General features: G+C 57.1%; 105 protein-coding genes and 1 tRNA gene (2 of these 106 cut by a window edge). 52 read left to right on the top strand and 54 right to left on the bottom strand.

Going from position 1 to position 115,343, the window contains the following annotated elements:
- Window positions 1–807, bottom strand: partial view of a flavin monoamine oxidase family protein gene (locus LA5095_RS23530; RefSeq protein ID WP_158510430.1) — the 5' portion only. It extends 285 nt beyond the left edge of the window; the window shows 807 of its 1,092 coding nt (coding positions 1–807); its start codon is at window positions 805–807; the stop codon falls past the left edge of the window.
- Between the two features lie 19 nt (window positions 808–826).
- Window positions 827–1,504: a cupin domain-containing protein gene (locus tag LA5095_RS23525; protein WP_055119795.1), complete on the bottom strand. Its 678-nt coding sequence runs from the start codon at window positions 1,502–1,504 to the stop codon at window positions 827–829.
- 283 nt (window positions 1,505–1,787) lie between these two features.
- Here LA5095_RS23525 and LA5095_RS23520 point away from each other — a divergent pair, with 283 nt between their 5' ends.
- On the top strand, window positions 1,788–2,138 hold the full coding sequence (locus LA5095_RS23520; protein WP_055119429.1) for a carboxymuconolactone decarboxylase family protein: 351 nt from the start codon (window positions 1,788–1,790) through the stop codon (window positions 2,136–2,138).
- Here LA5095_RS23520 and LA5095_RS23515 read toward each other — a convergent pair.
- Window positions 2,130–2,609, bottom strand: a complete 480-nt coding sequence (locus LA5095_RS23515) for a DUF3429 domain-containing protein (protein WP_055119427.1) — start codon at window positions 2,607–2,609, stop codon at window positions 2,130–2,132. The genes LA5095_RS23520 and LA5095_RS23515 overlap by 9 nt on opposite strands.
- A gap of 317 nt (window positions 2,610–2,926) precedes the next feature.
- Here LA5095_RS23515 and LA5095_RS23510 point away from each other — a divergent pair, with 317 nt between their 5' ends.
- Window positions 2,927–3,388 (top strand): DUF302 domain-containing protein, encoded by a 462-nt coding sequence (locus LA5095_RS23510; RefSeq protein ID WP_055119425.1) that lies wholly within the window; start codon window positions 2,927–2,929, stop codon window positions 3,386–3,388.
- Window positions 3,389–3,608: 220 nt separating this feature from the next.
- On the opposite strand, the gene hmuQ is transcribed toward LA5095_RS23510, so the two are convergent.
- Window positions 3,609–3,923, bottom strand: a complete 315-nt coding sequence (hmuQ, locus tag LA5095_RS23505) for a heme-degrading protein HmuQ (protein ID WP_055119423.1) — start codon at window positions 3,921–3,923, stop codon at window positions 3,609–3,611.
- A 240-nt stretch (window positions 3,924–4,163) separates the two neighbouring features.
- On the opposite strand from hmuQ, the gene LA5095_RS33315 reads away from it, so the two are divergent.
- Window positions 4,164–5,354 carry a fasciclin domain-containing protein gene (locus LA5095_RS33315; RefSeq protein WP_055119421.1) on the top strand — a complete coding sequence of 397 codons (1,191 nt, stop codon included), beginning with the start codon at window positions 4,164–4,166 and terminating at the stop codon, window positions 5,352–5,354.
- 250 nt (window positions 5,355–5,604) lie between these two features.
- Window positions 5,605–6,006 carry a hypothetical protein gene (locus tag LA5095_RS23495; RefSeq protein WP_055119793.1) on the top strand — a complete coding sequence of 134 codons (402 nt, stop codon included), beginning with the start codon at window positions 5,605–5,607 and terminating at the stop codon, window positions 6,004–6,006.
- Window positions 6,007–6,199: 193 nt separating this feature from the next.
- Here LA5095_RS23495 and LA5095_RS23490 read toward each other — a convergent pair whose 3' ends face one another.
- Window positions 6,200–6,742: an amino acid synthesis family protein gene (locus LA5095_RS23490; RefSeq protein ID WP_055119419.1), complete on the bottom strand. Its 543-nt coding sequence runs from the start codon at window positions 6,740–6,742 to the stop codon at window positions 6,200–6,202.
- A complete protein-coding gene (locus tag LA5095_RS23485) occupies window positions 6,739–7,917 on the bottom strand; it encodes an MFS transporter (RefSeq protein ID WP_055119417.1) in 1,179 nt (392 codons plus the stop codon). The genes LA5095_RS23490 and LA5095_RS23485 overlap by 4 nt, the downstream gene beginning before the upstream one ends.
- A 265-nt stretch (window positions 7,918–8,182) precedes the next feature.
- Here LA5095_RS23485 and LA5095_RS23480 point away from each other — a divergent pair, with 265 nt between their 5' ends.
- Window positions 8,183–8,995 (top strand): LuxR C-terminal-related transcriptional regulator, encoded by an 813-nt coding sequence (locus LA5095_RS23480; RefSeq protein ID WP_055119414.1) that lies wholly within the window; start codon window positions 8,183–8,185, stop codon window positions 8,993–8,995.
- A 32-nt stretch (window positions 8,996–9,027) separates the two neighbouring features.
- Here the strand turns inward: LA5095_RS23480 and uxuA are convergent, their stop codons facing one another.
- Entirely contained in the window at window positions 9,028–10,245 is a 1,218-nt protein-coding gene (uxuA, locus tag LA5095_RS23475; RefSeq protein WP_055119412.1) for a mannonate dehydratase, read from the bottom strand.
- A gap of 128 nt (window positions 10,246–10,373) precedes the next feature.
- Here uxuA and LA5095_RS23470 point away from each other — a divergent pair, with 128 nt between their 5' ends.
- From LA5095_RS23470 to LA5095_RS23450, 5 genes are all read left to right on the top strand, one after another.
- Window positions 10,374–11,102 (top strand): GntR family transcriptional regulator, encoded by a 729-nt coding sequence (locus LA5095_RS23470; protein ID WP_055119791.1) that lies wholly within the window; start codon window positions 10,374–10,376, stop codon window positions 11,100–11,102.
- A gap of 6 nt (window positions 11,103–11,108) precedes the next feature.
- Complete coding sequence (locus LA5095_RS23465) at window positions 11,109–12,086, top strand: TRAP transporter substrate-binding protein (RefSeq protein ID WP_055119410.1); 978 nt, start codon at window positions 11,109–11,111, stop codon at window positions 12,084–12,086.
- A gap of 62 nt (window positions 12,087–12,148) precedes the next feature.
- On the top strand, window positions 12,149–12,646 hold the full coding sequence (locus tag LA5095_RS23460) for a TRAP transporter small permease (RefSeq protein WP_108873330.1): 498 nt from the start codon (window positions 12,149–12,151) through the stop codon (window positions 12,644–12,646).
- Window positions 12,647–12,648: 2 nt separating this feature from the next.
- Complete coding sequence (locus LA5095_RS23455; RefSeq protein ID WP_055119408.1) at window positions 12,649–13,926, top strand: TRAP transporter large permease; 1,278 nt, start codon at window positions 12,649–12,651, stop codon at window positions 13,924–13,926.
- 8 nt (window positions 13,927–13,934) lie between these two features.
- Window positions 13,935–14,990 (top strand): L-idonate 5-dehydrogenase, encoded by a 1,056-nt coding sequence (locus tag LA5095_RS23450; protein WP_055119406.1) that lies wholly within the window; start codon window positions 13,935–13,937, stop codon window positions 14,988–14,990.
- 103 nt (window positions 14,991–15,093) lie between these two features.
- On the opposite strand, the gene LA5095_RS23445 is transcribed toward LA5095_RS23450, so the two are convergent.
- The 6 genes from LA5095_RS23445 to LA5095_RS23420 all read right to left on the bottom strand — a co-directional run bounded on the left by LA5095_RS23445 (window position 15,094) and on the right by LA5095_RS23420 (window position 22,234).
- A complete protein-coding gene (locus LA5095_RS23445) occupies window positions 15,094–16,110 on the bottom strand; it encodes a LacI family DNA-binding transcriptional regulator (protein ID WP_055119404.1) in 1,017 nt (338 codons plus the stop codon).
- A complete protein-coding gene (locus LA5095_RS23440) occupies window positions 16,103–17,593 on the bottom strand; it encodes a glycerophosphodiester phosphodiesterase (protein ID WP_158510429.1) in 1,491 nt (496 codons plus the stop codon). The genes LA5095_RS23445 and LA5095_RS23440 overlap by 8 nt, the downstream gene beginning before the upstream one ends.
- A gap of 10 nt (window positions 17,594–17,603) precedes the next feature.
- Window positions 17,604–18,662: an ABC transporter ATP-binding protein gene (locus LA5095_RS23435; protein ID WP_055119400.1), complete on the bottom strand. Its 1,059-nt coding sequence runs from the start codon at window positions 18,660–18,662 to the stop codon at window positions 17,604–17,606.
- The gene (locus LA5095_RS23430; RefSeq protein ID WP_055119397.1) at window positions 18,662–19,492 is read right to left on the bottom strand and encodes a carbohydrate ABC transporter permease; all 831 of its coding nucleotides are present in this window, start codon (window positions 19,490–19,492) and stop codon (window positions 18,662–18,664) included. The genes LA5095_RS23435 and LA5095_RS23430 overlap by 1 nt, the downstream gene beginning before the upstream one ends.
- A gap of 4 nt (window positions 19,493–19,496) precedes the next feature.
- A complete protein-coding gene (locus LA5095_RS23425; RefSeq protein WP_055119395.1) occupies window positions 19,497–20,798 on the bottom strand; it encodes a carbohydrate ABC transporter permease in 1,302 nt (433 codons plus the stop codon).
- Window positions 20,799–20,866: 68 nt separating this feature from the next.
- Window positions 20,867–22,234, bottom strand: a complete 1,368-nt coding sequence (locus tag LA5095_RS23420) for an ABC transporter substrate-binding protein (RefSeq protein ID WP_055119781.1) — start codon at window positions 22,232–22,234, stop codon at window positions 20,867–20,869.
- A gap of 437 nt (window positions 22,235–22,671) precedes the next feature.
- Here LA5095_RS23420 and LA5095_RS23415 point away from each other — a divergent pair, with 437 nt between their 5' ends.
- The 4 genes from LA5095_RS23415 to LA5095_RS23400 all read left to right on the top strand — a co-directional run bounded on the left by LA5095_RS23415 (window position 22,672) and on the right by LA5095_RS23400 (window position 26,869).
- Entirely contained in the window at window positions 22,672–23,280 is a 609-nt protein-coding gene (locus LA5095_RS23415) for a Spy/CpxP family protein refolding chaperone (RefSeq protein WP_055119393.1), read from the top strand.
- Window positions 23,281–23,302: 22 nt separating this feature from the next.
- Complete coding sequence (locus tag LA5095_RS23410) at window positions 23,303–23,989, top strand: response regulator (RefSeq protein ID WP_055119391.1); 687 nt, start codon at window positions 23,303–23,305, stop codon at window positions 23,987–23,989.
- A 9-nt stretch (window positions 23,990–23,998) separates the two neighbouring features.
- A complete protein-coding gene (locus LA5095_RS23405; RefSeq protein ID WP_055119389.1) occupies window positions 23,999–25,291 on the top strand; it encodes a sensor histidine kinase in 1,293 nt (430 codons plus the stop codon).
- 177 nt (window positions 25,292–25,468) lie between these two features.
- The gene (locus LA5095_RS23400) at window positions 25,469–26,869 is read left to right on the top strand and encodes an amidase (protein ID WP_055119387.1); all 1,401 of its coding nucleotides are present in this window, start codon (window positions 25,469–25,471) and stop codon (window positions 26,867–26,869) included.
- Window positions 26,870–26,917: 48 nt separating this feature from the next.
- Here LA5095_RS23400 and LA5095_RS23395 read toward each other — a convergent pair whose 3' ends face one another.
- A complete protein-coding gene (locus tag LA5095_RS23395; protein ID WP_144436118.1) occupies window positions 26,918–27,886 on the bottom strand; it encodes a DMT family transporter in 969 nt (322 codons plus the stop codon).
- 131 nt (window positions 27,887–28,017) lie between these two features.
- On the opposite strand from LA5095_RS23395, the gene LA5095_RS23390 reads away from it, so the two are divergent.
- Entirely contained in the window at window positions 28,018–28,920 is a 903-nt protein-coding gene (locus tag LA5095_RS23390) for a LysR substrate-binding domain-containing protein (protein ID WP_055119383.1), read from the top strand.
- A gap of 59 nt (window positions 28,921–28,979) precedes the next feature.
- Here the strand turns inward: LA5095_RS23390 and LA5095_RS23385 are convergent, their stop codons facing one another.
- From LA5095_RS23385 to LA5095_RS23360, 6 genes are all read right to left on the bottom strand, one after another.
- Window positions 28,980–29,657 (bottom strand): aspartate/glutamate racemase family protein, encoded by a 678-nt coding sequence (locus LA5095_RS23385; protein ID WP_055119381.1) that lies wholly within the window; start codon window positions 29,655–29,657, stop codon window positions 28,980–28,982.
- A 7-nt stretch (window positions 29,658–29,664) separates the two neighbouring features.
- On the bottom strand, window positions 29,665–30,387 hold the full coding sequence (locus LA5095_RS23380) for an ABC transporter ATP-binding protein (RefSeq protein WP_055119379.1): 723 nt from the start codon (window positions 30,385–30,387) through the stop codon (window positions 29,665–29,667).
- 3 nt (window positions 30,388–30,390) lie between these two features.
- Complete coding sequence (locus tag LA5095_RS23375) at window positions 30,391–31,173, bottom strand: ABC transporter ATP-binding protein (RefSeq protein WP_029064278.1); 783 nt, start codon at window positions 31,171–31,173, stop codon at window positions 30,391–30,393.
- Window positions 31,170–32,141, bottom strand: coding sequence for a branched-chain amino acid ABC transporter permease (locus tag LA5095_RS23370; protein ID WP_055119779.1), 972 nt, complete (start codon window positions 32,139–32,141; stop codon window positions 31,170–31,172). Before LA5095_RS23370 ends, LA5095_RS23375 begins: the two co-directional genes overlap by 4 nt.
- Before the next feature lie 19 nt (window positions 32,142–32,160).
- The gene (locus LA5095_RS23365; protein ID WP_055119377.1) at window positions 32,161–33,030 is read right to left on the bottom strand and encodes a branched-chain amino acid ABC transporter permease; all 870 of its coding nucleotides are present in this window, start codon (window positions 33,028–33,030) and stop codon (window positions 32,161–32,163) included.
- Window positions 33,031–33,122: 92 nt separating this feature from the next.
- Window positions 33,123–34,307 carry an ABC transporter substrate-binding protein gene (locus LA5095_RS23360; RefSeq protein ID WP_055119375.1) on the bottom strand — a complete coding sequence of 395 codons (1,185 nt, stop codon included), beginning with the start codon at window positions 34,305–34,307 and terminating at the stop codon, window positions 33,123–33,125.
- Window positions 34,308–34,526: 219 nt separating this feature from the next.
- Here LA5095_RS23360 and LA5095_RS23355 point away from each other — a divergent pair, with 219 nt between their 5' ends.
- Window positions 34,527–35,237 (top strand): GntR family transcriptional regulator, encoded by a 711-nt coding sequence (locus tag LA5095_RS23355; protein ID WP_055119372.1) that lies wholly within the window; start codon window positions 34,527–34,529, stop codon window positions 35,235–35,237.
- Between the two features lie 240 nt (window positions 35,238–35,477).
- Here LA5095_RS23355 and LA5095_RS23350 read toward each other — a convergent pair.
- Window positions 35,478–35,553: transfer RNA gene (locus tag LA5095_RS23350), tRNA-Ala, on the bottom strand.
- A gap of 152 nt (window positions 35,554–35,705) precedes the next feature.
- Window positions 35,706–36,095, bottom strand: a complete 390-nt coding sequence (locus tag LA5095_RS23345; protein WP_055119371.1) for a TIGR02300 family protein — start codon at window positions 36,093–36,095, stop codon at window positions 35,706–35,708.
- A gap of 427 nt (window positions 36,096–36,522) precedes the next feature.
- Here LA5095_RS23345 and aroA point away from each other — a divergent pair, with 427 nt between their 5' ends.
- The 8 genes from aroA to LA5095_RS23300 all read left to right on the top strand — a co-directional run bounded on the left by aroA (window position 36,523) and on the right by LA5095_RS23300 (window position 45,533).
- Window positions 36,523–37,878 carry a 3-phosphoshikimate 1-carboxyvinyltransferase gene (gene aroA / locus LA5095_RS23340; RefSeq protein ID WP_055119777.1) on the top strand — a complete coding sequence of 452 codons (1,356 nt, stop codon included), beginning with the start codon at window positions 36,523–36,525 and terminating at the stop codon, window positions 37,876–37,878.
- Complete coding sequence (gene cmk / locus LA5095_RS23335; protein WP_055119365.1) at window positions 37,875–38,501, top strand: (d)CMP kinase; 627 nt, start codon at window positions 37,875–37,877, stop codon at window positions 38,499–38,501. Before aroA ends, cmk begins: the two co-directional genes overlap by 4 nt.
- 271 nt (window positions 38,502–38,772) lie before the next feature.
- Entirely contained in the window at window positions 38,773–40,470 is a 1,698-nt protein-coding gene (rpsA, locus tag LA5095_RS23325; protein ID WP_055119359.1) for a 30S ribosomal protein S1, read from the top strand.
- 283 nt (window positions 40,471–40,753) lie between these two features.
- On the top strand, window positions 40,754–41,437 hold the full coding sequence (locus tag LA5095_RS23320) for an NUDIX hydrolase (RefSeq protein WP_055119357.1): 684 nt from the start codon (window positions 40,754–40,756) through the stop codon (window positions 41,435–41,437).
- Window positions 41,438–41,450: 13 nt separating this feature from the next.
- Window positions 41,451–42,449 carry an SPFH domain-containing protein gene (locus LA5095_RS23315; protein ID WP_055119352.1) on the top strand — a complete coding sequence of 333 codons (999 nt, stop codon included), beginning with the start codon at window positions 41,451–41,453 and terminating at the stop codon, window positions 42,447–42,449.
- Window positions 42,446–43,366, top strand: a complete 921-nt coding sequence (locus LA5095_RS23310) for an NAD(+)/NADH kinase (protein WP_055119349.1) — start codon at window positions 42,446–42,448, stop codon at window positions 43,364–43,366. The genes LA5095_RS23315 and LA5095_RS23310 overlap by 4 nt, the downstream gene beginning before the upstream one ends.
- A gap of 89 nt (window positions 43,367–43,455) precedes the next feature.
- The gene (locus LA5095_RS23305; RefSeq protein ID WP_055119346.1) at window positions 43,456–44,508 is read left to right on the top strand and encodes a DUF3616 domain-containing protein; all 1,053 of its coding nucleotides are present in this window, start codon (window positions 43,456–43,458) and stop codon (window positions 44,506–44,508) included.
- 149 nt (window positions 44,509–44,657) lie between these two features.
- Entirely contained in the window at window positions 44,658–45,533 is an 876-nt protein-coding gene (locus LA5095_RS23300; RefSeq protein WP_055119344.1) for a DMT family transporter, read from the top strand.
- 68 nt (window positions 45,534–45,601) lie between these two features.
- Here the strand turns inward: LA5095_RS23300 and LA5095_RS23295 are convergent, their stop codons facing one another.
- The gene (locus LA5095_RS23295) at window positions 45,602–46,495 is read right to left on the bottom strand and encodes a LysR family transcriptional regulator (protein ID WP_055119342.1); all 894 of its coding nucleotides are present in this window, start codon (window positions 46,493–46,495) and stop codon (window positions 45,602–45,604) included.
- Between the two features lie 108 nt (window positions 46,496–46,603).
- On the opposite strand from LA5095_RS23295, the gene LA5095_RS23290 reads away from it, so the two are divergent.
- Genes LA5095_RS23290 through LA5095_RS23275 form a run of 4 tightly spaced genes read left to right on the top strand, consistent with a single transcriptional unit; the run spans window position 46,604 to window position 51,228 of the window.
- On the top strand, window positions 46,604–48,208 hold the full coding sequence (locus LA5095_RS23290) for a sulfatase (RefSeq protein ID WP_055119340.1): 1,605 nt from the start codon (window positions 46,604–46,606) through the stop codon (window positions 48,206–48,208).
- A 12-nt stretch (window positions 48,209–48,220) separates the two neighbouring features.
- On the top strand, window positions 48,221–49,222 hold the full coding sequence (locus tag LA5095_RS23285; RefSeq protein ID WP_029064262.1) for a Bug family tripartite tricarboxylate transporter substrate binding protein: 1,002 nt from the start codon (window positions 48,221–48,223) through the stop codon (window positions 49,220–49,222).
- A 13-nt stretch (window positions 49,223–49,235) separates the two neighbouring features.
- Complete coding sequence (locus tag LA5095_RS23280; RefSeq protein WP_082475910.1) at window positions 49,236–49,718, top strand: tripartite tricarboxylate transporter TctB family protein; 483 nt, start codon at window positions 49,236–49,238, stop codon at window positions 49,716–49,718.
- A gap of 4 nt (window positions 49,719–49,722) precedes the next feature.
- Window positions 49,723–51,228, top strand: coding sequence for a tripartite tricarboxylate transporter permease (locus LA5095_RS23275; protein WP_055119337.1), 1,506 nt, complete (start codon window positions 49,723–49,725; stop codon window positions 51,226–51,228).
- A 12-nt stretch (window positions 51,229–51,240) separates the two neighbouring features.
- Here LA5095_RS23275 and LA5095_RS23270 read toward each other — a convergent pair whose 3' ends face one another.
- From LA5095_RS23270 to mtnK, 4 genes are read right to left on the bottom strand one after another with little or no spacing between them, the layout of a single operon-like run.
- Window positions 51,241–51,906 carry a class II aldolase/adducin family protein gene (locus tag LA5095_RS23270; RefSeq protein ID WP_055119335.1) on the bottom strand — a complete coding sequence of 222 codons (666 nt, stop codon included), beginning with the start codon at window positions 51,904–51,906 and terminating at the stop codon, window positions 51,241–51,243.
- Window positions 51,899–52,918 (bottom strand): sugar-binding transcriptional regulator, encoded by a 1,020-nt coding sequence (locus tag LA5095_RS23265; RefSeq protein WP_055119333.1) that lies wholly within the window; start codon window positions 52,916–52,918, stop codon window positions 51,899–51,901. Before LA5095_RS23265 ends, LA5095_RS23270 begins: the two co-directional genes overlap by 8 nt.
- Complete coding sequence (gene mtnA / locus LA5095_RS23260) at window positions 52,915–54,024, bottom strand: S-methyl-5-thioribose-1-phosphate isomerase (protein ID WP_055119331.1); 1,110 nt, start codon at window positions 54,022–54,024, stop codon at window positions 52,915–52,917. The genes LA5095_RS23265 and mtnA overlap by 4 nt, the downstream gene beginning before the upstream one ends.
- Window positions 54,021–55,295 carry an S-methyl-5-thioribose kinase gene (gene mtnK, locus LA5095_RS23255; protein ID WP_235808787.1) on the bottom strand — a complete coding sequence of 425 codons (1,275 nt, stop codon included), beginning with the start codon at window positions 55,293–55,295 and terminating at the stop codon, window positions 54,021–54,023. Before mtnK ends, mtnA begins: the two co-directional genes overlap by 4 nt.
- Before the next feature lie 126 nt (window positions 55,296–55,421).
- Here mtnK and LA5095_RS23250 point away from each other — a divergent pair, with 126 nt between their 5' ends.
- The 4 genes from LA5095_RS23250 (at window position 55,422) to LA5095_RS23230 (ending at window position 60,068) form a co-directional block, all read left to right on the top strand.
- The gene (locus LA5095_RS23250) at window positions 55,422–56,936 is read left to right on the top strand and encodes a sugar ABC transporter ATP-binding protein (protein WP_235808786.1); all 1,515 of its coding nucleotides are present in this window, start codon (window positions 55,422–55,424) and stop codon (window positions 56,934–56,936) included.
- A gap of 10 nt (window positions 56,937–56,946) precedes the next feature.
- Complete coding sequence (locus LA5095_RS23245) at window positions 56,947–57,960, top strand: ABC transporter permease (protein ID WP_055119329.1); 1,014 nt, start codon at window positions 56,947–56,949, stop codon at window positions 57,958–57,960.
- Between the two features lie 37 nt (window positions 57,961–57,997).
- Entirely contained in the window at window positions 57,998–59,038 is a 1,041-nt protein-coding gene (locus LA5095_RS23240; RefSeq protein WP_029064253.1) for a substrate-binding domain-containing protein, read from the top strand.
- 601 nt (window positions 59,039–59,639) lie between these two features.
- Window positions 59,640–60,068 carry an FKBP-type peptidyl-prolyl cis-trans isomerase gene (locus LA5095_RS23230; RefSeq protein ID WP_055119324.1) on the top strand — a complete coding sequence of 143 codons (429 nt, stop codon included), beginning with the start codon at window positions 59,640–59,642 and terminating at the stop codon, window positions 60,066–60,068.
- Between the two features lie 131 nt (window positions 60,069–60,199).
- Here LA5095_RS23230 and LA5095_RS23225 read toward each other — a convergent pair whose 3' ends face one another.
- A complete protein-coding gene (locus LA5095_RS23225) occupies window positions 60,200–60,604 on the bottom strand; it encodes a GFA family protein (protein WP_055119322.1) in 405 nt (134 codons plus the stop codon).
- Between the two features lie 213 nt (window positions 60,605–60,817).
- Window positions 60,818–62,026 carry an MFS transporter gene (locus tag LA5095_RS23220; RefSeq protein WP_055119320.1) on the bottom strand — a complete coding sequence of 403 codons (1,209 nt, stop codon included), beginning with the start codon at window positions 62,024–62,026 and terminating at the stop codon, window positions 60,818–60,820.
- Window positions 62,027–62,201: 175 nt separating this feature from the next.
- Here LA5095_RS23220 and LA5095_RS23215 point away from each other — a divergent pair, with 175 nt between their 5' ends.
- From LA5095_RS23215 to LA5095_RS23195, 5 genes are all read left to right on the top strand, one after another.
- Window positions 62,202–63,410 (top strand): SLC13 family permease, encoded by a 1,209-nt coding sequence (locus LA5095_RS23215; RefSeq protein WP_055119318.1) that lies wholly within the window; start codon window positions 62,202–62,204, stop codon window positions 63,408–63,410.
- 154 nt (window positions 63,411–63,564) lie between these two features.
- Entirely contained in the window at window positions 63,565–64,551 is a 987-nt protein-coding gene (gene sppA, locus LA5095_RS23210; protein WP_029064248.1) for a signal peptide peptidase SppA, read from the top strand.
- A 15-nt stretch (window positions 64,552–64,566) separates the two neighbouring features.
- Entirely contained in the window at window positions 64,567–64,866 is a 300-nt protein-coding gene (locus tag LA5095_RS23205) for an integration host factor subunit beta (protein ID WP_008191762.1), read from the top strand.
- 63 nt (window positions 64,867–64,929) lie between these two features.
- Window positions 64,930–65,295 (top strand): lipopolysaccharide assembly protein LapA domain-containing protein, encoded by a 366-nt coding sequence (locus LA5095_RS23200; RefSeq protein WP_055119316.1) that lies wholly within the window; start codon window positions 64,930–64,932, stop codon window positions 65,293–65,295.
- Between the two features lie 13 nt (window positions 65,296–65,308).
- A complete protein-coding gene (locus LA5095_RS23195) occupies window positions 65,309–66,217 on the top strand; it encodes an ornithine cyclodeaminase (RefSeq protein WP_055119314.1) in 909 nt (302 codons plus the stop codon).
- A 285-nt stretch (window positions 66,218–66,502) separates the two neighbouring features.
- Here the strand turns inward: LA5095_RS23195 and LA5095_RS23190 are convergent, their stop codons facing one another.
- From LA5095_RS23190 to LA5095_RS23115, 16 genes are all read right to left on the bottom strand, one after another.
- Window positions 66,503–66,889, bottom strand: coding sequence for a VOC family protein (locus LA5095_RS23190; protein WP_055119312.1), 387 nt, complete (start codon window positions 66,887–66,889; stop codon window positions 66,503–66,505).
- A gap of 92 nt (window positions 66,890–66,981) precedes the next feature.
- Window positions 66,982–67,593 carry a trimeric intracellular cation channel family protein gene (locus LA5095_RS23185; RefSeq protein ID WP_055119310.1) on the bottom strand — a complete coding sequence of 204 codons (612 nt, stop codon included), beginning with the start codon at window positions 67,591–67,593 and terminating at the stop codon, window positions 66,982–66,984.
- Window positions 67,594–67,669: 76 nt separating this feature from the next.
- Window positions 67,670–68,311 (bottom strand): nucleotide exchange factor GrpE, encoded by a 642-nt coding sequence (gene grpE, locus LA5095_RS23180; RefSeq protein ID WP_055119771.1) that lies wholly within the window; start codon window positions 68,309–68,311, stop codon window positions 67,670–67,672.
- A gap of 144 nt (window positions 68,312–68,455) precedes the next feature.
- On the bottom strand, window positions 68,456–68,776 hold the full coding sequence (gene trxA, locus LA5095_RS23175) for a thioredoxin (RefSeq protein ID WP_029064241.1): 321 nt from the start codon (window positions 68,774–68,776) through the stop codon (window positions 68,456–68,458).
- Window positions 68,777–68,861: 85 nt separating this feature from the next.
- Window positions 68,862–72,374 carry a double-strand break repair helicase AddA gene (gene addA / locus LA5095_RS23170; RefSeq protein WP_055119308.1) on the bottom strand — a complete coding sequence of 1,171 codons (3,513 nt, stop codon included), beginning with the start codon at window positions 72,372–72,374 and terminating at the stop codon, window positions 68,862–68,864.
- A complete protein-coding gene (addB, locus tag LA5095_RS23165; RefSeq protein WP_055119769.1) occupies window positions 72,371–75,508 on the bottom strand; it encodes a double-strand break repair protein AddB in 3,138 nt (1,045 codons plus the stop codon). The genes addA and addB overlap by 4 nt, the downstream gene beginning before the upstream one ends.
- Before the next feature lie 609 nt (window positions 75,509–76,117).
- Window positions 76,118–76,852, bottom strand: a complete 735-nt coding sequence (locus LA5095_RS23160; RefSeq protein ID WP_055119306.1) for a nucleotidyltransferase family protein — start codon at window positions 76,850–76,852, stop codon at window positions 76,118–76,120.
- A 44-nt stretch (window positions 76,853–76,896) separates the two neighbouring features.
- A complete protein-coding gene (gene tsaE / locus LA5095_RS23155; RefSeq protein ID WP_055119304.1) occupies window positions 76,897–78,423 on the bottom strand; it encodes a tRNA (adenosine(37)-N6)-threonylcarbamoyltransferase complex ATPase subunit type 1 TsaE in 1,527 nt (508 codons plus the stop codon).
- Between the two features lie 12 nt (window positions 78,424–78,435).
- Window positions 78,436–80,946, bottom strand: a complete 2,511-nt coding sequence (locus tag LA5095_RS23150) for a PAS domain-containing sensor histidine kinase (protein ID WP_208992836.1) — start codon at window positions 80,944–80,946, stop codon at window positions 78,436–78,438.
- A 243-nt stretch (window positions 80,947–81,189) separates the two neighbouring features.
- Window positions 81,190–82,578 carry an adenosylhomocysteinase gene (gene ahcY / locus LA5095_RS23145; protein WP_055119761.1) on the bottom strand — a complete coding sequence of 463 codons (1,389 nt, stop codon included), beginning with the start codon at window positions 82,576–82,578 and terminating at the stop codon, window positions 81,190–81,192.
- A gap of 208 nt (window positions 82,579–82,786) precedes the next feature.
- Entirely contained in the window at window positions 82,787–84,100 is a 1,314-nt protein-coding gene (locus LA5095_RS23140; protein WP_055119302.1) for an SAM-dependent methyltransferase, read from the bottom strand.
- A gap of 102 nt (window positions 84,101–84,202) precedes the next feature.
- The gene (locus tag LA5095_RS23135; RefSeq protein WP_029064233.1) at window positions 84,203–84,487 is read right to left on the bottom strand and encodes an HPr family phosphocarrier protein; all 285 of its coding nucleotides are present in this window, start codon (window positions 84,485–84,487) and stop codon (window positions 84,203–84,205) included.
- An 8-nt stretch (window positions 84,488–84,495) separates the two neighbouring features.
- Window positions 84,496–84,900 carry a PTS sugar transporter subunit IIA gene (locus LA5095_RS23130; protein WP_029064232.1) on the bottom strand — a complete coding sequence of 135 codons (405 nt, stop codon included), beginning with the start codon at window positions 84,898–84,900 and terminating at the stop codon, window positions 84,496–84,498.
- A gap of 118 nt (window positions 84,901–85,018) precedes the next feature.
- The gene (locus LA5095_RS23125; protein ID WP_055119299.1) at window positions 85,019–85,486 is read right to left on the bottom strand and encodes an HPr kinase/phosphorylase; all 468 of its coding nucleotides are present in this window, start codon (window positions 85,484–85,486) and stop codon (window positions 85,019–85,021) included.
- Window positions 85,483–87,300: a sensor histidine kinase gene (locus LA5095_RS23120; RefSeq protein ID WP_055119298.1), complete on the bottom strand. Its 1,818-nt coding sequence runs from the start codon at window positions 87,298–87,300 to the stop codon at window positions 85,483–85,485. Before LA5095_RS23120 ends, LA5095_RS23125 begins: the two co-directional genes overlap by 4 nt.
- Window positions 87,301–87,324: 24 nt before the next feature.
- Window positions 87,325–88,023 carry a response regulator transcription factor gene (locus LA5095_RS23115; protein ID WP_055119296.1) on the bottom strand — a complete coding sequence of 233 codons (699 nt, stop codon included), beginning with the start codon at window positions 88,021–88,023 and terminating at the stop codon, window positions 87,325–87,327.
- 494 nt (window positions 88,024–88,517) lie between these two features.
- On the opposite strand from LA5095_RS23115, the gene LA5095_RS23110 reads away from it, so the two are divergent.
- From LA5095_RS23110 to LA5095_RS23075, 8 genes are all read left to right on the top strand, one after another.
- On the top strand, window positions 88,518–90,128 hold the full coding sequence (locus LA5095_RS23110) for a phosphoenolpyruvate carboxykinase (RefSeq protein WP_055119294.1): 1,611 nt from the start codon (window positions 88,518–88,520) through the stop codon (window positions 90,126–90,128).
- A gap of 130 nt (window positions 90,129–90,258) precedes the next feature.
- Complete coding sequence (locus LA5095_RS23105; RefSeq protein ID WP_055119759.1) at window positions 90,259–90,594, top strand: XdhC family protein; 336 nt, start codon at window positions 90,259–90,261, stop codon at window positions 90,592–90,594.
- A gap of 13 nt (window positions 90,595–90,607) precedes the next feature.
- Window positions 90,608–91,237 carry a LysE family translocator gene (locus LA5095_RS23100; protein ID WP_055119292.1) on the top strand — a complete coding sequence of 210 codons (630 nt, stop codon included), beginning with the start codon at window positions 90,608–90,610 and terminating at the stop codon, window positions 91,235–91,237.
- A gap of 4 nt (window positions 91,238–91,241) precedes the next feature.
- Complete coding sequence (locus LA5095_RS23095) at window positions 91,242–91,937, top strand: XdhC family protein (RefSeq protein WP_055119290.1); 696 nt, start codon at window positions 91,242–91,244, stop codon at window positions 91,935–91,937.
- Window positions 91,934–93,550 carry an NTP transferase domain-containing protein gene (locus tag LA5095_RS23090; protein ID WP_055119289.1) on the top strand — a complete coding sequence of 539 codons (1,617 nt, stop codon included), beginning with the start codon at window positions 91,934–91,936 and terminating at the stop codon, window positions 93,548–93,550. Before LA5095_RS23095 ends, LA5095_RS23090 begins: the two co-directional genes overlap by 4 nt.
- Window positions 93,551–93,823: 273 nt before the next feature.
- Entirely contained in the window at window positions 93,824–94,033 is a 210-nt protein-coding gene (locus tag LA5095_RS23085) for a hypothetical protein (protein WP_055119756.1), read from the top strand.
- A gap of 426 nt (window positions 94,034–94,459) precedes the next feature.
- Window positions 94,460–97,060, top strand: a complete 2,601-nt coding sequence (locus tag LA5095_RS23080) for a sensor domain-containing diguanylate cyclase (protein ID WP_055119287.1) — start codon at window positions 94,460–94,462, stop codon at window positions 97,058–97,060.
- 231 nt (window positions 97,061–97,291) lie between these two features.
- Window positions 97,292–100,657: a PAS-domain containing protein gene (locus LA5095_RS23075; protein ID WP_055119286.1), complete on the top strand. Its 3,366-nt coding sequence runs from the start codon at window positions 97,292–97,294 to the stop codon at window positions 100,655–100,657.
- A gap of 91 nt (window positions 100,658–100,748) precedes the next feature.
- Here the strand turns inward: LA5095_RS23075 and LA5095_RS23070 are convergent, their stop codons facing one another.
- The 7 genes from LA5095_RS23070 to LA5095_RS23040 form a co-directional block, all read right to left on the bottom strand.
- Window positions 100,749–101,156 carry a F0F1 ATP synthase subunit epsilon gene (locus LA5095_RS23070; protein ID WP_055119283.1) on the bottom strand — a complete coding sequence of 136 codons (408 nt, stop codon included), beginning with the start codon at window positions 101,154–101,156 and terminating at the stop codon, window positions 100,749–100,751.
- Between the two features lie 95 nt (window positions 101,157–101,251).
- A complete protein-coding gene (gene atpD, locus LA5095_RS23065; protein WP_055119281.1) occupies window positions 101,252–102,676 on the bottom strand; it encodes a F0F1 ATP synthase subunit beta in 1,425 nt (474 codons plus the stop codon).
- Between the two features lie 124 nt (window positions 102,677–102,800).
- Window positions 102,801–103,685, bottom strand: coding sequence for a F0F1 ATP synthase subunit gamma (locus tag LA5095_RS23060; RefSeq protein ID WP_055119280.1), 885 nt, complete (start codon window positions 103,683–103,685; stop codon window positions 102,801–102,803).
- Between the two features lie 33 nt (window positions 103,686–103,718).
- The gene (gene atpA, locus LA5095_RS23055; RefSeq protein ID WP_055119278.1) at window positions 103,719–105,248 is read right to left on the bottom strand and encodes a F0F1 ATP synthase subunit alpha; all 1,530 of its coding nucleotides are present in this window, start codon (window positions 105,246–105,248) and stop codon (window positions 103,719–103,721) included.
- Window positions 105,248–105,808 (bottom strand): F0F1 ATP synthase subunit delta, encoded by a 561-nt coding sequence (locus tag LA5095_RS23050; RefSeq protein WP_055119276.1) that lies wholly within the window; start codon window positions 105,806–105,808, stop codon window positions 105,248–105,250. The genes atpA and LA5095_RS23050 overlap by 1 nt, the downstream gene beginning before the upstream one ends.
- A gap of 352 nt (window positions 105,809–106,160) precedes the next feature.
- Complete coding sequence (locus LA5095_RS23045; RefSeq protein WP_055119754.1) at window positions 106,161–108,356, bottom strand: primosomal protein N'; 2,196 nt, start codon at window positions 108,354–108,356, stop codon at window positions 106,161–106,163.
- A gap of 46 nt (window positions 108,357–108,402) precedes the next feature.
- On the bottom strand, window positions 108,403–108,705 hold the full coding sequence (locus LA5095_RS23040; RefSeq protein ID WP_055119274.1) for a hypothetical protein: 303 nt from the start codon (window positions 108,703–108,705) through the stop codon (window positions 108,403–108,405).
- Window positions 108,706–109,044: 339 nt separating this feature from the next.
- Between LA5095_RS23040 and fsa the strand changes: the two genes are divergently transcribed.
- The 4 genes from fsa to LA5095_RS23020 all read left to right on the top strand — a co-directional run bounded on the left by fsa (window position 109,045) and on the right by LA5095_RS23020 (window position 112,221).
- Window positions 109,045–109,698 (top strand): fructose-6-phosphate aldolase, encoded by a 654-nt coding sequence (gene fsa, locus LA5095_RS23035; protein ID WP_055119272.1) that lies wholly within the window; start codon window positions 109,045–109,047, stop codon window positions 109,696–109,698.
- Window positions 109,699–109,886: 188 nt separating this feature from the next.
- Window positions 109,887–110,513 carry a PEP-CTERM sorting domain-containing protein gene (locus LA5095_RS23030; protein ID WP_055119269.1) on the top strand — a complete coding sequence of 209 codons (627 nt, stop codon included), beginning with the start codon at window positions 109,887–109,889 and terminating at the stop codon, window positions 110,511–110,513.
- A 125-nt stretch (window positions 110,514–110,638) separates the two neighbouring features.
- Window positions 110,639–111,118 (top strand): hypothetical protein, encoded by a 480-nt coding sequence (locus LA5095_RS23025; RefSeq protein ID WP_055119268.1) that lies wholly within the window; start codon window positions 110,639–110,641, stop codon window positions 111,116–111,118.
- Window positions 111,119–111,261: 143 nt separating this feature from the next.
- Entirely contained in the window at window positions 111,262–112,221 is a 960-nt protein-coding gene (locus tag LA5095_RS23020; RefSeq protein ID WP_055119266.1) for a tyrosine recombinase XerC, read from the top strand.
- A gap of 13 nt (window positions 112,222–112,234) precedes the next feature.
- Here LA5095_RS23020 and LA5095_RS23015 read toward each other — a convergent pair whose 3' ends face one another.
- Window positions 112,235–112,855, bottom strand: coding sequence for a GNAT family N-acetyltransferase (locus LA5095_RS23015; protein WP_208992835.1), 621 nt, complete (start codon window positions 112,853–112,855; stop codon window positions 112,235–112,237).
- Window positions 112,856–112,888: 33 nt separating this feature from the next.
- Here LA5095_RS23015 and LA5095_RS23010 point away from each other — a divergent pair, with 33 nt between their 5' ends.
- From LA5095_RS23010 to LA5095_RS23000, 3 genes are all read left to right on the top strand, one after another.
- The gene (locus LA5095_RS23010; protein WP_055119264.1) at window positions 112,889–113,293 is read left to right on the top strand and encodes a hypothetical protein; all 405 of its coding nucleotides are present in this window, start codon (window positions 112,889–112,891) and stop codon (window positions 113,291–113,293) included.
- A gap of 119 nt (window positions 113,294–113,412) precedes the next feature.
- Complete coding sequence (locus LA5095_RS23005; RefSeq protein WP_055119262.1) at window positions 113,413–113,649, top strand: hypothetical protein; 237 nt, start codon at window positions 113,413–113,415, stop codon at window positions 113,647–113,649.
- 168 nt (window positions 113,650–113,817) lie between these two features.
- Window positions 113,818–114,783 (top strand): metallophosphoesterase, encoded by a 966-nt coding sequence (locus LA5095_RS23000; protein WP_055119259.1) that lies wholly within the window; start codon window positions 113,818–113,820, stop codon window positions 114,781–114,783.
- 18 nt (window positions 114,784–114,801) lie between these two features.
- Here the strand turns inward: LA5095_RS23000 and LA5095_RS22995 are convergent, their stop codons facing one another.
- On the bottom strand, window positions 114,802–115,343 hold the 3' portion of the coding sequence (locus LA5095_RS22995) for a cation efflux transmembrane domain-containing protein (RefSeq protein ID WP_055119257.1). The gene runs 97 nt beyond the window's last position; only the last 542 of its 639 coding nucleotides appear in the window; the start codon falls outside the window, past its right edge; its stop codon occupies window positions 114,802–114,804.

Genomic DNA, 115,343 nt, shown 5'->3' with positions numbered 1-115,343 from the left:
TTGCCTTTCATCGATGCGCTGCCCGCCTCGACCAGGTGCAACAAAACCAAACAGGGCAGCTTCTCCAGCCGCCCCTTCGTCGGCGCTGGCATCATGAAGTTCAAAAAGCGGGCCGCGATGACTTATTGCATCCCCTGAAAGTCCTGCCTGGCGCCAGAAGGCCCTCTCGTAGATTGCCACAATCTTCGCGTGACCGGCCATCCATGTCGGTACATTGGTCATCGAAGAGATGACTTCGGCAGGAAGCGCGGGAGAAAAATCAACGCCCATTGAGGCGAGACGCGGCGGCAGCGCCAGCACAGCCCGATCTGCGGTCTTCGTATACGGGCCGGATGAATTTTCGCCGGACACCCGAAGTCCGGCTTGAAGCGCTTCGATACGCGTGGCGGAATGCTCCAGGTGAAGGGTCTCTTGCGGCAGTCTTGCCGCCAGATGTTCGGTGAGTTGCGCGAGACCGCCTGGTATTCGCAGCGCATCGCCCATCGTTGCGAACTCGAGATCGCGCCGTACATGGCCATTCTGGTCCTGAAACACGAGATTGCCCGCCGAATGCTGTCGCATCAGTGACAATCCGAGTTCCGACGTGAGGTTGAGCATTCGCCTGTTGTGCGGCCAGATCCATGCTGGCCCCAAATCGTAGCGCAAATTGCCCCCGGCTTGTCCCGGCAGGGAAACAATTCGTCCTCCGACCCGGTTCCTTGCTTCGAGGAGCGTGACGTCGTGTCCTTCGTCTGACAGCAACCGGCCAACGGCAAGGCCGCTCAATCCGGCTCCGACAATCAAGATCTTCTGTTTCTTGCCTGTCACCTGCATGCCTTTCTGTCACTCAGGACCCAGGAGCCGAGACATGGTCCAGGTGACCGGTCTTGATCCAGATACGTGCACCCTCCGGACCCGCCTCAAGCTGGACATGCTCCTGCACCGGCCGGCGAAGCCACGACCAGGGTGCCAGCCATTCGCCGTCTACCGAAACGGTTCCAGACAGAACCAGCAACTCTGCACCACCCGGTGCCTCCACCTGTGCCTTTGTCCCCGCGGCCCAGGTCTCGATCCTGACTGTCTCACGCGCGTCTTCAAAAAGGGGAGAAACACCGACACCAGGCCGGGCCGCATCCGAAACCGTTCCGAGCTTGTTGGTATCGATGCGAACGTGACTGCGATCATCCGGATCGAACTGCCATAGCTTGACGAAAATCACTGCGCCTTGCGGAGCGCTCGGCGTGTGTCTCGAGCCGGGAGGATTGCGGATATAGGAGCCCGCTGGAAATGCACCGTGCTCATCCTCGAACACACCTTCCAGCACAATGAATTCTTCGCCACCATCGTGCATATGCGCCGAGAAGGCGCTGCCTTGCGCATAGCGCACGAATGTCGTCGCCCTTGCCACCTCATCCCCGATCCGGTCGAGCATCATTCGTTCAACACCCGGCATGGGTGACGCCACCCAGTTGTGATCTTTCGGTGTGATCCGGACACTGCGATCGAATTCGGCGTTCACTTCCATGGTTCTTCTCCAGCAGGCTTTGTCTTGACGCTGCTGCATCAACTACCCGGTAAAAAATCCTGGCCGCCGCTGCAGTTAAGGCAATCAAATCTATCTATTGATAGATAGATGAAACCATTCCTCTTGTACTACAATTCACGAAAGCGTGATCCCGTGGACACCCTCTCCGGTTCGCGACGGCTCACTGACTCTCTGACAGACCAGGCCTTGACGCACATCAACGCATAATCGGCCGCAATCCTCCACCATACTTTCCAACATTTGAAACTAGTGAGAGGCAGGAATGGCCGTAGCTGATTGGGAAAAGTTCATCACCCAGACCGATGGCCGGATGGCGGAAGTCCGGAAAGGTGCACCTGATACTGCAGAGGGTTTTGCAGCCCTTGCAGCCGGCGCGATGAAGGACGGTGCGCTTGATGCAAAGACCAAGGAACTTATTGCGCTGGCAATCGGCATCACCGCCCGCTGCGATGGATGCCTTGCCTACCATGCCCGCGCTTCCGCACGTCTTGGGGCCAGCCGGGAGGAGATTCTGGAAGTCATCGGTGTTGCAATCTATATGGGCGGCGGCCCATCAATGATCTATGGATCGGAAGCCCTTGCTGCTTTCGACGGCCTGACTGCATCAGACTGAAGCAACTGCCCCGAATACGAGAGACACCATGACCGCCACACTTAGCGGGACCCTGAGCCTGGGAAACCAGGCGGGAGCCTCACCGCGCCGCGTCGCCTGAAGGTCAAGAAAAAGAACCAGTGCAAATGCTGTCAAAAGCACCAGCAGCCCCCATAACACAGGCAGGAGCAAGGCGCCCCATCCGACAAGTGACGGAAGCACACTGAGACCGAGACGTCTGGTCTGGACATCGGTCGGATCTGCAGATCCTGTTGCAAGACCCCACTGGATACCGCCGAGGAAGGACAGAATCACTGCTCCATAGCAGACCATCACCTGAGCCGCCCATGACGCTCCGGGTTCCGGGCCGAGCAGTGCAAGCAGTGCACAAGCAAGGAATGGAACAACACCAGCACCGCCGAGCCATATTGCCGGGGACGGGACGAAGGCGCCGTTGGAAGTGCATTGCGATGCGGCGGTTTGCGAATTCATCGGTTGTATTCTCCACTGGTCAGACCACCGCACGGCATTTCCGGTATTTCATCTTCCGGCGCAAAAACTCGAACAACGAACCCGGTTCCCGGGCTTGCAGATGGCGAGCAGCTTCGCTGAGGCGTGCGATATACGTGAAACGTGGCTCCCGGATCTTCGACAACACCCGATCATTGCATTAGACACTGCAATTGAGCGGCCGTTGTTCCGCTCTCCGCAATATGGCTTCATTCCGCTCATAAAAGTGTGATTGGCCTTAGAGACAATCTCCGAATGAAACTGCCCGCCATTAATGATCATTCTATCTGGAGACGAACATGCTGAATGTTGCTTTCAAATCACTCCTCCTCGCGCTGTTTCTCACGTCGTCGGCCATGGTCGCAAAAGCCGCCGACACCGATCTTGTGAAAGTTCCGAGCCCGCACTCGGTCAAACAGACCGCCGACAATCTCGTTGCCGCGGTTGAAAAGGCAGGGGCGAAGGTTTTTGCGCGTGTTGACCATGCTGCCGGCGGAAAAAGCGTCGATATGGAAATTCCGGCAAACCAGGTTGTAATCTTCGGCAATCCGAAACTAGGAACACCGGTGATCCGGGACGCCCCCGAAGCCGGCCTCGACCTGCCGATTCGCGTGGCGATCATCGAAACCGACAACGGCACGATCCTCGTTTACCACGCTCCTGCGTCCCTTGCAGCGGCACATGGCCTACCGGCCGACCACCCCAGCATCGGCAAGATGACCGGTGCTCTGAAAAATCTGACCGCGAAAGCGTCAGAGTAAGCCACCGGCCAATAGCTCCGGCTCATGAGACCGCTGCGGTATCGGTGGAAGATCGCTGATCAAGAACACCGATGCCGCCGCTTCGCATGATCGCGCCTCATGCGCCGCGTCCATTTAGGTTGACCGGAACAAACGTCTGAAATCTGCTTGGGTGTCGCAGGTCTGTCCCGAGACCTCGGGTGGGTTTCGCGCGCCAAAAATCCATAAACGACCCGACGCTCTATTCGCTCAGAACCGCTTCAAAGCCTTCGAATTTGGGGTGACCTGCATATAGGTGCCTGTTCCCGCCCGCGTTCTTGTGGGCTTCGCGAAAGTGCTCCGACTTTGTCCAGTTGACGAAATCCTCTCGGTTGCTCCAGATCGTGTGGGTGGCGTAAAGGGTCGTTCCGGCGTCTTCGTCGAAAGCCCCTTTCAGCAAATGAAACTTTTGAAAACCAGGCACATCGGACAGTCTGGATTCGCGTTCCCGCCACACTGTTTCAAAAGCCTCCTCCTGGCCTTTCAGAATAGAGAACCGGTTCATCGCCAAATACATGATCTGCTCCAGACAAGTCTTTTCTCACCTGCCGCGGGACAGGGACCGCTCATAACCTGATGTAGATGTTCAAGTTTTTCAAGGCGTTTTGGTATTCTTTCCCTCAGCCAGGAAAAACAGCACGGGCTTACAACGAACTTCTTCACGCGACTGTGATCAGCAATTCAGCATGATGAACAAACCATTCCGGCGACCAACCGTAAACATCCGCGATGGGGCGCAAGTAGGGAGCGCAAAAAAATGCCTACAAACACGATCCTCGATATTGCAAGTGGAAGTTCCGATTTTGAAATTCTGACGGCGGCACTCGGTGCCTTTCCGGATCTCGCGAATGCGGCAGGCGACAAGAACGCAAGCCTCACTGTGTTCGCGCCAACCGACCAGGCGTTTCTGAATCTGGCGAATGCGCTCGATCCAAGCGTGGGCTCGGACGAATCCAAAGTCGTGCCGGCACTGATTGCCGCTTCGGAGCTGCTTTCACCTTCAGACGATCCAACCTCCTTCCTAAAGTCGGTTCTGACCTATCATATCGCCGGGGATGCTCTGGATGGCAGCGCCGTTGCGGGTTCCAATACCGTTGAAACCCTCTCGGGCGAAACAATCAAGCCGGACAGCTCACACGGTGGCCTCTCGCTTGGCGACAAGGACCCCGGCTTTGCCGATCCCGCGGTGACCAACCCGGCTGGTTCGGAGAACGGCATTGTCGCAGAAAACGGCATCATTCATGTCATCGACAATGTCCTTCTGCCCTATGACATTACCTTCGCCAAGGGCGGGTTCCTGTTTACAGGACGTGGCCCTGACGCGGTCATCGGTTCAGATCACTTCGACTTCATCTCTCTTGGCAAAGGTGACGACATCGCCAACGGACTTGGCGGACATGACATCATTTTCGGTGGACGCGGATCGGACCTGGTCAAGGGTGGTGACGGCAACGACTACCTGTTCGGCGGTCGTGGTAAGGACACGCTGGAAGGGGGCGCTGACAACGACTACCTGAATGGTGGACGCGGCAAGGATATTCTGGTCGGGGAGGAAGGGAACGATTTCCTGGTCGGCGGCCGTTCCGCCGACAGTTTCGTCTTCAATCCTTTCCGTGAAGGAGAAGGCCACGACGTGGTTGCGGACTTCAACGCCAAGCGCGATAAGCTGGTGCTCGATCTGAGGGACGGCGATCCGGTCGTTCTGGATGCGATCGCCGCAACCGGTGATCCGGGACTTCAATTCACCGACCTTCTTGAATTCGATACCGATCCCGTCGCAGATGGCCTGCAAGCCGCCGTATCCCTCGGCGCTTCCGGAGATGGCGATCTGCTGATCACCCATCTGACGGGAACGATCGAACTCAACGGGATCCCCTCCGGTGTCGACCCGGCAGCTCTTCTGCCGGCGATCGAGTTCCTCGTGAACGACGATCCTTTCAGCGTCTGAGAAATGCACCGCTGAATGTCCGGTACGTTTTTTTGGCATCGGCCGGCCTCAACAGAACCGGCCGATGCAAGCTCTCAACGCTTTTTCAGCGCCTGTGTGCAGCAGCGTTTGCGCCGTCAACGGCACCGGCACCGGAAAAGTGATCGCGCTGGAATGCCGCACACCCGCAATTCGCAATGAGGTATTGCACGCTGTAGCATCAGGAACCGGCACCCGGTCCGGAAGGCATTTTCCCGAAGGAAGACCAACCATGTTGTCGCGACCTGGCAAGCTGTCCGATCCGCTCGCATTTGCAGCCGGATTTGCGGTTCTGTTCGGAGTTCTGACAATCCTGTCCGGCGGCACCGCTCTGTTTTCGAGTGAAGACATCCGTTCGAATTTCGGAGATGTGGTTCAGACTGTCCTGTGGTTCAACTTTGTTTCGGGGTTCTGGTATGTACTTACAGGCCTTGGGCTTTGGGCGCACAGATACTGGGCAGTTCAGTCTTCTGTCCTGCTGTTGCTGGCGATCCTGGCGGTTTTCGCGTATCTCGGCGTGCATATTCTGGATGGTGGAGCCTTCGAAATGCGCACCGTCGTGGCGATGACGTTTCGCACTTTCTGCTGGTCACTGATCAGCATGATGGCGGTCAAACTCATCCCACACCGTTGAAGCTTCCAATCCTTGCCGACGAATGAAGCCCTGCGGATCTTTCAAGGGACCCCGCGACTTCCCCTCAAGGAAACTGCAGCTGTCGCCACTCTCTGTCACCGATTTGAATTCCGGCTGCAGGGCAGAGGACAGGAGACCTTGTTCCGGCACCGGGAAAATCCGGCCACCGGACCAAAACCCTCTTACCTTCTCCCTAAGGTCGAGGCCCCTCTCCGACCCGGGCGCGTGGACGGGTACCAGCAGCAATTCCCACACAGAGGACAATCTCGTTCGCACGTGGTGCGTCGGCGAAGCAGAGCGTCATTGTGTCAATGAAATTGAACGCCCAGGCTTCGTCCTTGTGGCCAAGCGGCAGGTCGATCGTTGCACCTGCGGCGGCGACCTTCACATTGGAAGGCATCAGCGCCTTGCCGCCGCCAATTGCGGCACGAACGGGTTTGCCCAGTCCTGGATGCAAAAGCGCGGCACCATGTTCAGCGGCACCTCCAGTCCCGACGATTGCCGCCTTGCCGTAGCCGGTCGGCGCGCTGCCCAATCGTTCCATGATTTTTCCGGCAAGCCTTTCGCCGAGTTCCGCACCCATTTCAAACAGCACAGAAAGATCGTCTGCATCGGTATCGGCGAAAGGATTTTGCAGAACGGCGAGTGCCGCCATACGCTTCAAAGGATCGCAAGCCACTCCAAATTCATCGGTTTCGACGATCTCTTCGATCACAAGCGTCTTTCGAATGTTCATCCAATTCCCTTCCTCGATGTATCAGGTCCGTCTCTCTGTCGCACAAATCGGAACAACAGTGCGGCGGGAACAACGAGCGCAAACAGGACCATACCGAAGGCAAGCGCAGCCCCTGCGGTTCCTGCCGACTCATAGATCCATCCGGCGACAGGCGGCCCAACTGCCATGATCGCGTAGTAAACCGTGAAAAAGACGCCCATGCCAAACGCCCGCCGCGCGGGTGGGACCGCTTCGCCGGCAAGTGCCATGATGACACCGGCGGGCGCCATGCCGACAAGCCCGAAGAGGAGACTTGCAGCGAGCCCGGCACCGGACGTGCCAACCAGCCATAAAGCTGCAACGGCACTCGCCATGCAGACGATCAGAATGAGATCACGATGCCCGAAGCGGTCGACGACCTGACCGCAAATCGCGCCCGAGACGATCATGATCCAGCTGGCGATGCTCACCAGCGCCGCGGCCTGCAGCGGAGAATGGCCAAGCTCTTCCAGCATCCGAGGTCCAAAGGAGAGGTAGGCAACATAACCGGCGTTGAAGACCCCCCACGCTGTTCCCGCGAGCAGGACCAGCTGCAATTCCCGACCGTTCAACCTGCCGGAGCTGCGGCCAGTTGCGACGGTCCGTTCCGGTGGCGGCCGATAAAAGGCCAGGACGCCGACCGCAGCAAGCCCGCAATACATGGAGGCTGCAAAAAACGGCACGCGCCAGTCAAAGAGATCGGCCAGAAAGACATGTCCCACCTGCCCCATGGCAATACCGAAAGGCCAACTCATGACAAGGATACTCATCGCGGTTGAAATTTCCCGGCCTTCGAACCAGTCGGCGATCATCTTGGTGAAGTAGAGTGTCGCAAACAGAAAGCCTGCTCCGGCAAGCAACCTGCCAACACCGATTGTGACAGGTCCCTGTCCAAGCCCGCTTACGAGGCCACCGAGGGCGAGCGCGCCCAGGCCGGAGACCGCAAGCATTCGGTCGGAGAGAAACCGCCCCGATGCCCCGGCCGGTAAGGCCAGCAACAGGCCAGGGGCCATGAAAAGACCAATCAGTATCCCGACTTCCGAATAGTCCAGTTCAAATGCCGTGACGAGGTCGCCACCTACGGATACGGCCGTTTGAAACTGAAATCCGAGGGCAATGCGCGCGAAGAACAGCAGCGCCAGCATTCGCCAACGCATCACACCGCCCCTGTCACGTGAGCGGAACCTGTGTTCTTCGCGATAAATTCGCGCCGGCGGGCATGGTACCGGTCCGTTGAAACCCTTTGTCTGGTCATTGCATTTCCCCTCGCTACCCAAGCTTAGGGACGTCTCGCAAGCCGCGGTATCGTGCAGATGCAGTATATTGTCCGGCACCTTGCTGTATTCGGCTACACTACATGCGGTATTGCTGCCACATTGGAGTGACGCAGGATGAGCAGAAAAATGTCGGAGGCGTTGTTGCGTGCAGCCTGAAAAGAGTTTGAGCCCGCGCGAACTGGAAATCGCCCGTTGCTATGCGCATGGGGAAACCTATCACGCGATTGCCGAACGGCTGCATATTGCACCCTCAACCGTGCGAACGCATCTGGCCGCGATCTACCGAAAACTGGAAGTTTCCTCCAAGCTGGAATTGCATTCGCGCCTTGAAGGCAAAGGCCGGCAACAAATGAACCAGAGCGACCATGCAGCAGTGATTTCCGAACTGGCACTCAGCCTGGAAGAAGCAATCGGGCGGGAGAAGGCGCTCAGCGAGGTGCTGAGGATCATCAGCAGGTCGCGCGGTGACATTGACGATGTGATGGCCGCAATCCTGGGTCACGCCCTGATACTATGCGATGCGGAATTCGGCATACTCTTCGAATATCGCCGCAACAGACGGTTCTCGGCCAGGTTCTCGCGGGGCATTCCCGCAGAGTTCAAGGACTGGCTTGAGGCGCAAGGTGTGTTTGCCGTGAGTGCGGAAACCGGACTGGGACGAATGGAAACGGTGCAGGACATCATCAACATTGTGGATGTCCGCTCGGAAGAGCTTTATCGCACGGAAGATCCATTGCGTGCCGCAACAGCTGATCTTGGCGGCGCCCGATCTTTCGTTGCCATTCCGATGCTCTCCGGCGACAGCCTGGTCGGCGCCTTCACAATCTACAGGCAGCAGGTCAGACCCTTCAATGCGCAGGTGACGGCACTTGCCCAGACCTTTGCCGATCAGAGTGTCATTGCACTCGACAATGCACGCATGATCAGCGAATTGAGGGCTGTTGCCCAGGTGGAGTGACCCACTCTATCGTGGACCTCCAGTGACTCTCATCAGACGCTTTCCTGCAGGTTGGCATATGTCAGCCCGGCGATGACACCGCGCAGTTCCGCAAGTCCCTTCAGCCTGCCGATCGCGGGATAGCCGGGTTGTGCCCGGCGAGACAGATCATCGAGAATGTCCTGTCCATGATCAGGTCGGAAGGGAATGGAATTGTCTTCGCGCCCTTCCGAAGTCCGGCGTTTTTCCTCATCAAGGACCGCTGCAATCAAGGCGGGCATATCGACACTTCCCGCCAGATGTTCCGCCTCGTGAAACGAACCGATTGTTTCGTCATGTTCCAGAGCAACGTTGCGCAGGTGCAGGAAATGTACGTGAGCGCCAAGCCGGCGCATGATGCCGGGAAGATCGTTGTCTCCACGCGCACCAAGTGAACCCGAGCAGAGTGTTATTCCATTTGCCGGCAAATCAACTGCCGCAACGAGCCGTGCGTAGTCGGCCTCGGTCGACATGATGCGCGGCAGACCCATAAGACTGAACGGCGGATCGTCCGGATGGCAGCAGAGTCTCAATCCCAGAGATTGCGCATGCGGGACGACCTGTTCCAGGAAGTCCGACTGGTGCCGACAGAGGGCGGAATGATCATAGGGTTTGTAGGCCTCAAGGTGGCCGCGAATATCTTCCAGCGTCAATTCGTCGTTTCCACCCGGCAAGCCGCAGATGATATTGCGCACGAGCGCTTGCTTGGCACCATCATCTGCATCCATGAAACGTTGCCGCGCCACCTCGATCACCTCGGCAGGGAAACTGTCTTCCGCGCCAGGGCGCTTCAACAGGTATAGATCGAACATGGCAAAATCGATCAGGTCGAAACGCATGCAGGTGGCCTTGGTCGGCACGGCGTAGGCAAGATCCGTCCGTGTCCAGTCAAGGAGCGGCATGAAATTGTAACAGACGGTTCGAATGCCCGCTTCTGCGAGATGAGTGAGGCTGGTCTTGTAGGCTTCGACATGATCCCGCCAGGGTCCGGTCTGTCGTTTGATGTCTTCCGATACCGGCAGGCTTTCCACCACTTCCCACTCCAGGGATACAGGCAAATGCGCACCCTGTTCACGGATCAGGGCCTGGCGCGCGGCGATTTCCCCGGGCGTCCAGACATCTCCCACCGCAACATGGTGCAAAGAGGTGACCACGCCGCCTGCCCCCGCCTGGGCGACGTCGTCCAGTGAAACCTGATCCGCCGGACCGAACCATCTCCATGTCTCGCGCAACCCTGCTCCCTCCTGTAGCCTTGAATAAGTATGTGACTCATTTTTTGAATGCTTCACCGCCACTTGTCAAATTTTTGTTGACTAGTATGGCAGTATGGTAGATAACGACGCTGGGAGGACTTCTCGTGTTGAACGAAGTCGTAATCGATACGTGGCTTGACGATACCGTTGCGATCGCACCGCAAGTGCGTCGCATCATGCGTGAGCGCATCGTCAAGAATGACCTCCCGCCGGGCAGCAAGCTGTCCGAGGCAGAGATCGCCAAGAGCTATGGCATCAGCCGGCAACCGGTCCGCGAAGCTTTCATCAAACTGGCCGAGGAGGGGCTTCTCCTGATCCGGCCACAACGCAGCACACTTGTCACCAAGATCGACTACCCGACCGTCCTGCAATCGCGGTTCGTTCGGGAAGCGGTCGAGGCCGACATCGTGCGGTTGCTCGCACAGGATCCGCAGCCGGCGCTGGTTCAGGAATTGCGGTCGCAATTACGGAACCAGGCCAAGATCGGCAAGACGTCCTCCGCGGACTTCATCAATGAAGACGAGATATTCCACCGCACCCTTGCAGAGGCTGCCGGAAAGGACGTTGCGTGGCAATTCGTGGAAGGGCTGAAGAGCCAGATGGACCGGGTCAGGTTCCTGAGCTTCGAACTCTTTCCAATCGCCACGCTGATCAAACAGCACACGGCCATTGTCGATCAGATCGAAGCAGGCAACCCGGACACAGCCTCCCGGGCGATGCGTGAACATCTGAACGAGATCCTCAAAACTCTGCCCCAGATCATTCAGAGAAATCAGATCTATTTTGATCGCTGCGAGGATCTGGCGACTGATGGATCACCATTCAACAGGGAGTGACGGAACATGGCATTCAGATTTAGGACTTTCCTCGCGGCATGCGTCGTATCGCAGTTCGCTGCAGGGGCTGCAATGGCGCAGGAAACGACATTGAAGTTGGGTCACCTGGCAAACGAGCAGAATGCCTGGCACAAGGCAGCGGTCAAATTCGGTGAAGAGCTTTCGACACTGACCGATGGGCGGATCGCAGTCGAGGTCTATCCGAACGAGTCGCTCGGCAAGGAAATCGACCTGATCAATGGCATGCAGCTTGGCACGGTCGACATGACAATCACCGGCGAAAGCCTGCAGAACTGGGCTCCGATGGCAGCGCTTCTCGCAGTCCCATACGCTTATGCGTCGACCGAGCACATGGACGAAATCGCCTCCGGCGATATCGGCGACCAGATCAAGGCACAAATTGTCGAAAAAGCGCAGATCAGGCCAATTGCCTATTTCGCGCGCGGACCACGCAATCTCACGTCAAACCGGGCCATCCCGTCTCCGGATCAGCTTGAGAGCCTGAAGATGCGCGTTCCCAATGTGCCACTCTTCGTTGACGTTTGGAAAGCACTTGGGGCCGCGCCGACACCCATGGCCTTTTCGGAAGTGTTCACAAGCTTGCAGAACGGCACCATCGGGGCTCAGGAAAACCCGCTTGCCCTGATCCGTTCGGCGAATTTCAACGAGGTCCAGTCACATGTGAACCTGACCCAGCACGTCAGATCCTGGATCTACCTGACGATTGCTGAATCGACCTGGCAAAACCTCAGCCCCGAAGACCAGGCAAGCGTTCTTGAAGCGGCGAAACGCGCCCAGGCTTTTGAACGAGGCCTTCTTGAGGCCAGTCTCGCAGAAGACCGTGCCTATCTGGAAGACAAGGGAATGACCTTTGTCGAGGTCGATGGAGCAGCCTATGCAGCAGCGGCGAAGGACGCAGTTCTGGCGAACGTAAACGACGAGGTCAAACCGATCGTGGAAGATCTCTTCAACAGTCAGAAGTAGTCCCTCCCCAACTTGCCTGCCGCCGGGATTACCTGGCGGCGGGTCTTTATCCAGGTCAATTCATGAAGGTCATTCTCAAAGTCCATCGAAGCCTCGAGCTTCTCTGCCGTATCGGGGTTTTTGTTGCCTTCATGGTTCTGATCCTGGCGGTGCTCACCCAGGTGCTGGGGCGAACGATCGGCGACTCTCCCGTCTGGACAGAAGAACTTACCCGGTTTGCGCTGATCTACATGACGGCACTTGGTGTCGGGTTGGGTCTGATGAGCGGAGACCTGGTGAATGTCGACATCGTCTGCGACACCCTCCCCGATCCCTGGCCGCGTATTCTTCGCCTGGTCGCCTCTCTGGCAACGGCGTTTCTTGCGGCCATCTTGCTGCCCGGTGCCTGGAAATACGTGCAAATCGGGTTACTCCAGAAATCTCCGGCAATGGGCCTACAGATGTCCTTTATCCATTTCAGCGTCTTTCTTCTTTTTCTTCTCCTGCTTGCCTTTGCAATGGTTCGAGCCGTTCTGACGCTGTTGTCGGCTGATGAAGCTGACATGAAACGGGAGACCTGAGCGTGGAGGTCTTTGTTCTGTTTGCCGTTTTCGTGGGATCGCTCGTGATCGGCATCCCCGTTGCCATTGCTCTCGGCCTTTCGTCCCTAAGCTATCTGCTGGTCTCCGGCATTCCGCTGGTCGTCATCCCGCAAAAGGTCTACGCGGGGATCGATGTCTTTGTCCTTCTGAGCATTCCGGGATTCATTCTGGCCGGAAACCTGATGAACAATGGCGGCATCACCGAGCGCATCATCCGGTTTGCGAATGCTCTGGTCGGCTGGGTCCGGGGTGGACTCGGCCTGACCAATATCGGCGCCTCCATGCTCTTCGGCGGCATCACCGGAACGGCCGTCGCGGATGCTGCCTCCATAGGTGGCGTCATGATACCGGGCATGAAAAAAGCCGGTTATCCGGCCGACTTTTCCGCAGCCGTCACCGCCGCCTCCTCCACGGTCGGCCCGATCATTCCACCGAGTGTCCCGATGATCATCGTCGGCGCGCTCAGCGGCATTTCTGTTGGCCAGATGTTCATGGCAGGCGCCGTTCCGGGTCTTTTGATGGGTCTTGCGATGATGATCACCTGCTACGTGATCGCACGCCGGAAAAACTTTCCCCGCGAACCCTGGCGCGGCGCAAGCGAACTCGTGCGCGCCCTGGGAAGCGCTTTCTGGGCGATCGCCATGACCGGCATCATCATCTACGGGCTTCTGAGCGGCATCGCCACACCCACCGAAACCGCAGTTGTCGCCAGTGTTTACGCCTTCATTGTCGGAGCGTTCGTCTACCGCGAACTGCCGCTGAAGAAAGTGCCGAAGATCATCGTGGACAGCGCCGTATCGGCAGCCTCGATCCTGGCTCTTGTCGGACTGGCGAATGTTTTCGGCTGGATCCTCGTCTCGGAACGGATACCTCAGGCGATCGCCAGCGCCGTGTTGACGATTACCGACAATCCCATTCTCGTTATCCTGATCATCAACCTGCTTCTGCTCTTTGTCGGCATGTTCATGGAAACGATCGCCGCGTTGATCATCCTCTTCGTGCCCCTGCTTTCTCTCGCGCAGGCAGTTGGTATTGAACCCCTGCATTTTGCTACATTCGCGGTGCTCAACCTGATGATCGGACTGACGACACCACCGGTCGGAGTTTGCCTGTTTGTCTGTGCCGGCATCGCCCGGCTGCCGCTGACACCGGTGGTCAAGGCAATCCTTCCCTTCCTTTTGAGCAATATCATCGTTCTCTTGCTGGTGTCGTTCATCCCGGCCCTGGCAACCTGGTTGCCGAACCTCATCTTCCAATAGGATCCACCATGATGTCTCGCGCCTGTGTCCTGCATGGAATCCGTGACCTGAGGCTTGAAAAGCATCCTGAACCGCAATTGGGACCTGGAGAAATAAAGGTCGACATTCTTGCCGGTGGTATCTGCGGCTCAGACCTGCACTACTACCATGATGGCGGCTTCGGCCCTGTGCGTGTGAAAGAGCCTATCGCCATGGGCCATGAGGCGGCTGGTCGTGTCGTTGCGGTCGGTGAAGGTGCCGGTGCGGTTCAACATGGCGACCTTGTTGCCATCAATCCAAGCCAACCATGCGGGAGCTGCAAGTTCTGCAAGGCCGGTGAAGAGGTTCATTGCCTTGAAATGCGGTTCATGGGATCGGCCTACCGACTTCCGCACGAACAAGGCCTCTTTCGCGAACGGGTTGTCGTTCCTGCGCGCCAGGCATTCCGTTACCGGAACAAGGTTTCGGCCCGCAAGGCCGCCTGCGCAGAACCTCTGGCAGTTTGCCTGCATGCCCGCGCGCAGGCGCCCGACCTCAAGGGTCAACGGGTTCTTGTAACAGGAGCGGGACCGATCGGCGCGTTGTGCGTTGCCGCGGCGAAAGACGCAGATGCCTCCGAAATTGCCGTCACGGATTTGCAGGCAATGCCACTTGCCGTGGCAAGACAAATGGGTGCGAACGAAACCATTGACCTGAGCACTGATCCTGATGGCCTTGCTCCATACAAGACCGACAAGGGACAGTTCGACGTCGCGTTTGAATGTTCAGCGTCGGCGGCTGCGATCAAGGACGCTCTGCTCAGCCTGCGGCCGCGGGGAACGCTCGTAACCGTCGGAGTTGCGGGAGACACGCCCATGCCGCTCAACCTGATTGTCAGCAAGGAGATAACGGTCAAGGGAACACACCGGTTTCACGCGGAATTCGCGGCTGCAGTCAAGGCAATCGATGAGGGAACAATTGACGTTGGACCGATCATCAGCCCTTCCTACCCGCTTGAACAGGCGGCCGAAGCATTTGACCATGCCGGTGACAGGGCGCGTGCCATGAAGGTCCATATCGTGTTCAATGGATACAGCGCGGATTAGGTCGCTAAACCTGCCGCTGCTCGCAGGTCCGGGCGGCTCCAGATTGCCACATACCCGGCACATTCTCTCCGGTGTGCTTCCCGAACGTGTTTGCAGGGAACTGTCAGCCGGTGGTGGTTTTCCGTTGCCTCAAGGAGACGCCGCTCACCTCAATCTGTTGCGGCAGATCCGGATCCACCAGTCGCTGCATCAGAAGGTTCAGCGTAATATCGCAAAGATCCTTGCGGCTTTGAACGATCGTGGTCAGGTCATATGACTTCCAGGATGCCTGGACTATGTCGTCGTAGCCAATCACCTGCATATCTTCCGGCACCCTGATGCCGTGTTCATGGCGCAACCCGTCGAGGACGCCCAGTGCAAGATAGTCGGCTGTACAGAAGACTCCGTCGATTTCGCTCTTCACGCGGTTGACGTAAGCGGATGCTGCCAGACCACCGTCATAGGATTGAGCTCCCCAGGCGATGCGAACCACCGGGAAGCCTGCATCATTGGCTGCCTGTTCGAACGCGAGCGCCCGACCGTTCACAGAGTAAGACGACCGCTCCGGTGTCACGACAGCGAGCTTCCGGCAACCGCACGAGATGAGATGATCGAATGCCAACCGTCCACCAGCCTCGAAGTCGGTCACCACGCGATCGACCGGGGCACCCGGATCACGCTTGTTGACCACGACAAGCGGCACGCCGTTTTCAAGGCATTCGCGGCAGATTTCTTCAGGTGGCGTGTCGGACGTCACGATGACACCGGCAACGCTGTATTGAAGCAGAGAGCCGATAAGATCGGCGACGTCGGTCGACGGGTCTCCCCTTAGAAGAATGGGGCGCAGTCCCATTTCCAGAAGGCCTTGCGACAAGAGATCGATCTGCTCCCCCCTGAAGGGGTTGTCCAGATCCGCGGCGACCACACCGACCAGATCGGATTTCTGCTTGTGCAACGAGCGCGCAAGAACATTGACCCGATAGCCGAGTTCTGTCGCGGCCCTGGTCACTTTTTCTCGTGTTTCCTCAGAGACGCTGGCACCGTCGGTGAAGGTTCGCGACACGGCGGAACGTGAAACGCCGGCGAGCCGGGCAACATCGAAGGAATTGACCTGTTTCTTCGAACTCCCTCGATCAGCCATCGCTTGTTCCGTCCTTTTCCGATTGAATGAACATCTTCCGGACAAGAAACGGCTCATTCACGTTGAGAAGATCCGGTTGAAGCTGAGCAAGCTCCGAGAGGACGTTAAGGTCGTCACCCATATAGGCAAGCATTACCTTGCGCCCGGCAGCCCGAACCGCTGCAACATCCCCAGGGTTCGCGTTCCGGGCATTGAATTCGACGATATCGGCGTCATAAGCCGACAGGCAGTCCTCCAGCGTCTCATAATCCTCCGGCCGAACCATGAGGCGTGCGTTCGGGTAGGCTTTGCGGATTTGCATCATTCGGCTCTGATCGAACGACCAGAAGAAAACCTGTTCGTGCGACAGCTTGCCGAGAACCTCCCCGGCCGTCTTCATGGCGTCAGCCTGCTTGATCTCGACATAGAGTTTCCGGTTGCCTTTCGCAGCAAGCAACACGAACTCCGAAAGCGTGGGTAGTCGTATTCCCTTGAAAAAGGCATCGAACCAATTGCCGGCATCCAGCTTTTGCAGCTCACGCAGGTTGCGGCCTGCCAGTGGCCCCGTCCCGGTCGTCGTGCGCTCGAGGGTTTCATCGTGGTGGAGGACCAGTTGCCCGTCGGCCGTTTCGCGTACATCAATCTCCACATAGTCGAAGCCGCCATCCCAGGCTGTCCTGGCACTGGCACCCGTGTTTTCAGGGGCAATCCTGCAAGCCCCCCGGTGGCAAACGATTTCAGGAACATGCAAAGGACCGGATGAGTAAGGACGGACCATTTCCGGCTTGTCGGAACAAATACCAAGTATGGGCATCTGAACCAGCTCGGCCAGCACATCTGCTCGTTCTTCATGCCAGGTCACGACAGGCAGCCCGAGCGAATTTGCTTTCCGGAAGAATGTATCGTCAAGAAGCCTGTCCGGCCTGTCGCTCGCATGCTCCCAGCACGGGTGAACAAGCTCTGCCCCGCATGCGCTGGCAATTGCGAACGGATCACGGCCGGGACCGACGAGGATCGAGACCGGATACGGACAACCGCCTGCGATCAATTCAGCGCAGTATTCTGGTGTGTTGGCACCGACAATGACCCGTTCGATCCGGTTTTCAACGAGGTTTTCGATCGCCAGGGAAGCGGCATGACCCTCTTTTGCATCCAGATAAATTCCCGCGCCCAGTTCCGCGGCCAACCTGGCCACCTGGGAAAACGCGGGGGCCTGGCGTCCCGCAAGGGCCGTCATTTCAAAGAGCTCTTCCGCGCTCACATCACAAAGCAATCTGTCAACGCCGCATGTCTTTCTCAGATCCTCGTCGTGGAACGCGACCGGTACGCCATCCTTTGTCAGGCGGACGTCGACTTCCCACATGTCTGCACCAAGCTCATGTGCAACCCTGAAAGCACGCATCGTGTTGTCAAAGGCATGGGCGCTGGCTCCGCGATGCGCGATCACCAGAGGCCCGTCGCAGCGGTCTCGAACCCAGGTCTTTCCAGGCAGAAAGGATGTCATCGGAGACCCTTCAAAGCCTGTTGCCGGCAGCATCGAAGGCCAGAATCCGGTCTCCGGCGATCCCCCAGTTCACGTTGTCCCCCAATTTGAAACTGCCACCTTGCGACTGGATCGACCGCAGCACCGAGCCGTTTTCCAGCGTAACGTCATAAAGCTCTTCGCGGCCTTGCGTTTCCACGAAGCTGATCCTGCCTTTGATCTTTAGATCATTATCGGGCTGGAAAAATTCCGGCCGAATTCCAAAACGGACCGCAGCGCCGTGATCCGGCAGGTTGATTGCGGCAGGAACGGGAAGCGTAACTTCGGAATTGGCCAGGCGCATTCCCCCCTCCGCTGCAACACCTTCCAGAAAGGCAATCGGTGGATTGCCAAGGAAACCAGCGACAAAATCCGAAGAAGGATCCTCATACATCTCCTTGGGAGACGATAGCTGCATGATTTTCCCCTGGTCCATGATCGCGATCCGGTCGCACATGGACATCGCCTCGACCTGGTCATGCGTGACAAGCACGGCCGTGATCCCCGTCTGTTGCTGGATACGGCGGATTTCGGACCGCATTTCAAGACGCAGCTTTGCATCCAGATTGGCAAGCGGCTCATCCAGCAGGAGAATGTCGGGCTCGCGCACCAGAGCACGCGCAAGAGCGACGCGCTGCTGCTGGCCTCCGGACAGCTCGGCAGGCTTGCGGTGGAGCAGTTCGCCAATATGAACGAGATCCGCAATATCCTTGACCTTCCGTTCAATGTCTGCCCGGGTATCCCTTCGCACCTTCAGCGGAAATGCGATGTTGTCGAAGACATTCATGTGCGGGTAAAGTGCGTAATTCTGAAACACGACGCCGACATTGCGCTGTTGTGAGGATATCCGGGTGACATCGCGCTCGCCAAACAAGAGCCGCCCCGAATTCATCCGGTGGATGCCGCAGATTGCAAAGAGCGTTGTCGACTTGCCGCAACCGGACGGACCAAGCAACGCCAGCATTTCCCCGCTATTGATCTCCAGGGACATGTCTTTGATCACGGTCGTGGTCCCGAATGCCTTGGTGAAATTTTCGATCGAGATACGCATCAGCCCTTCGTGCCTCCGCCATAGATGTTCATGAGTTTGTTCTGGAAAACCAGATAGATGATGATGACCGGCAGCGCGTAGAAAAGGCCGACAGCCTTGAAGAGATTGAAGTCCGCCTGCGTTCCACCATCGAGAAGCATGGTTGCCAGATACGTGGACAGCACCTGCGCATCGTTACCGGGTGCAAGCACCATCGGCAGGATGAACTCGGACCAGCCCGACAGAAACGAGAAAATCAAGATGGCCATCAGGCCTGGCTGAACCTGAGGCAGGATCAGTTTCCACCACACGGTGAACCGGCTCGCCCCATCCTGGACGCCGGCCATTTCGATCTCCCAGGGAACAGTGTCGTAGAAGCCCTTCATTACCCAGATGCCGAATGGCAATTCCAGCGCCGCCTTGACCACGATGACGCCGATCAGAGTGTTGTAGAGACCAAGCAACTGCAGGATCAGGAATATCGCGATGATCAGCGTGACGGTCGGAAAGGCGTGGAGCACGATCAAACCGCCGAGAAAAAACCCGCGCGCCGGGAACGCCAGACGTGACAGGGCATAACCGGCAGTAACCGAAATCGCGGTAACGGCAAGAGAGGTGAACAGGGCGAAATTGAAGGTGTTCAGCGTCACGCCCCAGATGCCCCAGCTGCCGTTGTCGAGATCGGTCCAGAGGAAACGGAAATGGTGCAGGGTGACACCGCTCGGAACCATGGTTCCGGGAACCTTTGTCGTAAACGCATCCACCAGCAGGAAGGTAAGCATGATCAGGAGCGGAGCGGAGAAGACAAAGAGCACCAGAAGAACTGGCCAGTTTCGGAAGTTCTGCCTCATGACTTTATCCCTCGATCCGCGGTTTTATGAGCAAGTTGCGGAAATTGAACAGCCGCAGATAGGCGAGGCTCGCCAGCAGCCCGATGACGACCAGGAGCAGGGCATAGGTCGCACCCAGCCCGTATTGCAGGTTGCCGCCGTAGTTGTTGAGGGCCGTATGAAACGCTGCCAGGGCCCATACCTCCGTGGCACCGCCCGGTCCCCCGTCAGTTGCAAGGTAGATGTATTCAAACGACGTCAGCAGCGACATGGTCTGATAGGACGTGATGAAAAGGATCGGCCAGCGGAGCTGCGGTAGAATGATGTGCCAGATCTGCTGCAGCCGATTGGCACCATCGACTTCCGAGGCGTAGAGCATGGAGGACGGGATCGCCCGGATGGCGGAGGAAAACACGATCATCCCCATCGAAGCACCGACAAATCCGTTGATCAGGACTATTGTCGTCCAGGCGTGGAACTCGGTGTCCAGCATCCAGTTCTTTGGCGCAACGCCGAAGCCGGACAGCACCGTGGAGATGAACCCTGTGTCCCAGGTGAACCAGCGCCACATCACGATGTAAAGCACCGGCGGAAGTATGCGCGGAAGAAACCAGATCGCCCGGAAAGTGGACGCTTGCCCCGCCGGCAAATAGAATGTTGCAATTGCCAGGAACAATCCGAAAAGCACGTTGAACGACAGGGTGAACACCACATAGATCCCGGTGTTCTTGGCGTATTGCCACGTGGATTCCAGTGAAAACAGGAAGCCGAAATTTTCTGCTGTCCAGACCCAACCGGTATAGGCGACCTTCGTGATCAATGGACGGTCGGCTTCCGGGATCTTTGCTTCCTCAAGTGCCGCTTCAAATGCGGGCAAGGTTGGGAAGCGCTCGTTCATCATGGATCGCTTGAACAGTTCGGCGGCGGCCTTGCGGTCCCGCGTTTTCCGGATCGGGTTTGAGCGTAGACCTTTCAGCGCGCGTTCGACGTCGCGTCGCTTGGCAAAGACCTCGCCGGTGTGCAATTTGCCAAATTCATCCGCAATCGGCTGACCAAAATCCGCAGCCAAGGCTTCCAGTCCCCTGGCATCCACCCGGTAACCGGCGCCTTCGATCTGATCCAGTGTCTTTGCAGGAAGCCCTGCATCCGCGAGCGCCCGCAATCCGCTGGCGTTGAGGACGTACTCGCCGCCCTTCACACCCGTTGCAGTGCTCATGTTGGTGAACGCAAAAAAGCCTGTCAGTACCACCGGCACCATGAAAAACAACAGGACGACGATGAGTGCAGGAGACAGAAAGGCCAAACCCAGCCAGCTCGAGCGTTGCATAAGATGCTCCCGTTTGAGGCCGGACAGGGCGGCAGCCGCCCCGTCCGCTTGCTGATTAGGTTATGGGCTTAGCGGACGATCAATTCGTCGCCGAGAGTGGCTTTCATTTGAACTTCAACCTCGGCAACCGCTTCGGCCGGAGTTTTTGTGCCGGTCCAGGCCGCTTCAAGTCCCTTGAACAATGCCTCCGAATACGCTCCGTAGTTGACGTGGTTCGGTTGAGAGTTCGCGTGGGCAAGCAGGCGATCAGTCGCTTCGTCAGCCCAGCGGTTGTTCGAATAGAGCTCGATGTTGGACTGCTGTCTTGAAATACCAAGGTGATTGGACTTGATCGCGTGCAGCGTATTGAGGCGCGGCTCGGAAGCAATCTTCACGAGATTGGCCGCAATTTCCTCTGCCTCGTCATCCGCATTGTCGGTGATGAGATAGACCAACGGGTGCGTAATTGTGTTGGCGCGACCATTTTCAGTGCCGGCCGGGATCAAGGAAAACTCGATCGTATTCCAGAAATCCTCGTTGCCTTCCTGGGCATAGCGTCCATAGTGCCACGTGCCGCCGTGCCAGATAGCGGCCTTGCCATTGGCGACCTCGTTGTACCATTGGCCCCAATCGGTTCCGAGATGGTTCTTCCGGGTGATTCCGGCATCAACGGCATCAACGAAAAACTGGTAGAATTCTTCCATCGCTTTCTTGTCGAGGACCAGCTTGCCGCTATCCGGATCAAGGAGCTCCCCGCCGAAAGACTGATAGAATTGCGCGTAGTCGGGACCGTTGGAAACGCGTGGGTAAAAGCCGTAGCCTTCCTCCACGACGCCCATGTCAACCGCCTTCTTGGCGTCTTCGAGAACGTTCTGCAGCGTGTATTCGCCAGCTTCAACCCTGGCCGGAATTGCAGCAATGTCTTCGTCGCTGTAGCCGATCTTTTTCAAGGTGTCTTTCCAGAAGAAAAACGGACGACTTTCCGCATCCTGCGGCAGGCCCCACTGCACGTCATCGAATGCGGCGATTTCCATTATGTTGGGATAGATGTCGTTGAGCGGCCAGGCATCGATATCGAGATATTCTTCGACCGGAACGATGTAGCCGGCTTCCGACCAGGGTGCGATATCGAGATGGGAGGTAACGACGATATTCGGCGCAGTACCTGCTTCGGCTGCCAGCGTAACCGCCTGCTTGAATTCCTGCCAGTTACCGAATTGCCCCTTGGATTCAACGGTAATATTCAGGTCTTCGCCGAGGATCGCAGCTTCGCGCTCCAGAATGTCGGCCGCCATTTCAATGGCTTCCCAGCGATACGCATCGCTGTCGTTGGACCCCCCGGCCCATACGGTGATTGTCAGATCTTTTGCGAAGGCTTCGCCGGCAACGGTCGCTGCTGTGAGAGCCAGAACGGCAGCCGCAGTGGACTGGCGCAGTTTGGAAACAAGAGTAGTCATCAATCTCACCTGCTTTCTGTCTTGCGCCGCCTCCCTGAGGAATTCACAGCGCAGGATAGGATCTTTGCACACGTGTGCAAGACGATCAATACCGCCGAGTCATTACGGCTGTATGACACTTTCGAACATTTTGGGATGCCAGGCTTTTGGAGGCCAAAATCAGTGCAGAAGTCACACGACCCCGTGTTCCGGCAATCTCGCTGCCAGCACAGAAACCTGTTCAGCCGGGCCCGGAATGACCTCGGAAGGTCCACTTTACATTTCTTTACAAAAGCGACGAACGGCAGAAACCGAAGCGATCCAATTCTAGATTGCCGGGGGACGCAAAAGACAGTCCGACCGATCGCCGGAAAGCGCTGGTCAGGGTCCGCCCCTGCCTTTTCCGGCGATGGTCAGAGACTTTGCTTCAAAAATTCTTCAACCCACAGGAGCCTTCCATGCTTAACAAACTTGAGAACTCCCGCCTGAGATCAAGCACGGCAAAAGCGGGGCGTGTCGTCGCGGCTTGCGTCATTTGTGCCGGCATTTTGTCGGGAACCGCATTGGCCGTGACCAGCGCTCCTCAAACAGCGGGGTTCGGCAACCTCGTCGCGCCCGGACGTGCCGAACTCCCCAACGTTCAGACTGTGGGCTGGCGCCGAGGTGGAGGTGGTCCGGGCATGCTGCACCGGATGAGCGACGACGACATCAAGGAACGACTGACGCGCGTCGTCCGCCACGTCGCCATCGAGATTGACGCCACGCCGGAGCAGCAGACAGAGATCGTCAGCATCGTGACGCCGGTCGCGCTCGGGATGAAGGAAAACCACCGGGAATTCGCGAGCGTTTCTGAAGACCTGCGCGCACTGTTATTGGCACAGGAAATCGATCGCGTTGCAATCGAGGCGCTGCGCGCTGAAAAACTGGCCGTGGCGGATGAGATCAGCAAGACGTTGACCGCGATGATCGTTGATGTTGCGGCGGTGCTCACACCTGAGCAGAGAGCACAACTCGACGAGCGTATCGAGGAATTCCGTGCTATGGGTCGACGTTTCCGCCATCGCTGAACCTATCTGAGCCTTGCCAAGAATGCCCCAGCAGATTCTCCTGATTGAGGATGACAACCGACTTGCCGAGATGGTCCGGGACTATCTCGGCAAGTCGGGGTTCAAGGTCACGATTGCCGCTGACGGCCAGAAAGGTCTGGACCAGCAAAGACGACAGCAATTCGATGCCATCCTGCTGGATATCATGCTGCCCGACATCGATGGTCTGGAAGTCTGCCGCATGCTGCGGGCGAACGACCGAACCCCGATCCTGATGCTCACGGCGAAAGGTGAGCCGATGGACCGGATAATCGGACTGGAACTCGGCGCGGACGATTACCTGCCAAAGCCGTTCGAACCACGAGAATTGCTTGCCCGCCTGAAAGCGGTGTTGCGCCGCGGCCGCAGTGAAACGGACACCAGAATATTGCGCTTCGGCAGGCTAGAAATTGACTCTTTTGCGATGGAAGCAAGGGTCGACGGCCACGTCTGCAACCTGACTGCACACCAGTTCCAGCTTTTGGAAGTTCTTGCCAGTCGTGCCGGCCGTGTGCTTTCCCGAGACACAATCATGAATGCACTCAAGGGCGAGAACCTTGCAGCCTTCGACCGCTCGATCGACGTGCATGTTTCACGCATTCGCGCGGAAATCGAGGACGACCCCAACAAACCCCGCCGGCTTATCACCGTACGAGGGGCCGGGTATGTCTTCGCCCGGTCGCAGGAATAGGAGCGCGACATGCGTCGCCTTTTCACATCGATCCTGATGCGCCGGCTCTACCTCCAGATCTATGCGACCATCGTTGCAAGTCTTGTGCTGGTGGTGATCCTGTCAGGCATATTGTGGGAGGTTGTGGGCCGGGACCGTCATAACCGGAACATCCTGGACACGGTCAGTCGATTCGTTGCACTGACACTGCCAGCAGCCAACGCAAGTATCGCCGACCAGCGACGCACGATCGAAGGACTTGGCGAGGAACTCGACATCGCCTTGTCGCTGTTCGACAAAAACGGCCAGTTGATCGCTGCATTCGGTGAAGCCGACCTGCCCCCGGAACGACATGCTGGCAAAACCGGCTGGTTCCGGACACGCGGCGGACCTGTTCTTTCGCTGATGCTCCCGGACGGACGCCAGCTGATTGCCGATGCACATGACGGAGCCCCGCTCGGTACACTCTTGAACCTGTTGCTTACGCTGGTTCTTGTCGCCGTCAGCGTGGGGATCGGCGTTTACCCGATTTCCCGCCGTCTGGCGAAACGTCTTGAAACCCTGAGCCGGGGTGTTGAGCGCATCGGCTCCGGAGATCTCCATGCGCGTGTTGACGTGCAGGGTCAGGACGAAGTCGCTCAGCTTGCCCTTAAATTCAACGCGGCCGCTGACAAGATTGAAAAGCTGGTTACAGCGCACCGGCTTCTGCTTGCCAACGCATCGCATGAATTGAGAACGCCGCTCGCGCGTATCAAACTCGGTCTCGAAATGGAGCAGACAGACCAGACAGCGAAACGACGCAGCGCACTCCAGCGGGACATTGCCGAACTTGACGCCCTGATCGACGAGATCCTTGTCATGAGCCGTCTCGACGGAGACACCTCAATGGGCCAGAGCGAACCGGTTGACCTTCTCGCACTGATTGCCGAGGAATGCTCGCGTTTCGATAATTGTTCGTATTCCGGACGTGCGCCCGAAATCGTCGGCGACCCGCGGCTTTTGCATCGCATGCTCGGAAACCTACTGGAAAACGGGTTCAAACACGGTGAACCGCCGGTGACGATCAGCCTCTCCGTAGCCGGCAATACCGTCAAGATCGACGTGAACGACTGCGGCAACGGCATCGCGGAACAAGACAGGGAAAATGTCTTTCAGCCTTTTTTTCGCGCTTCCGACAAGCAGAATGTAGACGGCTACGGTCTTGGTCTGCCCCTTGTGCGCAAGATCGCCGAAGCTCATGGTGGCACAGCCTTCGTTGTCACCGGTCAGGAGGGAGCTTCCATGCTCCGCGTCAGCCTGCCGCTGGTGTCCGGTGCAAATTGACGACCGTCATTGCGCATTCGCCTGTGATTCACATGATCGTTGAGCAGCCCTTGTGAAGCTATCCGCTCTTACAATTGTTGAAGTTCCGTTCTCATCCATCAAGAAAGCTGATTAGGTATGGCCAGGGCCTGAAAATCCAATACCATCCAGGCGGAACAGAACAAAAGGCGATTGCCGATGACCACCGACGACCCGGCGTTTAACAGCGCGGACCCGCTTTGTCAGATGAGTGCTCGCGAGCTTGCCGAGGCCTATCGCCAACAATCCGTTTCTCCCGTCGAGGTCGTCGGGGCATGTCTGGCGAGAGCCGAGGAAATCGATCCCGTCTTCAATGCCTTTTCGTTCATCGATCACGCCAGAGCGCTGGATGCGGCGAAAGCCTCGGAAAACCGCTGGGCAAATGGGGCACCGCTTTCAGAGGTCGACGGCATCCCCGCAACGATCAAGGACATTGTCTGGGTCAGGGATTGGCAGGTGCGGTACGGTAGCTCGGTTACAAGTGACGCTCCTGCAACCGAGGATGCGCCGAGCGTTCAGCTGATGCGAAATGCGGGTGTCATCTTCCTCGGACAGACAACCACACCGGAATTCGGCTGGAAAGCGGTCACCGACAGCAAGGCGTTCGGGATCACCCGAAACCCCCGTAACAAGGATAAGACCGCAGGTGGATCATCGGGAGGCGCGGCCGTCGCGGCGGCACTTGGCGCCGGGGTCTTTCACCTGGGTACCGATGGTGGCGGATCAATCAGAATTCCATCGGCCTTTTGCGGCCTCACAGGGCTGAAACCGACATTCACACGGGTTCCTGCCTATCCGGCCAGTGCTTTCGGGACCGTAGCCCATATAGGACCGATGTGCCGCGACGCGGCAGATGCCTTTGCCATGCTCAAGTCGATGTCGGGCCGGGATCGGCGAGACTGGTACCAGGGGGAAGCGGTACTCGCACCGCTGAAACTGGCGCCGGTGTCGCTCAAGGGACTGCGCATCGGCTACTGGTCGACACCACCGGCAGGCACTCTGGATCCGGAAATCGCGGCGATTGTCGACCGGCAACTGAAATCACTGGAGGCGGAAGGGGCAATCGTCGAGCCTTTCGAATTGCCTGGCAGGAACCTTCTTGACATGTTCCACGTGCACTGGTTTTCCGGTGCTGCCGCGCGTCTTTCCCCTTTTGGTGCCGCGGACCGCGCGAGGATCGATCCGGGTCTGGTGGAGATAGCAGACACCGGTGCCGCGTTCGACGCCCGGCGTCTTGTTGGTGCCCAGGTCGAAAGAGCCGACTTCGGTGCAAGAATGGATCAGGCGCTTGCCGACCATGATTTCATCCTGTCGCCGGCAGTCACAATTCCGGCGTTCGAAGCCGGGCTGGAAGTCCCGTCAGGTTCAGGCCTTGAACGCTGGACGGAATGGGCCAGCTTCAGTTTCCCGATCAATCTGACGCAACAACCCGCGGGCGTTCTTCCATGCGGCAAGACACATGCAGGGTTGCCAGTAGCGCTTCAGGTCATCGGTGCACGCGGGGCGGACGCGCATGTTCTGTCGTTCATCGCAAAACTAGAAGAGACCCTGGATATGTGATCTGCGACAAAACGCCGGACGAGAAAACCAGATTTGCATTTTCTGAACTCAATGACAGTTACTTTGACTGTCCGTGCCTGGACTGAAAGAACCTGCCGCCGGTCGCGTCGCACCGAAAACCGCGAGCAAGGCACCAGCCATGTAGATACTCACTCCCACAAGCGTCGCCCCCGAATAGTCGACCCGTCTTTCCATCAATTGCATCAAAAACACCATTACCGGGCCCAGGGCCGTCATGGCAGCTATCACCGACGCATGCAGGAGCGGGATTGCCCGTTGAACAAGATAGAGGGGAAAGGCAATGACGGCCAATCCGATCAGGACAACCAGGGCTAAATCCGCGGCTACGGTGTGATCTCCCTTGTCGTCCAAACCTGCCGCGAACGCGATCAGGGCAAGACACGTATACAGCAAGAAACGAAATCCGAATTGTGCCAACGGGCCCACGCCATGACCGTTCAGGCGTACGGAAAAAAGAATGACAAAGGCCGTGCAGGTGCCCGAAAGCGCAGACAAGACAACACCAGCCACAGCCATTAGCCAGCCTCCACGCACAAATCCGGAGAAGCCCAAAACCGTTATTGCAGCGAGAAACAAGATCGCCAGGAAAATCAGGATGTTGCCCAGATCAACCGACTTCCGCCTGAAGGACGAGGCCTCCGGCAAACCAATCAGTTTCGCCAGAACCGTACCCATCGGGACCATGCCCGAAAAAATCGTGAATACAATCGCCGGTTCGATAAGCTGAACTGCCAGGAAATAGGTGCACCACGTCACCGCTGCGAACAGATTGAGTGCGAGTACAATTCTCCACGCCCTCAATGACACTGCAAGCTCGTCAGGCCGGAAAATGGCAGTCATCACAGTGCAGCCGACGACAGAAATACCGAACACCCACGCCCCAACCAAAAACGAGTCGACTTTCTGGAAAACCGCCCCGAGGTAAACTGCCTGAAAAGCCTCCAGGGAAACGAAGACGAGACAATACATAAGTCCAATCCTTGCAGTGGACGACATTTGCAACTCCGGCTGTTCGATGGATCAGCTATGCAGGCACGGTATGTGACCGGCTACGTGCTTCGTATTTGAAATCATGGATAGATATTGTAAAAAAGCGATATTTCCGCGTTTTTGCATGAGCCTAGGTTATGAAAAATTTGCGCCACTCGCTCCCGCCGCTTTCCCGCCTTAAACCTTTTGAAGCTGCTGTGCGGCTTGAAAGTTTTTCACGCGCTGCAGACGAACTCGGCATGACCCAAACAGCGGTCAGCAAGCAAATTGCCCAACTCGAACAAGAGCTGGGAACGACTCTTTTCGAGCGCCGGAACAGAGCGGTCTTTGTTACGAATGAAGGACACAGGCTTGGCCAGGTCGTGAGCCGCGCACTCACTGATATCGCCGAGGAAATGGCACTGCTAAGAGGCGTCGGACGGTCAGAGGAGCTGGTTCTGCACTGCCAGTTATGCGAGGCCTTTTACTGGCTGATGCCACGGCTTGCACGTTTTCATGAGCGCCATCCGGGGATTGAACTGAGAGTTGTCAGCTCACTCAATCCGATTACCGAGGCAAATGAACATTTCGATGTGGCCGTCCAAACAACCGGTCGGCCGTCCGGCACTGCGAGACTGGCATTTACGGCATCGGACGACATATTTCCGGTGTGTGCACCCAAGCTCTTGAAGGCGCAGAAACGGATATTGAAACCCCGGGAACTCGCTGCCTATCCGCTGCTGTCACATCGGGTCATTCCCCAGGACTGGATGGACTGGTCAGGCTGGTTCGAAGCCGTTGAAGCGAAGGAGCCCAAACGCTCGCGTCATGTTCAGTTCGACAGCTACCCGGTTGCCCTTCAGGCAGCCGTTGCGGGCCAGGGTGTCGCGCTCGGCTGGCGCCGAACGACGCAGACGATGATTGAAGAAAACAAACTCATCAGACCCTGCAAGGAATTTGTGACCCGGCCCGCTGAAATCTCGGTTTATCGCGGACCAACCCGTGCATCCCATTCCGACACCGGCAAGCTGCTTTCATGGCTTTCGGACGAGCTATCATAAGTGAACATCGAGTGCGCAAACCGGTGCGCCGAGGCCAGGGACACGCGATGGAACCGGCATCACGCATAGGAGCAGGACTTTGACGTCGACAGATTTGCCTTCACGAGTGCCTCCGCGAACGTGACCGCGCAGGCGACACCGTCAACTACCGGAACACCGAATTCCCGAGACAGTTGCGTCATCAGATCGCTCATGCCGGCGCACCCCAGGACAATGGCTTCCGCCCGGTCCTGCTCGATGGCACATTTGACTTCCGCCCGGATCTTGTCGAGCGTGCCGGGGTCCATTTCCTCAAGCTTCAGGACCGGAACGTCGGTCGCACGCACCCTGACGCACCTCCGGTCCAACCCGTACCGCATCAGGTTGGCTTCCAGGCCCGGCAAAGACCTGGACATGGTGGTGATGACGCTGAACTTCGGACTGATCATGGCCGCCGCGTGATAGGCCGCCTCGCCGACGCCGATCACCGGCGCGGTGGTGAGACAGCGGACCGCGTCCACGCCGGTGTCGTCGAAGCAGGCAACGACAATCGCGTCGACATCCGGGTGCCGAGCGACCTCGGCCAACAGACCGGGCACACAGGTGGACACATCCAGAAAGCCCTGGATGCTCGGAGGCCCATCTTTCGAACTGGTTGCAATGATCTCTGTTTCGGGATGAACGGCAGCGCGCGCCACCGCTTCAATCTTTCGGGTCATCGATTGTGTCGTGTTTGGATTGACCACAAGAATTTTCATGGCAGCATCACACTTCCCCGCCGAGATAGGCGGCCTTGATCCGAGGATCAGTTAACAGCTCTTTGGAGTTTCCGGAGATAACGACGTTACCCGTCGTGAGCGCATATGCCCTGTTCGAGATCGACAATGCCATGCGAGAATTCTGTTCAACAAGCAGAACCGAAACGCCTTCGTCACGATTGATTGCGACGATGGAACGGGCGATATCCTGAACGAGTTTCGGTGCGATACCCAAGGATGGTTCATCGAGGAGCAAGAGACGCGGTTTTGCCATCAGCGCCCGTCCGATCACCATCATCTGCTGTTCGCCGCCGGAAAGTGTTCCGGCGCTTTGCGCATATCGCTCCTTTAGCCGAGGGAATCGTTCAAGCACCGAATCGAGCGTATCCCGGATACCGGACCTGTCGGTGCGCGTGAAGGCGCCCATCATCAGGTTGTCCTTGACCGACATGAGGGGAAACACACGCCGGCCTTCGGGTACCATGGCGATCCCCCTGGCAACGATATCGGCGGCGTTGGTTCCGTCAATCTGTTCCCCTTCAAAGGAAATCGATCCGGACCTGATCCTAGACAACCCGGTGATCGCACGCAGGATTGAGCTTTTTCCGGCGCCGTTGGAACCGATCAACGCGACGGTCTCGCCCTGTTCCAGGTCGATCGATACGCCCTTGAGCGCATAAACGTGATCGTAGTAAAGCTCGACATTTGCGAAATCCAACATCTTGGCCATGGCTCAGATTCCGATCTCGTCATCGGCGCTGCCCAGATAGGCTTCGATGACCTTTTGATTGTTCTGGATTTCCGTTGGAGTCCCTTCGGCGATCATTTCGCCGAAATTCAGCACTATGATCCGATCGGAAATGCTCATCACGGCAGGCATGTCATGTTCGACAAGTAAAACCGTCACACCACGGTCATCGCGCACCTTGCGCACCAGTTGAACCATTCGCATGGTTTCGTCGTGGTTCATCCCGGCGAAAGGCTCATCCAGCAGCAAAACCTTGGGGTCAGTCGCAAGACCGATCGCAAGACCAAGCGCGCGCAGGTTGCCTTGCGGAAGGTTGGACGCCAGTTCGTTGCGGATCGCGGAGATGCCGAGAAAGTCAATCAGGTCATCCGCATAACGGCCGAAACTCTCCACGTCCTCGCGAGCGGACTTCGTGCCCCAGAAGTATCCGGCAAGAGAGGCCTTCGCGCGCAGGTGCTGTGCGACCACAATGCTCTCGCGCACCGTCATCGACTTGAAAATGGTTGTTTCCTGGAACGTACGCACGACACCCATCCTGGCGACGGTATGAGGCTTCAGGTTGGAGATGCGCTCGCCCCTGTACAGGACCTCGCCGGACGATGTGGGAAGGAATGACGAGATCATCTTGAACAAGGTGCTCTTGCCCGCCCCGTTCGGGCCAATGACGGACAGGATCTCGTTTTCGTTCACACTGAAAGATATATTGTTGTTGGCCGTCAGGCCGCCGAACTTCCTGGTCACGTGGCGAACTTCGAGAAGATTGCTCATCTGCCTGCAACTCCCTTGCCGCGTATCCTGAGGCTCAGCAGGCCATTAGGCAGGAAGAGCATCAGGATGATCAGCAATCCGGAATAGACAAGCAGCTGATACCGCCCGAGCTCGAAAAGAAGATCCCAGCCGAAATAAAGAACAAGCGTTCCCAGCATCGGGCCGAACACATAGCCCAGGCCGCCCAGGAAACAGTTCAGCATGAAATTCACGCTGTCGGTGACCTGAAAACTGGAGGGATAGACCGATTGTGCGATCGATCCGAACATCGCCCCGCCTATACCGCCAAGGAAGGAGGAAATCGCAAACACAATGACGCGAATATAGGCGATGTTGACGCCGATCGAGCTGGCCAGTTCCTCGTTTTGCTGCATCGAGCGGCACAGATGGCCGAGCCGTGAATTCACCAACCGGTACATTGCGGCAAAGGTCAGCACCATCAGTGCGCAGGATGTGTAGTAGAAAGCGAGGCGCGGATTTTCCAGACCCGCAAAATCCGGAATAACCGTCAGTCCAAATACCGAGATCTCCCCCGGCAAGGGAATGGACGTGATCCCTTTTGCGCCATTGGTGACCGGCAGTGCGAGGGCCGTGAGTGTAACGACCTGGGTCAGGACAAGCGTGATCATCGCGAAATAGACACCGCGCAGCCTTAGGATCGGCACTCCGATCAAAACCGATACTAAGGCGGCAAACAATCCTGCCAGAGGCAATGATAGCCAGAATGAAATGCCGGCCTTCGTGACCAGAATTGCAGACACGTAAGCCCCGATCAGGGCGAACGCACCCTGACCGATATTGATGCGGCCGATGTAGAAAGTCAGCCAGACACCGGCACTCGCAATCGACAGCAGGGCAACCGATGTCAGGGTGTAGTAAAAGTCGGTTCTTCCCGAAGCCGCGATATAGGCCGGGACAAGAACAAAGACGGCGATCAGAAACACCAAAAGGCCCGTCCACTGGATCATTGACAGTCTTGGCATCGGCTTACCCCCAGGGCTTGCCCATCAGTCCCTGCGGACGGATGGCCAGAAAGATCATCAAGGACACGAAGATAAGCAGATAGGTGATATCGCCGTATTGCGAGAGTACTGCCAGGCCTATCGCCTCCATGAAACCCAGGATGATTCCGCCGGCGATCGCACCCGAAATCACACCTGCGCCGCCGATCATCACCATCATGAAGGCCTTGATCGACGTCGGTCCGCCCATGCCGAGATTGACACCGGTGATCGTCACCAGCAGACCGCCGACCAGGCCGGCCAGCATTGCTCCGATGGCAAATCCGATCATGGAATAACGTTCGACGTTCACTCCCATGAGCTGAGCTGCGGTCCTGTCTTGCGCAAGTGCACGCAGCGCCCGCCCGGTCTTGGAATACTGCATGAAGACGATGAACCCGACGATCGACAATATCGCCAGAAAGCAGATCAGTATCCGGTCATAGGGCATGATGATCCGGAAATCCCAGTTCAGGACGCCATTCACGATCTTGGGAACGCCGCGTTGCTTTTCGCCAAAGACCAGCAGGATGATAGCGTCGAAAAAGAACGCCAGCCCTGCCGCCAACAACATCGTGCTTTCTTCGCGTGAAGAACGTCTTATGACAGGTGCAAACAGAAATTTTTCGATCAGCGCCCCCAGCACGGCCAGCGTAACGCAGGATGCCAGCAGTGCGACCACGAATGGCCAGCCGAGCTGCCCGTAGAATGTATAGGTGACGAAGCCGCCGAGAACATACATCTGCCCGTGAGCAAAATTCAGTACGTTCATCAAGGCGAAAATCAACGTCAGGCCAAGGGCGATCATCGCGTATTGCGCACCCAGGTATATGCCATTTGCTAGAATCTGTTCCATGAGAGTCCCGTGAATGGTTCCGGTGTCCCGGGCCGCAGGATCGGCCCGGGAAAAACGCTGGTCCAGCTCAAAACCCGAGCAGAAAGACCGGCTTAGTCGACTTCAGCGACAAAGAGCGTTTTGAACTCACCATCCTGGTAGACATTCACCACAAGGGGAACAGCAACCTGGCGCTTCTGACCGAACGAAGATGTTCCGACATAGCGCAGCTTCGCATCGCCCTTCATGTAGGGGTTAGACGCCTCGAACGTGTCCATGGTGGACTGGAATTCCTTGACATTGTCGATTGCCGACGGATTCGCCTTGAGCGTTTCCAGAATATATTCCAGAGCATAGACCTTGGTATTCGACTCATCGTTGTATTCGCCGAACATCTTTGTATAGCGTTCGACAAATTCCTTCATCGCATCCGATGCGATTTCCGGTGTGGATGCACCACCGACGGAAATAAAGCCGTTGGCCAGTTCCCCGGCACCTTCCCGCAGAACAGTCGCGTCCTGAGCGGTTTCGGTCGAGATCAATCCCTGGAAGCCGAGCTCGCGCGCTGAACGGATCAGCTGCGGGGCGTTGGCAGGTGACACACCGGACAGAACCAGTAGATCGGGCTGCGTACGGATGACGGGGGTCAGAACCGGCGTGAAGTCGGTCGTGTCGACCTGGTAGGTGACGTTGTCGGAAACGACTTCCAGACCAAGGGCTTCAGCTGCGGCCAAACCTCCGTCACGCTGACTGAGCGGGTCGGATTCGTTCGCCGCAATGAATGCGACGGTGTTCACACCTTCCTTTTCCTTGAGGTGTTTGTAAATTGCAGGTCCCGACTGATAGTTTGCGACCATCCCAAGAACCGCGTTGGACGCCGGTGCGGTGTAGAGTTCTTTTGGAAAGGCGTAAGGGAAATACATGATCCCCTTGGCCTCCGCGACCGGACGGACCGCCGCAGCGCCATCATCCACGTTTGGTCCCACGACATAGTGGATGCCTTCCTGCGCCATTTTTTCCATGCCGGCGATTGCACGCTTGGGATCCTTCTGATCATCAAAGGAAACGATCTCGATGTCGTAAGTGGTGTCACCGATCGTGTAGCCACCCGTTTCGTTGATCCACTCAGCGCGGGTTTCCATCGAACGCTGATTTGAAATTCCCCATGCGGCCGCCGGACCGCTGGTCACTCCCACGAAACCGATTTTCAGGACCGGATTTTCCGCGAGCGCAATCGATGTTGTCGTCGCAAGGACGGCGGTCAAAAGCGATGCGCCTAAAAAGTGTCTTCTCTTCATTTGTTCCTCCCAACAAAAAACCAGATGCTCGACTCCTCCTGCCGAACTTTGCCGAAATTGAGTGCTTCTCGTGGTTCGACGTCTACCGTTATAAATCGTTAACGATTATTATCAACGTTTTTAATTCACTTCGTTAACAAAGAGAATGGAAAGCGTTGACTTTGACATGCGAGAAATCCTATCTATAGGACGGTAATTCACATTGAGCAGTCCATCGGCATGCCATCTAACTCATTGAACAAAATGGAAAATAATTCGACAGAACCAGACGAGCATCTGATTGTGAATCGAATTTACGCCGCAGTCATGGAACAGCGGCTTGCACCGAACACAAAATTGAGCGAACCGAAACTGTGCGAGACTTTTGGCGTCGGGCGGATGCGGGTTCGACGCGCCCTGCTGCTCCTGGCGAGCCAGGGGATCGTGGACCTTCAGTCCAACAAGGGAGCGTATGTGGCGTGCCCGACACCTGGGGAGGCCGACGAAGTCTTTTCCGCTCGAAAACTCATCGAAGCCGGGATCGTGCGAAATCTGGCGAAATCGTCAGACGAAACCGCGATCGCGGGGCTTCGGCACCATATCGAGAAGGAAGACCGTGCACGTGAGGTCGGTGAACGACGCGAGATCATCCGTCTGTCTGGCGAGTTTCATGTCGAACTCGCAAATGCATATGGCAACAGCGTCCTGAACAAGACCATTCGGGAATTGATTACCAGAACGTCGCTGATTGTCGGCTTGTTCGGCACAAATCGAAGCGCCACGTGCCCGGAAAACGAACACGCCCAGATCCTCGACGCCATTGCGGCGGGAGACACCGAGCGTGCTGCCGAACTCGTTTGCCATCACCTTGAACACATTCAGGCCGGCCTCAATCTTCAGCACCAGCAGCCCAACGAGGACGACCTGGTCGCCATTCTGGGTTCGCGGTGACTGCTCCTCAGCAGACCTTCAAGTGACCGTTGTGCAAATCTTTCGGGAGACGTGTTTTTTCAAACGGTCTGACCGCCCTATGACACAGAAAACGAAGACCTTGTGACGTTATCATTGCAAAACTTCGGCAAGGCAAGGACTGTCGAATTACACCGGATCGTGACATGCCGTGCAGGCACAAGAAGTGCGCCGCACTTTGCCCAGTGATTTGCAGTCAACCAGAAACCGGAAAGAAAGGAATGGTGGAGCCAAGGGGAATCGAACCCCTGACCTCTTCGCTGCCAGCGAAGCGCTCTCCCAGCTGAGCTATGGCCCCATGTTCCATGTGTTGGCCGGTTTGGGTCTCCGGCGCTGATGGAGGCGGAACATAGTCACACCGCCTTCCAAGATCAAGCACAATTTTGTATGAAAATTTCCGCCCGGAACATAAAAGTCCGGGCGGAATAAAAACGCTTTCAAATCAGCACGTTACTGATCGGCGTCGTCTTCAATTTCGACGAGAATAGGAGGAACGGAATCCTCGTCTTCGTCTTCATCTTCGAGGAAAACGTCGTCATCGCTTTCATCGCTCTCGATTTCGACGTCATCGCCTTCAATATCCGGCACGTCTTCGGAGCCTTCCGCTTCCGCATCTGCCTCTTCAAGGCTCACGACCTCTGGAGCCGCCGCGTCGTCTTCATCTTCTTCTTCTTCTACCGGCTTCTCTTCCGCCTTGGCCGCCTTGACCGCACGCGTCGCCGTAACGATTTCAAAGATTGTGCCGCATTTCGGACAGGTAATCGGATCCCGAAGAAGATCGTAGTATTTGGCGCCGCAGCTCGGGCACAGCCGCTTGGTGCCAAGTTCAGGTTTTGCCACTGTGCTCACCCTTCAATTGTTAAATGGCTGACTTGATAAGTGGGCCGCCCCATAGCGTCAAGCTCAACCGGTGTCAAAGGCAAAACGGACGAAAAATGCCGTTCGCCCCATTCTTCTGCACGTTGCGGCCCAAATATCAAGCACCTGAAAAAAGTTCTCGCCAACAAATCTCAACTTTGTCCGGCGGATGACAAGCACGGCAAAAAGCCGGGTTGATGAAAAGACCGACACAACCCGAAACGCGTCACAATCGGCCTAACCGGCAACCTGCCGCGGCTCACGAGCAGAAATTGCTTCAGCTCAAGGCTGAAGCGGCACAGTGTTTTGTGACGGCACGCGTCTTGAAAAACTCGAAAGATGACGAGGCAGCATCCACATGATAGGACGTGTCACCTTTTTGAAAACATCCAAGTTGCGGACATTGAAAATGTCACATGATTCTGCGCCCTCTCCCCTTTCGTCGAGCACGGGCAGCTCCCTGACCGGTACAATCCGCGTGCCGGGCGACAAATCCATTTCCCACAGATCCTTGATGTTCGGGGCGCTTGCCGTCGGCCGCACCACCGTCAAGGGCCTGCTGGAATCGGAAGACGTTCTGGCCACCGCAGATGCCATGCGCGCCGTGGGTGCCATTATCGAACAGCTCGATGACGGGTCCTATTCCGTCGACGGCATCGGTCTCGGCAGCCTGCTGGAGCCCGAACAAGTGATCGATTTCGGCAATGCCGGTACCGGCGTGCGCCTGACGATGGGTATCTTCGGCAGTCACAACATCGCCGCAACCTTTGTCGGTGATGCGTCGCTTTCCAAACGCCCGATGGGGCGCGTTCTCAATCCGCTGCGCGAGATGGGTACCAACGTGATCGCACGCGATGGCGACCGCCTGCCGGCGTCCATTCGTGGTGCCGAAACCGCTCTGCCGATCACATACCGGGTTCCGATGCCGTCCGCGCAGGTCAAATCCGCGGTCCTGCTTGCCGGCCTCAATGCACCGGGCGAAACCACGGTGATAGAACCGATCCCCACGCGTGATCATACGGAAAAGATGCTGAAGGGCTTTGGTGCGGACATCACCGTTTCCCACAACGAAAACGGTGAGAGGGTCATCAAGTTGAAGGGACAACCCGAGTTGAGGCCCCAGGATATCGACGTGCCCGGCGATCCGTCCTCTGCGGGCTTTCCCCTGGTTGCCGCTTTGATCGTACCGGGTTCTGACGTCATGATCGAAAATGTCCTCCTGAACGAGCACCGAACCGGCCTGATCACCACCCTGGTCGAGATGGGTGGAGACATCGAGATCATCAACCGCCGGGAAACCGGCGGTGAAGAGGTCGGTGACCTCCGGGTGAAGGCAAGCAGGTTGAAAGGCATTACGGTGCCGGCGGATCGTGCTCCATCGATGATTGACGAATACCCCGTGCTTGCGGTTGCCGCCGCATTTGCCGAAGGCGACACATTCATGCCGGGCCTCGACGAATTGCGCGTCAAGGAATCCGATCGTCTTGCCGCGGTTGCCCGTGGCCTGGAAGCCAACGGGGTTCCGTGCATAGAGACCGAGGATACGCTGACCGTGAAGGGTGGTGCCGACAATATCGGCGGCGGCACCGTCACAACCCATCTTGACCACAGGATCGCGATGGCGTTTCTGGTTCTGGGCATGGCATCTCATCGACCGGTTACCGTTGACGACGGCGCCGTGATTGCAACGAGTTTCCCCACCTTCACCTCACTCTTTGAGGAACTGGGGGCCGTTATTTCGGCAAATGCCAGCGAGGCCGCATGATCATCGCGATTGACGGGCCCGCGGCCTCCGGAAAGGGCACCCTGGCCCGGCGGCTGGCCGATCATTTCGGCCTGCGCCATCTGGATACGGGATTGACCTACCGCGCCGTCGCGGCAGCGCTGCTGGCAAATGGCCTCCCGCTCGGCGACGAGAGTGTCGCCATCGAGATCGCCCAGAATCTCGACCTTGCACAGATGGACAAGAGTATTCTCGCCGCTCATGAAATCGGTGAGGCCGCTTCGCGTATTGCGGTTCTCGGCGGTTTGCGCGAAGAGCTGGTGAACCTGCAGCGCCGATTTGCCCAAACGCCTCCCGGGGCCGTTCTGGACGGACGTGACATCGGCACCGTTGTCTGCCCGGACGCAACCGTCAAACTGTTCGTTACCGCTGCACCGGAGGCCCGAGCGCGCCGTCGAACAGACGAAATGATCTCCAACGGCAAGGACGCCGGCTACACATCCGTGCTGGACGACCTGAAGCGCCGGGACGAGCGCGACAGCCAGAGAACCGTTGCGCCGATGAAACAAGCTGACGATGCGGTCTTGCTAGATACGACAGAAATGGATATAGAGAGCGCGTTCCAGGCGGCTGTGGATATCGTGTCCCGCGCCAAGGGTGTTTAGACGAACGTGGGGTCCGCCGGCAGGTGTGCCCCTTTTCGTGCATCCGGGGCAAACGGCCCTGAGGGCCAGCTGTTCTTGTTAAGAACGACAGTAATTTCGGCAGGACGCTGCATATCTGCGTCCTGTGACGAGACTGGATTTTTTGTCTTCCGCCTCCGCCGGCCCGCTTTCGAGCGGCAGGATCAGCGGAAACCGCGATCCCGGGAGACGGACAATCCGGAGTGCAACACCAACCCGCCGGCGGTGCGCCCACAGGCGCTCAGGAGAATAAATGACCGATTTCAATCCCTCTACCGAGGATTTTGCAGCTCTACTCGAAGAGTCTTTCGTCCAGAACGACCTTTATGAAGGTGCCGTCGTCAAGGGCACCGTTGTCGCCATCGAAAAGGACCTTGCCGTCATCGACGTCGGCCTCAAGGTTGAAGGCCGCGTGCCGCTGAAGGAATTCGGCGCCAAGGGCCGTGACGGCGAAATGGGCGTTGGCACGGAAGTTGAAGTTTACCTGGAGCGTGTCGAGAACGCTCTCGGCGAAGCCGTTCTGTCGCGCGAAAAAGCCCGCCGCGAAGAAAGCTGGGTTCGCCTGGAAGTCGCGTTCGAAGCCAACGAAAAAGTCAACGGCCAGATCTTCAACCAGGTCAAGGGCGGTTTCACCGTCGATCTGGATGGCGCAGTTGCATTCCTGCCGCGTTCCCAGGTGGACATCCGTCCGGTGCGCGACGTGACCCCGCTGATGCATACGCCGCAGCCGTTCCAGATCCTGAAAATGGACAAGCGTCGCGGCAACATCGTCGTGTCACGCCGTGTCGTTCTGGAAGAGACCCGCGCCGAACAGCGTTCGGAACTGGTCCAGAGCCTGGAAGAAGGACATACCGTGGAAGGTGTGGTCAAGAACATCACCGACTACGGTGCGTTCGTCGACCTCGGCGGTATCGATGGACTGTTGCACGTCACCGACATCGCGTGGCGCCGCATCAACCATCCGTCGGAAGTTCTCACCATCGGCCAGACCGTCAAGGTGCAGATCATCCGCGTCAACCAGGAAACGCACCGCATCAGCCTCGGCATGAAGCAGCTTGAAACCGATCCGTGGGATGGCATTGAAGCCAAGTACCCGATCGAAGCCAAGTTCACCGGCCGCGTGACCAACATCACCGACTACGGCGCATTCGTCGAGCTGGAGCCGGGCATCGAAGGCCTGATCCACGTTTCGGAAATGTCCTGGACCAAGAAGAACGTCCATCCGGGCAAGATCGTTTCCACTTCCCAGGAAGTCGAAGTTATGATCCTGGAAGTCGATCCGGTCAAGCGCCGCATCTCGCTCGGTCTCAAGCAGACCCTGCAGAATCCGTGGGATGCGTTCGCAGAGCAGTTCCCGGTCGGCACCAATGTCGAAGGCGAAGTCAAGAACAAGACCGAATTCGGATTGTTCATCGGCCTCGACGGCGACGTGGACGGCATGGTTCACCTTTCCGATCTCGACTGGAACCGTCCGGGCGAGCAGGTCATCGAAGAGTACAAGAAGGGCGACATGGTCAAGGCCGTCGTTCTGGATGTCGATGTCGACAAGGAGCGTATCTCCCTGGGCATCAAGCAGCTCACCGGCGACCCGATGGAAACCGGTGCAGGTGGCGAACTCCGCAAGAACTCTGTGGTTACCTGTGAAGTCACCGAGATCAAGGATGGCGGCCTGGACGTCAAGATCGCAGACAGCGACCTGACGGCCTTCATCCGCCGCGCCGACCTGTCCCGCGACCGTGAAGAACAGCGTCCCGAGAGATACTCCGTCGGCGACAAGTTCGACGCCCGTATCACCCAGTTCGACAAGAAGACCCGCCGGGTCACCGTGTCGATCAAGGCGCTCGAAATCGCAGAAGAGAAGGAAGCTGTCGCACAGTACGGTTCTTCCGACTCCGGCGCGTCCCTCGGCGACATTCTGGGTGCTGCCCTGAAGCAGCAGTCCGACGACTAGAAACTCCACTTCTCCAATCGAGAATGGAACAGAAAAGCCCGGCAGAAATGCCGGGCTTTTTTTGTTTCAAGCAGCAGCCAATTGTTCAGCCGTGCAGGAAACTTCTCCTGTTTCCCTGACGCAAAAAAGTTGGCCAATGTCGGCTAAACGGCATTCCTTCCTGTAATCTATCCGCTCTTCTCTCTCCCATCACTCTGATTTTTCGGAAGATTTCATATCTTGTCTTTGTTTATTGACTTATATCCTATTTAGTTATATCTATATTGATTATAAGGAGTATATCATGTCCTATCCCAAACCGTCTGTCGCGGTAGACCTTGCCTTGATCACGGTCGCAGAAGGCAAATTGCACTGCATGCTGATGGTGCGAAAGGACGCGAACACGGTCGGAGGTGACTGGGCGATCCCGGGTGGCTTCGTTCACATGGAAGAGGCAATCGAGGACACCGCCAAGCGTGTTCTTCGCGAAAAGGTCGGCGTGATTGAGGTCTATCTCGAGCAGCTATTCACCTATGGAGCTCCGGACAGGGACCCGCGCGAACGCGTCATAAGTGTCACGCATTTTGCCCTTGTTCCATTTGAAAACCTGAGCCGGCTGGTCAAGGCCAACAAGGAACTGACCCTTGCGCAAGTACACACCGACTGGAAGGACAACACGGGGGGCAGTGCCCGTGCCTTGACCGGAACGCTTGGCGAACTGTCCCTCGCATTTGACCACGCATACATTCTCGGTGACGTGGTCAAACGGCTGCGAGGCAAACTGGACTACACGAGCGTGGCTCTTGAACTGCTTCCCCCGGTTTTCACCTTGCGGCAGGCGCAGGAGATCTACGAGGCCATCCTCGACCGGCCGCTTACCAAGCCGGCATTCAGACGAAAACTGCTCGACCGAAAGATCATAAAACCAACTGGCAAACGTGAAACAGGGTCTGCATTCAGACCGGCAGAACTCTACACACGGATCTAGGAAGGATCTGGAAATGGCACAGATACAAAGATACCCGTTCCTGCGTCACATTCGTGCCGACGCCTCCTGCCATGTCCAACAATTCCACAAGGGCAGGCGTGTGCGCTCAGGCAAGGGACTGTCCTTCTGGTTCCTGCCGGCGAGAACCTCACTCAGTGAAATACCGATGGATGACCGCACTCTGCCCTTCCTGCTGAAAGGGCAATCCAGGGACTATCAGGACCTGACTGTACAAGGCAGCATCATCTGGCGTGTCGCGAACGCGGAAGTTCTCGGAGACCGCATCGATTTCACCATCGACCTGAAGAAGGGCCTGCTGCTGGGGCAACCCATCGATCAGATCAATGACCAGATCGGCTCGCTCGGCAGACGCTACATTTCCGCCTACGTCAAATCCAACACCGTGCGGGACCTTCTGGAGGCAGGTGTGGAACCACTGCAACTTGCCTTGAGAAACGGGTTTGCAGAAGACGGCACCATGGCGGCAATGGGCGTCGAGATCGTCGGCGTCGGAGTGGATGACGTGTCTCCCAGCTCCGCCCTTGCCCGCGCCCTGCAGACGCCCACATTCGAAGACCTCCAGCAAAGAGCGGACGAGGCGACCTTTGCCAGACGTGCACTTGCCGTGGAGAAAGAACGCGCGATTGCAGAAAACGAGCTGAGCACAAAAATCGAACTGGAGACCCAGCGCAAGCAGTTGATCGCGCGTGAAGATGAAAATGCCAGGTTCCAGGCCGAAGCCCAGGCCGCTGCATTGAAAATCGATGCAAATGCCGAAGCCGGCCGGATCCGGACCATCGATCAGGCGCGCACAGACATGGAAAAGGAACGGATGGCGGTCTATGCCGATCTTCCTCCCATGGTGATGTTTGCAATGGCAGCTCAAGAGTTTGCCGGCAAACTGCAGAACATCGACAATCTGACGGTGACCCCCGACATGCTGTCGAATGTGATCGGCCAGGTTCAGGGCGCCATGAAAGCGAACCCGGTGCGTGATGAGGCAAGGTCATGAGCAGTCTGGCACCCCGCGTTGTCCTCGTGACCCGGCAATCGGAGTATCAGGCGCTGCTGGCTGCTCATGGAACGCGGGGACAGGCCGCCTTTTTTCTGCGGAGCCGGGATCAGGACATCGATGAGGTGGAAGCGGTACATGCTGCGCTGCAGTCGGCGATTCAGCAGACAAAGGCAGCCGTGCCGAATGACTGGTCGGTTGCCAGTGTCGAGCGTGACGATCTGGATCGGTTCCTGTTCACGGAAAATGACATCGTCATGGCCATCGGACAGGACGGGCTGGTTGCCAATCTGGCAAAATACTGTTCCGGCCAACCTGTGATAGGCGTCATGCCGGGAAAGTCCGGTTCGGAGGGAATTCTGACAAGAGTTCTCCCGGGCGAGGTTGCCCCACTGCTCAGGTTGATAGAAAACAATGACGCTCCAATCGAGCGCAGAACGATGGTGTCCGCCAGAGCCGGCGGGGGTGGAACACTGAGTGCGCTCAACGAACTCTTTATCGGCCACCGCAGCCATCAGTCAGCCCGCTATTTCATTCGCTCGGCTGGGCAAGAAGAATACCAGTCGTCTTCCGGCGTAATCGTTTCCACCGGGACAGGTGCAACAGGATGGGCGAAATCCATCATGACATCGACGCACCAGATGTTTGAGATACTGCCAACAGATCCAACAGCGCTCTATTTTGCCCGCGAGCCGTGGCCGAGCCATCTCAGCGGCTGTGAAATGCGGGCCGGAGCCATTCGCGAAGGTTCCGTTTTGCAAATGACCTCACGTATCAACGATGGCGGTGTCATCTTTGCCGACGGTATCGAACAGGATTTCATGCGTTTCGACTGGGGCCGCCGGGTGACCATTTCGATCGCTGACAAGACACTGAACCTGGTCTCCAGTCTGCACGAGAACCTTCCAGCGCATTAGCCCACGACGGGCACAGATCCGGCTGGACAGCACTTGAAGAATGTGAAGGTATGGGCAGTAGACATTGACCATCATGGTGCGGAGCAATCATGCGCCTGTTTCCTTTCCTAATTCTGACGTCACTCTCCTTGTCCTCGGCATCGGCGGAGATCATTCGCTCAACCGAAAAGTGGCAGGTCAAACCCGACTTTGAAAAAAGCAGCAATGCGCGTGAGTCGATCAGCGGGGCTGACTGCGTTCCAGACGGAGGTTTGTGTCTGGCAGCCAATGACGAACGGAACTATGCGCAGTTTTTCAAGCTGAAGAAAAACAGGCTCGACCCGGACAAGAAAGGCGTTATCAGGCTGCTGCCGAAAAAGGTCGACGGCAAGAAAATGGGCGAGATCGATGCGGAAGGTGTGGTCTTTGTGCCTTCCAGTGACGGCAAAGCACCGTCCTATTTCTATGTTACCGGTTCGCACGGGCTTTCCCGAGGCGGTGAGTTCCAGCAGTCTCGCTTCACACTGTTCCGGTTTCCGGTCAAGACCAGGTCCGGCAAGCCGACTTTCAAGTACATCGACAAGAAGGTGGCACCGGAAGTCGAGCGAACCATGCTCCTGGCCGAAACGATCAGGTCCAATCCCGATCTTGCGACTTATGCAGACCAGAGGCTGGACAGAAATGGTGTGACCATCGAGGGGATTTCGGAGCTGGACGGCGACATGCTGTTCGGTCTCAGAAGTCCCTGTCTTGCCAATCACGCCCTGATCCTGCAGGTGCCCTCCGAAGAGCTGTTCATGGAGACACCGCCCACATCGACAACTGCCAGGGTCAAGCTGGGCGACAATGTCGGCGTGAGAGACCTGACCCGTGTAAAAGATGGCCTTCTCATTCTGGCAGGAAGAAGTGACGACCGCCGCGGATCTGAAGATTTCACTTGCGGCGAAGAACGCGCCCCACCTTCACCGTCGCCGTCTCTCTGGTTCTGGAGCGGAAAATCAGGCGATGAGGCACAGCCTCTGGGCGCGCTTCCGGGCGTCGATGTAAATGCGAGTGCAGAGACACTGCTGTTGCTTGAAGAAACCGACACGACTTATCGCGTACTAGTGCTGTTCGACGGCGAGAAAAACGGGGCACCGGTCGAGTTCATTATCGGCAGATAGGCCTCTGTCGGAACGCGCGCCAACATGCCGATCAATGGTCTTCAATGCAGCGGGCAGGAGGTCCGATTTCTGTTGAAGAGGGCTTGCGCTCCGATCGTTTTTCAATTGTATCGGTGTGACGCTCAAACTCTCTCCAAGCGGTCTCTTTCATGCACCTCCTCGACCTGTGCCGGATAGCTGGCACCGTCTTTTTCGCTGTTACCCTGATCGTCGCCGGTGACACGTGCGGCAAGCTGCTGACCGCCGGTGGCGTCGATCCGTTTTTCGTCGCCTTTTCCCGCTTTGCCATCGGCGCCCTGGCGCTATGGCCGATTGCGCGTATCCGGCTGCATGAGCTGAGTGCCTACAAGGACTGGCGGGTTGTTCTGCGGGCTGTCTTCATCACCTGTGCGATCTGCTCGATTTTGACGGCACTCAAGACCGAACCCATCGCGAATGTTTTCGGCGCCTTCTTCGTCGGGCCGGTAATCTCCTACGTTCTGGCAGTCATTTTTCTCGCCGAAAAACCGTCGCCGACACACACCATTCTGCTCGTCCTGGGTTTTTGCGGGGTCCTGCTGGTGGTCAAGCCCGGTTTCGGTGCTTCCGCCGGCATTCTTTTCGCTGTCCTGGCCGGCATCTGCTATGGCTGTTATCTCTTCATGACCAAATTGCTGGCCGGCGCGATGCGGCCAAGTCTTCTTCTCATGTCGCAGTTGCTGATCGGCTCAGTCCTGTTGATACCGTTCGGTCTGAGTTCGGGCCTGCCGGAACAAAGCTTCAATTTCTGGGTCCTGATCATTTTGAGCGCATTGGGGTCAGCCGCCGGCAACTACGCCCTGGTCGTGGCGAACAAGATGGCCGATGCCAGCCTTGTCGCGCCACTCGTCTACAGCAAGCTCATCTCCGCGACCCTGCTCGGTATTCTGGTCTTCGGCGACTGGCCGGACACGGTTGCATTCATCGGTCTGACGCTGATCATCCTGTCGGGCCTTGGATCCCTCGCCGCAAGGAGACGCCTGCCCGGCAAGACAGTGCCAGGTTAGGTCTGCAATCGAGTGCAGGAACGACATGCTCTGCCGAAATCCACCTCATCGGCGACCCCTGACCGATGTCAGAAGGGCAGATCTTCGGTTTCGAAATAATTCAGGACAGCCTGGATTGCGTTGTAGCCCAGAGAACTCTTGCGCACATAGATACCGGCTTCCCTGCGCGGCATGCCATGAAGGCTCGGACGGATCATAAGTCCTTCGCTTTCAATGCGATGCGCAAGTTGAAGCGGTGCCGACATGACAAACCCGCCTTCCTTGACCAGTTGCAATCCGGTCGCAAACGACGTTGTTCGAATGTCGATTATGGATTCCACAGCGTCTTCGGGCGCGCAGTGTTCCTGAATACGGCTTTCCGTTTCAGGATCAACCACGAAACTGACCCACCGATAGCCGCGCAGATTGGATGGATCAATATGCGTGCCCTGCGCGTTCGGGTCATCGGCCCGCACGACAATACCGTGTTCAACACTGGTTATGTATCTGACAAGTATCGCATCATCTAACTGTTCTTTCGGAATGATGCCCAGATAGATGTCGATTTCTCCCGCACTCAACGGCTGTGCGATGTCGTGCCCCGTGTCCGTTTTGACCTCCAGCTTCAAGGCAGGAAACTGCTTTATCAAGGCCGCGAACAGTCGCGCGACACTGTTCAGGTGGAACACCGGCCCCGCGCCAACCCTGAGAACCGGAAGTCCCGCAGTGGTAATGGTTGAAACCTCCTCCAGACACTGCCGGTATTCATGCTGAATGCGCTCCGCCCGCTTCAGGAATACCTTGCCCGCCGCCGTCAGTCTCATGCCTCGCCTGTCCCGCTCGAACAACGTCGCACCGACCTCGTGCTCAAGATTGGCAATGCGTTTGGTCACCGAGGGCTGCGTCAACGCCAGTTCGTCGCAGGCAGCGGTCAGGGAGTGATGACGGGCAACTGCCAAAAAAGCTGTCAGGTTCTTGTCCATCTAACATTCTTTTTTTGAATGATAAGTATCAATAAATCGATTTTACAGAATACCTCTTTTCGATCAAGGTCTACGAAGTTCGCTCAACAACCAGCTTTGGGAGGAGCAATGCGGACCGTTTTTGTCCTGTTCGATTCACTCAACCGCCTTGCGCTCGGCGCCTACGGCGGTACCGCCGTTGAAACACCCAATTTCGACCGGTTCGCCCAACGGGCCGTCACGTTCGACAAGCATTATGTCGGAAGTCTTCCTTGCATGCCGGCGCGCCGGGACATGCATACGGGCCGGCTCAATTTCATGCACAGGCATTGGGGTCCGCTTGAACCATTTGACGAATCTTTTGCGAAAATCCTGAGTGGCGGCGGTGTCTATTCCCACCTGATCTCCGATCATCTCCACTATTTCGAGGACGGCGGTTGGGGGTATGCCAATGCCTTCGACAGCTGGGATTTCATCCGGGGTCAGGAATATGACGCGCTGAAAGCCCTGGCGGCACCACCGGTCGAAAGGTACCGTCAAAAATTCGATCCGCGTCACTATCCGATGTCGCCCCCTTCAAACGGCAGCATGACCAGAGGCAATACGGACAAGACCTCCTGGAAAAGGTCCCGGGCCGCAATAACTCATGATTTTCTAACGGAAGAAGCCGATTTTCCGACCGCCAAATGCTTTGCCGCAGCATTCGAGTTTCTCGACTTGAATGCAGATGCGGACGACTGGTTCCTGCAGCTTGAATGCTTTGATCCACACGAACCCTTCGTCGCGCCGGAGCGTTTCAAGGAGGCTTACAAAAGCGGCTACAATGGCAAGATCCTGGATTGGCCGCATTACGAAAAGGTCAGCAATTCCAGCCAGGAAATTGCAGAAATTCGCGGCAATTACGCCGCGCTGGTTGCCATGTGCGACGAATATTTCGGAAAACTTCTGGATCATTTCGATGCGCATGGCCTGTGGGACGACACCTGCCTGATCCTGACCACCGATCACGGTTTTCTTTTGTCGGAGCATGAGTGGTGGGGCAAGAACAGGATGCCCTACTATGAGGAAATCTCTCACATTCCACTCATGATCTGGCACCCCGGGCACGCGGACCAATCCGGTTCGCGGCGCAAGAACCTGACGCAAACACCGGATCTCATGCCGACCATCCTGGAGATCCACAATTGTCAGGTTCCTCCCAGCGTGACCGGTGCGTCCTTGAAGCCCCTGCTGGGCGATGATGCACCGGTTCACGAAAGTCTTGCCCTTGGCATGTTCGCCGGCCCGGTTTGCGTGACCGACGGGAAATACAGCTACTTCCGCTATCCGGACGACCTGTCCGGTGAAAATCTCAATCTCTACACGCTGATGCCGACACATCTGTCGTCGCATTTCGAAATAAGCGAACTGAAGACGAGCGTACTTGCCGGACCGTTTGATTTCACCAAGGGTGCACCGCTCCTGAAAATCAAGCTCGACCCGAAGAACACCCAGGTCGGCAATGACGGGCAGACGCTCGAAGATTGTGTTTCAGCCCTTTACGACCTGGAACGCGATCCCGGTCAGACAACCCCTGTGCCGGATGAAGCCGTCATCGGACGCCTGACGGACCGGATTACCTACCACTTCATTCAACATGATGCTCCGAAGGAACTCTACGCACATTTCGGTCTGGAAACAGACCGGGAGGCCCACCAGGGCACCGCGGGACCGGGCATCGAAAGAGCAATATAGGAGGAGGACAACGTGAAACTTTCAAGGCCATTGAAGACCCTTGCGGCCGCGACGATGCTCATCGCCGCATCCACCAGCGCATCCATCGCCGAGTTTCCCGAGCGGACGGTCGAATTGATCCATCCCTGGGGACCGGGAAATGCCATGTCGGTGAGCCAGTTGATCGCCAAGGCCATGGGTGAAGAACTCGGTGTCGACATGCCCGTGATTTCAACACCGGGTGCCGCGGGCACGAAGGGGCAAAAAACAGCGATGTCGCGGCCTGCCGACGGCTATACGGTGTTTGACGGCTATGTTGCGCCCCTCGTTTTGCAACCCGTACTCGGGAATGCCGACTGGACGTATAGCGACTTCAAGCCACTCCATTCGGCGGTTTCGAACGCGTTTGCGATCGGCGGACGTACCGACGAAACACGCTGGTCCAATTTCGAGGAGATGATGGAATACGGCCGGGAACATCCGGGCGAACTTCGCTATTCTTCGGGCTCGCGAAACAACCTGCCTCACATGGTGATTGCGAAAGTGCTGCAGTCCTATGGCGTGGTCGCCCAGAACATCCCCTACACGCAGGACGGAAATGCGGTCAAGGACCTGAAGTCCGGCGTCCTCGATTTCTCCTTCATCAATGTCGGCAACTACATTCAGGACAAGCCGGCTTTCAACATCATGCTGGTACTGTCCGAGCTTCCCGGCGCCAAGGCCTCGTATGACGGCGCGCCCAGCATTGCGGATCTCGACATCGATCTCGGCCTGTCCGGTCTGGCACCGATGGGATGGACCTGGTGGATCGTTCACAAGGACACACCGGACGAAGTCACCGGCAAACTGCGCGCTGCAATGGATGCCGCCATGCAGAGGCCGGACGTTCGCGAGGCAATCGAAAAGGTCGGGTTCGTTCCCCTGGACTGGGATCACACCCAGTATGACGAGGTCGTCGGACCGGTGTCCGACCAGCTTTCCGCAATGGGCAATGCCCTGAAATGGGAAGAAGATGAGCTGAAGAAACTGCGATAAGGTGACAGCGACGATGACTTCGAGAACCCTTACCCTGATGGTTACAGTTTTCTTCGCGATCATCGTCGCGATCGTCTTTCAGCAAATTCATACATCCATGCAAGAACAGGGGATCGCCAGCGGCGGTCCCTATGACAACGCGGCCGCCTATCCGCGCGCCGTTGCCCTGGCCATCGCTTTGCTGGTCATCGTTCAGATCCTGATTGAATTCGGGACCGGCCAGCGCGAGAGGATCGTTGTCGATCCGCATGGCTTCAAGAGAGCAGTCGGCCTGCTGGCCGTTTTCGCAATCTATCTGGGTTGCCTTGGCTGGCTCGGCTATCACCTGACGACCACTCCAATGGTTTTTGCAATAATGATCATCTGCGGCGCGCGTCAGTTCGGAAAGATGCTGCTTGCCGCGCTTATCATGTCTTTCGGCTTCGCCTTCATTTTCGAGAAATTTCTCAATGTCGTGCTGCCGGGTGGCGTTCTCAGCCTGAACATACCCTGGTAGGCCGATGCTCTTTGAATCCCTGCTTGCTGGTTTCCAGCTCTTTCTGACCCCTCTGGCAATCGGCCTGACCTTCATCGGCATCCTGATCGGACTGCTTGTTGGCGCAATGCCCGGGCTGGGCCCGCTCATGGGCATTATCCTGCTACTGCCGGTGGCGATCGGACTGCCTCCAGTCGCGGCAATGGGCTTTCTCATTGCGATCTTTGTCGGCGGTTCCTGCGGCGGGTCGATCTCCGCAATTCTTCTGCGTATTCCGGGAACGCCACTGGCGGCCGCAACGCTTTTCGACGGCTATCCGATGGCGCAGAAAGGACGGGCGGCCGATGCGATCGGCATTGCCATCTCCGCTTCGGCAATCGGCGGCCTTATCGGCGGGGTCGTGCTGATCGTGGCCTCGCCGCTTTTGGCAAGGTTTGCCAGCGGCTTTGCCCCTCCCGAATACGCCATGCTTGCGGTAACCGGCCTGTTTGCCATCGCGATCATTTCCGGCGGGTCACTCATCAAGGGATTGGTCTCGGGTTGTTTCGGGCTGTTGCTGGCAACCATTGGCACCGATGAATTCTCAACAGGTTACCGTTTCACATTCGGCTCGCACCACATGCTCAACGGCTTTCACATCGTTGCGGTCGTTGTGGGTTTGTTTGCAATTTCCGAAATGGTCCATCAGATCGTCGGCGACGACCTTCTGAAGAAGCCGGACATCAAGGTGGAGCGCCCCGGTTTCGGATCGCTGCTGACAACAATGCGGCACTGGGTCAATCTGCTCAGATCTTCCGGCATCGGTGTCTTTTTCGGTGCGTTACCTGGCGCTGGCGGTGTCATCAGCTCGTTCAGCGCGTATGCAATTGCGAAAGCTGCGGCGAAACCGGACGAGAGATACGGAGAAGGTGCCGAGGGCGGCGTTGTCGCCACCGAAAGCGCCAACAACGCAACGGTCGGTGGAACGCTGGTGCCTACGCTGGCACTTGGCATTCCCGGCGACGCCTCGTCCGCAATGTTGCTAGGGGCTTTGCTGATACTCGGCTTTGTGCCGGGTCCGATCCTGTTCGAACAGGAGCCTCAATTCGTGGGCGGGATCTTCCTTGTCTACATGGCGTCAAACGTCTTTTTGCTCATTGCGGGCATTCTTGCGACACCGTTCTTCGTCTATGTGTTGCGGATCCCGAAATTCTATCTGATACCGATCATCCTCATCCTGTGCTCGATTGGCACGTTTGCCCTGCAGGCGTCCGTTTTCGACCTGATGGTGATGTTCGGATTTGGACTGGTCGGCATCCTGTTTCGCGCTGCGAACTATCCTTTGGCGCCAATCGTCATCGGCATCATCCTGGGACCGATCCTGGAAAACAACCTGCGGCGCGCCCTGCTCATTTCCAGAGAAGGCTACTGGATTTTTCTCGATCGCCCGGTGTCGGCGACCCTGGTGTGCGTGAATGTTCTGCTTTTGACCGGAGCGCTCTATTTCGCTTTCCGAAACCGTAAAAGGTTGTTTTCCCGGCAGGAAAGCTGACCAGGCGGAGTGTCAGGAAGACTTGAGACCATAATTGGCAACGGCGCCCAGCACCTCATCGATCTCGCCCCTTGACAGGATGTGGGGAGTGCCGATCGATTGGCTGACGATGAAGGCACGCGCAAGGACTTCAAGTTCTTCCATCCGCCAGAGCGCCTTTTCAAGCGTCTCGCCGACGACGACCGCGCCATGATTGGCCATGAGGCAGCCGTGGCGTGAAGCCATCGCACCGGTTACATGATCCGCCAGATCCTGGCTTCCGAAAAGCGCATAGTCCGCCAGGGGTACGGTGTTGCCGCCGAAAATCGCAATCATGTAGTGGCACGCGGGAATTTCCGACCGGTTGATCGAGAGCGCGGTGCAGTGCACAGGATGCGCATGTACCACGGCGTGCATGTCGGGTTTGCTCCGCAGCAAGGCCTGATGAAACTGCCACTCGGTGGACGGCGGATACGGACCCTTGTTCTTTCCTTTTCCCTTAAGGGGAATCGAAACGAGCATGTCAGGTGTCATGCTGTCATAAGGAACACCCGAGGGCGTGATAATCATCCTTTTGCCGACCCGGGCGGAGATGTTTCCCGATGTTCCCTGATTGATGCCTCTGGTGTTCATTTCCTTGCAGGTATCGATGATCGCCTGACGCAATTCCGGAGTGTCTTTGTAGGGTGCCCTAAGCATTGTCGTCCGCCAGTTTCAGTAATTCGGCCGCAGTCTGGGAGCAGGTGGCCACGTGCGTGGCATAGCCTCCGCGAATGGCTGCCAGCATCGGCTCAGCCCGGTCAGGGCCGGATCCGACCAGGAGCCCGATCTCCTTGTTGCGCATCTGTTGGAGCGTGACAGCGATCATGCGGTCCTCGATGTCCCGATCAAGACCATTGCCATTGTGATCGATCAGCCGGCCACAGATGACCCCAATGGCGCCATCAGCGGCGCAGGCGTCGATATCTGCCCTGTCGAGAAGACCCGTGTGAACCACGTGGCTGTCGTCCCCGCACGTGCCGCAGGCGAAAATCGTCTTGTTGCAATTCGCCACGGCCTCCAACTGTGCCTGAATGACCGGTTCCTGCTTAAGCTGCTCGACAAGCTTCCTGTCCGACAGGATCAGCGGAACATGCAGATTGACGCAGTGGGCGCCATACCGCCTTGCAAGGGTTGCCGAACAGGTTTCCGCGGCAAAGCCAAGCGCTGCCGGCCGCGAGCCGACCAGCTGGACGATGGTCAGGTCTTCCAGGGTAATGCGCGGCGCAGCCTCGGCGACCCTGTAGACGGTTTCGCCCCAGGCAACTCCAAGCCGGTCGCCCGGTTCCAGCAGGCTCGGCAACCAGTCGGCCACCGCACGGGTCACCCGCTCCAGGGACTGTTCCGCGCCATCAGGCGAAGATGGAATGACCACTGCATCCCCAAGCCCGAACCGGTCGACAAGACGACGAGCAAAGTCCTGGTTTCGGAATACATCGGTGTCGAGCGAGATGCGGACATAATCCCGTTTTCGGGCTTCCGCCAGATAATTGACCACCGTGGCCCGTGAAATTCCGAGACGTTCGGCAATCTCGTTCTGGTTCATTCCGTCCTGATAGTAACACCAGGTGACCTCGACAATCGCGTCCTCCTGCGTGCGGGCGCGCGCGGCCGCTCCACGCGCATTGCCCCTGGATTCCGTTAGTCGCGACTTGGACGGGCCAGGGCTCATGCGCTCCTGGCAACCTTCGCCAGGTCGGGAAAAAGCCCGGCGAGCCCGTCGGCACTCGCCTCGCACACACCGCGCTCGGTGATAAGGCCTGTCACCAGATGGTTCGGCGTTACGTCGAAAGCCGGATTCCCACCGGGCGTACCATGCGGAGTGACCTGCACCTGCCCGATCCTCCCATCCTCGGTCAGCCCCTGGACGTGAGTTACCTCACGTTCCAGCCTCTCCTCGATCGGAATTTCGGCAACCCCGTCCTCCACGGTCCAGTCAATCGTCGGCGAAGGCAGTGCGACGTAAAACGGAACATCATTTGCCTTTGCCGCAAGCGCCTTCAGATAAGTGCCGATCTTGTTGCAGACATCTCCGCGACGGGTGGTACGATCCGTTCCGGTAATGACGAGGTCGACCTGGCCATGCTGCATCAGGTGCCCGCCCGCGTTGTCGGTTATGTATGTGTGCGCAATCCCGTGACTGCCGAGTTCCCAGGACGTCAGAGCGCCCTGGTTCCGCGGACGTGTTTCGTCAACCCAGACATGGATCGCAATATTTTCATCATGCGCCTGATACATCGGGCTCGTTGCGGTGCCCCAGTCGACTGTCGCGATCCAACCGGCGTTGCAATGGGTGAGAATACGCACAGGTTCACCATCGGGTTTTCCGGCCGCGATCCTGCGGATGATTTCCAGTCCGTTCTGACCAATGCGGTAATTGATGTCCACGTCTTCGTCGGAAATCTCGTGAGCGAGCTGCAATGCCGCTGCAGCACGATCACCTTCGGGAAGCGCCTTCAGTTTTGCGCGGCAGCGATTGAGTGCCCAGCGCAGATTGATGGCTGTCGGACGGGTCTTGTCCAGGTACTCCCAGGCCTTGTCGAGATTTTCATCGGATGGATCCGACCCGGCGGCCAGGGCCATGCCATAGGCAGCGGTGGCGCCGATCAGCGGCGCACCGCGCACACGCATTTCAACGATCGCGTCGGCAAAATCCTGAAGCGTGTTGACCTGCTGCACCCGAAACTCGTGCGGTAACCAGCGCTGATCGATAATTTGCAGCGCGTCCTTGTCCTCATCCCACCAAAGCGAGCGGTAGTGGGTTCCGTTGACCTTCATAGGATGTCCTTCTTGTTGACCTGGCGTGCAAGCCTCAGCAATTCTTCCACGGACCCGAGGGTGCCGGCGTTCCGGATCAGGTCCGCGCCCATCTGGAGATTGCGCGCTTCCAACGCTGCCTTGACTTCCTTGTCCTCGATGTCTTCGAAATCGGCATTATGGGCAAGGGAAAGCGTGCGGCGATGCATCTCGATACCGCAAAAGCCGAGGGCGTCTACCCAGATCTCCGCAAGAAGGTCTGCGCACGCCTCCTCCGACTGATGCCCCTGCCCTTCAAACAAGGCTTCCGGATAGAGCATGCCGGTGCGTTCGGTTTTCCAGAGATGATCAAATTCTTCCTCGAATGTGTTCACCGTTTCCGCAATGACGGACAGAAGCCATTCCTGATAGTCGTCCAGAAGGGCTGCTTCCCTGTGCGCCGGCTGGCTGAAATAGGCCATGAGAAAGTTCGCCAGAAGCATCCCGATATCGAAACCCATCGGGCCGTACTGGACGAATTCGGGATCGATAATGCGGCTTTGCGTTCCAGTGGACATGATCGATCCGCTGTGAAGGTCGCCGTGCACCATTGTTTCGGTGTTCGAGGCGAATTTCATCATCAGGCGTTGCACTTTCGCCTTCAGGCGCGCATCGGACCGCAAGCTGGAAACAACCGGGTCGAGACCGTCGGAATGATGATTCATTTCCGCGTCGTGATACGGATCGGTAAAGACCAGCGCTTCGGTGATTGCCGGAATTTCGATATTGCCGGCAAACAGGCCAACGTCCTTTTTCTTGTCGGGACTCTTCATGGAAAGCTCGGACCCGCGAAATGCCGTGCGGGCACAGAACCTGCCGAGAAAACCGCCAAGCCCCTCGACCTTTTCCCCGTCGATCAGTTTCCGGCGCAGAATCTTGTGCGGTGCCAGGAATTCCATGACGATCAGCGCCTGCGTTTCGTCGAAATAGTGGACCTCCGGGACGGACCCGGGATCCCTTTCCGCCTGCCGCACCAGTGCATGGTTTTCAAAAAAGGCACGGTAAAGCGGCAATGGCCAGCTGTCCCCGACGAGGCGGACATATGGCAATGCCTGCTTGACGATGACGGTTCCTTCCGGGCCTTCGACAATGAAAACCAGGTTCAGATTGCCGTCGCCAACTTCGCGCACAACCCAATCTGCCGGATCGGATCCGATCCGTTCAACAACGGCGTCAATCGAGGCAAGACGGCCTCCGAGCGTTTCCGGCGTCAAAGGCTGATACTGGTCCGGCGTATCCATGACTGTGATCATTCCTCCCTGTTTCCGTCCCGATAATGATCAAGATTGTTCAAATGTCAACTTGGTTGACAAATGACTATATTGCATGTTGTAACACTATCCAACGGGAGTGGAGCTCGTGAAATATTGGGAGGAACGGTGAAAAACGTCACCTGCAAACTCCGCGGTCTGGAAAAGTCCTTCGGGCAGAATCACGTTCTCAAGGGCATCGATCTGGATTTGCGGTCCGGCGAAGTAACGGCATTGATGGGAGCCAACGGCGCGGGCAAGTCGACGCTCGTAAAGGTGCTGTGTGGCTATCACTTTGCCGATGCCGGACACATTGAGCTGGGTGGCGAACCATTCGCTCCGACCGACGCGGCCGACGCCATTTCAAAAGGCGTGGTTACAGTCCACCAGTCCATCGACGACGGCGTGATCCCGGACCTGGACGTGGCGACAAACCTGACCCTCGACCGATTGACGGAACCCGGTGTCGGCTTGTTCGTCAATGACCGAAAGCTGCGCCGGCAGGCACGCGAGGTCGCAGAAGGCATGGGGCTGACGATGGATGTACGCATGCGCGTCGCAGATCTCGATGTTGCCGACCGTCAGATGATCGCCATCGCACGCGCCATGGCACGGGCACCGAAACTGCTCATTCTCGACGAGCCCACTTCGTCCCTGTCGTCATCGGAAGCAGAACGCCTGTTTGCTCTGATCGACAGGCTGCGCGCGGAAGGGGTGGCCATCCTCTATATATCCCACCGCATGTCGGACATCCGTCGGGTGGCCGACCGGATCATTTCCATGCGCGACGGGGCCATTTCGGGCCTGTTTGAGACCGATCCGCTCGACTATGTCGGTGCGGTCAATGCCATGCTCGGACACCAGATGACCGAAGTGGATATCGATCCTGTCGAAGGTGGTGAACCTGTTTTGCGGATCGAAGGCCTGAAACTTTTCGAAGACAGCCGGGAAATCGACTTCGAGGCCCGGGAGGGCGAGGTTGTCGCGTTTACCGGACTGCTCGGTTCCGGCAAGACACGTCTGGCTGAAATCATCTACGGACTTTCAGAGCCCGCGGCGGGACGTCTTCTTCTCGACGACAAGGACTACCGGCCGCACGGGGCCGGTGATGCGGTTTCAAAAGGCGTGTTCATGTCTCCCAAGGACCGCAGCGTGAATGCCGTCGTCCCCGATTTCGATATCGCCAACAACATGACAGTACCGTTCCTCGGTGCCTTCAGCGGCCTTTCGTTTTTGAACGACAAGGCGCAACGTCGTTCCACGGATGACATGATCGACAAGATCGGTGTCGTCTGCCAGTCCAATTCCGATGGTATCGACACGCTGTCGGGTGGCAATCAACAGAAGGTCATGATCGGGAGGTGGCTTCTCAAGGCTTCCAGGGTCCTGTTGCTCGACGAACCCTTTCAGGGTGTCGACATTGGCGCTCGGCGCGACATCGGGCGGTATATCCGACAAACGGCAAACGGGCGGACAACTCTTGTCTTCGTTGCCGAGATCGACGAGGCACTGGAAATAGCAGACCGGATCGTCGTTCTGAACGAAGCGGCAATTGCCGGTGAACACAAAAACAAGAACGTGGACCTGAACAGCCTGGTTGCGGATGTGTCCGGCCCCGGTGAGCGGCTGGCTCTCGCAGGATGATAATTGAAAAATGAACAAGAACGCACTCGATTTTGCCATCAAATACGGCTTCCTGATCCTGCTCGGCGGGCTCGCACTCTTCTTTTCGCTTTATGCAAGCGGCTTTGCCAGCCCGCGCTCGGCCGTCTTCATTCTGCAGTCCGTCGCCATCACCGGCATCCTGGCATTGGGCGTGACCTGTACGCTTGTTGTCGGTGGATTTGATCTTTCCATCGGCTCGGTTGCGACCTCCGCCCTGATGTTGTCGGCCTACACGATGGTCATTCTCGAACAATCCGCCTTCGTGGCCGTTGCAGTGTGCCTTCTCATGGGTGCCCTTGTCGGACTGGTGAACGGTCTTCTGATCGTCAAGATGCGGGTCCCGGACCTGCTCGCAACGCTTGGCATGATGTTCCTTCTGATCGGCTTGCAGCGCATTCCGACACAGGGCAATTCCATCGCAACCGGCATGAGCCTTGAAGACGGTTCCGTTGCCGAGGGCACTTTTTCGGCAGCGTTCCTGTGGCTTGGCCGCCATCGGTTCGACCTGTTCCTGGATCGACTGGTTCCTGTGCCGGTCGTGGTTTTTCTGCTGATTGCTCTGCTGATCTGGCTGTTTCTCGGCTACACACGGCACGGTCGGCTGATGTACGCGATCGGCTCCAACGAACGGGCGGCGGGTCTCGTCGGCACGAATGTCCATCGTTACAAGATCGTTGCCTACATGATTTCCGGAATGCTGGCGTCCGTCGGCGGCATTCTGCTGGCCGCGCGCCTCGGGCGCGGCGACATCGCGTCCGGAAACAACCTGCTGCTCGACAGCGTGGCCGCCGCCCTGATTGGATTTGCAGTTCTGGGCGCGGCACGCCCGAACGCGTTCGGGACGGCGGCCGGCGCGCTCTTTGTCGGGATTCTTCTGCAAGGGCTGACCATGATGAATGCCCCCTACTACATGCAGGATTTTGTAAAGGGGGCCGTTCTGGTCGCGGCCCTCGTTTTCACATTCTACCTGTCCTCGCGACGCGGCGGCAGGAGAACAGCGTGACGCCCGCAAGGCGCCGTTCATATTGGGAGGAAACAATATGCTCAGACGTGATTTGATGAAAATGGCCCTTGTGGCCGGACTTAGCTTCACTGGAGGCAGCGCATTTGCTGCGGATATGCCGGCTCCCTTCGACAAGCCGGAAGAGGTAAAGATCGCGCTCGTCCGTTATCTCTCAACCGGTGACTTCTTCCAATCCTACCTGTCAGGTGTCGAAAAACAGGCCGAGGCGCTCGGCGTCGACCTGCGTGTCTTCGACAGCCGTCAGGACGCGGCGCTTCAGGCCGACATGGTGGATCAGGCAATTGCGCTTGGTGTTGACGGGATCGTCATCCAGCACGGGCTGACAGAATCCATGAAACCTGCCGCGCAACGTGCCGTCGATGCCGGTATCAAGGTTGTCGCCTTTGACGTGAATGTCGAAAACGATGCCATTCCGCAGGTCGAACAATCCGACTACATGCTCGGAAAGCTGGCCCTTGAGCAGGCCATCAAGGACAATGGAGATACCTTTACTGCGGGATATGTCTATGTTCCCGGTATCGCACCGCTTGATCGCCGGGACGTTGCCTGGAAGGAAGTCAAGAAAGACAACCCGGGCATCAAGGAAGCGGCCATGTTCGGCACGCTCGACAACCCGATCGCCAATTCCGTTGCCAACCAGGCGCGGTCCGTGTTGCAGGCAAACCCGACGATCAACGTGGTATTCGCGCCCTATGATGAGTTTGCAAAAGGCGTGAAAATCGCGGTTGACGAAGCCGGCCTGAGCCAGGATATCAAGATCTATTCCGCAGACGTCTCAACAGCCGACATATCCGCGATGCGCGAGCCTGACTCCGCGTGGGCCGCTACCGTCGCCACCAACCCCGCCGTGGTTGGCGAAGTCAGTGTTCGCACACTTGCCCTGATGCTTGCCGGTGAAGACCCGGGCAAGCAGGTCATCGTTCCGCCAACCCTGATCACCCAGGACTTCCTCAATGAGCAGGACGTGCGCAACATGGGAGACCTTGGCGAAAAGATGCCCCAGTTCCAGCACGCGGACGTTTCTGTCGCCGAGTGGATCCCGCTGCCGAAACGCTGAGTTGGACGTCTTGAATCATGAAACCCGGCACCTGGTGCCGGGTTTTGTTTTGCCTGGCAACATTGACGTCTGTTTTGCAATCCTCATCAGTTTGAAGCGCTATCAAAACCTGTCTTTCATTCAATCTGCTCGACGCCTAAGCCACTCATATTCCTTACTTTTCAATGCATTTTTGTCCTGTTTGCAATGCGCCTCATGCAACACTCGATGCAGAACTCGACATATCTGCGATGCGTGAAGAAATCGCCTTCTCCCGACGGAATTGCAGTGTTCAGAAATTACAGGAAGACGTGTTTTACCGGTTCAGCGCGACCGGTGGCGGAGGATTGCAACGGCCAAGAATGAAACGCAATCCCAGAAAGTCAGAAATCAGGATTGAAGACCCGGGTCTGTTTGTTTGCAGATATGAGCACGGCCGGGACCCGGCCGGATACCCAGGTTATGTCCATAACAAGTTCTGAAAATCAAACCCTGTTTCCCGAGCCGCACAACCGGTCTTTGACATTTCAATCCAATTCTTTACGCTCAAAGTCATACGACGAGTACCCGCCTGGTTCACGCGGTCTCAAATCTCACTCCAGACAGAATTGCGAACCCCATCATGACCGAGGCCAAGAGCGGCGACACGGTACAACTACACTATAAGGGCACGCTGGACGACGGCTCGGTTTTCGACAGCTCGGAAGGACGCGAACCACTGGAATTCACGGTCGGTTCAGGTCAGATCATTCCGGGTCTCGACCGGGAAATCGCTGGAATGAAGGTTGGTGACGAAAAAACCGTGCGCATCGAACCGGAAGACGCCTATGGGCCTTCCGACCCTGCAGCAAGGCAAACGGTGCCGCGCGCGACGATACCTACCAACATCCCGCTGGAAGTCGGACTGCAACTGCAGGCGCAGACCGAGAACGGCCAGACAATGTCCGTCACCGTCGTCGAAATCTCCGACGACGAAGTCGTGATGGACGCAAATCATCCACTGGCAGGAAAAGCGCTGACATTCGAGATTCAGCTGACGGGGATCAGTTGACCTGACATGAGAGACGGTCGAAACAGTCTCTCCGCCATGCCGGTAAATCCGCGGTCGGGCCCTGCTCGACCCTGGATTTGGCAAGCCGTAACGTTTGCCTGCCTCCCTCGCTCCAGGTCCAGGCATGCCGGTTAAGTATCGGGCGATTGGTCCTGCAGGCTCGACTGATCCACCAATTCTCCCTCGGGCAACTGATAATAGTCGCCCTTGGTCTCGGGATAGAGCTGTCTGTCCATCTTCAGACCAGTGTTTCCGTCGATTGTTCCAGCCATAACCGAAATATAATCACTGCCATGCCTTCTCCAGAAAAGCTGGCTGCCACAGGTCTTGCAGAACCCTCGCTCTGCCGTTTCAGACGATTGAAACCATGTGACATTTTCAATCCCCTGAAGTTCCACGAAACTCTTCAACACCTGTGTTGCTGCAACGTAGTGGCCTGATGCTTTTCTGCACTGGTTGCAATGGCATCCGACAATTGATCTTGGAGAACCCGAAATCCGGTATTTCACCCGGCTGCAAAGGCAACTTCCGCGCATTGTTTTCTCCCGAACTGAAGACTTCAGTCTAGATCCGGCAGGAAACGTCGCGCCCGTCAAAAACGGAGAAAGATTGAGAAAATGCGACTTCCGCAAGGTACCCGCAGTTTCGGATCTCGCGGAATGTTCTCCTCAAGAGTTTGCTTCCAACAAAACGAAGGCTGTCAGCGCGCCAAAAGAAATCACGCTGAACCAACCGTCAGGCAAAGGCTCCTAGCTGCTCGGGCGATCCCGCACCAGCGTCTCTTCCATGAACACCACATAGATGACAAGGCCGACCGCCGCTGTCGCCGCGAGGCTTAGAAAGCCGACCGTGTAGCTGGTGTATTGCACGATATACTCGGCAACTATGTTGCTGAGGGATGCCCCGATTCCGATCAGCATTGCCAGAACGCCCTGGGCGAAATTGAACCGCCCCGTCCCGGCGGTGATATCGGCCAGAACCAGGAGAAACACCATTGCGAAGATGCCGTTGGCAACCCCGTCAAGAGCCTGAATGGCAACGAGCGCGTATGTGTTGTCGAACTGGCTGAACAGAATTCCCCGGATCGGAAGCACTAGAAACGCGATCAGCAACAAAGGCTTGCGCCCCCAGACGTCCGCTTTTTTTCCGCAGAAGATCGCCATGACGATCATCACCAGTTGCGCGGCAATCACACAGGCCGCCGTAAAGGCAACCCCATGCTCGGCGTCACTGTTGGACGACAGTTTCTGGCTGACCAATGGCAGCATGGAGGCATTGGCAGAATGAAACAGGAAGATGCAGATCGCGAAAACAAACAGCCGCCTGTCTTCGAAAAGACTCAAGATACCTTCCGGGGCTTTTTCACCCGCATTTTCCTCCGCGACACCGCCACGGGCCAGGTCGTGATCAATCTCATCCTTGTTGATCAAAAGCGCGCAGACAATCATGCCGCAGGCCATGGCCGCCACTAGCCAGAAAACCCCGAGCGCTGACCAGGTCAAGGCAAGAATGGCCGCAAGCATGGCCGCGATCATGTTGCCGGCATGGTTCCAGGCCTGGTTGGCGCTGGTCTGCCTGGTGAAATAGGCGTGCCCGACCAGCCCGAGGGTGACGGCGGCAATCAGGGGGCCAAGAAAGGCAGACGCCGAGCCGATCAGAATCTGTGCCGTATAAACTGCAAAAGCATCATTGAACACCAGAATGCCGATCGTGCTGCACGCAATCGCGATGGCGCAGCCGATCAACAACGTCCGCTTCCACTTGACTGTGTCGACAATGGCACCGGCCGGTGATTGCATGACGACGGTTGCGATACTGCCGGCAGCGAGCGCGATCCCGATCGAACCGGGCGACCAGTGTTGAAGGGTCAGAAGATAAATTGCGAGATAAGGGCCGATCCCGCCCACGACATCTCCGGCGAAAAAATTCACGCCGAGCAACGATCTATTCAACTGCATGACTTTCGCCCCGGAACCGGTATGAGTTTTTACGTAGTACAGGACTATCACAAACGGAAATTTAATTTTGCATTTATATCCTTGCAAAAATAGACTAACAACGACCTTCAATAGAATAGCCATGAGAAATAGTTAGATGCCTTTAAGTTTAATTGTATCTATATTTGTGTTTTTCATGATTGCGATCCGGCAATGGCTGCCGGATTGGCTCAAGATCTGGATGATCATGACAATCGGCGCAGTTATCGTGCTTGTCACAGGTAATATTTCGCCTTCAGAAGCATTGAATGCGGTGGATTGGGATGTAATTGCCTACCTGTTTGGTGTTTTCGCGATCTCTCACGCGCTGTTTGCCTCCGGGATATCGGAAAAGGTCAGCAACTGGATATGTGCCGACTCACGTTCCATTCCGCAGATCCTGTTCTTCTTTATCCTGTTCGTGACCGCCATCTCGGCCGTCCTGACCAACGATGCCGCCGCGGCGATTGGAACACCAATCGCCATTGCCATCGCAGCGAGCCTCGGCATTTCGGCAGCACTGCCATTGATCGCCCTTTGTGTTTCCGTGACGGTCGGAAGCATGTTTTCGCCTGTCGGCAACCCCCAGAACCTGCTGATCGTCGCAGATGGACACTTCACCAATCCGGTTGGCGTCTTTCTGGAGTGGCTCGCCGTTCCGGCGCTGATTTCACTCGTCTTCACGCTGTTGTGGTTCTGGTTCTGCTTCAAGAGAGCACCGAAGGGAGGAGCTCCGGAACATGTCACTCCGGACGAACAAACAATGCGCCGCTGGCCAGCGCTTCTTGCCACGGGTCTGTTGTGCGTACTTGTCCTGACGGACAGTATCGCCCATGACAGCGACTGGCTGCCGGACCTGCCGCTCGGTGCACTGAGCCTGATTGCGGCAATCCCGCTGTTTGTATTTTCATCGCAACGGGTTCAACTGGTAAAGGAAGTTGACTGGCACACGCTGATCTTCTTCGTTTCCATGTTCATCGTGACCGGCGCCGTGCTGAAATCGGGTGCCTTGCAGGAATGGCTCAGTCCCTGGCACGACCAGCTGGGCGAACCCATCCTGGTTACATCCATTGCGTTTTTCGGCAGCCAGGTCTTCTCGAATGTTCCACTGGTGGAAATCTATCTGAACCTGCTGCGGGACCACGACGTCCCGACCCTGATGCTTTTGTCGGGTATTTCCACCCTTGCCGGCAATCTGTTCATTTTGAGCGCGGCCAGCAACGTCATCATTGTTCAGCAGAGCGAAAAGCACGGCGTGACCCCGTTCCAGTTCTGGCAATTCACGCGCTATGTCTTGCCCGTGACAGTCGTCTCCCTGCTCGTCTGTTATCTCTGGGTCGCATTTCTGGTCTCTGTTTCCGAGTAAGGCAAGATGCCGGATATGTGGTGAATTATTGCCACCCCTGCCCGAAACCGCCGCAATCTGATGCCAAAGTCGGATTAAGCGATTGCAATTTCCACGCCACTCACCCTATGTATGCTGTTGGTTTTCATAGGATCTTAGTCGGAGCAAACTGTTCATGCCTGTTGATGTTGACGCGCTGGTGGATAGACGACGTTTGCGGCGCAAGGTGACTTTCTGGCGCGTCGCGACATTCATCGTGATCGCAGGAGCTCTTGTCGCTGGCCTCGCCTACGTCTCAGGTGTTTCCGGCCTGTCCAAGCGGTCGGCACATATCGCGCGTATCCCAATTGAAGGCGTGATCATAGAAAACCGCAAAACGCTGCAGATGATCGAGAAGATCAGCAAGGCCGACGCGGTCAAGGGCGTCGTGATCTCCATCAATTCGCCCGGAGGCAGCACAACTGGCGGCGAAGCGCTTTACCTGGCGCTGCGCGACCTGGCCGAAAAGAAACCGGTGGTCGCCGAGATCCGCACGATCGGAACGTCCGCAGGCTACATGGTTGCCCTGGCGGCCGATCACATCGTTGCGCGCTACAACACCATTACCGGCTCGATCGGTGTGCTGTTTCAATTCGGCAATCTGGAAAAACTTCTGGAGACGGTCGGTGTTCAAATGGAAGCGGTCAAGAGTGCACCTCTGAAAGCCGAGCCTGATTTTTATTCGGAAGCAAGCCCACAGGCGCGCGCCATGCTGCAGTCTCTTGTAAATGACTCTTATGAATGGTTTGTCGGACTGGTCGCCGAACGACGAAAGCTGGATCCCGCGACGGCAAAACAACTTGCCAACGGTCGCGTCCTGACCGGCCACTCCGCGCTGGAAAACAAGCTGGTTGATGCCATCGGCGGCGAAGACAAAGCTGTCGAATGGCTGGTCGCGGAAAAGGGCGTGACCAAGGATCTTCCGGTCGTCACATGGACGACAAATGAAAATCTTGACGAGCTGCCGTTTTCCTCCCGGATCTCCCGTGAATTCGGAAAAGGGATCGGATCTGCCATCATAAACCCGTTAAATGACGCTAAGGGGCTGATTCCTCGAGGCCTTACGCTTGACGGGCTCGTATCCGTTTGGCAGGCTTCTGACGCGGCAGAACAAAAACCGTAAGCCAGGGGGCTCTCCATGATCAAATCTGAGCTGGTTCAGCATATCGCAGAACAGAATCCGCATCTCTACCAGCGGGATGTCGAGAATATCGTCAATGCGATCCTGGATGAAATCACAGAGGCGCTCATGCGCGGAGATCGTGTCGAGCTTCGCGGCTTCGGAGCGTTTTCCGTAAAGAACCGCCCGGCACGCATCGGGCGCAATCCTCGCACCGGACAAAAAGTGGAAGTGGACGAGAAACACGTTCCCTTCTTCAAAACCGGTAAGGAAATGCGTATACGTTTGAACGACGGTGTTGATCACGGCGACGACTGAATCCGGTTCGCACGACCACCCGTTTCAATTCGAGTTCCATACTGACTATTCCGGGAGACCGCTGTGACCCGTTTCATCAAGAATGTGATCCTGTTCGCGATCGCGGTGGTCCTGGTTCCCTTGTCTGTGGCCAACAGGCATACGGTTTCCCTGTCACTGAACCCGTTCGACCCGCAGGACCCCAGACTGACAATTCCCGATGTTCCGTTGTTCTGGGTGATTTTCGCCAGCCTGGGTGTCGGTATTATTGTCGGCGGACTTGGAGCCTGGGCGAGACAGGGCCGGTGGCGCAAGGAAGCGCGGGTCAAGCGGCGTGAAGCCGACAAATGGCATAAGGAAGCCGATCAGCTTCGCGAGATGTCTGCTGCAAATCAACCTGCCACAGGTGTCAAGGGATTGCCGAGGCCGGGCGATCGGTCTGCGGCCTAGAATCTGCTGATGAATGCGAATTATCTCAAGCGATGAGATTGATGCCTGTCTTGAGGATCGGGATGTTCTCGAGACACTTCGCCGGGCATTCCGTTCGAATATCGTGGCGCCAGTTGCTCCGGATTTAAGGATCGACCGGCTTGACCAACTGGCGGGGCACCTCACTCTCCAACCCGCCTGGACGAACTTTGCCGAACAAAATGATGTGACACGCGGTTATGTCGGCTGCAGCCTGAATCTGGACCTTCCCGAGAACAAGGGCTTCGCTTCCAATCTCTATCTTCTCTATTCAGGGACAGGCGGCCAGCCGATAGCGCTCGTTGACGGCATGCGCATGAGAACCTGGCGCACCGCCGGTGTTCATGCGCTCGCAGCATCCTACCTGTCGCGCGAGGATGCACGACGATTGCTCGTGATCGGTGACGACCTTCGCCTGCCACGTCTACTTTCAGCCTATGCGACAGTTCGGAACCTGACATCCATCCTGTTCGCCGGAACATCACCCGAAGTTCGCAAAAAAGCCGCGAACCAGCCGGAACTTGACAATGTTCATTTCGGAGTAACCTCCGAAATTCATGAGGCACAAGAAGGCGCGGACATCATCTGCGTGGCGGGTCCCGACAACAGCTCCGGCAGCTATGACACCCTGACCTATCTTGATCCACCGGTCGGATGTCACGTCGACATTCTGGATCCCTCAGCCACGCTTTCCTCCGAGTTGCTTCAAGAGTCCCGACTGTTTTCGTCCGACCTTACAGCGCCCGCACGCGCGGAACTGGAGTGGGCAGCAGACCTTTCGGATCTGGCCAAGGGATCGAAAGCAGGCAGGCGCTACTATGGCCAAAGAACGCTTTTTCTCCCCGGTGCCCGGACCGGTCTGGCTGACTTTGCAATCGCCGCACACATTTTTTTGAGATCCTGAGATCTGGAATATTCCCCGACAATAGCCACATAAGTGCGCAGTGGAGGATGTTTCATCAAAGCGAACACCTGGGGGCCTGCCGAAACAACCGGTAGCCGGGAATACGCTTTGCCAACGTCGTTTTGCAAAGGAGCAGAACATGCTGACGACCCTTGCCTATTCGGCAAGCCTTCCAGCGATTGCGATCGGTCTGATCTTTTACGTTTCAGCCACGTCGGGGCTTGTCTATTAAGCCAAACGAAAGCCGGTTCCCTGGGAACCGGCTTTGTTGTTTCTTCTCAAATTTCATCCAGTCATTTCCGCCGGGGTCATCCATCCCATGACGGCGCCGCCAGCATCTTTGAGGATTGCTATCCGGCCGATGCCTTCCACATCGAACGGTGGTCTGAGAACCTCTCCGCCATGAGCGACTGCCAGTTCGAGGCGTTCATCGACATTGTCGACGGCGATGTAGGACATCCAGTGTTCGGGAACTCCATCGAAGTGGGGACCTTCCATCAGGAACATGCCTCCAACGTGTTTGTCACCAAGGTTTGCAACAATATAAGTGCTGCCACCATCCATTGGCATTTCCGCAAACGTCCACCCGATGGACTTGCCGTAAAACGCTCTGGCTTTTTCCGTGTCCCTGGTCATCAGTTCATTCCAGTAAAAAATACCGTGTTCAACCATCACGACCTCCACTTGGCAACAAATAAGATGGTCAACAGGCTAGCGCCATTGTGACGTCAAGGCCATGGCTCAATGCATGAATGGAAATGAACCTAACCGTCGCGCCTCGTGCCATATCCCGGCAACGTCCATCCCCGCACGATCGCGCCGCCACGCAGTATCAGGGCCACCGCCGCCGCCAGACATGCAGCGACGATCTGCGGTGTACCCATTGCCGCCAAAAGCACAAAGCTGCCAGCGCCGCCAAAAGCCGCGCTGACATAGATTTCAGGCTTGACGATGGAAGATGCCTCGCCTGCGATCGTATCGCGGATTATTCCGCCAAACGTCGCCGTCACCACTCCCATCAGCACCGCCACCAGCACCGTGTCTCCAACGGACATGGCCTTGGCGGCGCCCATGACCGAGTAAGCCGAAATCCCGATCGCGTCGGCCCAGCGCAGCGGCTTGCTCAAACGCTCGATCAGATGCGCAAAAAACCAGACGACAATGCTGACGAACAGACAGACCAGGACATAGGCTTCGTTCTCGACCCAGAAAACCGGGACTCCCAGCAAGAGGTCCCGCAAGGTGCCGCCGCCAATGCCTGTTACCGTCGCGAAAAACAGTAGTGCAATGAAGTCAAGCTGTTTGCGGGAGGCAACAATGCCGCCGGTTACCGCGAAAACGGCCACTCCCAGGTAATCGAGCAGCTGAAGCAGCATCGTGTTCTCCAACAAAAAAGCCGCTTCAACACCAGTCGAAAGCGGCTTTCAAGAAAAGAGTCAAAAAAGATTGCCGTCAAGCGCTCTTGTCGACAGTCTGGCCCGCGTCGCCGTTGCCTTCGGACTGTGGCTGCGGCACTTCCTTTGGACCGCCCTTTGATACGCCGACCATTGCCGGGCGCAGAACACGCTCACCGATGACGTATCCGGCCTGCATGACCTGAACAACAGTATTGTTCGGCACTTCGGTGTTCGGCACTTCAAACATGGCCTGGTGGAAGTTCGGGTCGAATTTCTGACCTTCCGGATCCAGCTTTTTCACACCATTCTTTTCGAGCTGGTTGAGCAGATCACGTTCAATCATTTCAACGCCGTCGATCAGGGCTGCAACACCGGCATCAGCGTTCTTCCGGTCGTCTTCCGGCAGCGCTTCGAGCGCCCGGCGCAGGTTGTCGGATACCGTCAGCATGTCACGCGCAAAGCCCGATACGGCGTATTGCCGTGCATCCCTGACTTCCTTTTCGGTCCGCCGGCGCAGATTTTCCATCTCCGCCATGGTCCGCAGAGCCCGATCTTTCAGATCAGCGTTCTCGGACTTCAGAACCTCTGTCGGATCAACCGCCTCTGCTTCCGCCGTTTCCGGGCTCGATGCCGCGGCTTCGGTCTCCGGAGTTACGCCTGACGGCTGATCTTCCGGGGTTTTGTTCTCGTCACTCATGAATGTTCCGTTTGGCTCAAACTGTTTGCGGATGCTTATACGACCGGTTGCAGAGATTTCAAAGCAAATCGGCGGACACGCCGTTGCCTGTCCGCCGGATGCGTTCATCTGCTCCGCTGCCGGAGCAACCGCAGCAAATCCAGATTAGATTGCGCTCTTGATCCAGTCAGACAGTTTGCCCTTCGGAGCGGCTCCCACCTGGGTTGCCATGGGCTCGCCATCCTTGAACAGGATCAGCATCGGAATGGAGCGGACGCCATACTTCATGGCCATGTCCTGGTTCTCGTCGATGTTGAGCTTGGTGATTTTCACCGCCCCGTTCATCTCCTCGGAGATTTCCTCAAGGGCCGGCGCAATCATTTTACACGGACCGCACCATTCGGCCCAGAAGTCTACGACAACAGGATCTTCTGATTTCAGAACTTCGGCTTCGAAGGAAGCATCGGTAACTTGGGTGGTAGCCATATCAAGATCTCGTGGTTCGATGTCTCACGCCTACCCTATGTAAACGTGTCAGTTGGCCCGAACGTAGGTAGCGTCACGCCCCTCGTCAAGCCGCACTGCCGTCTGGCTTCAGTGAGGCGAGGGTTCTGTCGAGAATATCGCCGGGAATCTCCATCAACGACGGACCTGAGGTCCACAAGAGATACGCCCGGACGTCACGACCAGGGAAAATCTGGCGCAGCAACTCCCTGTAAACACTCAACTGCGCCCGATACTCGAGCGGAACCGCATCCGTTGTCGAAGGTGGGTAGAGGTTCGTCTTGTAATCCACAATCACAACCCGTTTATCCTCCACCAACAACCGGTCAATCTGCCCTGAGACCTCCACTTCCGTGCCATCGGCGGCGCGAATCGTTCCGACAAGAGGAACTTCTGCCTGCGCATCGCCTTCGAAAAGCGGCGCGAAGGCTTCGCCCTGCACGATGGCAACCACTTCCTTCAGAAGCTTCTCCATGTTCCCGGAAAACTGAGGTTTCAAGGCTTGCTTCAGGAACCTTTCGGCAGCTGAAATGCGTTCATCAACCGGAACACCGGGCAAAAGTTCCAGCAACCGGTGCACAAGACGGCCGCGTTCCAGCGGCCACGAAGCCGGTTCCGTGCCTGCCAGCAACCGGTTGGCCGCCGGAACAGGAACGACACCGTCCTTTTCCTCCATCTCCTCGAAGGCTTTTGAGGGTTGCAGCCGTTTTTTCTTCGGCAATGGTGAAACGGTTTCTGTCAACCAGCCGGGCAGGCTTGCCGGACGATCTTCCGGCTGCTTATCCAGAACCGATGTTTCTTCCGAGATATCCGGCGCGCTATCCGATGCGCTTTTTTGCCAACGCCAGGCTACAGTATTCCCTGACGGGTCGCTCAATTCCCGTGCCTCAGGTTTCAGAGCCCGTTCGACAAGCGAATACCAGCATTCTTCATGAGCCCCCCGTTTCGGCTCCCAGCCGCACACGATCAGTCGATCCTCGGCGCGGGTCAGCGCGACGTACAGCAGGCGCCGGTACTCCTGGGCCTGGGCCTCGCGCAGGGTCTCGACCGCCTCGTCGTGCCAGGGTGTTCGGCTGGCTTTCGGCGGCAGCCAGATCAATGCAGGAGGCAGCAATTCGTTTGCCAGTCGTTCGTGTGGCAAAAAAGAGGGGTCATGGATGGCGCTGACGGGCGCAGCACCGGGGTCAACGAGCACGACAATCTTTGCTTCCAGGCCCTTGGAGCCGTGAACGGTCATGATCCTGACCATGCCCTTGGTGTTGGTCAGCTCTCTCTTGATTTCCGTCGGAGCAGCAGCCATCCAGGCAAGAAACCCTTCCAGGCCCGGCGTCCCGGCCTGTTCATAGGCGATCGTCAGAGCCAGAAACTCGTCCAGAACGTCATCCACTTCGACGCCAAGCCTGGCGCGGAACGCCTTGCGGCCGCCATCGCTCCCCAGAAGCCGGGAGTAGAATTCATAAGGCGGAACGAAGTCGGCACGAGCCCGCCAATCTTCCAGCCGGGTCCTCACGTCATGCCATTGCGGGGACGATTCCGACCGCCTCACCAGCATCTGCCACAATGTACCGGGACGAATTTTCGCCGCCGTTTCCCTGGCTATTTCGAACAGGTTTTCGTCGGTCAGACCGAACAGCGGGCACTTCAGCACAGCGGCTAGCGACAGATCGTCTTCAGGCAACAACATGAACCGTCCGAGCGCAGCAAGATCCTGAACCGCAATGTGGTCCGTCAGAACCAGCCGGTCACTGCCGGCCGCGGGAACATTCAGTTCCTTGAGTTCCCGGTTGAGCGCTTCGACAAACGGTCCCCGCTTGCGCACCAGGATCATTACTTCTCCCGGATCCGCTGTGCCTTCGCGCATCCAGCCGGCGATCTGCGCTGCAATTCGCCTTGCAACCTTCAGCATCGGGCTACCGGACCCGACATGATCGACCGGCAGCCGCCAGTCCTCGGGCTCCTCGATGTCGGCTTCCACCTCGAGAGGCCAGAGATCCACTATTCCGGGATCACGCCTGATGGCTTCATGTACCGGAGCACTGACCTCCTGAGACAAACCACGATGGGCGGATTCCTCTTGAAAAACCCTGTCAACGGCACCGAGCACGTCGGGTGTCGAACGAAAGGACAATTGCAGATCGACCGAGTGAAATTCCTGCTCCGCGGCATCTGCCTGCTTCGAAAATGCGCGCCGCATGGCATCGAAATAGGCCGGGACAGCGCCCTGGAAGGAATAGATCGACTGTTTTTCATCACCGACCGCAAAGAGCGTTCTGGTCCGTTCATGCGCCCCGGCTCCAACAAAAAATTCAGAGGCGAGCGAAGTGACCACGTCCCATTGCCGCGGGCTGGTATCCTGTGCTTCATCGACGAGAATATGATCAAGCCCCTGGTCAAGCTTGTACTGGACCCATTGTGCAGCATCCGATTTCTGCAGCAAGGTCGCCGTCTTGACGACAAGATCCTCAAAATCGAGAAAGCCTCGTGCCGTCTTGGCGCGTTCGTAGTGCCGTATCACCGCATCTGCCAACCGGAGCAGCGACGAAGTCCCCTCAAATGTGGCGATATTTCTGCGTTCCTCCAGAAGCGAAAGCAACCGCGACTGCTCGGCGGTCAGCGCTTCCATCATCTCAGGGAAATTCTCTGCCACCTTTTTTGTCGCGAGTGATTTTCGAGGATCCAGTTTCGATGTCAAAAAGACCGGCAGCCACGCCGCCCGGAAAGTTTCCGGGTCTTTCTGACGGGCAGCCTCAACGAGTGCTTCGGCACGCGCCTGATCTGTCTTGGCCCCCGTTCTCAAGGCCTCCGCGTAACTCAGGCAGGTGTTCCGATCGAACGGACAGCCGGTCCTGAAACGCGCGTCGAATTCGTCAAGCCGTTCGGACCCGTCAACACCCAGAAGCGCGGCAAGTTCTTCAAGAGCGTCGTCAAGGCTGCCTGCGTCAACCGTCCAGCGGCGGAACGCATCACGGCTCTGGATCAGTTCCTCCAACGCCTTCTGTGCGCCGCCATCGCTCATGAGCGATATGACGGAAGCAAGTGCCTGGCCAAGGGGACTGGCCGGTTCAGATTCCGCCCGGTGAAGTACGGTCCCGCGCGCTTCTGCCATCAGCTCAGCGGCAACCCGGTCGTCAAGCACGGAAAAATGACCGGCGACGTTTGCTTCCAACGGGAACTGGTGAAGCAAGGCTTCGCAAAATCCGTGGATCGTCTGGATCTTCAGACCACCTGGTGTTTCCAGCGCCCGGGCAAACAACCGACGCGCCATTGCCAGCCGCGCAGCATCGGGCTTGCGCCCCTCAATGTCCCGAAGCTCGGCGGCGAGCGTTTCATCGGGCATGGTCACCCAGGCGCCGAGGTTGCCGAAGACACGGTTCGCCATTTCCGCCGCCGCAGCCTTTGTGAACGTCAGCGCCAGAATGCGGCTCGGGTCTGTCCCGTCCAGTAACAGCCGGACCACCCGGCGCGACAGCACGAATGTCTTTCCGGAACCGGCATTGGCGCTCACCCATGCCGATGCGCGTGGACGAGACGCAAGGTCCTGGCGTTTTCTGGTCAGTTCGGGAACCTGAATACCGCTCATGTCGGTTCCTCGCCTCCCAACGCCCATTCCTGGGTGCGAGCCAGGTGATCGTAGTCACCATCCATCGCCCTGCCGCGCATAACCCGGGCACGGGAAAGGTAACCGGTTTGCGGATTGCAATAGTGAGCGATCAATTGTTCCAAGCGTTGCCAGGCATCCTCAATGAGGTCTTCCAAGGATGTTTCCCTGGGATTGCGTGGAACCGGATCAGCACCGTCTTTCAGTTGCAGATAAAGCAGTTCGGAGATCTGCTTTCCTGATGGAACATCCTTGAACCCGGACCTCCTGATCATGGCAGCTTCCAGCGGCAACTGGGGAGACAACAACGCATCGACCTGCTTCTGGGACGGGATCTGCCCCGTCTTGTAGTCAATGACAGCCAGGTCTCCGGTTGTCATAAGATCAATACGGTCCGCGCGTCCCCGCAGCCGGAAATCGAAGCCCGGCAGCGTGAGTTCCACACCGCCACCAATCTCAAGAAACCGTTCCTCGACCGCTTTCGAACGCCGTTCCTCAAAGGCCACAAATCCTGTCGCGATCTTCTGGAACCGTGGCCACCACAACGCCCGAACGGCCGGAAAGGCATCGAGAGGCTCGAATAGTTTTTCGCCGATCTCCTTGAGGGCTGCAACGGCGCTGTCATCAAACGGTCCCGACCAGGTTGCGAGAAACTCGGCCAGGGCGTCGTGGATCAGGGTTCCCTTGTCGGCTGCTCCCGGTTCGCCGCCGATGGGATCCACCGCCTGCAGATCCAGGACGTGACGGGCATAGATCGCATAGGGATCGCGGATCAGTCGCTCGATCTCCGTGATCGACAGCGATTTTGGTCTTGCACCGAGAGCGGGAGCTGGAACAGGCCGTTTTGCCGGCCGAACCGGGCCATCCGGCTGGTCCAGAAGACCAGCCAGTTTTGCGTATGTAGCTCCGCGCAGCTCCATCGAACGGGTCGCGTCGGGACCTGCGAGCGTCGTCAGTCGCTGCAGCCAGCGGGAGGCGACCGTGGGGGCGCCGTCAGCGCGTGCGGCTCGAGACAGGAGTACCCGTCTTGCTCCGAGCCCCTGAGCGAAATCATGGGCCGCGGCACCAAGTCGCCTTTCCGGCGGCTCCAGACCGATGTCCCGCTTCATGGGTCTGCTCAACCAGGGATCATTGCGGGTTCGTTGCGGCCAGATACCTTCATTGAGCCCGCCCAGGATCACGAAATCAAATGTCTGAAGACGCGCCTCCATCGGACCGAGTATCTGTACTCTCTGATCTCCCGGAAGCCTTCGGCGCACCGCCTGTCCCGCCATCAATGCAGGCAACACGGTCGGCCATTCGCCGGGCGGCACATCCAGGCCGCTCGAACCACCTTCAAGAAGGTCACTCAGAAACTGTGCGAGACCCTCACCCGCCTCTCCGGCATAAAGCTCATCAAAGGAACCGGTATCGTCCGTAGCCACGGCCTGGATGACCTCAATATGAAGCCGCGCAAGGTCGGTGACCGAGATCGCTTCAGTGCTTTCACCGAGATCTTCCAATGGTGCCAGGGCGACCGCGAGCCTTTCGACAAGGTCGACAATCACATCCCAGTCCGCTTCGTGCACTTTCTTCCAGCGCGGTATGTGCGCGTTGTCCACTTCCTCGCGGCTGGCTTCGACCGCAGCACGCAAACCGCCGGTTCCGGGTCTTGCGCGCGGACCACGGATGACGCCGCGTTCCAATGCACGCGCGGCGGAACGGATATCCTTGAACGGCAAACCGAAACGTGCGAGCGGGTGCTTGAGCAACGCCAGAAGGTCGATCGGTTCACATCCATTCAAGGCCAGCTTTGCTGCAAGGACCGACAGGATGGCCGGAGCAGTCTGGTCGAGCGGACGCCCGGCACTGTCATCCACCTGGATGTTCCATCGTGACAATTCCGCCGCGACCCGTCGGGTCAGCATCCTGTCCGGTGAAATCAACGCCGCCATTTCATTCCGCTCAATCGCCTCACGCAAGGCAATCGACAGGCTCAGGGCTTCATCCGCTTCGTTGCGCGCCACCAGAATTGCGACATCTTCGAGAGCTTCTGCACGATCGGACTGTCCCGTTTCTGCAAGGAAGCCAGTCCAGGCGTCGGACGTATCGGCGGGCCGCAAAGCTTCAGAAACAAGTGTTTCCCTGAGTGTCCTCGCACGATCGGGAATCTCCCCGAGAGATGCGACATCAGGACGGGAAACACCGAGCCGGTCGAGCAGTTGCTTGAGCGAATATTGCGGATGAGACGGCAAGGTCGCCATGCCCTTGCCGATCCGCGCAGCGTTTGTCGATGCACCGGCGCTACGTTGCCCAAGCGTTGCCCAGGACCTGTTATCGAGATGCTGATCAAGCCCCGGAAGCACGATGACGCCCTGCTTCAATCCGGCAACAACTTTCAAAAGTTCTGCGGTTGCAGGCACTGATCCGGTAACCCCGGCGACGATGACGGGGTTACCAGGTGCTGCCTTTGCAAGACGCTGAGCTTCCCGCCGTATCAGCGCGGACCTGCGCGCCTTCGGATCCATCTGTCCCCGTTCGGCAAGATGGGCCGGCCAGGCTTCCTGCACGATTTTCAGAAAATCCAGCGTGATCTGCCAATAGCGCGCAAAATCCTCCGGAACGAGCGCGGTCAGTTCACTCCAGTCCGCCTCCTCGGTCTCTACCTCGTCCATCAGTGACAGCAGATCTGCGGCGAGCCAGGCGGCATCCGCAGTGGAAGCGGGAACACCCAGGGGTTCGTCCAGACGCAAGCTCAGCGCTTCCCGGCGCAGGGTTCCCTTCCAGGCCTTGACGAGCCGGGTCATTGCCAGGTGACGCTCTAGCAGGGGCATCGCCGGCGGCAGGGGCTCAAGATCGATGTCAGCCGTGAGGCTCTGAGCGTCTTCATCCGCATCGCCAACGGGCCTGATATCGGGCAGAAGTACCGGTATTCCACCGAACTTCTTCTGAAAAACCTGCGGAAGCAGCCGTGCAGAGCGCCGCGTCGGCAGATACAGTGTAACCGAAGGCAAAAGGTGTGGATTGTCCTGGGGACAAAATCCCGGAACCAGGGCGCCTTCAACAAGCTTGTCGACGAGAGTTTCGAGGAAGGGAACGGATGGCGGAACCGAATAGAGACGCGCGCGCTCGGCCATTCTAAAACCCTTTTGAAGAATACGGAGCCGCTCGACCCGGTCTTCGGTTATGGCGACACAATTGGCTTGCATCCGTTCGCGCGTGGTTTGAAGCGCAAATTTGTCCGCCTTCCAACTGGCGAAGCATCTGATCGGCATTCCATTGGATTCGGGACGTCTTGCGCATATTCTGCACTTTGACCCCAGTGGCAACCAGCGGAATGGAAAGTCGCCCTGCTGGTCCGAAACTCGGCCCATCTTCCTCGCTGCCGAGCAGGTCCGATACTGTGCACCGAACGTCGCTCCGCGTCTCGGAAATGAGCCGATCTGGATCCATCAAGAGGCTCCGTGTACTTCAATTGGACTACCGGCCAAACGCTCACATACGAAATTGAATCGTTGAATGTGGTCTTGCCCGGATACAAGGCGCAAGCTTGCAGGAAACAACCCGATTTTCAAGAGCTTGCGACGCTGTTGCCAGGCTAATCCACCTCGTCGCCAAGCGGGACCAACACGGCTTTGAATTGCTTTGCCAAGCGCTTCAGCTGGCAGCAACATTGCTGGTTGCGTTTTTCCCGGTCGATTCTGGCTGTTTCCAGCACCGTTTCGACTTTTGTCTGAGCGCGCTGCCTAGGCAGCGCTGCCACCAACGGCATATTCCGCAGCACGGATTGCATCCGGTGTGCCTATGTGAAGCCACAGACCTTCCATCTGAACACCGAACAGGCGCCCTGATTCGATTGCCCGGTCAAACAGGATGTTCATCGAGAACGGTCCCTCCGGCGCGTCCTCGAAAAATCGCGGATGCAGGATCGCCGCCCCTGCATAGGCAAAGGGTGTCACGCCTTTTTCCAACCGTCTGGTAAGACTGCCGTCTTTCGACATTTCGAAGTCTCCCCGACCTGCATACCCGACGGACTTGACGGTTTCGGCGACCAGGAGAAGGGCATCCATGCGGTCCTCGTCCCAGGCATCAACCATGTGTTCCAGGTTCGGTTTGACGCCTTCGATCCAGTAGCAGGTATCAGCGTTCAACTGGAAGAACGGATCTGCACCAAGCAGCGGAAGCGCATTCTTGATGCCGCCTCCGGTTTCCAGCAGTTGCTCGCGTTCATCGGAGATGAGGATTTCCATGTCACTGCGGCGACGCACATGAACTTCGACAAGATCGGCAAGGTAATGCACGTTGACCACGCATGTCCTCACTCCTGCCGCGGCCAGCCGGTCCATACCGTGGTCAATCAGCGCCTGGCCATTGACTTCGATCAGCGGCTTGGGCGTGGTCGCGGTCAGAGGACGCATCCTCTTGCCAAGGCCTGCGGCCAGGATCATTGCTTTTGATGGGCGGAACCGCTGTTGATTCATTTTTTCACTCGAATGATTGTGCCCGGCATCGCACGACCTGTTTTTCAGAACCGGAAACGTCCGTACCAGTCTTTCAAGCCCGACATGCCCGGCCTTTCAAGAACGCGATCCAGATAGCCTATCATGCGCGGCAAATGGCTCAAATAAGCCGGCTTGGCATCACGCCGCGCCAGCCGGACGAAAATCCCGAGGATCTTCGAAACTCGCTGAACCGCCATTACCGAATAGGCGTCTGAAAAGCTGGCCCTGTCGAACCCCGGAGACTGCTTCTCCATCCCGGAGACATAAGCATCATACAGACTGGTTTCCAGCTCGACACTCATTTCGGTTCGAGCGTCCAGCAAAAGAGAGGCAACATCATAGGCGACGGGGCCGATCACCGTATCCTGCAAATCGATCAATCCGATCCTGTCGATGCCGCCTGCCGCTTCCTGCCACAGCAAATTGGGGGAATGGAAGTCCCGAAGCACCCATCCCCGTTGCGCACCGGAAATACGATCCAGGTTCTGATGCCAAAGAGCTGCAAATTCCGCGCGCAAGGACGCATCGACAGGATCTCCCGAGATTTCGGGGACATACCAGTCCAGAAACAAGGCAGCTTCCGCAATGAGCGCCGCATCCGAGTAATGCGGAACCTCATAGGTCCCTCCCTCCTTAAGCCGGACACTCTCGGGCCAACTTTGCCGGTGGAGGTGAACAAGGATATCGATGGCGACACGGTAGCGCGCAGGATCCGGACGGCCATCGACCACAATCGTTTCGCTGCCGAAGTCCTCGGAAAGAACGAGACCATTTTCAAGGTCGGCCGAAAAGGTTTCCGGCGCTCTGATACCCCGCCGGCGCAGCTCAGAACCGATCGCAAGAACGGAGCGGCAGTCCTGCGCCAGATGGACACGGGTCATGTATGCCCTGACGTCTTCCGAAACGGCACCTTCCCGAAAAGGCCAGCGCATCAGAACAGATCTTCCGGATATCGATGCGATGCTTTCGAACGTCCGCAAGGAGGCATCTCCGGCCAGAAACCGGCGGTTGGCACTACCGAGACCTGCATTTTCCAGGAAATCTCGAACACCGAGCGTCTGCTCGATGCGCTGCTGCCAGTCCGGGTTTTCGGAATGGAAAACGAACCGCCTGTTGTCCGTCTCTTCATCCGGCTGGACAATCTGTATCCACAAGGCATCCCGCGGGAGCAGGCTTTCCGCCCTTTCGGGCCACTCGATCAGTGCGGCTCCTGTTTCCAGAAGATCTTCAAGACCGAGTTCTTCCAGCTCTTCCGGTTCTTCAAGACGATAGAGATCGAAGTGTGACAGGTCGAACCGCGGGAATTCGTAAGTCTGCACCAGTGTGAAAGTCGGGCTTGGTACTTCCAGACCCACGTCCGCCGCGAAAGTTCTGATCAAGGCACGTGCAAAAGTGGATTTGCCGGCTCCCAGGTCTCCGGAGAGGCACACAACATCCCCCGCCTTCAGGATCATGGCGATGTCATCCGCCAACTGCCCTGTTTCAGTTTCGCCGGATGTCTCCAGTGTCAGGAATGATGCAGGCAATTGCCGCAGCCGGTGCTCTGCCATGGGCCGTCCTGTTTATTCGGCAGCGACCTGGTCCGCCAATTCGGGGCGCGCCGGAAACACGCATGTGACTGTTGTCCCCTTGCCTTCTGCGGATTCGATATCAACCGTACCGCCGTGAAGCTCAACAAAACTCTTCACGATGGCCAATCCAAGTCCGGCACCCTGCCTGCGGCTGCCGGTGTCGTGGCCGACAAAGCGGTTGAAGACCTGGGCGAGAATTTCAGCCGGTATGCCATAGCCATGGTCCTGCACCACGAAGGAAACCTTGTCGTCCTCCCGGTTGCAACTCACATCGACGACGCCGTTTTCTTCCGAATAGCGCACAGCATTGGCAATCAGGTTGAACAGGACCTGCCGGAGCCTTTTCTCATCGGCAACGATGACGCCGATGTTTTCAGGCACATTGGTTCGGAGATTGATCTTTGCTTCGGCGATTCGGTCTTTCAGCCCTTCGACGGCTGCCGATACGGTGGAGGCAACATCGACCTCACCCAGATCGAGTTCCATGATACCGGCATCAAGCGTCGCCAGATCGAGAATGTCATTGATGATTGCAAGAAGTGCCGAAGAAGACGACTGAATATATTCGGCATATTCACCCTGCTTTTCGGACAGTTCTCCGAACTTCGGATCCGACAGCAGTTGGGCAAATCCGATGATATTGGTCAGCGGTGAGCGCAATTCGTAGGAAACGTGCTGGATAAAGGCGTTCTTGATCTGATCGGCCTGCTGCAGCGCCTCGTTTTTCTCAAGCAGAGCGCGTTCGACATTCACGCTGTCCGTCACGTCGACGAAGGTTACCAGCGTCCCGCCATCCGGCAACGGGACAGTGGCATAATCAAGAACATCGCCATTGTGGCGTTCCAGACGGCTGACCTTGTGCGTGCGATTGTCGAGGAGGCCGGTGACATTTCCAGCCAGCTGTTCCCAGGCGTTTTCTTCCGTTTCGCTGAGTGTACAGGCCGAGACGACTTCGTTGACGTGCGGCAACTCAGCCAACTGGTCTTCCTCGAGCTGCCAGATACGGCCGAATGCCGGGTTCCAGAGGCGCAGACGGCCATCGGACCCGAACACGGCAACGGCTTCGGACAGATTATCGAGAGTTTCACCCTGAACCCGGGTCAGCGCGTTGTACCTGCTTTCCAGGTCAAGCCGCTCGGTGAAGTTTTCATAGATATAAGTGACGCCGCCCTGCGGATGGGGGTTCGCAATGACACGCAAGGTGCGGCCATCGGGCAAATGCCACCAGCTTTCCCGCGCTTCCAGCGACTGGTAGCTTTTCAGCATCTTGTTGCGCCAGACCCGGTAGTCGGCCTGTTCGGGCAGTTTGCGCGAGGCACGAAGTGCATCCAGGACAGTGCTGTCTTCCGGACGGCTCTCCAGGAAGGCATCATCCAGGTCCCAGAGCTGACGGAATGCAGCATTGTAAAACTGCAGCTTGCGATCGCTGCCGTAAATTGCGACCGCGGCGGCAAGCTGGTCCAGCGTGCGGCCATGAAATTCCTCGGCCCTGCCGAGTTCCTTGCGCGCCTGTTCAAGCTCACTGATGTCAACGGCAATACCGGCACCGCCGACACTCGCGTTGACATCGGTGACTTCAAACACGCACCGGTCGCCGGAGGCGACAATGGGAATGCGTGCCGAGAAGCACCCATCTTCGGTGCGCTGCACGGCCATGGCTGTACGGGCTGCAGCGTCCAGGAATGTCGCCCCTTCCCTGATTGCACTTTCCGCATCGGTCATCTCAACGGCTTCGGCGTATGCCGCATTGGCCCAGATCAGTTTGCCTTCCGCGTCCCGCTGCCAGGCCGGAGCGGGCATGGCGTCCAGCAATGCGTGCAGCATATGGAGCTCGCCGGAAATTCTGGCGTTGCGTGCGGACAGTTCCGCCTGCATCTGCCGTTCGCCGGTCAGATCGCGCAATCGCAGGACAACCGCGCCACCGGTGGTGCGCCCCAGGGCCTCCACATAAGTGCCCGTGCGTGTCTTCAATGTTGCGGTAAAGGCCTCGCCAGTCCGAAACAGCATATCCAGATGCCGCTCGAGATCGCCGGCACATTTGGTCGTGAGCCAGCTTCCAAATGCAAGGAGCTGCGCAGGAGGACGCGGCACACCCGATTTTTCAGGAAGAATGCCCCAGATCTGGGGGACGGCACCGTTACCGGTCCAGACGATCACACGCTGCTCATCCGTGTTGAGCATGGCCTCCAGCCGATCGATCCGGAATTTCAGGTCGCTCTTTTCCTTTTCAAGCGATGCAGTTACCTGAGCGGACTGCTTGCGATGCCTGACAAGGGAGACAGCCGCGGTTACGGCAAAGGCGCACATACCACCGACTGCGCCAACAAGGATCATTGCACCCGGATTGATCGCGGCTGTGGTATCGGCGAGCATGTTCGCTGCTGCCGGACCCGACATAAGTCCGCAGCCCGCCAGAGCCGTGCTGCCGAGCTTCAACGATTTCAGACTCCGATCTCGCCACGCCGCGCTTTTGAGCGCGCCGTCCTTGCTGCCTTTCGGCATATTATGATCCCCTTACGCCGCCTATCCCGCCTTGCGGGAGCAGCCCCCGGATTCTGGGAGCAAATCAAAGGCATCCGCCTCTTGGCCCCTGATTCGCTTAAACCATAACCTTTTTGAGAATCACGCAGAAGAGTCCGTAACCGAAAAGTTAACAGAACCCTTCAAATTGAAGGGTTCTGCATTTTTTTGTTCACATGGCCGAATCGTGGCGATTACCACATGTAGTGGGCCAGTTTTGCGAAATCAGTATTTGTAGTGCTCTGCCTTGAACGGACCAGCCTTATTAATCCCCAGATAATCAGATTGATTGTCCGTCAATTCGGTTAACGTGACACCCAGTTTTTCAAGGTGCAGACGGGCAACCTTTTCATCCAGGTGCTTCGGCAGAACATACACTTCGTTCTTGTACTGATCGCCCTTGGAGTAGAGCTCGATCTGCGCCAGAACCTGGTTGGTGAAACTCGCGGACATCACGAAGCTCGGATGACCGGTCGCATTGCCGAGGTTTACCAGGCGGCCCTGTGACAAGAGGATCATGCGCTTGCCGTCCGGAAATTCGTACATGTCGACCTGGTCCTTGACCGGGCGGCACTTGGTGTTCTTCAGAGCGGCAACCTGAATTTCATTGTCGAAGTGGCCAATGTTGCAGACGATGGCCATGTCCTTCATGCCACGCATGTGGTCGAAGGTGATAATGTCCTTGTTGCCTGTCGCGGTGACGTAGATGTCGCCTTCCGGCAGTGCCTGTTCCATGGTCTTGACCTCAAAGCCGTCCATGGAAGCCTGCAGCGCGCAGATCGGGTCGATTTCAGTAACGATGACCCGGGCGCCGGCGCCTGCCAGAGACTGCGCGGAGCCCTTGCCGACATCGCCATAACCGCAAACAACGGCAACCTTGCCGGACATCATCACATCGGTGCCGCGCCGAATTCCATCGACGAGAGATTCACGGCAACCGTAACGGTTGTCGAACTTCGACTTGGTGACACTGTCGTTGACATTGATCGCCGGGAACGGCAGTGCGCCCTTCTTCTGCATTTCGTAAAGACGAAGGACACCGGTGGTGGTTTCTTCCGAAACACCCTGGATCAGCTCTTTCTGCTTTGTGAACCAGCCAGGATGAGAGGCCATGCGCTTCTTGATCTGAGCGAAGAGGCACTCTTCCTCCTCCGAAGTCGGGTTCTCGATGAGGTCGGTTTCACCAGCTTCAACGCGTGCACCCATCAGGATGTAAAGCGTTGCATCGCCGCCATCATCCAGGATCATGTTGGCGCCATCGGGGAAATCGAAGATCTTGTCGGCATAATCCCAATATTCTTCCAGTGTCTCGCCCTTGATAGCGAAAACCGGAACACCAGCCGCTGCGATCGCAGCTGCTGCCTGATCCTGAGTGGAATAGATGTTACAGGACGCCCAACGGACTTCGGCGCCCAGAGCAACCAGCGTCTCGATCAGCACTGCTGTCTGGATGGTCATATGCAGAGAGCCGGCAATGCGTGCGCCCTTCAGCGGCTTGGTTTCGCCAAATTCCGCACGGCATGCCATCAGGCCCGGCATTTCGTGTTCGGCGATTTCGATCTCTGTGCGGCCCCAGTCTGCGAGCCCGATGTCTTTGACGATGTAGTCAGTCATGAAAATGTCCTGCTGTTGGATCCAGCTTTGTGCGCCGGCCTTGTGAAAGCAGCTGCCCTGTTGCCGATCAGTGAACATCACGGGTTCGGCAGCCGCCAGCCGGATTCCGGTTCAAGCCGGAAGCCGTTGGGTGCGGTTATAGCGCCCGAATCCACTTCTCGCAATAAAGATATAAAGAATTCTTTATATGATTTTTTTCAACTGCGGTTCACCGCTGATAAAGGTCTTCCCTGGAAGGCGGCAGTCCGGAAGGCCCTTTCGTACGGCGGGACGCGACGGTCTGGAAGATACCGATGGACCCGCGGTCGAAACCGAGGGATACACCGCACAGATAGGCCAGCCAGAGACGGTATTTCTGTTCACCGATGTCCGCGATTGCCGCGTCCCTGACCGCCATCAAGTTTTCGGCCCAAAGGCGCGTGGTGCGGGCATAGTGTTCACGCCATGCCTCCACGTCGTGAACTTCAAATCCGTGCGCTTCCAGATTTGTCAGTGTCCAGCCGATATGGTCCACTTCTCCACCAGGGAAGATATAGCGTACCAATGCCTGGTACTCCGGCTTCTTTCGGCGAAATTTCTTAAGGTCCTTCTTGCCGCGCCGAGTGATCGCGTGGTGCAGATAGATCCCCCGCGGCTTGAGCAGCCGATGCACGCTCTGGAAATAATTGTCGTAGTTGTCCAGACCGACGGCTTCGAACATGCCGATTGAGGAAATCTTGTCGAACCGTTCGCCCTTCATGTCGCGGTAATCGATCAACTCGACCGAAACCTTGTCCTCAAGACCACGCTCCGCGATCCTTTCGCGCGCAAGTTTGAGCTGCTCTTCGGCAAGGGTCACACCGACCGCCGTCACGCCATAATGTTCCGCCGCATGGCAGATCAGGGCCCCCCAACCGCAACCGATATCGAGCATCCGGTCGCCAGGCTTCAGGCGAAGTTTCCTGCAAATCATGTCCAGCTTGTCTTTCTGGGCTGTTGCCAGATCATTGGACCAATCGCGGAAATATGCGCACGTATAAACCATCTCGGGGTCAAGAAAGAGCTTATAGAAGTCATTTGAGACGTCGTAGTGAAAGGCGATGTCGTCCTTCCGGCTGCCGGAGCCTCTGTCGGCCACTGTGCCGGCGTCCAGCCCCTCTTCCTGTTGCCGGGCGCCGGTGTCCTTTGCACCCAGTAGCAGCGGCACCGCGTTTTTCAGCAGCAACATCTTGTTCAGCCGCTTGCGCAGTTCCCGGCTTTTGATCTTGGGTCTTCTCTCGGCGAATTCGAAGATTGTGCCGCCGCGCGGGTCGATCTCTCCGGTGGAATAAAGGTCGACGACGGTCTTGATACCCGGACTGCGAAGCAGCCTGGTTAGAGCTTTGGGTGCCAGCGCAATCCGAAGTCCGTCCGCTGCTGCATCCGCCGGGACGAGAGATCCGTCCCACAATTCGAATGCAAACTGCAGATCCAGTGCCTGATGAAGATGAGAGAGCACGGACCGTGCCGCTGAAATCGTCCGGTCACCGGATTGGCTTGCCATAACATTCCCCACCAAATTTACGGCATATGATCCGCGTCTTGACACCCTTTCGAACCGGCACGCGGGTTCTTCCCTGGAAACGAACGATCCAGGTCCTGGACATCAATCCGTTTCGCCAAATCCGCTTTCAACTAGTTCCGAAATCGCGTCGAGTGCAGCCTGCGCTTCCTGGCCGCTGACGCAAACCCTGATGCAGCAGCCCGGACTGGCCGCCAGCATCATCAGTCCCATGATCGATGTTCCGCCAACCGTCTGTCCGTCCTTCGACACCTGAACATCAGCCTCGAAGGTCTCGACAAGCTTGACCATCTTGGCAGATGCCCGGGCATGCAATCCGCGCTGGTTGACGATGGTCAGGTCTTTTTCAAACAAATTCTGTGCCGTCATAATCGTTTTTAGTTTTGTCCCGACAGCACCTGGCTTGCAACTGAAATGTATTTTTGTCCGGCCTGACGAGCCTCATCGACGGCGTCTGCCAACTCCCTGTCCGCGCGTACACTGGCAAGCTTGATAAGCATCGGCAGGTTCACCCCGGCAACCACTTCCACGGATTTGCCATCCATGACGGAAATGGCCAGATTGGAAGGCGTACCGCCAAACATGTCCGTCAGCAAAACAACCCCGTTACCGGAATTGGCTGCCTCCACGGCGGACAAAATGTCCTGCCGTCTCTGTTCCATGTCGTCGTCGGGACCAATGGAAATTGTTTCGATCTGTTCCTGGGGACCGACAACATGCTCCAGCGCCGCCTTGAATTCTTCAGCGAGGCGTCCGTGCGTAACAAGTACAAGTCCGATCATTCAGTCTTCAGCCTGACTATCGTGTGCATTTGGCTCTCAAACGGAGCCGGGCGTTTATCAGTCTGATGCACTCTCTTCAACCGTTAAACCAGTTGCAAGCAAAAAACGCATCGATACCCTAAATGTAATCCGGAGAAGCCGGAAAGAGCGTTCGCAATCCCCAGCGCAGCAACCTCAGACTGACGTCCGGCCTGTTTGCCGGGCAAGTCAGCGCGGGGAGTGAGACTGTCTCAAGGTTCTGCCGCGTGACGGAGTTGTCCGGCAGGCGTTCCATTGTCCCGATCGGGCGCAAACTGACAACAATGTGCACCTTCGCCGCCGATATCGCCTGCGTTGCCTGCACCCCTGCCCCGCGCACTTCCATCAAACCCAGAATACTTCCCGGCGCCCTTGCAACGAGCTGCCCCCGCTCTGCCGACAGGACGACACGGTCGTCGGCGACCAGGACACCCAGATTGCCGCTGGCCCTTGCGGCAGTAATCAGCGTGTCGGTCAGTTCCGATTTGCCGCTGCCGGATTCTCCCTGGATGAGGATACCGCGCGTTCCGACAACAAGGCAGTTTGCGTGAACGGATTGCCCGGTCACTTGGCGGTTCCCGCTGGTAGATAAATCGTGAACCGGGCGCCTGCGATCTTGGACTCTCCATCCGCGCCCTGTTCCTTGCGGTTGGTCGCGGACAACGTGCCACCATGCGCTTCGATTATCTGTCTCGAGATGGAAAGCCCGAGCCCGGAATTGTTACCAAAGCCTTCACCGTCGGGTCGGTCGGTATAAAAGCGCTCGAATATGCGTTCGGTATTTTCCGCACGAATCCCGGATCCGTCGTCGTCCACAGTGACCCTGATCCGTCGGCCCTCGCGGGCAAGATCGATCCGCACCGTCCCACTGGTTGGAGAAAAGGACCGCGCGTTGTCGAGAAGATTGCTGATCACCTGTCCAAGCCGGATGTCGTGTCCCTGGACCCGATAGGGTTTGGAGCCTGGCGCATCCGCGACTGTCAGTTTCACCTTGGCTTCTTCAGCACCGGTATGCTGGTTTGCCGCATCCGCCATGTTTCGCAGAAGTTCGGCCAGATCGATTGTCTCTGACTGAATGCGGGCAAGCTCCGCATCGAGACGCGACGCATCTGAAATGTCGCTGATCAACCGGTCCAGGCGGCGAACGTCATGCTGGATAACTTCCATCAGCCGGTCCTGAGAGGACTTTGTTCTTGCAAGCGGCAAGGTTTCAACGGCACTTCTCAATGAAGTCAGCGGGTTCTTGAGTTCATGGGCGACGTCCGCGGCAAAACGCTCGATCGCATCAATCTTGTTGTACAGCGCATTGGTCATTTCCCGGAATGAACGGGCGAGATGGCCGATCTCGTCCTGGCGTTCCGAGAATTCCGGAATTTCCTCGCGGGAATTGGATCCGCGGCGTACCCGGTCTGCTGCGGCAGCCAACCTGCGCACCGGCCCGGCGATCGTACCTGCCAAAAGGATCGACAACAGGATCGTTACTGTTGCCGCGAACAGAAACACGCGGATAATGGCGATCCGTTCAGCCCGAACAATCGCGTCGATGTCTCCCCCCTGTGTCGACAGAAGCAAAGCGCCAAGAACGGCGCGAAAGCGCTGGATCGGAACAGCAACTGAAACAATCAGTTCACCTCGCTGCGAGATCCGCGTCACACTGGCCGGTGACCCGGCCAGCGCTGCCTCCACCTCCGGATAGGCACGCCCGTCGCCACCACCGACTTCCTGGTAGAGCGGCAAGTCCCCTTGCCGAAGCAGGCGCTTGGTCCATTGCCAGGCTGAATCCCAAAAACCGGTCTCTTGCGCCGTCGGCGGCGGCAGATCGAAGCGAAGGATCTGCGCGCTGGAATAGAGGTGGCGGGAATCGAGGATCAGAATGCCTTCCGGATCGTAAATCCGGGCGCGGGTCTTGGTCGGGGAAATCAAGCGCCGAAGCACAGGACCTACCCGTTCAGGGTTGATCGGAAAATCGAGACTGTCCAGATCATCGACCGTGGGCGTGATGCTTTCCCCGGCCTGCAATTGCAGCAATCGCTCCGGATCCACGGTGATCGTTCCGGTGTCTACCGTTGCCGACGCGGCAATCGCACCGGCAATGATCTCACCTTGCGTCAGCAGGCTCTGAACCCGGGCGTCGATCAGCCCCGCCCGAAACTGGTTCAGATAAAGGATGCCGATCACGAGAGCGAGCAGGCCGACGAGATTGATCGCAATGATCCGGCGCGTCAGCGACGACAGCACATAGGTTCCGAAAATACGGCCCAACTGGTTCAGAAGACGGCGCCGTATCCGCTTGTTGCCAAGCCGGCGCAGGCGGGAGCGCTCCGAACCGTTGGCGGGATCGGAGTCGACAATGCTCTCAGCGCTCTCGCTTTCAACCGCCATCTGCCCGCTATCTTAATGGCTGCTTCAGACTTCCCGGAAGCGGTACCCAACTCCATAAAGTGTTTCAATCATGTCGAAGTCGTCGTCAACAACCTTGAACTTTTTCCGCAGACGCTTGATGTGGCTGTCGATTGTCCGGTCGTCCACGTAGACCTGGTCATCATAAGCTGCATCCATGAGCGCATTGCGGCTTTTCACGACCCCGGGCCGCTGCGCCAAGGCAGACAGGATCAGGAATTCTGTGACTGTCAGCGTTACGGGCTTGTTGTTCCAGGTGCAGGTGTGTCGTTCCTGATCCATGACGAGCTGGCCACGCTCAAGCAATTTGTCCGCGTCGTCTCGCGGTGCGCTGGCATCCTTCGGCTGTGCCCTGCGCAGAACCGCACGCACACGCTCGACCAGAAGACGCTGGGAAAACGGTTTGCGAATAAAATCGTCCGCACCCATTTTCAAACCGAACAATTCATCGATCTCGTCATCCTTGGATGTCAGAAAGATGACCGGCAGATCCGAGTTCTGGCGCAATCGGCGCAGCAACTCCATGCCGTCCATGCGCGGCATCTTGATATCGAATATTGCCAATTGCGGAGGGTCGCTCTGCAGCCCATCAAGCGCAGACGTTCCGTCCGTGTAGGTCTGGACGCGGTAGCCTTCCGTCTCAAGCGCAATCGACACCGAAGTCAAAATGTTGCGGTCGTCATCGACCAGAGCAATTGTCGGCATACTTTATTTTCCATTTCCGGCAGCGCACGACAGTACGCATCGGTATTACTTACTGTATCACACAGCCTTTGGCCTGCTAAATGCGCATAAATTAAGGCAAACCCTATCTTCAGGCGTTCCAAAAACCTTCAGACCGGGTCGCAATCTGCTTGATGAGGGCTTGAACACCGAAATACAAGGTCTCTTTTGGACGCTTTGTACGTTAACCACTCGCGAACACAAAATTCGTTAACAGGATGCGCGATTTAAGTGCGAATATTTTCGCATTGCTCTTCAAGTCGAACAATTCGAAGGTTTCGTTTATTACTTTGCATTCCAAATTAATCATTCAAAACTTTGCGCGACATTTTAATCGATTAAACAATGACATAGCACCTTTGGTAGTCTTGCTGCCGTTCAGTCATTCTACTAGGTTCGCAGCCCTCACAGCCGGAAAAGTCTTCTTGGTCTGTCTCCGGCGACGGAATTGCACCCATCACGAGGACTGCGGGAACATGCAAGAAACAGGTGTCAGGAACCCTTCCAGTGGCAGCGAATCCTTCGGCTTCAAGGGGCTGAAGGCGCTCTATTGGAACCAGAACGAGCCTGCCCTTTACGAACATTCCCTGTCCCGCGGTGAAGCCAGGCTTGCAGCAGGCGGTGCGCTCGTAGCCGAAACCGGCATCCACACCGGAAGATCTCCGAAAGACAAATTCGTGGTTCTCGACGAGGAGACCAGAGATACCGTCTGGTGGGACAACAACGCCCAGATTTCAAAGTCGCAATTCGATGTCCTTTTGGACGATTTCCTGGGGCATGCGGAAGGTCTCGAGCTGTTTGCACAGGACCTGTATGGCGGAGCGGATCCAAAGCACCGCCTGCCTGTGCGGGTCTATACACAATATGCCTGGCACTCTCTGTTCATCCGCAACTTGCTGCTGCGGCCAGAGGCTGCGGAGCTTGCTTCCTTCGCGCCGGAAATGACGATCGTAGATCTGCCGAGCTTCAAAGCCGATCCCGCGCGGCACGGATGCCGAAGCGAAACGGTCATCGCCTGCGACCTGACCCGAAAGATCGTCCTCATCGGCGGAACGTCCTACGCCGGTGAGATGAAAAAGTCGGTGTTCACAATGCTGAACCACCTTCTGCCGGCGAAAGGCATCATGTCGATGCATTGTTCCGCAAATGTCGGCGACGCCGGTGACACAGCCGTCTTTTTCGGTCTGTCGGGAACAGGCAAGACAACACTCTCCGCTGACCCTGACCGGACGCTGATCGGCGACGATGAACATGGCTGGAGCGAAGGTGGCGTCTTTAATTTCGAGGGTGGCTGCTACGCCAAGACGATCAAACTTTCCGCCGAAGCGGAACCCGAAATCTACTCGACGACGCAGCGGTTCGGCACAGTGCTGGAAAACGTGGTGCTGGATGAAAATCGCATCCCGGATTTCAACGACGGTTCAAAAACTGAAAATACCCGTGCCGCCTACCCGATCCATTTCATCTCGAACGCCAGTGCGACCGGTTACGCGCCGATACCAAAGACGATCATCATGCTGACTGCGGATGCGTTCGGCGTGATGCCTCCTCTTGCCCGGCTGACGCCCGCACAGGCGATGTATCACTTTCTGTCCGGATACACGGCTAAAGTAGCCGGCACCGAAAAAGGTGTCACGGAGCCGCAAGCAACTTTCTCTACCTGCTTCGGTGCTCCGTTCCTGCCGCGACATCCGTCCGAATACGGCAATCTGCTGAAAGAGCTGATCGCAAAACACAATGTGGATTGCTGGCTGGTCAACACCGGCTGGACCGGTGGAGCACACGGTACCGGCCACCGCATGCCAATCAAGGCAACCCGCACGTTGCTCCAGGCTGCCCTTTCGGGAGACCTCAAAGAGGCAGAATTCCGCACGGATGCGAATTTCGGCTTTGAAGTCCCTGTCGCTGTTCCGGGTGTCGAGACAAATATCCTGACACCGCGCGAAACCTGGAGCGACAGGAAGGCCTACGATCTGCAGGCAGCCAGACTCGTCCAGATGTTCGTCGACAACTTCGAGACATTTGAGGCCCATGTGGACGGAACCGTTCGAAACGCGGCTCCCTGTCTTCAGTCAGCCGCCGAGTAAAGACTAAAAACCAACTGACCAAATGGATCGGCATCTGAGGCGTCAGGTGCCGTTTCTGTTTTGTAGAGCTTTCATCTGCTTCAAAAATTTCTATATTCGAGTCGGGCAGACATTCTTCGGGGATCAAGCAATGACGAATGCACATAGCCGGCAAATCGCTGATGTGTTGAAAGCCGCGGAAGACTGGAGCAAATCCGGCCGTGACGTGGCGATTGCAACAGTTGTCGAAACGTGGGGATCGGCACCGCGTCCGGTCGGCTCTCATCTCGTCATCGATGCCGAGGGCAATTTCGAGGGTTCCGTTTCGGGTGGATGTGTCGAAGGCGCCGTGGTTGCAGAAGCCGTCGAAGTCATTGAAACCGGAAAACCGACAACGCTGGAATTCGGTGTCGCCGATGAAACGGCCTGGCGCGTCGGTCTTTCCTGCGGTGGCCGCATCCGTGTCTATGTCGAACCCGTCAACTGATTGAGATTTCGCCTTGCCGACAACTGAAACGCTTCTCGCCTTTTTCGCAGCAACCGCGCTTTTCGCGTATATGCCCGGACCTGCCCTACTTTATACAGCCGCACAGACTGTTTCACGCGGCCAGCGCGCCGGTTTCATGGCGGCCGCAGGGATACACCTGGGTTGCTACGTTCACGTTCTTGCAGCAGCGTTCGGCCTGTCGGCGGTCTTTGCGGTTGTTCCAAGCCTCTACTTTGCTCTCAAACTTGCCGGAGGCCTGTATCTGGTTTTTCTCGGTGTCCAGATGATCCGGACAAAGGTCTCGAACGGCACCGTCCCCACCCTGCCGCAAAAATCGTCACGAAGAGCCTTTGTGGACAGCATCCTCGTCGAGGTGCTCAACCCGAAAGTTGCCGTCTTTTTCATTGCGTTTCTTCCCCAGTTTGTCAGCCCCGAGGCCAGCCTTCCAATCTGGGCGCAATTTCTCGTTTTGGGAATGGTCGTCAATCTGGCATTTACATCCGCAGATATCGTGACCGTGCTCTTTGCATCCCAGGTCAAGAAAAAGCTTGCCAGAACGTCCCGTTTCCAGGACCTGACCCGCTGGATAGGCGGCTCGCTGCTGGTCGGACTTGGTCTGAAGCTGGCAACGGACCGAACCTGACATCATGGATCTTTCTCTGCTCCAACAGTTGAATGAGGAACGTGCCGCACGCCGCGCAGCCATTCTCGTAACCCGGCTTGACGACGGCTCCCAGAGGCTGGTGCGCAGAAGCGGGAACCACTCCGCCGATCCTTTGAAGGACGAATTTGCAAAACGCTTCCGGTCAGGCAAGTCCGGAACCGTCGCGACAGATACCGGCGATGTATTTCTGACCGTTTCCGTGCCGTCTCCAAGACTTGTCGTGATCGGCGCAGTCCACATTACCCAGGCGCTGGTACCCATGGCCGAGATCGCCGGTCTGGATGTCACCGTCATCGATCCGCGGACCGCCTTTGCAACGGAAGAGCGTTTTCCCGGATGCACCCTTAGACCGGATTGGCCTGAAGAGGTTCTGAAGCACACACCTCTGGATGCATATACAGCGGTTGCTGCCGTTACACATGATCCCAAGATCGACGACTTTCCGCTGATAGAGGCACTTAAAACCGAATGTTTTTACATCGGCGCGCTCGGCAGCCGGAAAACTCACGGCAAACGCTTGGAACGTTTCACGGCAGAAGGCCTGGATCCAGCGCTGTTCGACCGGATCGACGCGCCGATCGGCCTGGATATCGGGGCAGCATCTCCTCAAGAAATCGCAGTCGCTGTTCTTGGCTCAATCATCAGCGCGCTGCGCAAGGCGCCGGAGCCAGGTTTATGAAGTTCGGCCCTGTTCCGCTGAACGAAGCAGCCGGTTGCATCCTTGCTCACAAAACGAGACTCCCTGGCCGGGTGCTGAAAAAGGGGCATGTCTTAACCGAACAGGATTGCCGCGAACTGTTGTCAACCGGAGAATCGAGCCTCACTGTTGCACAGCTGGAAGTCGGCGATGTCGGCGAGGATGAAGCAGCAAGGCGGCTGGGTCTGGCTGCGAAGGGTCCCGGTATCAGCGAAGACACAGCGTTTACCGGCCGCATGAACCTCTATGCGGACACGGACGGCATTCTTGTCGTCAATAGCGAGGCAGTCACCGCTGCCAATCGAATTGATCCGGCCATAACCTTCGCAACCCTGCCGAACCACAGCAAGGTTTCCGGCGATCGGATGATCGCCACCGCCAAGATCATTTCATTTGCCGTTTCAAACGTGTCCCTGACCCGTGCGGAAGCTGCCATTCGCGAGGCCGTGGGGATTGCAGCGTTCAAACCCAGGAAGATCGGTCTTGTCGCAACGGAGTTGCCACATCTGAAACCGGTGACAATGGACAAGACGCGCAGGGTTCTGGAAGACAGGCTAAGACCGAGCGGCAGTTCCATTCTTGCGGAAAAACGTGTTCCTCACTCTGAGGAGCCTGTTGCGTCCGCCATGAAAACGCTTGCGGAAGAGGGCGCCGATTTTCTGATCCTGTTCGGTGCTTCCGCGGTTGTCGACCGTTACGATGTTCTTCCAGCGGCCGTCGAACATGCAGGTGGGTCCGTGACGCATCTTGGCATGCCGGTCGATCCTGGAAATCTGCTTATGCTTGCGGAATTCGACGGCATTCCCGTTCTGGGTGCTCCCGGCTGCGCCAGGAGCCCCAAGGAAAACGGTTTCGACTGGGTTCTCGACCGATTGCTTGCCGATGTGGCGACCGAACCGGACGACATCACTGCAATGGGCGTTGGAGGCCTCCTGATGGAAATCGGAACGCGTCCACAACCCCGCGAAACCAAGCGACAATCGGCAACTGCGAAAATCGCGGCGATTATCCTCGGAGCGGGAAAATCAACGCGCATGGGTGGGCCGAACAAGTTGCTTGCAGAACTCGATGGCAAGTCTCTTGTTCGTCACGTGGGTGAAGCTGCCTGTGGCGTCGGATTGTCGCAGACAATCCTCGTGACCGGACATCTTGCGGACAAGGTTGGCAACCAGGTCGCAGACTTGGATATCGTAATCGTTCACAATCCGGATTTTGCCGACGGCATGGCCAGTTCCATCCGCACCGGAATGAAGGCGCTGGCCGCTGACACACAGGCCGTCCTCATTCTGCTCGGTGACATGCCCGGGATTACAACTGAAGATATCGGGAAACTGATTGCCACCTATCAGGGCAGCGACAACAACCTGATTGTGACGGCAACCGCAAATGGCAAACGCGGCAACCCCGTCCTTTGGGACCGGCGGTTTTTTGACACCCTCAACGGCCTTCGAGGAGATGTCGGTGCGCGACATATCATTGCGGACAATCCGGGCTTTGTCGCCGAAGTGGAGCTTGGAATCGCTGCACGTCTGGACCTCGATACGCCTCAGGCGCTTCGCGAAGCGGGTGGCTCATTCCCGGACGACATCAACTGAACGCACTCATCTTTGCGCGCACTGCAATATTCGTTGTCTTAAATTAACCTGCTATGCGCTGAGTGCAGGCCGGAAATGTCAGGTATTCTATTGCATTTTTGTGACATGCCGCTTATGTAATGCCTGCGCTTGCTGAAGGGCACCTGTTACAGGTTGGACAACGGATGACGTCCCGAGCGCCGATTACATCCGATTTCTTACGAAAGCTGTTCGGATCCTCTCCTCCCGAGGATGCTCGAGCGCTTTTGTTGCTTGGTTGAAAAGGAAGAACAAATGGCTGACATGACTCTCCCGCGTCCGGGCTGCTGCAAATGGGCAGAAGGCGAAGCTGGAAACTACACATTCCCGTGCAACACTCGCGTTGAGCCGGGTGTCTCCTACTGCGCTGAACATAGCGCAATCGTGTATATTCCGCCGGAAGAGCGTCGTCGCAATCGTTCCGGTGGCGGAGGCATGAGCCTTTCTTTCCGCCGCGCGGCGTAATCAATAAATCTGCTCGCATTGAACAAGCAGAATATTTGTGGAATTTTCCACATTCCCTGGAACCCGGCTTCGTGCCGGGTTTTTTGTTGGGGTCCGGTTCAGCGATACTGGCAATTCTCTCTAGGCTGCAGAGCACAATTAGTATTGGCAGTCTCTCATTGCTTTGTACTGCTCTTTGTGTTTTTGGAACTCGAACCCCAAATATATCAATATTCGCTCGATAAAATTCAACCTGCCCGGAAAGGGAGTATTCTTAGTACTTTCCAACTTCGAATGCGAAAATATTAATTGCATCAATGCAACTATTTGGTTTTATTCCCTTTGGATATTTCAATTCTGGGTTTATTGCACACACTTTGAAAAAATCTCGATACTAAGTCTCTGGCTTGGATCCGTTGCATTTCAATCACGGAGTTGACGCCGCCTATGACGCTTGCGCAGGTTCAAATTGAGACAGAAAGACTGGAAGCTCTTCGCAGGCTTGCACTCCTTCACTCAGAGCACCTGCACGAGTTCGACGCCGCAGTTTCGAACGCGTCATATCTGTTTGACTGTCCCATGGCCGTGATTTCGATTGTCGATGCCGAAGAAATCTGGTTCAAGGCCGCTTTTGGTCTCGATGCGACAGAAACGCATCGGGAAAACTCCTTCTGCGGGCATACCATCCTTTCAGATGATGTTCTGATTGTGCCGGACGCACAGGCAGACAGCAGATTTTGCGACATCCCGCTTGTCACCGGAGACGTTGGCGCCCGATTTTATGCCGGTTGTCCAGTTATTGTAGACGACAAACATCGTATCGGAACGATCTGCGTCATAGATACAGAACCCCGCAGTGTGAGCGAGGAGCAAATCGCCCAGCTGCGCAACCTGGCAAAGATCGTCGAAGGTCTCATCAAGGCCCACAAGGCAGGCCTGGAAACCCGGGAAGCGCTACAAGAAGCGCAACTCGAGCAGGACAGAGCACGCCGGAACCAGGACCTGCTCAAGGAAATCACCCTTGTTTCGGGCGTAGGCGGTTGGGAGTACGACCCAAAAACGGACGCAATGACCTGGACAGCAAAGACCCGGGAAATTCATGAGGTCGGGCCAGATATTCAACCGAACTTGAACACCGCGTTGAGCTTTTATCCATCCGACAGCCGCAAAGCGCTACGAGCAGCATTCGAGACTGCCTTCGAAACCGGTTGCGGCTGGGATCTTGAGCTCAATCTTGTCACCGCCGGGAATCGGCAAATCTGGGTCCGGGTTGTCGGAAATCCCGTATTCGAAGGAGGGTCGGTTCGCCGCATCATCGGCGCGCTCCAGGACATTTCAGACAGCAAACGCAAGCAGGAGGAAGTCCGGACCTCCGAGGTCATCCAGCGAACAACGCTCGAAGCACTTCAGGAAGGTATTCTTCTCGTAAGCCCTTCAGGCAAGATTCAGTCGTCAAACAAGGCTGCCTCGCTACTTCTGGGTTATCCGGAAACCACCTTGGTCGGATCCAATGTCCACGACCTTCAGCTGACTTTTCAAGACGTAGCCGATGCAGGCAGCCATCGCATGAGCCCACTGGTTCTCGCCGTGACCGACCCGGGACAGGATCTGGATCTCGAAGTTCAACTTGCGGAAGCCGGATCCGGACAGGTCCGATGGCTCCGGATCAATGCCAGGCCTGTCGACGAAAACAGTGTTCACGGCCCGGATTGCGTGGTCGTGTCGCTCACCGACATCACAAAGGTCAAACAGCAGTCCGACACTCTACAGGGGTTTTTCGACAATTTCCCCGGCGGCCTGGTTCACTACAACACGCAGCTTCAACTCACCTTCTGGAATGAAGAATTTGCCCGTCTGCTTAACTTGCCACACGATTTTCTCGACCAGCGGCCCAACTTGCGACAGGTCATCAGGTATCTTGCAGACCGTGGAGACTATGGCCCAGGTGACCCGGCACTGATTGCCGGCGAGAGGCTGGACAGGTACGGCGCCGGCAACCGGCACGCCTACGAGCGCAGAACCAGCGACGGCAAGGTTCTCGAAGTGCGCGGTACGCCGCTTCCGGGCGGCGGAAGCGTATCGAGTTTTCTTGACATCACCAGACGCAAACGCATGGAAGAGCAGCTCGTTGAAAAAGAACAGCTTGCCAGCAATCGCCTCTTTGAAATGGAGGCGGTGATCGCCAACATGCGGCAGGGTGTCAGTGTCTTTGATGGCGAGGGCCGCATCACACTCTGGAATACCGATTTCCAGAAACTTTTCGGAAAACCGGATGGCGAAATCCGAAAGGGCATGACACTGGTCGAAATGCTTCAGCTGGAGAAGGAACGGGGAGAATTTCACGACGACCCCCATGCATTTTACGCTGCCTTGAGAGAAAAACTGGATGCCGGCAAGGTTATCAAAACCAACTTCAAACACCCCAACGGCACGATTATCAGTATCGTGCGCACGCCGCTTCCTGACGGGGGTTGGGTGGGTATGCATGAGGACGTGACATCGCGTGAAAAGGCGACCGAGGAAATCACATATGCCGCTCATCACGACACACTCACGGGGCTGGCCAATCGAACGCTTTTCAACCTCAAGCTTGAAGACGCAATCGCCAGGACAGAACACCACGATGAAACAAGCGATCTTCTGATGATTGATCTTGATCACTTCAAACCGGTGAACGACACATACGGCCACGATGTCGGCGATGATCTTCTGCTTCAGGCTGCGGTGCGCCTCAATGAGTGCGTGCGAACGAAGGACACCGTCGCACGACTGGGCGGAGATGAATTTGCGATCATCGTCCGCAACACTGCCGGTGACCGGGATCTGGCTTCCAGGATTGCAGAGCGTGTTGTCGAAAAACTGAAGAAGCCCTACCACATCAACGGTAACATTCTCGAAATCAGTGCAAGTGTTGGTATTGCATCCATTTCCGGCGAACAAGTCGCGAGTCCGATCCTAAAGAAGGCTGATCTTGCCCTTTATGCCGTCAAGAACGAAGGCCGCGACGGCTACAGGCATTTCGAAGAAAACGCTGTGGAAACAGATTGAATGCGTGACGTCTGCACCTTGTGTTCAATTGTTGGTGTCCGGCAACTCCATTTCCACTAAAAATACATTATTATCAATACCTTATGAAATCTCTCAGGCAGGTTGCGCCATCCTCCAACAATGCCGGGAATGTTCAAAACTTAATCATTTGTTGCGCTTCTTGGCCTAGTGTCATTTCCGATCCGGCGGGCACATACCCAAAGGAGATTCCTGTGGGAGACGGGACGCAGCATGGATACCGTGAGGCCAGAAAACGAAGAAGAGCGAATTGAGACCTTGCACGAACTTCAGATCCTCGGGTCTGAACGTTTGCCTGAATTCGATTCCGTCGTTGAAGCCCTTGCAGCCATATTCGATTGCCCAATAGCCCTGGTGTCCCTCGTTTCGGAAGATGAGCAGTGGTTCAAGGCCAGATGCGGTCTGGATGTCGAAGGCACGCCGCGTGATATCTCATTCTGCCAGCACGCCATTCTTTCCGACGAGCTTTTCATCGTCGAAGACACCCATGCCGACAAGCGGTTCAAGAACAATCCACTCGTGACCGGGGCTCCCAATATCCGTTTCTACGCCGGATGCCCCCTGTCCATCGATGGCCGGAACCGGTTGGGCACGCTCTGCGTCATCGACCGTGTTCCACGTAGCCCTTCCCGGCAGCAACTCAATCAATTGCGCAGGCTGGGCAAGGTTGTCGAGGGCCTGATCAAGTCGCATGAGATTCGACGGGAGAAGGATGCAGCTCTGGCGCAGGCCGAGCAGGAACACGAACTGGCCGTTCAAAAGAATGATCTTCTTGAAGAAATTACAAGTGTATCCGGCGTCGGCGGCTGGGAGCTCTGTGTTCGGACCAAGACACTGACATGGACTGACAAAACGAAAGAGATTCACGAAGTGCCCTCGGATTTTCGTCCGACCGTGGATTTTGCACTGTCTTTCTATCCGCCCGACAGCCGCCACATCATTTCAAAGGCAGTCGAGGACGCGATCGAACTTGGCGTCAGCTGGGATGCCGAACTGCCTTTCGTTACTGCAAAGGGTCGTAACATCTGGGTCCGCGCCGCCGGCAGACCCATTGTCAAAGACGGTGAAGTCATCCGTATCGTCGGCGCTCTTCAGGACGTTACTGCGCGGAAAAAGACCGAACAGTCGGTCCGTTGCTCCGAATCCATGCACCGGGCCACCTTGCATACATTGTCGGAAGGTGTCCTTCTCCTCAGCCGTTCCGGGCGCATCCGGTCAATCAACAAGGCCGGTGAAGACCTTCTGGGTTGTTCGCATGAAGACGTTGTCGACACCAGGTTCAAGGACCTCGACCTTGAGTTCCGGTTTGAAGACAAAGCGTTCAACTCACCTGATGACCTGTTCCGGCAAATCGCCAACGGTTCCGATCATGTCAACGGCACAGTTGTTCATGTTACCCGGCGAAACGAAACCGGAGGTGCCTGGCTCAGGATCAATGCAGCGTCCATTGGCGAAACAAACGAATTCGGTCTGGACGGTATCGTCGTTTCGTTGACAGACATCACGGAAACAAAGACCCAGAGAGATACCCTGCAAGCGATCTTCGACAACTTTCCCGGCGGAATGGTCTATTTCGATGAAGCCCTGCATCTGCAGAACTATAATGATGCCTTCCAAAATGCCTTCAAGCTTCCAAAGGAATTGCTGTCCCAGAAACCTCACCTGAAAGACACAATGATGTACGCCGCACGCCAGGAACAGCGCGTTGCAAGCAAAGCAGAGAAGGTGGTCGAGGAGAGATACAACCCGTTCATGAGCGGAAAGCCTGTTCAACTCGAACGGGTAACTGCAGACGGGACTGTTCTGGACGTGAGATCCACGCCTTTGCCGAATGGCGGTATCGTGTTCAGTCTTCTGGATATTTCAGACCACAAACGGCGGGAACAGACAATCCGGCAGTCGGAAGTTGTTCAACGGGCAACACTGGAAGCCTTGAGCGAGGGCATTCTTTTGCTGTCGCGGGATGGTGTCATCGAATCCGCAAATCCGGTGGCGGAAAAACTGTTTGGCTTTGACGACAACGGATTGACGGGTCTTCGAATTGACGAACTCGCGCGCTCGGTCACCCTGGAGTCTTCGGAATTCATCAACAACAGCGACCCACTCAAACTGGCTGTTCATGATCCAGACGCCGTTACGGATCTCGTTGCGAGCCTGAGCACCTCCTATCGCCATGGTTTGACCTGGCTTCGCATAAACGCGAGGCCGATCGATCCGCTTGGCGAAAATGGACTGGACGGAGTTGTCGTATCGATCGCCGACATCACGGAAACAAAGGAGCAAGCCGACACGCTGCAGGCGATCTTCGACAATTTCCCAGGCGGATTTGCATATTATGACGAGAATTTTCAATTGGGGGCGGCAAACTCGGAGTTCGGGCACCTCCTTGGTTATCCGCAGGATTTCGTCGATCAGAAACTTCATTTGCTCGACTACCTGAAATACAACGCGGAGCGAGGTGACTATGGCGAGGGCGACCCCGAGCAACTCGCTCTCGACAAGTTTCATTCCTACGACCGAACCCAACCCCACAGTTATGTTCGCGGTGCCGCAAGCGGTTCGTATCTGGAAATCAGAGGGACGCCGTTGCCTTCGGGCGGTTTTGTCTACAATTTCTTTGATGTGACAGACCGCAAGAGAATGGAAAGCCAGCTGGCCGAAAGCGAACGTGCTTCGCGCAGCCGGTCTCTGGAACTTGAAGCCATTCTGGCCAACATGAGGCAAGGCGTCAGCGTCTTTGACAAGGACGGCCGCCTGAGGCTCTGGAACAAGCAGTACATCGACATCTTCAACAAGCCAGAGGACGACGTCAGAGAAGGCGTTACCCTTGTCGACCTGATTGAGGCGGAAAAAGCCCGTGGTGAATTCGATGGAGACGTGATCGAACACGTCAGGGATCTGCTCATTCGGCTCTCAGCTGGAGAAGTCGTTCGCTCCAAATTCAGGCATCCCAGCGGAAGGTTCATCAGCGCGGTTCATGCGCCACTGCCTGGAGGCGGCTGGATCGGAACGCACGAGGACGTCACGAAGAGTGAATTGGCCGTTCAAAAAATCGAGTATGCAGCGCATCACGACACGCTGACAGGGCTGGCCAATAGAACACTCTTCAATTCCCGGCTCGACGAAACCCTGGAGGAATTGGATCAGGATTCGGAAAGCGCCCTGATGCTGCTTGATCTCGACAAGTTCAAACCGGTGAACGACACGTATGGCCACGACGCGGGCGATGCCTTGCTCAAACAGGTCAGCGAACGGCTGAAAGCGTGCGTGAGGTCCACTGATCTTGTGGCCAGGCTGGGTGGTGACGAGTTCGGTATCATCCTCAACAGAGCGTCAAGGACGGTTGCTGAAGTCATCGCAAGCCGGATCGTTCACAAATTGCAGGGTGCGTTTTCCATAAAGGAACATACGATCCGAATTGGAGTGAGTGTCGGTATCTCGCCGATCTCCGGCTCCCGTTCGGATGCCAATGCAATTATTAAGAACGCTGACGTCGCGCTTTATGATGTCAAGAACAGCGGCAGAAACGATTTCAGGTTCTTCGATCTACCTGCAGAACCTGGCGCGATGAATGCGTAGGCTTTTTTCCTGATAGGTTTTTGCGTCTCAATCAAAAAACGCGGCCCGTTTCCGGTCCGCGTTCTGGATGATGTGAACTTCAGGGCGCCCGTCAGACCTGTTTCAGGGCCTCGGCAACATCCTTGAGCCTGCGAAGTGTCCGGTCTGCCTTCTGCCTGGTCATGTCGTCCTTGGCGTCTGCAGCGTCTTCCTCCGCGTTCTTGATCGCGAGATCAAGTTGTTCGCGGCTGATCTCCGAGACCGGAACAGCCTGTTCGGCAAGCACCGTCAACCCGTCGGCCGATACATCGGCAAAGCCGCCGCGCACGAAGTATTCCGTCCAGGAATCGCCTTCGTTGCGGACCTTCAGAATGCCCGGCGCTATGCTGGACATGAACAGGCTATGGTCCTTCAGAACGCCAAACTCGCCTTCAGCACCGGGCACAACGACCTCAGCCACCTGTTCGGAGAGGAGCTGGCGCTCCGGCGAGACCAACTCAAACTGGAAAAGTTCAGCCATTTGGCGTCTTCCTTGTCAGTCTACGTTTCAGATGGCCAGGCCATCAAAAATCAGGAATACCGGACGCTCGAGCGGGCGTCCGGTTAAAACTCGGATCAGGCAGCTTCCGCAGCCAGTTTCTGAGCTTTCTCAATTGCTTCTTCCATGGAACCGACCATGTAGAATGCAGCTTCCGGCAGGTGATCATATTCACCATCAACGAGGCCCTTGAAGCCTTTGATCGTGTCTTCCAGAGCAACCAGTTTGCCCGGTGAACCGGTGAACACCTCTGCGACGAAGAACGGCTGAGACAGGAAGCGCTCAATCTTACGGGCACGGGCCACGGTCAGTTTGTCTTCTTCAGACAGTTCATCCATGCCGAGAATGGCGATGATGTCCTGCAGCGCCTTGTAGCGCTGAAGCGTACCCTGAACGGCACGGGCAGTGTCGTAGTGCTCTTCACCGATGATGCGGGCGTCCAGCATGCGGGACGTGGAGTCCAGCGGATCCACAGCCGGATAGATGCCTTTTTCCGCAATCGCGCGGTTCAGAACCGTCGTCGCATCCAAGTGGGCAAAGGTCGAGGCCGGTGCAGGGTCGGTCAAGTCATCGGCCGGAACATACACGGCCTGAACCGACGTGATCGAGCCCTTGTTCGTGGTCGTGATGCGTTCCTGCATCGTACCCATGTCTGTCGCAAGTGTCGGCTGGTAGCCCACAGCAGACGGGATACGGCCGAGAAGCGCGGACACTTCGGAACCGGCCTGGGTGAAGCGGAAGATGTTGTCGACAAAGAACAGAACGTCCTGACCAGCGTCACGGAAGTGCTCCGCAACTGTCAGACCGGTCAACGCAACACGCGCACGCGCTCCGGGAGGCTCGTTCATCTGGCCATATACAAGAGCAGCCTTGGAGCCTTCGCCGCCGCCTTCCTTGTTCACGCCGGATTCGATCATTTCCCAGTAAAGGTCATTGCCCTCACGAGTTCGCTCGCCAACACCAGCAAACACCGAGTAACCGCCGTGAGCCTTGGCGACGTTGTTGATCAATTCCATGATCAGAACGGTCTTGCCAACGCCGGCACCACCGAACAGACCGATCTTGCCGCCCTTTGCGTAAGGGGCGAGAAGGTCGACGACCTTGATGCCCGTCACCAGGATTTCAGCTTCGGTGGACTGTTCGATGAACGATGGCGCTTCCTGGTGGATGCCGCGCTTGTCGGTGTGTGGAATTTCACCGGCTTCGTCAACCGGCTCGCCGATAACGTTCATGATGCGGCCCAGCGTGCCATCGCCAACCGGCACCGCAATCGGTGAGCCGGTGTCGACGACGTCCTGTCCGCGCACCAGACCCTCGGTGGAGTCCATTGCGATGGTGCGTACCGTGTTCTCGCCGAGGTGCTGTGCCACCTCAAGAACCAGGCGTACACCCTGGTTATCCGCTTCCAGAGCGTTCAGGATCAACGGCAGGTGGTCATCGAACTTGACGTCGACAACGGCGCCGATGACCTGGGTGATCCGTCCGACCTGTTTGTCAGCCATGTCCCTAATCCTCGTCTCGATCCCGTTAGATCAACTTGCCCTGTGCGTCTTCGCAACAAGGCGGAAGAGTTGATCGATACTAATTCTAGTCCGGCACTCTGCGCCCTGACGGGCGCAAAACGCTTTAGAGCGCTTCCGCACCCGAGATAATTTCAATCAATTCCGTCGTAATCTGCGCCTGACGCCGACGATTGTAGTTGATCGTCAGTTTGTCGATCATGTCACCGGCATTGCGGGTCGCATTGTCCATCGCGGACATGCGGGCACCCTGTTCGGAAGCAGCATTTTCCAGAAGAGCCCGGAAAATCTGTACGGAAATGTTACGCGGCAGCAGATCCTCAAGGATTTCCGCTTCATCCGGCTCATATTCGTAAACCGGCTGGGCACCGCTACGGTCCTCAGTCTCGTCGGTTTCGAAACTGGCCGGGATCAACTGCTTTGCCGTCGGCTCTTGTGCAATCACCGACCTGAACGTCGAATAGAACAACGTGCAGACGTCGAATTCGCCGTCAGCAAACATGGAGAGAACCTCTTTGCCGATCTCATCGGCATTGACAAACCCCACATTCTTTACGCTGCGCAGATCGATCGTCTTGATCACATGCTGGCCGAGTTCGCGCTTGAGGGCATCGAAACCCTTCTTGCCGACACAGATGATCTTGACCGTCTTGCCGTCCGCGATCAGGCTGCGCGCCTTTTCACGAGCCAGCTTGGCAATGTTCGTGTTGAAACCCCCGCAAAGCCCGCGTTCTGCGGTAGCGACAACCAGGAGATGAACCTGGTCGCTGCCCGTACCGGACATCAGCTTCGGAGCGTCATCGCGACCCTCGAATGCTTCCGCGAGGTTGGTCAGCACCGCGCCCATGCGTTCCGCATAGGGCCGCGCGGCCTCCGCAGCTTCCTGTGCACGACGCAGTTTCGCCGCGGCCACCATTTGCATGGCCTTGGTGATTTTCTGCGTCGCCTTCACGGAAGCGATGCGGTTTCGTAAGTCCTTCAGGCTCGGCATGGCCGCCCCTGCTCCTTATCCCGGCGTGTCGTCTTAAGCGAAGTTCTTGGCGAACGCATCGATGGCAGCTTTCAGCTTGCCAGTCAGTTCGTCGTCGAGAGCTTTCTTGTCCCAGATTGCATCCAGCAGATCCTGATGCTCACCGCGAAGGAACAGAAGCAGGCCTTCTTCGAAGTCCTTCACCCGGTCAACCGCAAAACCATCCAGATAACCATTCACGCCGGCATAGATCACCGCGACCTGTTCCTGCGTTTTCAATGGCGAAAACTGCGGCTGCTTCAAAAGCTCGGTCAAACGTGCGCCACGGTTCAGCAAACGCTGCGTGGTGGCATCGAGGTCGGAACCGAACTGTGCGAAGGCCGCCATTTCACGGTACTGCGCGAGTTCACCCTTAACCGGGCCCGCAACCTGCTTCATCGCCTTGATCTGGGCAGAAGAGCCAACGCGGGAGACCGAAAGACCGACGTTCACCGCCGGGCGGATGCCCTGATAGAAGAGGTCCGTTTCAAGGAAGATCTGACCGTCGGTGATCGAGATCACGTTGGTCGGAATGAACGCGGAAACGTCATTGCCCTGGGTTTCAATGACCGGCAACGCGGTCAATGAACCGCTGCCATGCTCTTCGTTCAGCTTCGCAGCACGTTCCAGCAGGCGGGAGTGAAGGTAGAAAACGTCGCCCGGGAAAGCTTCACGTCCCGGCGGGCGGCGCAGAAGCAGCGACATCTGACGATAGGCCACGGCCTGTTTGGTCAGATCGTCGTATCCGATAACGGCGTGCATGGAATTGTCACGGAAGAACTCGCCCATCGCGCAGCCGGCAAACGGTGCCAGGAACTGCAGCGGAGCCGCGTCGGACGCGGTCGCGGCGATGACAATGGAGTAATCCATGGCACCGTTGTCTTCCAGAACCTTGACGAACTGGGCAACGGTGGACCGCTTCTGACCGACGGCAACGTAGATGCAGTACAGCTTGGCGTCTTCGTCATCGGATGCGTGCAGAGGCTTCTGGTTCAGGAAGGTGTCCAGAATGATTGCGGTCTTGCCGGTCTGACGGTCACCGATGACAAGCTCACGCTGCCCACGTCCGATCGGGATCAGGGCGTCAATGGCCTTCAGGCCAGTCGACATCGGCTCATGCACGGATTTCCGCGGCAGGATGCCTGGTGCCTTGACGTCGACGCGGCGCTTTTCAGTGGCTTCGATCGGGCCCTTGCCGTCAATCGGGTTGCCGAGCGGGTCAACAACGCGGCCGAGGAGGCCCTTGCCGACCGGAACTTCCACGATGGCGCCGGTCCGCTTGACGGTGTCGCCTTCCTTGATGTCGCGGTCAGACCCGAAGATAACGATACCGACGTTGTCTGATTCCAGGTTAAGGGCCATGCCCTTGATACCACCTGGAAACTCGACCATTTCACCAGCCTGAACCTTGTCCAGACCATAAACACGGGCGATACCGTCACCGACGGAGAGCACCTGACCAACTTCAGAAACTTCGGCTTCCTGGCCAAAGCTCTTGATCTGGTCCTTGAGGATTGCGGAGATTTCCGCGGCCCGAATATCCATCAGCCGACCTCTTTCATCGCGAACTTGAGTGAATTGAGCTTGGTACGCAACGACGTGTCGATCATGCGGGAACCGACCTTGACCACGAGGCCACCGATCAGTGCAGGATCGACTTTCGCTGCGATGTTTACGGTTTTGCCCGTCGAAGCAGACAATGCTTCCTTCAGGGCTGCGACATGCTCGTCTGAAAGGACAGTTGCAGAAGTGACTTCTGCAGTTTCCTCACCACGCTTGTCTGCGAGCAGGGCGTGGAACGACTTGATCATGTCGGGGAGAACGAAGAGGCGCCGGTTACGGGCGGCCAGCTTCACGAAATTTGCGGCGAGACCAGAGATGCCTGCCTTGTCAAGAAGTGCGGTGAGCGCTGTAAGCTGCTCTTCTGCACTGAATGCCGGGCTCTTCACAAGACGGTCGAGATCTTCGCTTTCGGCAAGCATGCCTTGGAAAGCAGTGAGATCCCGTTCCACGTCAGCGGTAGTGCCGTCACCCTCCGCGAGGTCGAGAAGGGCGGACGCATAACGCTGTGCCACGCCGGATACGAGAGATACGTTGTCAGTCACCAGGTCCGTGCTCTCTGACGTTTTTCAAGCCCGCAAAACGGCAAGCGCTCGCAAGGCATTGAAAATAATGAATGATTTCGAGGTCAGAAGGTATGACGGTTAAACCGTTCCCCCAAAGCCGCGCCTCAATTAGCACAGGGTTTCCCAGTGTGCAACTTCGCCAAAAGACTGTTCTGAAGGAATCTTGGGTGTTTTTTGCTGCATGGCGATAAAAAGTCCTTCCAGGCGAGGCCGCTCAGCCTTCCGAAATAAACCCGGGCGAGTGTCCGGCCGCGCCTGTTCGCGAGGCCGAAGCACGTTGCAATCGCAAGAGAATTCCGGTTTCGGCAACGGTCCGACGAACTGTGCACTGTCACATGAAATGCTGAGGATCGATATCGATCTGGACGCGCAGACCTTTTGTTGGTTTCGGACCCTGATTCAACCAGCGCCGCAGGTAGGACTGGAGATCGAACTGGCGCGGCGCCATGGTCAGCAGCCGATAACGGTGCCTGCCGCGGACCATCGCAAGAGCGGCTTCTGCCGGGCCCAGCAGGGTGACCGCTTCATCGGGAGGCGCCGCCCGGGCCAGCGCACGGGCATAACCTTCGGCAAAAATCTTGTCCGGTCCCGACACGACAACGGCCGCCAATCGGCCGAATGGAGGCAGGCCCGCAACCCGTCTTGCCTCGATCTCGGCCTGGTAAAAGGCATGCTTGTCGCCCGATAGCAGCCCCTTGATGACAGGATGATCCGCATTATAGGTCTGTAGCAGTCCCCGGCCGCCTCCGGTCACCCTCCCCGCGCGGCCTGTGACCTGAGCAAGAAGCTGAAAGGTTTTTTCGGCAGCGCGCGGATCACCGTGCGCCAGACCCAGATCGGCGTCGATGACCCCGACCAGTTTCATCTTGGGGAAATTGTGACCTTTCGCGACCAGTTGTGTCCCGATGATGATATCGGCACCGCCTTCCTCGACAATCTTCATCTCCCGCTTCAAACGTTCCGGTCCTCCCGGCAGATCGGAAGACAGTACAAGGGTGCGCGCCTGCGGGAAGAGATCGGAGACTTCTTCGGCAACGCGCTCGACACCCGGTCCGCAGGCAACAAGGCTGTTGGCGCTCTGGCACGAGGGACAATTGTCCGGAACCGGTTCAAAATGACCGCAATGGTGACAGACAAGTCTTTTCTGAAAACGGTGTTCAACCAGCCAGGCACTGCAATGGGCGCACTGAAACCTGTGGCCACAGGTGCGACATAAGGTCAGAGGGGCGTATCCACGCCGATTCAGGAACAGGAGAGACTGGTCACCTGCGGCAAATGTATCCTTGATGGCATGGACAAGCCGTGGCGCAAGCCATCTGCCCCGCTCCGGCCCATCCAGGCGCATGTCGATCGCCTGCAGATCCGGCAGAGCCGCGCCCGATGCCCGTTCAGGCAGTTCATAAAGAGTGTATCTTCCGATTTCCGCATTCACGTGACTTTCCACGGATGGCGTTGCGGAAGCGAGCACGACCGGGAATCCTGAAATGTGCCCGCGCACAACGGCCATATCCCGCGCGCTGTAGGGAACACGGTCGTCTTGCTTGAAGGCGGCGTCATGTTCCTCGTCGACAATGATCAGGCCCAGTTCCCTGAAAGGCAGGAACAGGGAAGACCTGGCGCCAATCACCACGCGCACGTCACCCGACGCCACGCCGCGCCAGACACGCGCCCGGTTCTTCGGAGTGATCTCCGAATGCCATTCAGCCGGATAAACACCGAATCGCTGCTCATAGCGGCGCAGGAACTGCTCCGTGAGAGCGATTTCCGGCAGAAGGACCAGAGCCTGTTTCTCCCGCCGCAAGGCCTCCGCGATCGCCTCGAAGTAAACCTCCGTCTTTCCCGACCCCGTGACACCGTCGATGAGCGTCACGCCGGTTCCCTTTTCGAAAGTGCTGACGAGGCCCGCAGCAACCGCTTCCTGGGCGTCCGTCAGTTTCTTGCGGGCATAGTCGAGCTGTGGTTTCGGCGGTGGCGGCGCCGCCGGCATGGAAACAACTTCGAGGACGTTCTGCTGAATCAATCCGTCGATCACCGACGGCGACACGCCGGCGGCATGTGCCAGACCGCTCCTGGTCCAGGCAAATCCGTCTTCCATGGTTTCCAGTACGCGGCGGCGGGCAGACGTCTGCCGCTCCGGTTCAGCGCCCTCGACCCGGCGCACACCGGGGACGGGTGGCTCAGGTTCCAATGCTTCTTCCGAACGCAGGACCATGCGCAGCACCATTCCAGGTGCTCCCAGCGTCCAGTTCGCCACCCAGTCGACAAAGCGGCGCAGATCTTCATCCAGCGGCGGGGTCTGGTCGTAGACCCGGGTGATGGATTTCAGTTTTTTCGGATTGATCGCTGCATCCGGTTCAATGTCCCAGACCGCACCGACTACTTCCCGCGGACCGAGCGGCACCCTGACGATTGTTCCGGGAACGACCGACTGCCCGGGAGGGACTTTATAGGTATAGGCCTTCGGCACCGCGACCGGCACCAGGACACTGGCGATGGTTTCCTGAAAATCTTGATCGTCAAACAGCACGGTGTTTTTTTGTTCCAATGTTGCGAGACATTAAGGCCGAGGCGCTTCAGGATTTGTCAGCCAGCTTTTGACCAAATTTTTCCCGGAACAGGCGACTCAGCGTTTTTGATTTTTTTTCGTTACTTACATACGGAGCACCCAGCAACTCTCCAACCGTCATTTTCGCGTCTTCATACGTAAAGCCAAAAATGACTTCCAGTGCGCGGCACGCTCTATCGTCTTCAAAGCCAAGAAACTTCATTCCGTAGACAAATCTGTCTGGACTCGAGCAAAATATTTTTAAGAGCCTCAGACCCGCTCGCTCGAAAAAAGTAAAATAACTTTTCGTGGTTGTGGAACTTTCGTGCATTAAGTTTTGCTCCGTAAATCGACAAGGTCGGCTCAATTCAAGATTTGGTTCTTACCCGTATCTCCGGTCGAAAAAGTGTCAATCGAAGTATAAGAGCAATTTTCGCAACCCGTTCAGCAACAGCTTAAACGCAACAACAACAACGCATTTTCAGTCTTTTCACCTCGCAGAGCATTTCTGAGGTACGTACCGCAGAAAAATCGTCCACCGGAGAATCAGGGGTTCTTCTTGTCATCATCCTAGGGTAAAGAGGGCGCGACCAACCACGCAACCGTTTTGCACAAGACGGGACGAGCGTATCCGGCGGCCGAACGGGCGCCTCACCGGGAGACAACACGTATGAAATTCTTTGTCGACACAGCAGACACCGCCGAGATCAAGGAACTGGAATCCACCGGGCTCCTCGACGGCGTGACCACCAATCCATCTCTCATCGCCAAGTCGGGCCGCGACTTCAAGGAAGTAATCGCCGAAATCTGCGCGATCACACAGGGCGACGTCTCCGCCGAGGTAGCTGCGACCGACTTTGACGGCATGATCAAGGAAGCCCATGTCCTGCGTGCCATCGCCGATAACGTCGTCATCAAGCTGCCGCTGACATTCGATGGCCTGAAAGCGTGCAAGCAACTGACGGAAGAAGGCACCAAGACCAACGTCACCTTGTGTTTTTCGGCGAACCAGGCGCTGCTCGCCGCAAAAGCCGGCGCGACCTACATCTCTCCGTTCATCGGCCGCCTGGACGACCTCAATATCGACGGCCTTGAGCTGATTCGGGAAATTCGCGTGATTTACGACAATTACGGGTTCGGTACGGAAATCCTGGCCGCATCGATCCGCACCGCAAACCATGTCAAGGATTGCGCACTCATCGGCGCGGACGTCGCAACGGTCCCGCCCGCAACGCTGAAGGGCCTCGTCAAACACCCGTTGACGGACAAGGGCCTCGACGCATTTCTGGCCGATTGGGCCAAGACCGGCCAGAGCGTTCTCTGACGGCTCATTTACAAATCAAAGATTTTGGACGGCCCGGTTTCCGGGTCGTTTTTTTTGTGGCGCCGCATACCACAGTTGCAAATAAGGTTGTGTCAACGTTAACAATACGCTAACTAGTGATGGTGTGCTTCAAACGAGCCCGATAAAAAACTTACGAATTTCGTATCTACAATTTTTGGGGGACGACAATGAAAAAATTGCTTGGAACTGCAACGGTACTGGCTGCCATTCTGGCAACAAGCAGCGTATCAGCGGCTACTTTGTTTTATGACAGCTTCAACAGGACAAACAGCAACAATCCCGGCAACGGCTGGACTCAGCTTGAAGACGACAACAACGACGTTGGAATTTTCGACAACGCCCTGAGACTAAGAGACTTTCTGCCTGGAAATCCGGATGCAGCGGCTGCCAGCAAGACCATCGACGCGACAGGCTATACCAATATTCAAGTCGAGTTTCGCTGGAAGGGATTCAGCAGTGTTGAAAGAAGTGACGACTTTTACCTTTCCTGGGCTGAAAGCCCGGCACCGGCGATGAGCAACGAAGGCGCGTGGAACGAGGTATTTAACGGGAACACAGGCGGCGGGACCTGGCTCACCAATCTGATCTCGATCAGCCCTGGCGCCGACAATTCCATTTTCAACCTGATGTTCTGGTCGGATGTTGGTACCAGCAGCGAAGGCTACAAGGTCGACTGGGTCCGGGTCACCGGTGATGCGATTACACCTGTACCGCTTCCCGCTGCATTGCCGCTGCTCGCTGGTGGCATCGGCCTGCTTGGCTTTGCCGGATGGCGTCGACGCAAGACAGGCTAACCGCAGTTAGTGACGACGAATTCAAAGCGGCTTTCGAGCCGCTTTTTTTTGTTTTCTGGGCCAATTCGGAGTTTATCCGATAAGATTGCCGTCGTGCGAAAACTGCCCGGACAGGAAATATTCCCATGAAGATGTTCATTGCTACCAGCCTGGTCCTGCTGGCCCTCCCGGCGTCAGCAGGAGAACTGATCGGAGGTACGAATACCTATATCTCCGAAGCCCGGACCTGGAAGACCGGCGAGTATGCCGGCTATTACGTTTACGACAGCAAGGGTACGACAGTCTGGGAGAAAGGACCGCTTCCGGATGGTGCCGTCGAATGCCATGGTGCCGGCTTCTGGACGTCCAAGGAGATTCTGGGAGACGGCATCTGCATCTTTGGCACGTCTCCTGATCGGTGGACAGTAGCCCATGAGTTGACACCCGGCAGCAATCTGTGGAACGCGCAGGACAAGAACCCCTTTCACAGGCAGGGTGTCTGGCACGTGGTCCATGGTACCGGCCGCTATGTCGGCATGACGGGTAAAGGGACATATGTCAGCAACGAACTCTCCGACGGCCGCAAGACCACATGGTTCGAGGGCGACGTCGAGTTTGCAAATTAAAGCCGCCCTCGACAGATGTCATTGTGGATTGCGAGCTATGCTGCCGGAACGCAGCGCGGGACGACATTCGGCCTGAAATCCGATCCAGACTCTCTGTCAGCCCCATTAACCAATCGGAACCGGCTATCGCGTTAGTGTTCCTCATGAGCAAGACCGCCCCCGATACGTCAGACCTTCTTGTGACCGCGAAACCGGACCTCAATCACCGGGTCGGACTTTGGCTCGATCACCTGTCCGACGAGCGGCGGCTGTCCGACCAGACGCTGGTTGCCTATGAACGGGATCTGCGGCAGTTTCTTCGCTTTTTGACCGGGCATCTCGGCGCGGCACCGTCGCTGAAGGATCTTGCCGAGCTGCGTCCATCGGATTTTCGCGGCTTTCTGGCGTCCCGGCGCAGGACCGGGGCCCAGAGCCGGTCGCTTGCACGCGGGCTTGCCGGAATTCGTTCCTTCCTGAAATTCCTGGAACGGCGCGGAGAAGTGAATGCTGCGGCGTCCGCCGCTGTCCGGCCGCCACGCCAGGCGAAATCGTTGCCCAAACCCGTTTCCTCGCGCGACGCGATCGATGTGACAAGCGGTGATTTCGCGCTGGAAAGTGCGGCCTGGATCGAAGCACGCAACGCGGCGGTCCTGACCCTTCTTTACGGCTGCGGCCTTCGAATTTCCGAAGCCCTGTCGCTGACCGGTGGTATGGCACCGGGACCAGGCACGAAGACCCTGCGCATCGTCGGCAAGGGCCGCAAGGAGCGCATCGTTCCGATCCTGCCGGCGGTCTGCGAGGCCATCGCCCAGTATCAAAAGCTCTGCCCCTACGCCATCAGTCCGGAAGGTCCATTGTTCCTGGGTGCACGCGGAGGAGCCCTCAATCCGCGCATGATCCAGCTCGCCATGGAAAAACTGCGTGGCGCGCTCGGTCTGCCGGACAGCGCGACGCCTCATGCCCTGCGTCATTCCTTTGCCACGCATCTCCTGGCAGGCGGCGGCGACCTCAGGACGATCCAGGAATTGCTCGGCCACGCGAGCCTGTCCTCGACGCAGATCTATACCGAGGTCGACAGCACACATCTGCTGGCCGCCTATGACAAGGCCCATCCGAGGCGATGAACACCCTCCGATTTCAGTCTGGGCGCGGCAACTCATAGACAGTGCGGGTTTCGCCGTCAGGAAAGATCTCGCGAGCGATCTCCGTGCCATCCAGTTTCTGGACCAGTCGCTTTGCAGCGATATTGTCATCACTCATGTGCGTTTCAGCACGTGGCCAGCCATAGTGATCATAGGCGTGGCGAATGGCGATGCGCGAAGCTTCGACGGCAATGCCGCGGCCACGGGCCTCCGGCATCAGCCACCATGTCAATTCACGCCTCGGCCAACCCTCCGGCCAGACGAAGCCGCAGCCACCCACAGGCTCCCCGCTTTCACCGGGCACAATCATCCACATGCCGTAGCCACGCAATTGCCAGTGTCCGAGATGAGAGGCCAGAACCCGCCACGCCTGATCAGGCCGTAGCGGACCGCCGTAATATCGTGACGCCTCCCGGTTGGAAAAAAACGACTTGTAAACTTCAAAGTCGCTATCCTCTGGTGGGCGCAGCACAAGCTGCTCCGTGGTAAGTGAGTGCATGACCGGGTTATGTCCGAATGATTGCGAATCGCCGAAGATGACCAGTATATCGTCGGCGGGTTCGCAGGGCACCTGCATCCAGTCATGGCGCTGAACTGGAAGACGCGCCGCAGACATGCACCGCTAGCGAACCTTCTCTGGAGAGCGTCAATGCGTATGTTGATCCTGGTCGCCGGAATGTTCCTGCTTCTCGTTGCACCGTCCCAGGCGCAGCGGGTTTACTGTCCGCTTCCCGAAGACGGGACATGGGTCTATTCGGACGCCAAGCCCAAGGAGATCAGCCGGATCGAAGTGGAAAGCAAGTGCGAGAACGAACAGGTTTTCGTTCGTGTCAGGGCATTCACATCCTGTATCCCGCGTGACTGCAAGTGGGGCTGGACCAAGGCAGACCTTCGTTCCGATGGCGCGATAGACGTTCTTCTGATCGGTTTTCTGAGCAGCAAGCAGATTACGCTGAAGGCGTTCGGGGACATGCTCGACGCACATGTCGTCAACGTCGTCAATGACTTATCTGAGCCCCGGACGGAAAAGACATACAATCTTAACAGAAAGTAAACCGGCCGATCTTAACCTTGGTATCAATCTCTACCCGGTTTTTCCTTGTCCGATTTCATTTTTGCTTTACCCTACATGTTACTGCGCTTGTCCCGCGCAGCAACAGACGGAGGCTCATCATGCGTCTGATCAACACAGCCATAGCAGGTTTCGCCCTGACAGCATTCGCCATTGCTCCGGCAAGCGCGTGTTCCTGGGGAAAGACAGCCAAGGCCGACGAGAACATGTCTGTCGCGGACACGACTTTCGTTCCGGAAGTCAATGTCGATGTCGCCATCGCGACCAACGATCTCAGCGATGAGATCACGCAGGAAGAGATCATCCTGCCGGTTCCTGCAGAGGAACCAACTGAGTAATCCAAGTTTCTTTTGCTCCAATCAGTCTCCCGCTGCTTCGGCAGCGGTTTTTTTTTGCGCAAGGCCAACCTGCACAAAATCTGCTGAAAGTCTCCTTCATTGCGCCTCTTCCGGACTGGATAGTGCTGAAAAGCCAACCGCAATTACGATGGCAAACCAAGGGGCTTCATGATTTCCAGGCGAAATTTCCTGCAAGGCTTGGGCATCGCTGCCCTCAGCACCATGTCGACCGCCGCCTACGCGGTCGGCATCGAACCTTTCCGTCTACGGGTGCAACACCACTATCTGACGCCCCCGAATTGGCCCAAAGACCTGCACCTCACGGCCGCGCTCATCGCAGACCCGCATATCTGCGACCCCTGGATGAGCCTCGACCGGGTCCGTTTTATTGTCGAGAGAACCAATGAGTTGGAACCGGACATCATCCTGATGCTGGGGGACTACGTTGCTGATCACAAAATGCAGTACGGTCCGATTCCACCACAGGCCTGGGCGGACCAATTCGGAAACCTTTCCGCACCGCTCGGCACGCACGCGATCCTGGGAAACCACGACTGGTGGGATGACAAGGAGGCGCAATTGTCCGGCAGCGGCCCGACGAAATACGGCCAGGCCCTGCTCAACGCGGGTATTCCTCTTTATCAAAACCGAGCGGCCCGCATTGAAAAGGACGGCCATCCATTCTGGGTGGCAGGCCTGGAAGACCAGATGGCACTCGGTCCGAACCTGAAGCTGAAGCGGAAGACAATGCAGGGGCTCGACGACTTGTCCGGCACCCTTGCGCAAATTACCGATGATGCACCCGTCCTTCTGATGGCACATGAACCCGACATATTCGACGATGTTCCTTCCCGCGTCAGCCTGACCGTGAGCGGGCACACCCATGGCGGCCAGATCAACTGTTTCGGCTACCGGCCAGGATATCCGGCCAGACACGGCAAAAAGTACCCTTATGGACATTATGTCGAGTACTCGGGTTCGAAACTTGTCCGGCACCTCGGTCTGTCGGCCGAGCCCCGGCACCTGGTTGTGTCCGGCGGTCTCGGCTGTTCTCTGCTGCCCGTCAGGATCGGCGTTCCGCCCGAGGTAACCCTCGTGCATCTCGGCAATACTGAACCCGGGGCATCTGCCTGATGCTTCGGGTCTGTCTGCTCAGGAGCGTTCCGTGGATATCAGGGTGTCGTGCCTGAATTCCCGAATTCCCTGGCTCAGGATCTGAACCGCAGAGCTTACGAACAGCGCCGCCATCAAGCCGGCAACCACGAGGTCCGGCCAGGCAGTCGCCGTGCCCCAGACACCCATCGCAGCGATCATGACCGCAACATTGCCGATCGCGTCATTGCGCGAACAGAGCCAGACCGACCGGACATTGGCATCACCATCCTTGTAACGCACCAGCAGCATCACACTGGCAAGATTGACCGCCAGAGCGAGAAACCCGACAGATCCCATAACGGCGGCCTGAGGCACGCCAAGAACAAAAACCTGGTGAAGCGTTGTTCCTGCAACCCACAAACCCATCAGCAGCAGGCTGACACCCTTTGCAAGCGCCGCCACAGCGCGGGTCTTCAAAGACGCGCCGATCACGGCCATCGAAATTCCGTAGGTCACGGCATCGCCGAAGAAATCGAGAGCATCCGCCTGCAGCGCCTTTGATCCTGCCGCCTGACCCGCCCCCATTTCAACGATGAACA

Origin of the sequence: Roseibium album, from assembly GCF_001404515.1 — a bacterium.
Classification (GTDB): Bacteria; Pseudomonadota; Alphaproteobacteria; order Rhizobiales; family Stappiaceae; genus Roseibium; species Roseibium album.
The sequence above is the reverse complement of the archived record's forward strand: the minus strand, read 5'-3'. Positions and strand labels throughout refer to the sequence as shown.

Excerpts from the sequence above, each read along its gene's own strand:
- LA5095_RS23525 (WP_055119795.1), bottom strand. The coding sequence starts at position 1,504 with ATGGAAGTGAACGCCGAATTCGATCGCAGTGTCCGGATCACACCGAAA.
- LA5095_RS23520 (WP_055119429.1), top strand. The coding sequence starts at position 1,788 with ATGGCCGTAGCTGATTGGGAAAAGTTCATCACCCAGACCGATGGCCGG.
- LA5095_RS23515 (WP_055119427.1), bottom strand. The coding sequence starts at position 2,609 with ATGAATTCGCAAACCGCCGCATCGCAATGCACTTCCAACGGCGCCTTC.
- LA5095_RS23510 (WP_055119425.1), top strand. The coding sequence starts at position 2,927 with ATGCTGAATGTTGCTTTCAAATCACTCCTCCTCGCGCTGTTTCTCACG.
- hmuQ (WP_055119423.1), bottom strand. The coding sequence starts at position 3,923 with ATGTATTTGGCGATGAACCGGTTCTCTATTCTGAAAGGCCAGGAGGAG.
- LA5095_RS33315 (WP_055119421.1), top strand. The coding sequence starts at position 4,164 with ATGCCTACAAACACGATCCTCGATATTGCAAGTGGAAGTTCCGATTTT.
- LA5095_RS23495 (WP_055119793.1), top strand. The coding sequence starts at position 5,605 with ATGTTGTCGCGACCTGGCAAGCTGTCCGATCCGCTCGCATTTGCAGCC.
- LA5095_RS23490 (WP_055119419.1), bottom strand. The coding sequence starts at position 6,742 with ATGAACATTCGAAAGACGCTTGTGATCGAAGAGATCGTCGAAACCGAT.
- LA5095_RS23485 (WP_055119417.1), bottom strand. The coding sequence starts at position 7,917 with ATGCGTTGGCGAATGCTGGCGCTGCTGTTCTTCGCGCGCATTGCCCTC.
- LA5095_RS23465 (WP_055119410.1), top strand. The coding sequence starts at position 11,109 with ATGGCATTCAGATTTAGGACTTTCCTCGCGGCATGCGTCGTATCGCAG.
- LA5095_RS23460 (WP_108873330.1), top strand. The coding sequence starts at position 12,149 with ATGAAGGTCATTCTCAAAGTCCATCGAAGCCTCGAGCTTCTCTGCCGT.
- LA5095_RS23450 (WP_055119406.1), top strand. The coding sequence starts at position 13,935 with ATGATGTCTCGCGCCTGTGTCCTGCATGGAATCCGTGACCTGAGGCTT.
- LA5095_RS23445 (WP_055119404.1), bottom strand. The coding sequence starts at position 16,110 with ATGGCTGATCGAGGGAGTTCGAAGAAACAGGTCAATTCCTTCGATGTT.
- LA5095_RS23440 (WP_158510429.1), bottom strand. The coding sequence starts at position 17,593 with ATGACATCCTTTCTGCCTGGAAAGACCTGGGTTCGAGACCGCTGCGAC.
- LA5095_RS23435 (WP_055119400.1), bottom strand. The coding sequence starts at position 18,662 with ATGCGTATCTCGATCGAAAATTTCACCAAGGCATTCGGGACCACGACC.
- LA5095_RS23430 (WP_055119397.1), bottom strand. The coding sequence starts at position 19,492 with ATGAGGCAGAACTTCCGAAACTGGCCAGTTCTTCTGGTGCTCTTTGTC.
- LA5095_RS23425 (WP_055119395.1), bottom strand. The coding sequence starts at position 20,798 with ATGCAACGCTCGAGCTGGCTGGGTTTGGCCTTTCTGTCTCCTGCACTC.
- LA5095_RS23420 (WP_055119781.1), bottom strand. The coding sequence starts at position 22,234 with ATGACTACTCTTGTTTCCAAACTGCGCCAGTCCACTGCGGCTGCCGTT.
- LA5095_RS23415 (WP_055119393.1), top strand. The coding sequence starts at position 22,672 with ATGCTTAACAAACTTGAGAACTCCCGCCTGAGATCAAGCACGGCAAAA.
- LA5095_RS23410 (WP_055119391.1), top strand. The coding sequence starts at position 23,303 with ATGCCCCAGCAGATTCTCCTGATTGAGGATGACAACCGACTTGCCGAG.
- LA5095_RS23405 (WP_055119389.1), top strand. The coding sequence starts at position 23,999 with ATGCGTCGCCTTTTCACATCGATCCTGATGCGCCGGCTCTACCTCCAG.
- LA5095_RS23400 (WP_055119387.1), top strand. The coding sequence starts at position 25,469 with ATGACCACCGACGACCCGGCGTTTAACAGCGCGGACCCGCTTTGTCAG.
- LA5095_RS23395 (WP_144436118.1), bottom strand. The coding sequence starts at position 27,886 with ATGTCGTCCACTGCAAGGATTGGACTTATGTATTGTCTCGTCTTCGTT.
- LA5095_RS23390 (WP_055119383.1), top strand. The coding sequence starts at position 28,018 with ATGAAAAATTTGCGCCACTCGCTCCCGCCGCTTTCCCGCCTTAAACCT.
- LA5095_RS23385 (WP_055119381.1), bottom strand. The coding sequence starts at position 29,657 with ATGAAAATTCTTGTGGTCAATCCAAACACGACACAATCGATGACCCGA.
- LA5095_RS23380 (WP_055119379.1), bottom strand. The coding sequence starts at position 30,387 with ATGGCCAAGATGTTGGATTTCGCAAATGTCGAGCTTTACTACGATCAC.
- LA5095_RS23375 (WP_029064278.1), bottom strand. The coding sequence starts at position 31,173 with ATGAGCAATCTTCTCGAAGTTCGCCACGTGACCAGGAAGTTCGGCGGC.
- LA5095_RS23370 (WP_055119779.1), bottom strand. The coding sequence starts at position 32,141 with ATGATCCAGTGGACGGGCCTTTTGGTGTTTCTGATCGCCGTCTTTGTT.
- LA5095_RS23365 (WP_055119377.1), bottom strand. The coding sequence starts at position 33,030 with ATGGAACAGATTCTAGCAAATGGCATATACCTGGGTGCGCAATACGCG.
- LA5095_RS23360 (WP_055119375.1), bottom strand. The coding sequence starts at position 34,307 with ATGAAGAGAAGACACTTTTTAGGCGCATCGCTTTTGACCGCCGTCCTT.
- LA5095_RS23355 (WP_055119372.1), top strand. The coding sequence starts at position 34,527 with ATGCCATCTAACTCATTGAACAAAATGGAAAATAATTCGACAGAACCA.
- aroA (WP_055119777.1), top strand. The coding sequence starts at position 36,523 with ATGTCACATGATTCTGCGCCCTCTCCCCTTTCGTCGAGCACGGGCAGC.
- cmk (WP_055119365.1), top strand. The coding sequence starts at position 37,875 with ATGATCATCGCGATTGACGGGCCCGCGGCCTCCGGAAAGGGCACCCTG.
- rpsA (WP_055119359.1), top strand. The coding sequence starts at position 38,773 with ATGACCGATTTCAATCCCTCTACCGAGGATTTTGCAGCTCTACTCGAA.
- LA5095_RS23320 (WP_055119357.1), top strand. The coding sequence starts at position 40,754 with ATGTCCTATCCCAAACCGTCTGTCGCGGTAGACCTTGCCTTGATCACG.
- LA5095_RS23315 (WP_055119352.1), top strand. The coding sequence starts at position 41,451 with ATGGCACAGATACAAAGATACCCGTTCCTGCGTCACATTCGTGCCGAC.
- LA5095_RS23310 (WP_055119349.1), top strand. The coding sequence starts at position 42,446 with ATGAGCAGTCTGGCACCCCGCGTTGTCCTCGTGACCCGGCAATCGGAG.
- LA5095_RS23305 (WP_055119346.1), top strand. The coding sequence starts at position 43,456 with ATGCGCCTGTTTCCTTTCCTAATTCTGACGTCACTCTCCTTGTCCTCG.
- LA5095_RS23300 (WP_055119344.1), top strand. The coding sequence starts at position 44,658 with ATGCACCTCCTCGACCTGTGCCGGATAGCTGGCACCGTCTTTTTCGCT.
- LA5095_RS23295 (WP_055119342.1), bottom strand. The coding sequence starts at position 46,495 with ATGGACAAGAACCTGACAGCTTTTTTGGCAGTTGCCCGTCATCACTCC.
- LA5095_RS23290 (WP_055119340.1), top strand. The coding sequence starts at position 46,604 with ATGCGGACCGTTTTTGTCCTGTTCGATTCACTCAACCGCCTTGCGCTC.
- LA5095_RS23280 (WP_082475910.1), top strand. The coding sequence starts at position 49,236 with ATGACTTCGAGAACCCTTACCCTGATGGTTACAGTTTTCTTCGCGATC.
- LA5095_RS23275 (WP_055119337.1), top strand. The coding sequence starts at position 49,723 with ATGCTCTTTGAATCCCTGCTTGCTGGTTTCCAGCTCTTTCTGACCCCT.
- LA5095_RS23270 (WP_055119335.1), bottom strand. The coding sequence starts at position 51,906 with ATGCTTAGGGCACCCTACAAAGACACTCCGGAATTGCGTCAGGCGATC.
- LA5095_RS23265 (WP_055119333.1), bottom strand. The coding sequence starts at position 52,918 with ATGAGCCCTGGCCCGTCCAAGTCGCGACTAACGGAATCCAGGGGCAAT.
- mtnA (WP_055119331.1), bottom strand. The coding sequence starts at position 54,024 with ATGAAGGTCAACGGAACCCACTACCGCTCGCTTTGGTGGGATGAGGAC.
- mtnK (WP_235808787.1), bottom strand. The coding sequence starts at position 55,295 with ATGATCACAGTCATGGATACGCCGGACCAGTATCAGCCTTTGACGCCG.
- LA5095_RS23245 (WP_055119329.1), top strand. The coding sequence starts at position 56,947 with ATGAACAAGAACGCACTCGATTTTGCCATCAAATACGGCTTCCTGATC.
- LA5095_RS23240 (WP_029064253.1), top strand. The coding sequence starts at position 57,998 with ATGCTCAGACGTGATTTGATGAAAATGGCCCTTGTGGCCGGACTTAGC.
- LA5095_RS23230 (WP_055119324.1), top strand. The coding sequence starts at position 59,640 with ATGACCGAGGCCAAGAGCGGCGACACGGTACAACTACACTATAAGGGC.
- LA5095_RS23225 (WP_055119322.1), bottom strand. The coding sequence starts at position 60,604 with ATGCGCGGAAGTTGCCTTTGCAGCCGGGTGAAATACCGGATTTCGGGT.
- LA5095_RS23220 (WP_055119320.1), bottom strand. The coding sequence starts at position 62,026 with ATGCAGTTGAATAGATCGTTGCTCGGCGTGAATTTTTTCGCCGGAGAT.
- LA5095_RS23215 (WP_055119318.1), top strand. The coding sequence starts at position 62,202 with ATGATTGCGATCCGGCAATGGCTGCCGGATTGGCTCAAGATCTGGATG.
- sppA (WP_029064248.1), top strand. The coding sequence starts at position 63,565 with ATGCCTGTTGATGTTGACGCGCTGGTGGATAGACGACGTTTGCGGCGC.
- LA5095_RS23205 (WP_008191762.1), top strand. The coding sequence starts at position 64,567 with ATGATCAAATCTGAGCTGGTTCAGCATATCGCAGAACAGAATCCGCAT.
- LA5095_RS23195 (WP_055119314.1), top strand. The coding sequence starts at position 65,309 with ATGCGAATTATCTCAAGCGATGAGATTGATGCCTGTCTTGAGGATCGG.
- LA5095_RS23190 (WP_055119312.1), bottom strand. The coding sequence starts at position 66,889 with ATGGTTGAACACGGTATTTTTTACTGGAATGAACTGATGACCAGGGAC.
- LA5095_RS23185 (WP_055119310.1), bottom strand. The coding sequence starts at position 67,593 with ATGCTGCTTCAGCTGCTCGATTACCTGGGAGTGGCCGTTTTCGCGGTA.
- grpE (WP_055119771.1), bottom strand. The coding sequence starts at position 68,311 with ATGAGTGACGAGAACAAAACCCCGGAAGATCAGCCGTCAGGCGTAACT.
- trxA (WP_029064241.1), bottom strand. The coding sequence starts at position 68,776 with ATGGCTACCACCCAAGTTACCGATGCTTCCTTCGAAGCCGAAGTTCTG.
- addA (WP_055119308.1), bottom strand. The coding sequence starts at position 72,374 with ATGAGCGGTATTCAGGTTCCCGAACTGACCAGAAAACGCCAGGACCTT.
- addB (WP_055119769.1), bottom strand. The coding sequence starts at position 75,508 with ATGGCCGAGCGCGCGCGTCTCTATTCGGTTCCGCCATCCGTTCCCTTC.
- LA5095_RS23160 (WP_055119306.1), bottom strand. The coding sequence starts at position 76,852 with ATGAATCAACAGCGGTTCCGCCCATCAAAAGCAATGATCCTGGCCGCA.
- tsaE (WP_055119304.1), bottom strand. The coding sequence starts at position 78,423 with ATGGCAGAGCACCGGCTGCGGCAATTGCCTGCATCATTCCTGACACTG.
- LA5095_RS23150 (WP_208992836.1), bottom strand. The coding sequence starts at position 80,946 with ATGCCGAAAGGCAGCAAGGACGGCGCGCTCAAAAGCGCGGCGTGGCGA.
- ahcY (WP_055119761.1), bottom strand. The coding sequence starts at position 82,578 with ATGACTGACTACATCGTCAAAGACATCGGGCTCGCAGACTGGGGCCGC.
- LA5095_RS23140 (WP_055119302.1), bottom strand. The coding sequence starts at position 84,100 with ATGGCAAGCCAATCCGGTGACCGGACGATTTCAGCGGCACGGTCCGTG.
- LA5095_RS23135 (WP_029064233.1), bottom strand. The coding sequence starts at position 84,487 with ATGACGGCACAGAATTTGTTTGAAAAAGACCTGACCATCGTCAACCAG.
- LA5095_RS23130 (WP_029064232.1), bottom strand. The coding sequence starts at position 84,900 with ATGATCGGACTTGTACTTGTTACGCACGGACGCCTCGCTGAAGAATTC.
- LA5095_RS23120 (WP_055119298.1), bottom strand. The coding sequence starts at position 87,300 with ATGGCGGTTGAAAGCGAGAGCGCTGAGAGCATTGTCGACTCCGATCCC.
- LA5095_RS23115 (WP_055119296.1), bottom strand. The coding sequence starts at position 88,023 with ATGCCGACAATTGCTCTGGTCGATGACGACCGCAACATTTTGACTTCG.
- LA5095_RS23110 (WP_055119294.1), top strand. The coding sequence starts at position 88,518 with ATGCAAGAAACAGGTGTCAGGAACCCTTCCAGTGGCAGCGAATCCTTC.
- LA5095_RS23105 (WP_055119759.1), top strand. The coding sequence starts at position 90,259 with ATGACGAATGCACATAGCCGGCAAATCGCTGATGTGTTGAAAGCCGCG.
- LA5095_RS23095 (WP_055119290.1), top strand. The coding sequence starts at position 91,242 with ATGGATCTTTCTCTGCTCCAACAGTTGAATGAGGAACGTGCCGCACGC.
- LA5095_RS23090 (WP_055119289.1), top strand. The coding sequence starts at position 91,934 with ATGAAGTTCGGCCCTGTTCCGCTGAACGAAGCAGCCGGTTGCATCCTT.
- LA5095_RS23085 (WP_055119756.1), top strand. The coding sequence starts at position 93,824 with ATGGCTGACATGACTCTCCCGCGTCCGGGCTGCTGCAAATGGGCAGAA.
- LA5095_RS23080 (WP_055119287.1), top strand. The coding sequence starts at position 94,460 with ATGACGCTTGCGCAGGTTCAAATTGAGACAGAAAGACTGGAAGCTCTT.
- LA5095_RS23075 (WP_055119286.1), top strand. The coding sequence starts at position 97,292 with ATGGATACCGTGAGGCCAGAAAACGAAGAAGAGCGAATTGAGACCTTG.
- LA5095_RS23070 (WP_055119283.1), bottom strand. The coding sequence starts at position 101,156 with ATGGCTGAACTTTTCCAGTTTGAGTTGGTCTCGCCGGAGCGCCAGCTC.
- atpD (WP_055119281.1), bottom strand. The coding sequence starts at position 102,676 with ATGGCTGACAAACAGGTCGGACGGATCACCCAGGTCATCGGCGCCGTT.
- LA5095_RS23060 (WP_055119280.1), bottom strand. The coding sequence starts at position 103,685 with ATGCCGAGCCTGAAGGACTTACGAAACCGCATCGCTTCCGTGAAGGCG.
- atpA (WP_055119278.1), bottom strand. The coding sequence starts at position 105,248 with ATGGATATTCGGGCCGCGGAAATCTCCGCAATCCTCAAGGACCAGATC.
- LA5095_RS23040 (WP_055119274.1), bottom strand. The coding sequence starts at position 108,705 with ATGCACGAAAGTTCCACAACCACGAAAAGTTATTTTACTTTTTTCGAG.
- fsa (WP_055119272.1), top strand. The coding sequence starts at position 109,045 with ATGAAATTCTTTGTCGACACAGCAGACACCGCCGAGATCAAGGAACTG.
- LA5095_RS23030 (WP_055119269.1), top strand. The coding sequence starts at position 109,887 with ATGAAAAAATTGCTTGGAACTGCAACGGTACTGGCTGCCATTCTGGCA.
- LA5095_RS23025 (WP_055119268.1), top strand. The coding sequence starts at position 110,639 with ATGAAGATGTTCATTGCTACCAGCCTGGTCCTGCTGGCCCTCCCGGCG.
- LA5095_RS23020 (WP_055119266.1), top strand. The coding sequence starts at position 111,262 with ATGAGCAAGACCGCCCCCGATACGTCAGACCTTCTTGTGACCGCGAAA.
- LA5095_RS23015 (WP_208992835.1), bottom strand. The coding sequence starts at position 112,855 with ATGTCTGCGGCGCGTCTTCCAGTTCAGCGCCATGACTGGATGCAGGTG.
- LA5095_RS23010 (WP_055119264.1), top strand. The coding sequence starts at position 112,889 with ATGCGTATGTTGATCCTGGTCGCCGGAATGTTCCTGCTTCTCGTTGCA.
- LA5095_RS23005 (WP_055119262.1), top strand. The coding sequence starts at position 113,413 with ATGCGTCTGATCAACACAGCCATAGCAGGTTTCGCCCTGACAGCATTC.
- LA5095_RS23000 (WP_055119259.1), top strand. The coding sequence starts at position 113,818 with ATGATTTCCAGGCGAAATTTCCTGCAAGGCTTGGGCATCGCTGCCCTC.